The organism is Paenibacillus helianthi (assembly GCF_001909055.1).
Taxonomy (GTDB): domain Bacteria; phylum Bacillota; class Bacilli; order Paenibacillales; family Paenibacillaceae; genus Paenibacillus_AQ; species Paenibacillus_AQ helianthi.
Genome location: NZ_LVWI01000025.1, coordinates 1 through 115,343, shown reverse-complemented (window position 1 = coordinate 115,343; position 115,343 = coordinate 1). Strand labels below are relative to the sequence as shown.

Genomic DNA, 115,343 nt, shown 5'->3' with positions numbered 1-115,343 from the left:
TGGATTCTATGATCCGCTCTTCCTCCGTTGCCAAAATGCTGCAGGATCAGCTTGTGACGATTCGTGGTGACCGTTTCGTCATTCCGGTCAAAGCGGAATACCGTGCTCATTTCGGCGGAATTGTGCATGACCAGTCTGGCTCCGGTGCCACGCTCTTTATCGAACCGGAATCCATTGTGGCCATGAACAACAAGCTGCGTGAAACCCGGCTGCGTGAGGAGCGGGAGATTGAGATCATCCTGCACCGGCTAACTGCTCTCGTTGGCGATATTGCTGAGGAAATGGCCTATGACGTGGATATTCTGGGCGAGCTGGACTTCATTTTTGCCAAGGCGCGTCTGGCCCGTGATATGAAGGCGACCCAGCCCCGCATGAATGACCGGGGCTACCTCAAGCTGCGCAAGGGACGGCATCCGCTGATTCCGGCAGAGCAGGTGGTACCGCTGGATGTCGAGCTTGGCAACCACTATAGCTCAATCATCGTGACCGGCCCCAATACAGGCGGTAAGACGGTCACGCTGAAGACCATCGGCCTGCTCAGCCTGATGTCGATGTCGGGATTGTTCATCCCGGCGGAGGAAGGCAGCCAAATGTGTGTATTTGATGCGATTTATGCCGATATTGGCGATGAGCAGAGTATTGAGCAGAGCCTTAGTACCTTCTCCAGCCATATGACTAATATTATTTCCATTCTGCGCAGAATGACTCCAAAAAGTCTGATTCTTCTGGATGAAGTGGGTGCGGGTACCGACCCTGCCGAAGGCTCTGCCCTGGCCATTGCCATTCTGGAGAATATTCACCGGACCGAATGCCGGATGGTGGCCACTACGCATTACAGTGAGCTGAAAGCCTATGCTTACGAACGCAAAGGTCTTATCAATGCCAGCATGGAGTTTGATGTACAGAGTCTTAGTCCTACCTACCGGCTGCTAATCGGTGTACCGGGACGAAGCAATGCGTTCGCCATTGCCGAGCGTCTCGGTATGCCAAACGCCATACTTGAGCATGCACGCGGTGAGGTTAAGGAAGAGGACCTGCGCGTCGAGCACATGATTGCTTCGCTGGAAGAGAACCGTCTTGGGGCAGAGAACGAGCGTGAACGTGCTGAAGTGGTCCGCCGTGAAGCGGAGGAATTCCGCAACCGGCAGCAACAGGAGCTGGAGAAGCTTGAGAGCCAGCGTGATAAGCGGCTGGAGAAGGCGGAGAAGGACGCCAGCGCGATCCTCGACAAGGCACGCAAGGAAGCCGAACAGATCATCGGTGATCTGCGCCGGCTCGCTATGGAGGAAGGAGCTTCGGTTAAGGAGCATAAGCTCATTGAAGCCCGCCGCCGTCTGGATGAAGCGGAACCTGCGCCCCGTAAGAAGACCGTTGCCCGCAGCAACGTCAAGGCGCCAAGAAAAATTCAGCCAGGCGATGAAGTTAAGGTGCAGAATGTGAACCAGAAGGGCTATGTTGTTGAACTTAGCGGTCCTAAGGAAGCCATTGTACAGTTTGGGATTATGAAGATGAAGGTCAACCTGGAGGATCTGGAATTCCTGTCCTCCGCACCGGATTCCCCATCTCCTGCACTCCGCCGTGCAACTACGGTCAAGCGCACCCGTGATGAGAATATCCGCAGTGAGCTGGACCTGCGCGGCACAAATCTGGAAGAGGCGATTATGGAGACAGACCGCTTCATTGACGAGGCTTTTCTCGGCAATTTAGGGCAAATCTCCATTATTCACGGCAAGGGCACCGGCGTACTGCGCACCGGCATTCAGGAATATCTGCGCAAGCATAAGCATGTGAAGAGCTACCGGCTGGGGAATTATAACGAAGGCGGCGCGGGTGTAACCGTGGCTGAACTGGAATAGCGGCTGGAGTCCAGCAGAAAGAGGGAGAAGCATGCAAGAAAATATTGATCTTTTGCTGGATCATCCGCTGGGTGCGCTGCTCGGCTACTTCACAGTGGCCATACTTGGCCTTGTGGTATTTCTGTCCTTCTTCGAAATGGTCACCAAATATAACTGCTGGGAAGAAATCCGCAAAGGGAATGTGGCTGTAGCCATGGCCACCGGAGGCAAAATCTTCGGCATTTGTAACATTCTGCGCTTCAGTATTGATGCGGGAGCCTCAATCTACGAAACGATGAAATGGTCGGTGGTGGGATTTCTACTGCTGCTGCTCGCCTATTTCCTCTTTGAGTTCCTGACTCCGGTCTTTTCCATCGATGATGAGATCGCCGCAGACAACCGGGCTGTTGGTCTAACTGCCATGCTGATTTCCGTGTCCCTGTCCTATGTGATTGGTGCCGCTATTTTTTAAAGTGGGGTGTGGAAAATGAAGATTTTGGTACGGGTTCTGTTCTTTTCTGCCCTGGCTTTTATAGCGGCCGGTATAATATATCTAATGATAAATTGAATTCAAATGTGAGGTAAGAAGGAGATATTTCAGATGGAAACAACAGTTTGCCCTTGGTGTCATACGGAAATTGTGTGGGACGAGGAGTTCGGACCGGAGGATACCTGTCCCCATTGTAACAATGAACTTAGCGGCTACCGTACAGTAACCCTGGGTGTAGATGACCTGGAGGATGAAGACGAGCCGGAAGATGTAGTGGAACCGGAGCCAGAAGATGTAAGCGACGAAGATCTGTGGGATGACAGCGACAAGGATGGCGTAGTGCCGATCTTCAATACACTCGTCCAATTCGGAGACGATTATGATTTGAAGCGCTATGAGTCAAGCGTATCCGCCATTCTGGCGGCACAGCTGGAAGCGCCTGAGTGTCCGCAGTGTCATGAGCTGATGCTGCTCTCCGGAACCCAGAACGTTGAGGGCTTCGAGCCATCCTCACCAGAAGCCTTGGGAGGACCTGTCCTGAAACCGCCGTTCTCGCTGAATCTCTTTGTCTGCCCCTCGTGCTTTCATGTACAGCACAGCCTGGCGCAGGAGGACCGCATTCAGCTTGTGCGCAATCTGAGCACCGGCACCAAGTAATACACGTTATGGTTTCTCCGCGAGCTGGGCATGTTAAGCAGACACGTCCGGCAAGGAGGAAGAGCATGAAGAATTCATCGCAAAAACAAGAGGTACTGCTGCTCGCGGTCAACGGATTATGTTCCTTGGCCACTGTGCTGGCAGGTACATTTTTGAACGTCTACTTATGGAAGAGCAGGCAGGATTTTTCTATGGTCGGCTGGTTTACAGTAGCTCAGCAATTGGCCGTGGGTCTAAGCTTCTGGCTGGCCGGGAAATGGGTTAAGGAACATAACAAGATGAACGCCCTGCGGCTGGGCCTGGCCGTTTCGGGCCTTTTTTATTTGCTCGTACTGTGGCTGGGTAATCGGGCGGTTAATTATATATGGCCGCTTGGATTGATTTTGGGCATAGCGATCGGATTATTCTGGCTGGCCTTCAACATTGTTTATTTTGAGATAACGGATGCAGGTAACCGGGACTTTTTCAATGGCTGGATGGGATTACTGGGTTCATTCACGGGTATCGTCGGGCCTTGGGTATCAGGCTGGATTATCACTGCTCTGCATGGAGAGCGCGGTTATCGCCTAGTGTTTATTTTATCGCTCTCCATATACGGAGTAGCCGTGGGCTTAAGCTTTTTTCTTAAGAAACGTAAGAGTGAAGGGGCTTATTTGTGGAAAGAACCATGGAGGGAGCTGCACCGCAAGGGCAGTGCATGGAGACCGACAGCGGCAGCCTTGGTATTTCAGGGACTGCGGGAGGGCGTATTTTCCTTTCTGATTGGTCTTCTTGTGTACATAGCCGCTAAAGAAGAAAGCAAGCTGGGACAATTTGCACTGATCACTTCAGCGGTTTCACTGGTCAGCTACTATGCTGCCGGCAAATGGTTCAAACCAAGACTCCGTTCCGGTGGGATGCTCGCCGGAGGCATTCTGCTGATTGCTGTCATTACTCCGCTCCTCTGGAGGGTTAGCTACGGCACCTTACTGATTATGGGTATTGGAACATCCCTCTTTCTTCCATTATATATGCTGCCCATGACCTCCAGCAGCTTTGACCTGATGGGCGAGTCGAAGGAGAGTGTGGGCAAACGGGTAGAACTGGTGGTTCTGAGGGAGCTTTGTTTGATGACGGGCAAGATTCTGGGCGTTTTTGTATTCATAGCCATGCTATCAGTTAACGAATCGCCCCGTGTGATTACCTTGCTGATGCTTCTCCTGGGCGCTGCTCCGCTGGGAAGCTGGCTTACACTGCACCGGCTGCTGAAGCGCAAAGCGGAGGAATCCCTCTTATAGTCAATAGTAGGTTGGAACAGGGGGAATACAGCATTGGCCAAGAAAAAGGATTACGGTCTGAGGACAAAGGTTACGGTCATGGTCTCCGCCGTAGTGATGCTGGTCATGGTAGTGCTATACATTATTTTCAGAAATCAGATTATTCCGCAGACCAGACATGCGCTGGAGGATAAGGCAATCGCTATAGCCCGGACCATTGCTTTGATGCCGCTGGTGTCAGAGGGACTCAGTGAAGGGAACAGCAAGGAGATTCAGGCCTACACCTCCAAAATCACCCGCCGCAATGATATTATGTTTGTCGTAGTCATCGATATGAACAGTATCCGGTATTCACATCCCGATGCTTCGAGGATCGGTAAGGCCTTCGTCGGGGGAGGGCAAGAGCTTGCGCTGCGCGGCGAAGAAAGTATCTCTGAAGGAGAGGGACTGCTAGGCAAATCGCTGCGGGCTTTCGTCCCCGTGTACAGTAACAGGGGTTCCCAGGTTGGAGTGGTCGTAGTGGGCCTTTCCATGGAACGGGTACACAAGCTGATCCGGCAAAATGAATGGACAATTATTGCAATCCTGCTATCTGGTGCCGTGCTTGGAGCCGGAGGAGCAATGGTATTGGCCCGGAAAATCAAACAGATGATGTTCGGCATGGAGCCATCCGATATCTCTAAGCTGCTGCAAGAGCGCAGTGCCATGCTTCAATCTGCACGTGAGGGTATTATTGCGGTCGACGATCAAGCCCGGATCACCATGATCAATGTAGAAGCGGAACGGCTTCTGGGAACGGCTGGTATTACAGGCAACGCGATGACCCGGCATATCACCGATTATTGGCCGGAGCTGCGCCTGGAGCAGGTGCTGGTCAGCGGTGAGGCAAGGCAAGATCAGAATTTGGAGCTGAATGGCATCTCCATCTTGGCCAATAGTGTTCCGATCCGTGTGAATGGTCAGATTGCGGGGGCCATTGCTACGTTCCGGGACAAGACCGAGCTTGCAGTACTGGCGGAACGGCTGTCCGGAATTTCCGTCTATGCGGATGCTCTGCGGGCAGGGGCGCATGAATATATGAATAAGCTCCATGTTATCATGGGAATGACTCATATGGGCCTGTACGATGAACTGCAGCAATATATTTCGGGGACCGTCAGCAACTACCAGAATGAGATTGGTACCATTACGAGGCAGATCAAGGACCCGGTTATGGCCGGCTTTCTGCTGGGGAAACTTAGCAGGGCCCGGGAAGCGGGGATTGAGCTGCTGCTGACAGAGGACAGCTATCTGCCAGAATCTGCAGATCCGCAAGTGATGCATGAACTGATTACCATTACCGGTAATTTACTCGACAATGCCATGGAAGTACTCGAAGGCCACAGCGTTAAGGAAATTGAGCTTGCTTTTGATTACGACCGGGGGCGCCTGATCTCCACAGTGAGTGACAGCGGACCGGGAATCCCTGAAGCGCTTCGGGAGCATATATTTGTGCAAGGATTCTCCACCAAGGGAGAACACAGGGGAATCGGACTCTATCTGGTCCGTAAAAGTGTGGAGAAGCTGCATGGCCAGCTCCAGATCATACCCGGCCTGGAGCCGGGAACTACATTTATAGCCGATATCCCATATACGGTGAAGGAGGATGAGAACAGATGACCATACAAGTGCTGATCGTTGAAGATGATCCGATGGTAGCCAAGTTTAACCGCCATTACCTGGAGCAGATTCAGGGCTTTGAGTTCGCGGGCTGGGCTGCTTCAGGTGATGAGGCCGTGCAGATGCTTGAGGAGCTTGCGGTTGATCTCATTCTACTGGATTTCCACATGCCGCGTACCAGCGGTCTGCAGCTGTTATCCGCTTTGCGGGAGCAGGGGAGTATGGTCGACATTATCGTCATTTCTGCAGCCAGCGATAATTCGAGCATCCGCAAAGCCCTTCAGCTGGGGGCCGTTGATTATTTGATCAAGCCATTTGAATTCTCCCGCTTTCAGGCGGCGCTGTCCGCGTACCGTGAGGATTACGCTCTGATGAAGCATAAAGAGAACCTCAGTCAGGAGCAGCTGGATAAGCTTCTGCGTCATTCTCTCGGTACCGAGGAGGACAAGAGCGGCACACTGCCCAAGGGTCTTACCGAAGGTACGCTGGAGAGCATTTGGAGCATTATACATAAGCTGGAGCAACCGGTGTTTTCGACCGAGGATATCACAGCAGCGGCTCCGATTTCGCGGATCTCCGTCCGGAAATACCTGGCGTTTCTCACAGAGGCGGGTATTCTGGAGATGGAGATCAGTTATGGAGCGGTGGGCAGGCCGGTATATATGTATACTGTGGCGGCTGAAGGCCAGGGAATTATTGCTAAATATATTTAGGTGGAAAAAATATCACTAATTGAGCTCATTTGGCTTATGGGGTGTCTTATGTGGGAAAAAGTACCACTAATTCTGCTGAAAGCAACCCTATGGGATGATTATGCAGGATTAGGTGTACAAAATCCCATTAAAACCATCTGTTTGTAAAGATTCAGCCCATTTAGTTATACTTATTCCACTTTGCTTCAGATTCCTATTCTTGAATGAACTATTGATTACATTCAATGAGAAACATCCTTCATTGGAAATATAATGTAATTTAAAAAGATCACTTTTTCTATGAGCCTTGAGGAAAGTTTAAACTTCATCCCATAAAATCCGCTTACTTTAGTTACTTAACGATTTCTTTAATTACGTAAGCTTCCATCAACTGCCCCTTTGCCGCTATGATAATTGTGAAAATATGCACAAGGGGGCAAGATTCAACATGAAAAAGAAAGCAGCCGCTGCTCTTATTCTCATTCTTTCTGTTATGCTGGTGATCGCGGGATGCGGCAACAACGGCAACAGCAACAACGCTGAGAGCAAGAGTAAGAACACTGAGACCAAAAAAGAAACAGAAGCAGTTTCAGGGGCATCTGAAGCAAGTTATACTCCGTACGATCAATTAAAAGATAAATACGATATCATTATTGTGGGTGCGGGTGGTGCCGGCATGTCGGCAGCGCTTGAGGCCAAGGCTAAAGGCCTGAATCCGGTTATCCTTGAAAAGATGCCGGTAGCTGGCGGCAATACGTCCAAATCCTCTTCCGGAATGAATGCTTCGCAGACGAAGTTCCAGAAAGAGCAAGGCATTGAAGACAGCAATGATTTATTTTATGAAGAGACCCTAAAGGGCGGTCATGGTACCAATGACAAAGAGATGCTTCGTTTCTTCGTTGACAATTCCGCGAGTGCGATCGACTGGCTGGATTCCATTGGAATCCGTTTGAACAACATCACGATTACCGGCGGTATGAAGGAAAAGCGCACACACCGTCCTGAAGACGGTTCGGCAGTAGGGCAATACCTGGTCAAAGGATTGGTGAAAAACGTACAAGAAAAAGGCATTCCACTATTCGTGAATGCTGATGTTAAGGAAATTACCGAAAAAGACGGTAAGGTTAATGGAGTCAAGGTTCTCTTTAACCAGGCAGATGAAAAAACAATAACAGGTTCTGCTGTGATTGTGACAACCGGCGGTTTTGGAGCCAATAAGGAAATGATTGCTGAGGTTAGACCTGATTTGGAAGGGTTAGTAACCACCAACCAGATTGGCAGCACCGGCGATGGCATTAAGATGATTGAGAAACTCGGCGGTACAACCGTTGATATGGATCAAATCCAGGTTCACCCGACAGTACAGCAGGAGAAATCCTATCTGATCGGGGAAGCTGTTCGCGGGGAAGGCGCTCTACTCGTCTCCAGTGAAGGCAAACGGTTTGTTAACGAAATGGATACCCGGGATCATGTCACCGCAGCCATTAATAAGCTTCCTGAAAAGGCTGCGATCCTTGTCTTTGATTCCGGTGTCAGATCCCGTGTCAAAGCGATTGAACAGTATGATAAAATGGGATTTGTTCTTAAGGGTGATTCCATCGAAGCCTTGGCTAAAGAAATGGGTGTTCCTGCAGATCAGCTGAAGACAACCGTAGACACATGGAACACTGCGGTGAAGAATAAAAAGGATGCCGAATTCGGCAGAACTACCGGTATGGATCACGACCTGTCCGGTGCGCCATTCTACGCAATCAAAATTGGCCCTGGGATCCACTACACCATGGGCGGTGTGAAGATTAATACGAACACAGAAGTGCTTAATAAAGAAGGTCAACCAATCACAGGTCTGTTCGCGGCTGGTGAAGTGGTGGGCGGACTGCACGGTCAAAACCGGATCGGCGGCAACTCTGTAGCAGAAATTATTATTTTCGGACGTCAAGCAGGAATTAAGTCGGCTGAATTCGTACAAGCACAATAGCAGATCAGCTTTTTACCTGAGGGTCGTCCCGGAAGCCACGAAATTGGCTGCCTGGGACGGCCTTTTTGGTGAGCTGGATTATGGGTGGACGCCCTGCGGACAGAATGCAAGGAACAGCCCCTTATGATACCGGAGAAGGTTTGGTTGTCCGGGTGAGTGAAAATAGTTCAAGCTCCGGCCGGGCTGTTCCTGCCAGGATGTCGGACAGCAGTTCTGCAGCAATCATACTGTAGACCGTTCCATTACCCCCGTATCCTTCGATGAAGTAACAATGGGGATACTCTGGATGAGGACCAATAAAAGGCAGCCCGTCACGTGAGGTTCCGAATACACCACCCCATGAGAACTCCGCTTCTACTCCTTTGATCTCCGGAAAAAGTGCTTCAAGCTCTTCAAGCAGCCTCTGGCTCTGGGACAGCACTCTGGTTTCCCTCTCCAAGGGACCCGTTAACTGTTCGTCCTTGCCTCCTGCAATGATGCGTCCATCAATAGTCGTGCGGAAATACAAATAAGGCCGGGCCGTTTCCCAGATCATGCTCTGCTCATGCCATTTGGGGAATTTCTTCAAGGGCCGGGTCATGATCGCGTAAGTGTTAATCAGCTCGGCTCCCCGGTCTTTTTTCATCTCCTGAGTTTCATAACCCATCGCAAAAATAACTTTTTTGGCGGAAATCCGGCCTTGCTCTGTGTAGCAGGTGACCCCGTCTGTACCGAACTCCAAATGGCGGGCCTTCGTATGTTCGTATACCCGGACACCACTTGCGTGGGCCTTATGAATCAGGCTGTGAAGCATACGGAATGGATTGGTATCCGCATCGCCTTTGGAGTAGAGTGCCGCAGGCTTGGAGAAAGAGTAATGTTCCTTAATCTTGTCTTCCTCCCAGAATTCTGCGTCGAAACCATGTGCCGCCAGATTTTCATACTCCAGCCTTAATGGAGCAACATCCTCCGGGAAGCTGGCATATAACAGGCTGCTTCTGGGAATAATGTGCGGATCAATATCCAGCTTGCCCGGGAGTTCCAGGATTTTACCGACAGCTTCCCGGCATAACTTGTAGAATAATAAGCCTTCCTCTGCTCCAAAAGTATTTATGCAGGAGGTAAGTGATTTGTCATTTGCCACCTGCAGCAAGCCTGTATTGGCGTGCGTGCTGCCGTGACCTACAGCCCTTTTATCAATCAATACAGTACTCGCTCCGCTTCTGGACAAACGGTATGAAGCCATTGCCCCTCCCATTCCCCCGCCTACGATCAGACAATCGCATGTGATATTCCCATCCAGCACAGGATATACAGGAAAATGGGGCAAAGTTCTCTCCCAGGGCGTCTTCCCGCTGAGTAATTCCATCTGTTGATCTCCCCTTTATGAGATTCCGATAAGGTATTATTGGTCGCTGTTCAGGCTCTCATACATCATTGAGGTCTTCTTTACGTGTAGGGAGCTGTGCTTTTTGGCACATATTTAGTTTCTATCCGCAGCATACTAATACGGCTTGAACCATATAGAAGGAGGGATACAAGAACATGCAATCTACGCAAATGCAGGCACTTAGCGGAAAAGAACTGGAATATATTGCGGACTCCATCTCCAATGAGGATCTGCTGATTAAGCAGCTGGCCGCAACCGCCGGCAGTACTCAGAACTCGACGGTGAACCAGATTTGCAACCAGCAAATCCAGAGCCATACCCATCACATGGGAATGCTGATTCAGCTTCTGCAGCAGCACCAGCAATATGCGCCCTCACAACCGCAGCAATAAGTGCTTTTAAGCATGAAATCTAAAATTATTTCAAGGAGGTTATTAAGTGTACGCACAAAACGGAGCTCAATTTATGGCGGATGAAGATCTGTTAACTATGATTCTGGATGACCTGAAACGGACCGTACGCGAATATACGACAGCGGCTACAGAATCGAATTGTCAAACCGTGCGCCGGGTCTTCAATGACCTGACCATGGATACGCTTCGTATTCAAGGGGATTTGTATAACCAGATGTCTCAGATGGGATTCTATCAAGCACCGGACAAAGCCCTTCGCCAAGCCGTGGACAAGCAGATCCAAAGCGCACAGCAGATCCAGCAAAAAAGCCAGCATTTTGTACAGCAAAAATTAAATGGGACTGGCGACTACAGACAGGCACCTAATGTATCGCAGCATCAGCCTAACGTGCAAAGTTCCTACTATATGTAACCCTGCTATCCCCTACCCGACGCAGCAAAGCTATCTCTTTCCTGCATCTCGGGGGGGAAAAGCTTTTCCAGATCATGCAATCCGTTAACCCCGCTCCTGCGGGGTTATTTTGTTTGCAGAAGTGCCATTTTCATGTCATATTAGTATTAAACTCTTTTCGCAGGAGGGAAGGCATGAAGGAAATGAATGAACTGAAGAGGAAAGTGCTGGAACTGCTCAAGGAGGACGCGCGGAGCTCTACAGCACTGATGGCAACGCTGCTGGGAGCGGAAGAAGACGACGTCAAACAAGTGATTGAGCAAATGGAGAAAGACCATGTCATTGTTAAATATGCCACTGTTGTGAATTGGGATAAGGTGGACGATGAACGGGTCACAGCGCTGATTGAAGTCCAGATCACCCCGGAACGGGGCCGGGGCTTCGAGGGAATTGCTGAACGGATATATCTGTATCCCCAGGTGAAATCGGTCTACCTCATGTCGGGAGCCTATGATCTCTTAGTAGAAGTGGAAGGCCGGAATCTGCGGGAGGTCGCCAATTTCGTATCTGAGAAGCTGTCCCCAATTGATGCGGTGCTCTCGACCAAAACGAATTTCACGCTCAAAAAATACAAACAGGACGGTATCATCTTTGAAGAGCATGAGGAAGACAACCGTCTCATGATATCTCCGTAAAGGAAGTAATCATCTATGATCACGAATAACAGTCAGCATACCGGAGATACAGGCAAATCAATGAGTTCCTATTTGGCGCCGCTGGTCCAGCAGATTCAGCCTTCGGGCATCCGCAAGTTTTTTGATCTGGCGGCAGGCAGCAAAGATATTATTTCACTTGGGGTCGGGGAGCCGGACTTTAAGACGCCATGGCATGTTAGAGAAGCATGCGTATATTCGCTGGAGAGAGGTTTTACGGGCTATACCTCGAACGCGGGTATGCCGGAGCTTCGGGAAGGCATCGCCGAGTATTTGCACAACCGCTTCGCCGTTGATTATAATCCGGCCAATCAGATTATCGCCACAGTGGGCGGCAGTGAAGCCATTGATCTGGCCCTGCGCGCCTTGATCTCGCCCGGAGATGAGATTCTTATTCCTGAGCCTTGTTATATTTCCTATTCTCCGATTACCGCGATTGGCGGCGGGATTCCTGTCGGCATTGAAACGTTCGGGGAGAACAACTTCAAGCTTACCGCAGAGGGGCTGGAGGCCAAGATTACCCCGCGCTCCAAAATTCTGATTCTCTGTTATCCCAGCAACCCGACGGGTGCGATTATGAGCCGTGAGGACTGGGAGCCGATTGCCAAAGTTGTGGAAAAGCATGATCTCATCGTGATCTCCGATGAAATCTATGCGGAACTCACTTACGGCAGCAATCATGTCAGCTTCGCTTCACTGCCGGGGATGATTGACCGGACGATTCTGGTTAGCGGCTTCTCCAAGGCATTTGCTATGACCGGCTGGCGAATGGGCTATGCTTGCGGACATCCGGACTTAATCTCCGCGATGCTGAAAATCCATCAATACACCGTCATGTGTGCGCCTTCCATGGGTCAGGTGGCTGCGCTGGAGGCATTAACCAACGGTATGGAAGAGAAGGACCGGATGACCGACTCCTATAACCAGCGCCGCCGCCTGATTGTCAAGGGCTTGCGTGATGCCGGACTGGAATGCCATGAGCCGCAAGGCGCATTTTACGCATTTCCGAGCATACGCCGCACTGGACTCACTTCCGACGAATTTGCCCAGCGCCTGCTGCTGGAGTATAAGGTAGCCGCGGTTCCCGGCAGCGTCTTTGGACTTGGGGGCGAAGGGTATCTCCGCTGCTCCTACGCCACTTCTGTCTCCCAGCTGAACGAGGCTGTAGAACGGATAGGGGCATTTGTCTCACAACTGGAACGTGAACATCTGTAATGAGGCAACAAAGATGAAGATAATCGGACTATAGCGGATCTCTTTATTGTATGGTATTATTTTACTCTGAGGACAAGAAACACCTGTGTTAGTACTTACATGGATTTTCTTTTCTGAATCATACATTTAGGAGGGATGATTGTGCTCAGCGCCGATTATTACTTGCCTTCCTATGGCGGGGAATGTTTGACCGGAAGCGGGAAAAGGCCCCCCAAGGGTGATGTTAACGCACACAGACTCTCTTTGGAAGATGAAATCCGTATTCTCCGCAGCAGAATGGAACAGCTTTTTGCACAGGAGAATTCGTTCACTTCGGCTAATGTGATCGAAATCAGCAGCCTGCTGGACCTGAAAATTAATGAATACATGAGAGGGCATTTCCGCAGACGCTGAAGCTGCGAATGTTCTTTGACTGGGGACCTCCGGGTCCCTTTTTTGTTGAGGATAGACTGGCACAGACAGTGATATTCTTCCACGTCCGTAGACGGAGGGCAGGAGCGGCGTCATTCCGATGTCGGGGTCAGGCTTTAGGCATACAATGATTTCATACGAATGTGCGCACGCTACTGACTGTGCTGTACAGGAAAGAGGATGAGGATCATGATGCAAGCTTAGAAAACCGTAAGTGTAGCAGAACATTCAATGGATAACCCTGGTTCAGGGAGTTATTTACATGTCAGAAATGCCGAACTTTGTTTGCCTTATCTACATAGGAGCGTTTAAACTAAGAATATGTGACTTTAGAGGCAGGAGGGACAAAGAATGGCGATCTATACACGTACGGGGGACAAAGGGGAAACATCAGTCATTGGCGGCCGCGTAGGCAAGGACGATGTACGCGTTGAGGCCTACGGCACGATTGACGAGCTGAACAGCTTTGTCGGCCAGGCGCGCAGTCTGATGGAGGACGAGAAGTTCACAGATGTGCGGGAGCAGCTGCTGGAGATTCAGCATGAGCTGTTCGACTGCGGCTCGGATTTGGCTTTTGTGAAGCTGAGTGAGAACAAATATAAGGTGAAAAGTGAGATGGCTGAGCGTCTTGAAGGCTGGATTGATGCACTGCAGGCAGAAAATCCGGTGCTGGAGCGCTTCATCCTGCCGGGAGGAAGCCAGTTGTCATCTGTGCTGCATGTCTGCCGTACGGTATGCCGCCGCGCGGAGCGCCGCGCAGTTACCTTGGGACGGAGTGCGGATATCAACCCGGAGGCAGTGATCTATCTGAACCGGCTGTCGGATTACTTTTTTGCGCTGGCCCGCACGGCCAATACACGGCTCGGGATTGCAGACGTAGAGTATGTGCGCAGCAAAAAGGTGTTCCGCAATTAACATGACAACGAGCTATTATTCACCCATTTCATATCAAGTGCCGCCGTCTGAGGACGGCTGGCTGCTTAAGACCATTCTGCAGAAGCGGATGGATGTCTCCCGCAAGCTGCTGTCCCGGCTCAAAATGACGGACCAGGGCATTATGCTGAACGGGGAACGGGTCTATATCAGCGTGAGGGTAGCCGCTGGCGATACTGTGGAGATCCGCATGGAACAGGAGACTTCGGAGGATATTATGCCGCAGCCGATTCCTTTTGAGATCCTGTATGAGGATGAGCATCTGCTGGTCGTCAACAAGGCGGCGGGAATCATTGTGCATCCTACCCACGGGCATTATACCGATACGCTTGCGAATGGAGTCGTCTACTATTGGGCGCAAAAGAGCGAGCAATTCCGATTTCGTCCCGTTCACCGGCTGGATCAGGAGACGTCGGGTGTGCTAGTCATTGCCAAGAATCCATACAGCCACCAGCATATTTCCGAGCAGATGATTGCCGGAACGGTGGACAAGCGCTACAACGCCTGGGTGCATGGTGTTCCTGCTGCGCCAAGCGGCGATATCGACGGCCCGATCGACCGCGACCCGGCGGAGCCGCACCGGCGGATCGTAACGCCGGAGGGTTATCCCTCCTTGACCCGCTACGAGGTCAAGGAGGTGTACCCCGGCGCGGCCAAGGTCGAGCTGAAGCTGGAGAGCGGCCGCACCCACCAGATCCGGGTGCATATGGGCTCCATCGGCTGCCCGCTGATCGGTGACGGTATGTACCGTCACCCGCTATACGCCAAGGGGGTGCCCGCCGGGGTGCCTCAGGCGCAGATTGCGGAGGAGCAAGCGCAACCGAAGCGCGTAGTGGAGCTGGATGGTGCAGAGAGCGCACAATTGAAACGTATAATGGAGCTGGACGCCTCCATTCCGCGCCAGGCGTTGCACGCGGTTCGGCTGTCCTTCCAGCATCCTGTGCTGCGCACGGAGCTGGTTTTTGAAGCGCCGCTGCCCCCTGATCTGGCGCTGCTGCAGGAGAGACTGCAGCGGGACGCGGCCAGGAAGTAGCCAACGGCCCTGTGGGGAAATGAGAGGCATAAGTGCCTTTGATTTCACCTCAAGCGAGCTATACGGGGAAAGTTTTGAAATTTTCAATGTACACCGAAGGAGCAGCTGATGAGTCACTTAAAAGTCTATCAATATCCTAAATGCAGCACCTGCCGCAGTGCCGTAAAATGGCTTAGGGAAGCCGGCCATGAGCTGGAGCTGCAGCATATAGCCGAGCAGCCGCCCACTGTGGCTGAACTGCGCGTGCTGGTGGCGGGCAGCGGGCTGGAACTGAAGAAGTTTTTTAATACAAGCGGAGAAGTGTATAAGAATCTTGGACTGAAGGACAAGCTGCCCAGTCTCGGCGAAGCGGAGCAGCTGGAACTGCTGTCCAGCAATGGCATGCTGATCAAACGTCCGATTGTCACTGACGGCACTAACGTTACCGTGGGCTACAAGGAAGAGCAGTACGCTGCTGCATGGAACAAGGCCTGATTCCTTCTACAACCGAAAATAAGAAGATACAAGGAGAGGTTACACATGAGTTCAGAAACGAAGGGCCGGGTAATGATCGTCGACGGAATGGCTCTGCTGTTCCGGGCTTTTTATGCGACCGCTTATGGAGGATATATCCGCAAGACTAAGGCTGGAATGCCGACGAATGCGGTGTACGGATTTTTGCAGTATTTCTTCGATGCGGTTAGCACGTTTGAGCCTTCCCACGTCGTCTGCTGCTGGGATATGGGCAAGGGGACCTTCCGCACCGAGAAATATGACGGCTACAAATCGAACCGCATTGATGCGCCGCTGGAGCTGATCCCGCAGTTCGATCTGGTCAAAGAGGTGGTAGCTGAGCTGGGTGTGCCGAATATCGGCCTGGTGGGCTATGAAGCGGATGATTGCATCGGCACGCTTGCGTCCTGCTACAGCGGAGAGTCCGAGGTCTATATTTTGACAGGAGATCATGATATGCTGCAGCTGGTCAGTGACAGCGTTAAGGTCGTGATTATGAAAAAAGGCCGCTCCAACTACAAAGTGTACGATCCTGCGGAGCTCCTGGAAGAAAGAGGGCTAACGCCTGCCCAGGTGATTGATCTGAAAGGCTTCATGGGCGATACCAGTGACAATTATCCCGGCGTACGCGGCATCGGGGAGAAGACAGCACTGAAGTTGCTGACGGAATACGGTACCGTGGAAGGCGTGATCGAGAATCTCCATCTGCTGCCCAAAGGAGTGCGCGCCAAAATCGAAGCTGATCTCGATATGCTCCATCTCTCGCGCGAGTTGGCCGAAATTCGCTGCGATGTGCCGGTAGTCTGTACACTTGCAGAATGCCTGTGGGAGCTGCAGCGCGAGAACGCGGCCCGCAAATTTCAGGAGCTGGAGTTCGGCAGCCTGATGCATTTAGTCGGCACGGTACAGGATGAACGGGGCATTGTGCAGATCGAGCTGGGGGATCTGGGTTAAGACTCCATTCCATCTATTCAGCAGGACGAACCACTGCCCAAATAGTTAATTTGTAGACATAGCGCTTCTTGTGCCGCCAGCGGCAGGGAGGCGCTTTTTGTTATTGACGAATGTGAAGCAAAGCTATTATAATCTTAATATACTTATTAAATAATTAACAAATACATTAATCTTAGAGAGGCGGCATTGGAATGGCTCAGCGTGCAGTGCTTAACACGGATATCCGCAAGGGAACGATTAACCGGAACATTTATGGACATTTTTCCGAGCATTTGGGACGGTGTATTTATGAGGGGATCTGGGTAGGAGAGGATTCACCGATTCCGAATACCAAGGGTATCCGCAATGATGTGGTGAAAGCGCTTAAGGAGATCCAGGTGCCGGTGCTGCGCTGGCCGGGCGGATGTTTTGCCGATGAATATCACTGGAAGGATGGCATTGGGGAACGCGAAGGCCGCAAACGGATGATCAACACTCACTGGGGCGGTACGGTGGAGAACAACCATTTTGGAACGCATGAGTTTATGGAGCTGTGCGCTATGCTGGAGTGCGAGCCTTATATCAACGGTAATGTAGGCAGTGGAACGGTACAGGAAATGTCCGAATGGGTAGAGTATCTGACCTTCAACGGCGTGTCTCCGATGGCTGAGCTGCGCATGAAGAATGGCCGCGAAGAAGCGTGGGCCGTCAAGTATTTTGGTGTAGGCAATGAAAACTGGGGCTGCGGAGGCAATATGCGTCCTGAGTTTTATGCTGATCTGTACCGGCAGTTCCAGACCTACGTCCGCAACTACGGGGACAACAAGATTCACCGGATTGCTTGCGGGCCGAATTCGGACGATTATCACTGGATGGAAGTGTTGATGCGCGAAGCTGCCAAGTTTATGGACTCCATCACGCTGCATTACTATACCGTTCCCGGCGCAACTTGGGAGCATAAGGGTGCGGCTACCGGCTTTGAAACTTCGGAATATTTCACAACACTGGAAAAGGCGCTGCACATGGAAGAACTGGTATCCCGCCACAGCGTGATTATGGACAAATACGATCCTGAGAAAAGAGTCGGCCTGATCGTCGATGAATGGGGTACCTGGTATGATGTGGAGCCGGGCACGAACCCGGGCTTCCTGTATCAGCAGAACTCGATCCGCGATGCTCTGGTTGCCGGATTGACACTGAATATTTTCCACAAGCACAGCGACCGTGTGCGGATGGCGAATATTGCCCAGACGATTAACGTGCTGCAGGCCGTCATCCTTACTGAAGGCGAGAAAATGCTGCTGACCCCGACTTATCATGTATTTAATATGTACAAGGTGCATCAGGACGCCGAACTGCTCGATCTGACGCTGGACAGCGGTTCTTACAGCTATGACGGTAAGGAGATTCCGGAAGTATCCGCTTCGGCATCGGTAACAGCTGAAGGTGTCATTCATGTCAGCCTATGCAACCTGAATCATGCATCCGCAGCGGTGCTTCCGCTGGAGCTGCGCGGACTTGCCGGTAAAGCGGTGCAGATTTCCGGCACTACGCTTGCCGGGGCAACCATCGATGCCCATAACTCGTTCAGTGAGCCGGAAGCGGTTGCTCCGCAGCCGTTCACTGCCTTCAAGCTGGAAGGAGATACGCTTACTGTGGAACTGCCGGCGATGTCGGTAACGGTACTGGAAATTACACCGAACGCATAAAAGGAGTACTGTTATGGCCACAACCTCTGCCTGCAAAGGCTGCCGGGACGATTATAAAGTAACAGAAGCGCAGATCGCCCGTATACTGGCGTCATCGATGTTCAATGAAGGCAACACCGCGTCAGATCAGGTATATACGGAGCGGTTCGCCATCTGCAGGACCTGCCCCAAACTGCAGGATGGCGTAACCTGCACGGCCTGCGGCTGCATCATACCGGTTGTGGCCCGGCTGAAAGCGCGCGGTTGTCCGCTTCCCGGCGGCGGTCTATGGCAGCCTGTTAACGAATAGGCGCGTACAGAAGTCGTCAGGCCAGGCAGTCTAGAATACAGCATCGCATGAATATGACTGAACCCAAAACCCCCGAATTCCACCAGTTTGGTAAACTGTGGAACTCGGGGGTTCTTATTTTTGTTCACTCACGTATAAGCAGGCTTAAGCAGATCCAGCCGCCTCACTGCTATCCGGCATATCTGTATAGTATAGATCAACCAGCATGTCTTCGTTATAATTGCCAAACCCTTTGCCGAACAGGGTAAGGCCCCCGATATGCTCGGCGTCTTCTTCCACTGAAAGCATGAACGTCCATTGTTTGCTGCGAATGCCCACCTGGTCAAGCGTAACCTCAGACAGTTTATGACCATCCATAAAAGTGCCCTTGGGCGTAACCCTCAGCTGCTTGAGCAATCCATATTGATTGGTGAGTGCAGGCCACCAGGAGGGTGTATATTTGCCCTGTCTGTCTCCGTAATCGCCGGGACTGGTCCAAAAGCCAAGTTTGTGCCCGTTCAGGGTGAAGGTGATGTCCGAAGGCCAATTGTTATTAATGGACGGCGCTTCTGAGGCAATCTCCATCGTTATAACCAGTTCCTCGGGCTGCTGGCTGGACAGCAGAAAGTTGGGGATTTTATATTCGACATACCCTTTGCCAAACCAGAGAATACCGGCATTCATCCGCTCCAGATCCCAGAAATAACGCGGATCGTCAAAGTTGCCGATGACTTGCTCGGTCGTAGCCAGTCCACAGGTCGGTTCGATCTGGAAATTCGAATAATGCCCGACCGGAATCTCATTCCGGTGGCTTTTTCGCTCCGTTTTGTCTTGGCCCGGGAACAGAATCTCAGCATGGTCCACGGCAATCGTGCAGATCTTCTGCAGGCCGCTCCGTCCGGGAGCCATATGGGTGCGGATCAGCCCGGCGGCTTCCAGCTTACGCACATGCATAGTCATGATCGCACTGCTGAGTTTGACCGAACCGGCTAATTCCTTGACATTCATGGGCTGAACGGCGAGCAGACGGAGCATATGCAGGCGTACAGAGCTGGATAATGCTTCGTACACCGGCAGGGATTCTTCAGTTAGATCAAGTTTCATGAAAAGCCTCCGATTCAGGATTATAGTTAATAATTATATTACTCAAGTGGCATTCTTACAAGCTTCCTGCGGCTGCACTTTTATCACAGACATGTGTGAGCGATGTCCGCTATGATGTACAGGATGAATCAGCGACGAAACAAGGTGCCTTTGATTGTATATCAAGGGATAACAGGGAATCGGGTGCAACTCCCGAGCGGTCCCGCCACTGTAAGGAAGAGCAGGCTTTCAAAAGGTCACTCGGTGATAACTCCGGGGAAGACGAAAGCCATGCTGTGATCCCGAGCCAGGAGACCTACCTTGTTTGCGCACACACGACTCTACGCGGATAGGAGCGGTGTACGAACGGATGATCAGATGGGGGTGCGCTGCTTGTTTTGGCGGCGGAGCAGCCTTCTCTTTGTGATCTGAACACGTACATATAACTCCCACCCCCTCAGGGCGGGAGTTTTTGGTTTGAAAGGTAAGAATGTACATGTTTCATGCTTATCAGAATTAAGGATGGAGGTTTAAGAATGGATAAACGCAGTTTTTGGCGCTTTGCAGCGCTGGTCTGTGTATTTGCCGTTTATTTGTTGCTGAATGAACCGGGCACAGCTGAAGCGATGCACATTATGGAGGGATTTTTACCGGTAGGATGGGCGTTGTTCTGGTGGGTGGCTTTTCTGCCATTCTTTTTGCTTGGAGTCCGTAAGCTTACCCGAATCACCCGGGACAATCCCGAGCTGAAGCTGCTGATGGGTCTGTCGGGTGCCTTCACATTTGTGCTGTCCGCCCTCAAAATGCCGTCGGTAACCGGAAGCAGCTCCCATCCTACAGGGACGGGACTTGGCGCTGTGATGCTGGGGCCGCTGCCGATGAGCGTGATCGGATCGGTTGTGCTGTTGTTCCAGGCACTGCTGCTGGCGCACGGCGGAATTACTACACTTGGCGCGAACGCCTTCTCCATGGCGGTGGCCGGACCTTTTGCCGGTTATGCGGCCTATAGGCTGATCATGAAACTGAATGGACGGGAAAAGCTGGCAGTGTTCTGTGCGGCTGCAGTAGCGGATCTGATGACTTATGTCGTCACTTCCTTTCAGCTTGCGGCGGCTTTTCCGTCGGCAGATGGCGGCGTGCTGGCTTCCTTTGCTAAATTTGGCGGTATATTTGCCGTGACCCAGATTCCGCTGGCAGTCAGCGAAGGACTCTTGACCGTGCTGCTCTGGAACTGGCTGAAGGCATACAGTCCGCAGGAGCTGTCACTGCTCAAACGTGCAGCCGGGGGAGGCGGCGAACGGTGAAGAACAAATGGAGAAACCTGTTGATGCTGCTCGCAGTGATTCTGCTGGTGGTCCTGCCGCTTCTGCTCGTGAACGGGGATTTCGGCGGAGCCGATGACGCAGCCGAGAGTGCAATCACGGAGATTGATCCCACATACAAGCCCTGGTTCAAACCGCTGGCTGAGCTGCCGGGTGAGACGGAGAGCATGCTGTTCGCGCTGCAGGCAGCCCTTGGTGCAGGAGTGATCGGCTATACGCTGGGTCTCTTGAGGGGAAGACAGGAACGGCAGAACCAGCAGAACCGGCAGAAGTTGAATGATTAGAAGAATGGATGCGTTATCCTGTAACAATGCCCTGAGGCAGCTGTCCCCGATGTGGAAGAGCCTTTTTGCGGCAGTTATGTTCATACTCGCTTATGTGCTGCATCCGGTGCTTCAGATGCTTATTGCACTCTGGATGATGCGGTGGTGTCTTCTCTACGCCAAAATCCCCCCGCGCGCTTATGGCCTTCTTGTCGGCACAGCGTTGTTGTTCTTCGGCCTCAGCCTGCCGGCATTGCTGGTGGAGTTCGGCCATCCGGCTGCCGGAGAGGCTTCTTGGCATCTGCAGATTCCAGGCATGTCCCGGGTTCTGTACATGACCCCGGCAGGGGGAATGCGGGCTGTGCTGCTGCTGGCCCGGGTGTCAGCCTGCCTGGCCTGCTGCCTGTTCATTATACTGACGACACCGTTCGGCGAGCTGCTGCAGGTGCTCCGCCGGCTGTGGATGCCGCAGATTGTGCTGGAACTGATGCTGATTATGTACCGCTTCCTGTTCCTGCTGGATGACACAGCCCATGGACTGCATCTGGCCAGGCGCCTGCGTGGCGGTCAAAGGGGCTTCAGGGCGAAGCTGCGGGAGGCTGCAAGTATGGCAGCTTCACTGTTCGCAAACACCATGCACCGGTACTATGGGCTGTCGCAGGGGCTGGCAACCCGGGGATTTACCGGGGAGATTCTTTTACCGCCCTATGTGAAGCGCACAGTGCCGCGAAGGTTTGCCTTTGAAGCCTATGCCGGAATCGCGCTCCTGGTGGCTGCACAACTGTGCCTGCTATGGGCTTGATGCGAAAGATGATGATCCATGAAGTGAAGCCGCCTGGAGAAGAGGAGCCACATGAACATAGATTACAGTTTGGCCTTTGAAGATGTTGTATTTCATTATCCGGACACGATGGAGCCTGCACTCCGGGGGTTGACCGTAGCTATCCCGAAGGGCTGTAAAACAGCCTTGCTTGGACATAACGGTTCCGGCAAATCAACGTTATTTCTCCATGCGGTAGGCCTACTGCGGCCGCAAATGGGTACGCTGCTGCAGGCGGGACTGCCTGTATCTTACGCCAAAAAAGAACTGGCCGCCCTGCGCCGCAGAGTCGGTCTGGTCTTTCAGGACCCTGAGCAGCAGCTGATCTTGAGCACGCCAATGGAGGATATCTCCTTCGGGCTGCGGGGCACCGGTATGGATGAGAAGGAAATTGAATCACGTTGTGCTGCCGTTCTGGAGCAATTGAACCTTACTGCTCTAAAGGATAAACCCATCCATCAGCTCAGCCTGGGCCAGAAAAAGCGCACAGCGCTTGCAGGCGTGTTAGCGATGGAACCGGAGCTGATCTTACTCGACGAGCCAACGTCTTACCTGGACCCGCTGTCCGAGGCACAGCTTCTAGATGGCCTGGACAGTATACACCGTAAGGGCACAACTGTGGTTATGGTCACGCATGATATGAATCTGGCTTACCGCTGGGCGGACTGGATCATCGTGCTCGATCATGGCTCCTGCCGGGCTGCCGGAACGCCGGATGATATTTTTGCGGGGCCGGAGACTCTGCAGGCGATTGGCCTGGAGCTCCCGCTGCTGGCAGAGCTGTGGCACAGCCTGCCCCTGCACGTAACGCAAGGAGTCACGGCTCCCCGGAACGCCGGGGATTTCAAGGCGCTGCTTGGCAGTCTGCTGGGTGAAAGGATGGACGGGTAGTGTCAGGCTAGCCGGTTGGTTAGGAACTACGGTGCGGGTTAATGCGCTGATGCAGGCCATAGAGGAAGCAGTTGAATAGCATTACACACGAACGGGGGAACAAGAATGAGCAAACTAGGAAAGCTGCTGATTATCGGCTTTGGGCCCGGTGCTATGGAGCATATTACAGGCTGCGCTTTGGCAGCACTGGAAGAAAGTGAGGCCGTGATCGGCTACAGCACTTATGTGGACTTGATCCGGCCGCTGCTGCGTCATCAGGAAGTTGTCGGTACAGGCATGACCGAGGAGGTCAGCCGGGCCCAGGAAGCGGTTCGCCGGGCCGAAGCCGGGCAGACCATTGCGGTCATCTCCAGCGGAGACGCGGGTGTATATGGAATGGCGGGGCTGGTCTACGAAGTGCTGATCGAACGGGGCTGGACCCCCGACACTGGTGTAAAGGTCGAAGTGATTCCAGGGATATCGGCCATTCAATCCTGCTCCTCACTGCTAGGGGCACCGATTATGCACGATTCCTGCACGATCAGCCTGAGTGATCATCTTACGCCTTGGGAGAGCATTGCGGCACGTGTAGAAGCGGCGGGAGCCGCGGACTTCGTAATTGCCTTTTACAATCCGCGCAGCGGGAAGCGTACACGCCAGATTGAAGAGGCCCGCCAGATTCTGCTCCGCTACCGGGATCCTGCCACTCCGGTTGGTATCGTAAAAAGTGCCTACCGTGACCGGCAGCAGACCATCGTCACGACGCTTCAGGATATGCTGAATCATGAGATCGGCATGCTCTCGACGGTGATCGTCGGGAATTCCGCCACAATAGTCTATGAAGGCCTCCTGGTTACACCGCGCGGCTACGGGCGCAAGTATAGCCTAGGCGCAGATACGCAGGTATTGAAGCCGCATGAACGGCTGCGGACCTCAGCGGAGCCTTGGTCGCTGGCGGCGGCACTGGCAGGCGGTGAAGCTTCCACTACTGGGCAGACCTTGGCTGGTCCGGTACTGAAAGTGCAAGCAGAACGTGAAACGGATGCAGTGAACGCGGGAGCGGTGCTGAACGTCGGGTATCCACCGGAAGTCAATGAGCCCGCAGCGGTAGGGCTAAACGAATCGCCTCCGGGCGACTACGTGAAGGTGAAAACCTGTGGCTTTTGTGACTTGAGAAAAGAAGGTGCCCGGGCAGCGGCAGAACGGTTATTTCAACAGCTGAACGGCCGGTCTACGCCTAGAGAACTGCAGATCAGCGTAACTGGCTGCGGGATGGCGTGCAACTCAGCGGTGCTGGAGGATATCGGCCTTATCTATTCCAAAGGAAGCTTTGAACTGTACCTTGGCGGCAAAAAATCCGGACGTGCCGCACATGCGGGCACACGGGTCCGTGAGGGAATGAACGAAGAGGAAGCGATAGCCGCTGTAACAGCGGTTGTGGAACAATACTGTGCGCAAGGCTATCCGAATGAGCGGTTTTATACTTTTTTTGAGCGGATGGGCCGGGGAATTGCTGTGAACTTCACAAGTTCGAAGAGCATACTGCATGCTGAACACAAGCATCTGCAGAACCCGGAAAGTGCCCACCGGAGAACGGCTGTGCTGTTAGTAGGACATGGCAGCCGTGTGGAAGAGGGGAATGAGGAGCTGCGGAGTTTCAGCAGCTTGCTGGCTGCCCGGAGGCCGGAGCTTACGATTGAAACCTGCTTTATCGAGTTGTCGGCCCCATCCATTTCCGAAGGGATAGATCAATGTGTGCGTGGAGGAGCCGGTAAGGTCTATGTGGTGCCGATTATTTTGTTCGCGGCGGGACATTCCAAGCTGGATATTCCGATGGCTCTGGATCAAGCAAAGCTGAAATATCCGGGTGTGGAATTTATCTATGGCCGACCGATTGGCGTGCAGGAGAGAGCAGTAGATATTCTAATGGACCGCATCGCCGGGGCTATGCCGTTGTCGCGGCCGCAGGCATCTGCACGGCTGGAGACGGCGGCTGCACTGTTAGAGGAAGAGGCCAAGGTACCGGATGAAGACACCATTGTGCTGATCATGGGCCGGGGAGGTAGTGACCCGGATGCGAACAGTGACCTCTGTAAACTTACACGGATGCTCTGGGAAAGAACTTCCTATAAAAGCGTCGAGGCCTGCTTTATTGCCATGGCCAAGCCTTCGCTGAACGCAGGGTTGGAACGGTGCCTGGCACTTGGAGCGCGTAAAATCATCGTGCTGCCGTATTTATTGTTCACTGGGGTGCTGATGAAGCAGTTCAGCGAAACGGTGAACGATTTTGCCGAAGCTCATCCGGAGATTGAAGTAGAGGCAGGGAGCTATCTAGGCTCACACCCGCTGCTGTCCGCTATGCTGCTGGATCGGATTGATGAGACCATAGCAGGCCGGACCGCAGCCAACTGCGACAATTGCAAATACCGCGATGAAGCATCTATTCATCACCACCATCACCACCACCACCACGGTGAAGAGGGGCATAATCACGGCTCCCATGGGGGAGAAGGTCATGGATGTGGTCACGGGCACGAATGCGGTCACGGGCACGAATGCGGTCACGGGCATCATGGCGGACATCACGGGCACGATCACGCACAAGATCATCATGTCCACAACCATGAGACAACGGTAGGTGTACCTGCAATTGCGGCTGAAGAGCCTACGGGTACCCTGACCCCGTCTGATATTTCACGGGATGTGCTGCACCCGGCAACGGCTCCAAAGGCGCGCTGACCGCGATGATATTTATGCTGTGTGGAACCAGTGATGCCCGTGAATTGGCGCTGACCCTGACCCGTGAAGGGCTTAGGCTGCTGGCGTCCGTCGTGACGGCAAGCGGTGCGGAACGCCTTGAAGCAGCAGGCATTCCGGCCAGAGTCGGAAGGCTGGATCAACAAGGAATGATCGCCTGTCTGCGGGAGAACGGCTGCAGCGCCATCATCGATGCAAGCCATCCCTTTGCACAGGAGGCACATGACCATGCGATGGGAGCTGCTGCTGCGCTAGGACTACCCTATCTGCGGTATGAGCGGCGCAGCGTCAGTTATGACAAGCATCCTCGATTGATTGTTGTGCATTCCTATGAAGAGGCTGCCCGCAGGGCCAAGCAGCTGGAAGGCTCTATTATGCTGACTACCGGCGGCAAAACATTAGAGATTTTTACAGAACAGCTGCTGGGTGATTCTGCGATCCGGCTGACAGTAAGACTGCTGCCCTGTCTGGAAAATATACAGAAATGCCTCTCCCTTGGGATAGAGCAGCGCAACATCATTGCACTGCAGGGACCCTTTTCACGGGAACTGAACGAAGCATTGTATAGACAGTACGGTACACAAGTCATGGTTACAAAAGAGAGCGGCGCCGAAGGATCCCTCGATGAGAAGGTTTATGCGGCGCTCGATATGGGAATCTGCGTCATTTTGATTGCCCGCCCCCAAACCGTTTTTGGAGATAGCAGCCGGGTGTATCAGTCCTTTGAAGAGATGGTCTCCGCGGTTACAGCTTGTATTAAGAAATGAGGGATAGCTATGGAGTTTGGCACGGATTTTAAGCCGCTTACGGTCCAGCCGCAGGAAATAGAAAGCCTGAGCTTTCAGATGATTACCCGGGAGCTGGGGGAGCATGAATTTAGCCCTCTACAGTACCCGGTCGTGCAGCGGATTATTCATGCTTCTGCCGATTTTGAACTGGGACGGAGTCTGGTGTTTCATCCCCGGGCGATGGAGGCGGGAATTTCCGCTATGTTGGAAGGGAAGCCCATTATTGCAGATGTGCGTATGGTGGAAGCCGGGATTGCCAAGGAGCGGATTCACAAATACGGCGGCGAGGTCCGGGTACATATCTCTGATCCGGATGTGATTGAGGCTGCCAAGGCGGAAGGGACAACCCGCGCCATCCTCGCAACCCGCAAAGCCTGCGCCGAAGCGCCTGGCGGGATCTATGTGATTGGCAATGCACCAACGGCGCTGCTGGAATTGATCCGTCTGATCAAAGAAGGTGCTGCACAACCGGGACTCGTGATCGGCATGCCGGTCGGGTTTGTATCTGCTGCCGAGTCGAAGGATGAGCTGCGCAAGCTGGATATTCCTTATATCACTAACATCGGACGCAAGGGCGGCAGTACGGTTGTGGTTGCAGCAGTCAACGCACTCAGCCTGCTGGCCGTCCGTCAAGCGGCAGAATCACAGAAACAGGGATAGTAGAGCGGTGGTGAAAATACGCTAAAACAGCAGAGAAAGGGGGGCATTCAGCTCATGGGACAACAGGAGTCACTTGATTTGCAGGGCCGTAAGCCCAGCGCGGATTTGGGGGATGGTGTCCCCCCGGCGGCGCTGCGCCGGGGCTACACGACGGGTGCCTGTGCTGCCGCAGCCGCCAAAGGCGCAGCACTTCTGCTGATTACGGGCGAAGTTCCTCAGCGTGTGGAGATTGGTTTGCCCGCCGGTTTCCGGCATACGTTCGAGCTGACGGGGGGCGGTCGCAGCGGCATGGACTCGGCATTCTGTGCAACCGTAAAGGATGCCGGAGATGACCCGGATGCGACACATCGTGCCAGGATTGAGGCAGCTGTAAGCTGGAGCGATATACCTGGCGTAGAGATAGATGGCGGCAAAGGTGTGGGGAGAGTGACCAAGCCGGGATTGCCGGTGCCGGTTGGGGAAGCAGCGATTAATCCGGTGCCCCGGCGCATGATCCTGGAGGAGGTATCCGAGGTGCTTGAGGAGCATGGCGCCGCCCGGGGGCTGCGGGTGGTCATCAGTGTGCCGGAAGGCGAAGCCATTGCACTGAAAACGTTAAATCCCCGGCTTGGCATCCTCGGCGGCATTTCCATCCTGGGTACGCGCGGCGTGGTAACGCCGTTCTCCACCGAAGCCTATAAGGCGAGCGTGGTGCAGGCGATTTCAGTCGCTGCGGCAATGGGGAACCAACAGATTATTTTGACCACCGGCGGCAGCAGTGAGAAATATGCTATGGCGATGTTCGAAGCGCTTCCGGAGGAAGCTTTTATCCAGATGGGGGAATATGTCGGCTACTCGCTGGAACACGCCAAGGCCTTCGGAATCCGCAAAGTTACGCTGGTAGGAATGGCAGGCAAGTATTCGAAGGTCGCGCAGGGCGCCATGCTGATTCATTCCAAACATGCTCCGGTGGACTTCAGTTTTCTGGCCAGGATTGCAGCGGAGTCGGGGGCAGATTGCGGACAGGTAGCGGAGATTGCCGGAGCCAATACAGCCTCACAGGTTGTGGACTACATGACGGAGGCCGGGAATGGCGTTTTTTTTGAGCAGCTGTGCCTGCATGCCTGCAGGCATTGTCTGGAGCATGTGCATGGCGGCATGACGGTGGAGATGGTGCTGATCACCATGAAGGGCCGGGTGCTGGGAAGGACGGAGATCCGTGGCTGACATTATATATATTATTGGTATCGGTGAGGACGGAGCCGGAGGCTTGACCCCGGATAGCCTGAGCAAGGTGCATAGAAGCGAAGTGCTGCTCGGAGGGGAGAGGCAGTTATCTTTTTTTAACACCTACCAAGGGGAAAAGATTGTGCTGAAGAACGGCCTGAAGGCCTTTGCAGACAAACTGGAGGAAGTATGGAAAGAGCGCCGTGCCGTGGTGCTGGCTTCGGGAGACCCGCTGTTTTTTGGCATTGCCGGGTATCTGGTCCGCAGATTCGGCCCGGAGCATGTCGAGGTGATTCCGCATTACAGCAGTGTGCAGCTTGCGTTTGCCCGTCTCGGGGACAGCTGGCAGGATGCGGAATTGGTCAGTCTGCACGGCCGTCCAATACGGGGGCTGGCCCAGCGGATCGACGGTAAGCGCAAAATCGCTTTGCTGACCGATGAGGTCAACAGCCCTGCAGTCATAGGAGCCTATTTATGCGAGTTTGGAATGACGGAATATGAGGCATTTGTCTGCGAGCGGCTGGGCGGGGAAGAGGAGGCCTGCCGGTTCTGGGAGCTGGATGAGCTGGAAAAAGGGAGCTTTGCTCCGCTGAACGTGGTGATCCTGCGGCGCAAGACGGAGGCTGTCCGTGAAGTGCGGCGGGGATTTGCCTATCCCGACGAAACCTTCCAGCAGCGGCGTCCGGAGAAAGGCCTGATCACGAAGCGCGAGGTGCGGGCCTTTGTCCTGTCAGAGCTGAATTTATCCGAGGACGCAGTGGTCTGGGATATCGGTTCCGGATCGGGGGCAGTGGCGGCGGAGTGCGCGCGGATTGCCCGCCTCGGCAAGGTGTACGCCCTTGAAAAAAGTGCGGAGAACCTGCCCAACATGGAAGCCAACCGCCGTAAATTCCGCGCTGATTTTGAGATCATCCATGACACAGCACCCCTTGGCCTGAACCGGCTGCCGGACCCGGATGCGGTGTTTATCGGCGGCAGCGGAGGCAACCTGAAGGAGATTATTTCCCTCTGTGCTCAGCGGCTGCGGCCCGGAGGGCGGCTTGTTATCGGAGCGATAACGATTGAGACGCTCTATTCAAGTATGGAGTCGCTGAAGCTTGAAGGAATGGCTGTCGAAGTGACGCAGATTCAAGCTTCCCGGGGGAAGCCGATTCTCGGCATGACCCGGTTTGAGGGGATGAACCCCGTTTACGTGGTAAGCGGCCGCAGGCAGGACTGCAATAACCCCAAAGATTAGGATGCAGCACTTACTTAGCAGTACACAGTACATAGGAGGGAAACGCAGATGACAACACAAGAAATGGATAACAGGACCGGCACCTTGTACGGTGTGGGCGTGGGTCCAGGTGATCCTGAGCTGATTACACTGAAGGCCTGCCGTTTGCTGAAGGAATGTCCGGTGATTGCCTACCCGGCTACCAAAAAGGGCGGGAAATCCTATGCCCACGAGATTGTAGAGCTGCATGTCAATGCAGACGAAAAGGTTATGCTGGGCCTGGTGTTCCCGATGACCAAAGACCCGGATCTCCTGGCCGGCGGCTGGAACCGTACGGCAGAGCTGTGCTGGAACGAGCTGAAGCTGGGCCGGGATGTTGCTTTTGTGACGGAGGGCGATCCGAATCTGTACAGCACCTTCATTCATCTGGCCCGGCTGATGCAGGAGCAGCATCCAGGTGTACCGGTTGTTTCAATTCCGGGGATTTCGTCGGTGCTGGGGGCTGCTGCGGCGCTGGAACAACCGCTTGCCGACGGCAATCAACGGGTGGGGATTATTCCGGCTACGGACGACCGCGAGGCGCTGAAGGAGGCGTTGCTGCATCATGATACAGTAGTGTTTTTAAAGGTGGCGAAGGTACTGGACCTGGTGCTGGATGTGCTGGACGAGCTGGGCCTTGAAGGAAAAGCATCTGTAGTCACCAAGGTGACCTCCCCGTATGAAACGGTGTGGCGGGATGCACGCGAGCTGCGTGGTCATGAGCTGGAATATCTGAGTCTTATGGTGGTGAGCAAATGACGAAGTCGAGCTTGGAGCCAAAGGTTTATATTGTAGGAGCCGGCCCGGGTGATCCCGAACTGATTACGGTAAAAGGCAGCCGGATCCTGCGCTCCGCGGATGTGGTGCTGTACGCAGATTCACTGGTTAGCGGGGAGCTCATTGCCGGCGCCAAGCCGGGAGCCGAGGTGCTGCAGAGCTCGGGAATGGATCTCGAGCAGCAGGTAGAGATCATGGCAGCGGCGGTGAAGAAGGGGAAAAGCGTAGCCCGCGTCCATACTGGCGACCCTTCCATGTACGGGGCGATTCTGGAGCAGATGTCGCTGCTGAAGCTGTGCGGTGTCAGCTATGAGATCGTGCCGGGGGTCAGCTCTGTATTTGCTTCCGCGGCGGCGCTGGGCGCGGAGCTGACGGTACCGGACCTGACGCAGACGGTGATTCTGACCCGTGCCGAAGGGCGGACGCCGGTGCCGGAGCGGGAGCAGCTGCGGCAGCTGGCTTCGCATCACTGCACCGTAGCCCTGTTCCTCAGCGCTTCACTGGCGGGACATGTGTCTGCAGAGTTTCTCGCTGCCGGGTGGAGTCCGGACACGCCTGTGGCTGTTGTGAAGCGGGCGACCTGGCCGGACCAGCAGATTCTGCGGACAACGGTGTCCCGTCTTGCAGATGATCTGCGGGATGCGGGCATTACCATGCATGCGATGATCCTCGCCGGCTGGGCGCTTGATCCGGCGCTTACTGATCGTGATCAGCACCGTTCCAAGCTGTACGACAAGACGTTTACCCACGGCTGCCGGGAAGGAGCCGAATCCGATGGCTAGCCGGTATGCGGCGGTTGCTATTACCACAAACGGCATCCGTCTGGCGCTGAAGCTGGGAGCGCTGCTTGCGGATACGGAGGTGTATGGTTATGCCAAGTACAGCGGAGACTTGCAGGAGACTTCAAGCGCCCTTCAGGTGTTCGCGGAGCCGGTCAGAGAGCTGCTTCCGAAGCTGTTCCGGCAGTACGAAGGGATTATTCTGTTCTTTTCGCTGGGGGCGGCGGTCAGGCTGATAGCTCCTCTTCTGACGGATAAAAGAACCGACCCCGCCGTCATCGTTATTGACGAAAGCGGAGAGCATGTCATCAGCATGCTCTCCGGGCATCTGGGCGGGGCCAACAGGCTGACGCTGCAGATCGCGCAGCTGCTGGACAGCCATCCGGTGATCACTACCGCCTCGGATGTGCAGGGCACCTTCGCCGTGGATCTGCTCGGTGCAGAGTTCGGCTGGCGCGCAGACCACTTCGCGCCGATGAAAACGGTCAGTGCCGCCCTGGTCAACGGGGAGGCGGTGGCCTTCCTGCAGGAGAGCGGCGAACGCAGCTGGCTGCCGCCGGGAGCGGTTCTGCCTGCCCATGTCCGCCTCTGCGGAAGCATGGCAGAGCTTCAAGAAGCACCATTCAGCGCGGCGATCGTGGTCACGGACCTGCTATTGACCGGGCCGGCGTCGGCGGCACTGGGCGAGCGGGCCGTAGTCTACCGTCCGCGCAGCCTCGTGCTTGGGCTCGGCTGCAACCGTGGCACCTCGCAGGAGGAGCTTGAAACGGTGGTGCAGGATACACTGGCGGAGCTTGGGCTTTCGCTTCTTAGTGTCCGCAATGTTGCCACCGCCGGGATCAAAGGGGATGAGGCTGGTCTTATAGCCCTGTGCGCCAAATACGGCTGGAAGCTGACCCTGTATTCGCCGGAACAGCTGAATACGGTCGTGCTGGAGCAGCCTTCGGAGACGGTCTTTAAGGCGACTGGAGCTTACGGCGTCTGCGAGCCGGCAGCCCTGCTGTCCTCAGGTGCCCGCGATCTTGTGCTCAAGAAGAAAAAAAGCGGTAATGTAACCATTGCTGTAGCGAGAGTCAGCTTTAACGAAGCGGGGGAGAGCTTGCATGAATGAGGAGAGCAGAGCGGAGCGGGAGCGGCCTTCACAGCTCCGTCCGCGCATTGTGGTAGCCGGCACAGGCAGTGGATCAGGCAAAACAACGGTGACACTGGGACTGCTCCGGGCGTTTGCCCGGCGCGGTCTTACCGTACAGGCCTTCAAATGCGGCCCGGATTATATCGATCCTGCCTACCACGCGGCTGTAACGGGACGGCCGGCCCGGAATCTGGATGCCTGGATGACCTCCAGCGAATATATGCTGGAGTATTATTTGCGTTCCTCGGAGGCCGCCGATCTGTCGGTCATTGAAGGCGTTATGGGGCTGTATGACGGTAAAGAGGCGACCGCGCTTACCGGATCAACGGCGGAAATTGCCCTGCTCACGGATAGTCCAGTGCTGCTGGTGGTGGATGTGCGCAGCATGGGCCGCAGTGCGGCCGCGATTGTCCTAGGCTTCCAGTTGCTGGAGCCAGGGGTGCATATCGCAGCAGTGATCGTGAACTGCTGCGGCAGCGCCAGCCATTACCGGACAGTCAAAGCGGCGATTGAAGCGGCTTGCCATATTCCGGTCATCGGATGGCTGGAACGGGACCAGGGACTGGATATCCCGGAGCGGCATTTAGGACTGCTGCCTGCTGTCGAACGCGGTGAGCTGGAGCCGTTATTCGACCGCGCCGCAGACCTGCTGGAGGCCGGTACCGATCTGGATCTGGTGCTGGAGCTTGCTGCGGCAGCGCCGGCCCTTCGCTATCCTATAGCGAAGGGACTTGGGCCGGACGAGGGTTCAGCAGCCGGGAATCTGTCAGAGGATACTCCCCAAGCCATGGTCACTGCATATGATTCTGCACCGGTCATAGCCATTGCAAGGGATGCGGCATTCAATTTTTATTATGCCGATAATCTGGAGCTGCTGGCCCGCGCCGGGGCAAGGCTGGCTTACTTCAGTCCGCTTAGCGGCGAGGGTGTACCGCCGCAAGCGGACGGAATCTACATCGGCGGCGGCTTCCCGGAAGAATTCGCCGCCGAAATCGCCGGGAATAGCATTTTCCTGGATGGCCTAAGGGCTGCAGCGGCAGCCGGGATGCCGCTCTATGCGGAATGCGGCGGCTACATGGTGCTGGCCCGGAGTCTTACCGACCGGAGCGGGGCTATGCATCAAATGGCCGGTATTATCCCCGCTGACACAGTCATGCAGAAGCAGCGCGCTGCACTCGGCTACCGCGAAGTAACTGCCCGGGCAGACTGTCTGCTGCTGAAGCAGGGAGAATGCCTGCGTGGTCACGAATTCCACTATTCCCAGATGAACTATGCACCGGGGGAGCCACAGTTGTATGCCTATGACAGTCATGGCAGAAGCGGCAGCCAGCCGGAAGGGTATGTATCCGGGAATGTCATGGCAGCCTATGCGCATATCCATCTGGCTTCCTATTTTCCGGCAGCAGCCCGGCTTGTAGAAGCCTGCCATATCTACCGGGAGCGAAAGACAGGCTTCACGCAGTAATAAGGCTAATACCTAAGAAGGCGAAGTGATTTTGGCTGACCAGAATGGACTGTTCTCACATTTGGGGGACGGTGAAGCCTTTCAAGCCATGACCTTAGTGGAAAAAGTAAAACTAAATCGCTGATATACGCTCCGAAAAAGAGTTTAGTGGGACGGAATAGACTTAATTCAAGCGAATTTACCATTTTAGGATCAATTGGACCAGATTAAGTCTACTTTTTCCCACTACAGGTGATGGGTCAGCCATACGGCACAGATTAAGTCTACTTTTTCCACATCGGTTCGCTCCAGCCTGGCGGATGCGTAACGTGAGGTGAATTTATTCTACTTTAATTTTACTAAATCTGATCCTGAGTGTGGTAGAAGCCTGGACTTCCGTCTACTAACTAGTTTCTTTTTTGATGTGTCAACCGCTTGTCATATATCAGCAGGCCACGTATAATAAGGGCATATGTTACCCATGCCGCTCTTTCTGCGGCACTATCAGAGGATGGAATTTCAGAGAAGACCCTCGATTTGGCTGGGTCCAATCCGAGGCTATATTTCAGAAGAGAACGCTCTATTACACGGATGGCCTGTCTACGGCCGAACGTTTATGGGAAGGGAGACTGCTGCAGTGAAAGTACTTGGAGCTATTGAAGCAGGGGGAACAAAGTTTGTATGCGGGATTGGAAACGAGGACGGTACGATTATCGACCGGGTCAGCTTTCCCACGACCACACCTGAGGAAACAATGGGGCTTGTGCTGGATTATTTTAGCGGGAAAAATGTAGAAGCCATCGGCATTGGCTCATTCGGTCCTATTGATCCGGTGATTGGCAGCCCGACCTACGGCTACATCACAACCACCCCTAAACCCTATTGGGGACAATATAATTTGGTTGGAACGGTTGCCGGGCATTTTTCAGTACCTATCGGCTTCGATACGGATGTGAATGGTGCGGCGCTGGGAGAATACAAGTGGGGTGCGGCCCAAGGGCTGGACAGTTGTCTCTATATCACAGTCGGCACAGGAATTGGGGCTGGTGCGGTAGTGGGAGGTAAGCTTGTTCATGGCCTGTCTCATCCCGAAATGGGACATATTCTTGTGCGCCGCCATGCGGAAGATACTTTTGAAGGTTTTTGTCCTTATCATGGCGATTGCCTGGAAGGACTGGCGGCAGGTCCGGCGATTGGCACCCGCTGGGGCAAACCGGCAGGTGAGCTGCCGGAGGATCATCCGGCCTGGGCAATGGAAGCCCACTATCTGGCGCATGCGCTAATGAATTACGTGCTTATTCTCTCGCCGCAGAAGATTGTCATGGGTGGCGGAGTCATGAAGCAGAGCCAGCTTTTCCCGCTGATTCATACACAGCTTCAGGAGCTGCTGGGCGGCTATGTTCAGCATCCTGCACTGAATGAGGCCATCGGCAGCTATATTGTTCCGCCGCAGCTCGGGGATAATGCGGGTCTTTCCGGAGCGCTTGGCCTGGCTAAGCTGGCATTGGACCGGGAGTAGCGGAGGCCGGCTAAGCCATTTTTGCCCGGAATAAAAAGAGATTGACTGTTTCGCTATAAATAGGTATTGTAAGCATTAACAGTATAGCATCCAGAGGAAGCACCTCTTTCACGCAATTCGTGAGAGAGGTGCTTTTTTGTGTGTAAATTTAAGGATGAATAGCCTTCAGATTTTCAGCCATCCTTTATTATCCTGGGGCTTTGGCTTGTCCGGCAAAACTCGGAATCCGGCCAGCACGGGAATGATGCATACTGTAAGACGAGGAAGGTAGGGAATGCAGATGCAAATTGTATTTATGAACCGTTTATCCAGAATATCCGGGGCCGATCAGGAGGTATTCGCCCAGCTCTGGATCGGGGAAGAAGAAGGCCATTGGCGCCTTGGCTGGCGTGAATTCTCCGGTACAGAGGAAATGGGCGACAACTTGTGGTATGAAGGCGGCTCCTGGAATGAGATGCTTTGCGTTTACCGGCATGAGCTCGCGGTGAAGATGGGCGACGGGTATCGGCCGCTGATTGATGGTTCCTTTCACGATGAGGACAGCCTCACCGGCACCCGCAATCAGGAACAGCTGAAACTGCAATATTTCAGCGAGCATCATGGCAACGAATCTGTCTATGAGGAGTTGTGCGCCTGGCGCCGGGGGAAGGCCTCCAGTGAACGGAAGGCGCCCTACATTCTTGCCAGCAACCGGCTGCTGCGGATGCTGAGTGCCTTTCTTCCCCGTACACCGGAGGAGCTGCTGCAAATTCCGGGTGTAGGCGAGGGCAAAGCCTCGCAATACGGCGGAGACTGGCTGAGCATCACCTCTGCCATAGAGCGGGAGCATAGTTTTCCACTGGGCTGGGTGCATCAGGCCGTTGATGAGGAGCGGTTTATGGCCTGGCAGTACAAGCAGAAGGAGCTGAAATACAAGAAGCAGCTGGAGCGGCTGCGGCTGCGAAGGGTTCTGCTGCAGGGAATCGAGGAAGGTCTTGGGATGGAGCAGTTGAAGGCACAGGGTGGTGTGAGCCGCCGTGAGGTGCTTGAAGCTGTAGAAGAACTGGAAAAAGATGGATACTCCGTGGAGAAGCTCATTGCACTTGAAATGGCGGATGTATCCCCCAACGAACAAGCCGATGTATGGACTGCCTACGAGCTTATGGGAGATACCTTCCTGAAGCCTGTCCTTTACAAAGCCTATGGGGAAGGCTTCTCTCCTGCAGAAGGGTTGGATGTCTACTATGAGCGGCTGCGCCTAATCCGCATCCGTTACCGGCGGGGGCAGGCGGTTCAACTAGGTGTGGCAACGAATTTCTAGGCAGTCTGGTCATCCTCTTCAGAATCATTATTGGAAGTGTCTTGATTGAAGCACTCCTCATGGAGACCTCTCTTTAGGAGAATACTGTATCTTGGAGTAAAATACATGTATTCCGAGTAAAAAGGAGAGAGACCCGATGATCGTAACATTAACGGTTAACCCCAGCGTAGATGCCAGCACAGGGATTGACAAGGTAGTACCGGACAACAAGCTGCGTTGCAAGGAGGCATCCTATAAACCTGGAGGTGGCGGGATCAATGTCTCCCGGGCTATCCACAGATTGGGCGGAGAGTCCTTGGCTCTGTATGCATCTGGCGGACTTCACGGGCAACTGCTGCATGAGATGCTGGGTAAGGAGGGCGTCAGCCACCAGGAGATCCCGATTTCCGGACAGACGCGGGAAAATCTGATTGTCGTGGAGGAATCCACAGGGCAACAGTTCCGGTTTGACATGCCGGGCCCCCATTTTATTGAAGGCGACTGGGAGCAGTGCCTGGATCAATTGAAGTCGTTGACCGGGAAGCCTAGCTATATTGTGGCCAGCGGCAGCCTGCCTCCAGGCTGTCCGGCAGATTTTTATGGCCGCGTCATTGAGGCAGTGAAGCCATGGCAGGCGAAGGTTATTGTGGATACCTCGGGCGAAGCACTGCAAAAGGCTGCGGATGCCGGAGTATATCTGCTCAAACCCAATGCACGTGAGCTTGAGGAACTGGCTGGACACGCAATTACAGGTGATGCGGAGGTTCGGGCAGCTGCGCTGGAGCTGATCGAGCAAGGACGGACAGAGGTAGTATTGGTATCCCTTGGCGGCGAGGGCGCTTTGCTGATAACAAGGGATGGCTGTGAACATCTCAAGGCCCCTGAAGTTCCTGTACTGAGTGTGGTGGGAGCCGGTGACAGTCTGGTAGGCGGGCTGGTCTACAGCCTGGAACGGGGCTGGCCGCTGCGCCGGGCCGTTCAATTCGGAATCGCCTCTGGAGCGGCGGCCGTAATGAACCCTGAGCGTCAGCTGTGTAAACGCGGAGATGCGGAACGATTGTTCGCGCAAATAGAGGCGGCAGATGCAGAAGCTCTAAAGTAAACCAAAAAGACGAAGGCTTCCTTACCATGCGGTATAGGGGGCCTTCGTCCTGCTTATTCGTCCAGTATGATTCATAGCCATTCCTTTTTACGGAATATAACTAGCATCCCGCAGCCAAGTGTAACCATGACGGCAATGACTCCATAGTAGCCGTACCGGGTATGGATTTCAGGAATATTATCAAAGTTCATCCCGTAGATCCCGGTGATGACCGTCAGCGGCATGAATATAGTGGTAATGGCGGTGAAGACTCTCATGATCTCATTGGCACGGTTGGCGATACTGGATTGGTAAGCTTCACGTAAGTTCCCCATGAGATCGCGGTACGTTTCAAAGGTTTCAGAGATCTTGACCGCATTTTCATAAATATCGCTAAAATACTTCTGCAGCTGATCATCGATCAGGCGGAGGTCTTTTTTGTTAAGTGTGTTGATAACTTCCTTCTGTGGTCCCAGCATTTTCTTCAACCAGAGAATTTCACTCCGCAGACCGATGATCTCGCTCAAATGCGATTTCTTGGTGTGCATCAGGATATCCTCTTCGAGTTTCTCAATCCGCGCTTCAATCCGGTCACCGACGGAGAAAAAGTTGTCTACGACAAGGTCGATCAGCAGATAGAGGAACCGGTCCGGCTCGCTGACTTCCTGCTCCCACAGAACGGGCTTCAGCACGCGCAGCTCGTGAATCTTTTGCTTGGTCACGGTAATAATGAAATGTCTGCCCAGAAACACGTTGAGTGCACGGAGGAAAATCTCCTCATCATCAAAACGGATGCTGTTAACTACAATAAAATAATGGCTTTCGTAAATTTCAAGCTTCGGGCGCTGATCCTCTTCACTGAGGCAGTCCTCCACGGCTAAATCATGCAGATTATACAAAGGCTGAAGCAGCTCCAGATCCTCAACATCCGCATCAATCCAATAAAATCCCTCTGCGGGGACAGTCAATGTTTCTTCTATGTCATCCACAGGTGTAAAAACTCCTGCGTTTACCAACCGGATTTTCATCTGATTCCACTCCTCTTGACCCTAGTCTTCTCCAGGGTCTGTGCTAATATATGCACAGGGAAAAATCAGCTTGGCCGGAGGTACGGTCAATCCATGAGGCCAAATGACGGTTCGAGGGCATGAAGAAGAAATGCTCCCGCCGCCGGCAAGCTGATGTTAATCCTGTGTGGTTGCTCTTTCTGGACGCTTAACTGCGAACTCGGGTCGCCTTCCATTCTTCTCTCACCTCTTCTTTTCGTCAGGTAGGGCCTTTGAAACCCTTGTCTAGTATAACCTCCGGGTATAGGTCTTTCAAGCTAAATTCTTGAGGCTGTAAAGGACCCATTAGCATTGTATGGACTTGACGAAAAGGAGGTTCATGATTTAAAGTGAATTTTAAGAAAAGCATTTAACGTTATGTGACTTTTTCTCAATTGAATACAGCTAAATCTTATCAAGAGCAGGTGGAGGGACTAGCCCGATGAAACCCGGCAACCGGCGTGTGAACGCACGGTGCTAATTCTTGCGGAAGCTTTTGCAGGTAAGCCTTTCAGGCTGCTTGGCACAAGTTCTCTGGCAGATGAGAGAGGCGCATATGACTAACAGATATATGACCTTTCTCGCCCGAGAAAGGTCTTTTTTATATTCAGCTCAATGAAGGAGTGGAAACTGATATGCCAATTAAAATTCCCGACAGTCTGCCGGCGAAAGAAGTTTTGTCCGGAGAAAACATTTTTGTAATGGATGAAAGCCAGGCCTTCCACCAGGACATCCGCCCGCTGCGAATCGCCATCCTGAATTTGATGCCTACCAAGGAAACCACAGAGACGCAGCTGCTGCGTCTGGTCGGGAATTCACCGCTTCAGGTAGATGTTGTGCTGCTGCACCCGAGCTCCCATACCTCGAAGAACACTTCGGCAGAACACTTGAAGAGTTTTTACAAAACCTTTGATGAGATCAGTGACCGCCGCTTTGACGGGCTGATTGTAACCGGCGCTCCGGTGGAGCAGCTGGAGTTCGAAGACGTGAACTACTGGGAAGAGCTAAAGGTTATATTTGAATGGAGCAAGCACAATGTGACCTCGACCATGCATATCTGTTGGGCGGCACAAGCCGGGCTGTATCATCACTTCGGCGTACGCAAGGTTGATCTGGACGAGAAATGTTTTGGCGTTTTTCCGCACACCGTGAGCCATACTAACGTGAAGCTGCTTCGCGGCTTTGATGAGGTGTTCCATGTTCCGCATTCCCGGCACACGGATGTCTCGCGTGAAGATATTCTTGCGAATCCCGAGCTGCAGATTCTTGCCGAATCCGAGGAAGCTGGAGTGTATCTGGTTTCGACGCTTGACGGAAAACAAATTTTTGTGACCGGACATTCTGAATATGATCCATTTTCGTTAAAATGGGAGTATGACCGGGATATTGCCAAAGGGATGGACATTGCCATTCCGAAGCACTACTATCCGCAGGATGACCCGCAGCGCACACCGCCGGCTGTCTGGCGTGCCCATGCCAACTTATTATTCGCTAATTGGCTCAATTACTATGTATACCAGGAGACCCCTTACGATATAGACCAGGCTGATTATTTAGTATTCTAAAAATATAAGATTCTATATATTTCACTTTATCGATTATCCTTCTATTTCTCACTGAAATGGTACCATCCTTTTTATAGGACAACGAAGCCATTACTGCTTGATATATAGAAGAGATTTGCGCATACATCACACTTAGGAGGCAGCAGCAATGGATGAGAAACTGAGGATTGAGAGCAGATTGGCACAGATAGGTTCACTGGAGGACCCGGCTACAGGAGCGGTTAATTATCCGATTTACAACGCGACGGCATTCCGTCACCCCAGACTCGGGCAGAGCACGGGGTTTGATTATATCCGTACCAAGAATCCTACCCGCTCGGTGCTGGAAGAAGCTGCGGCACAGCTGGAATCGGGCGACGCGGCTTTTGCCTGCAGCTCTGGAATGGGGGCGTTGACGACAGTGTTTGCCTTGTTTGGACAGGGTGACCATCTGGTGGTTTCGCTGGACCTGTATGGCGGAACCTACCGTCTGCTTGAACGGATTCTCTCCAAATACGGCATCAGCGCTTCCTATGTGGATACGAATGATCTGGACGGGCTGGAGGCTTCACGGCTTCCGAATACCAAGGCTGTATTTATTGAAACGCCTACCAATCCGCTGATGATGATTACGGATATCGAAGCGGTCTGTACATGGTCACGCCGTCATGGGCTGCTCACCATTGTCGATAATACGCTGTTGACGCCCTTTTTCCAGCGGCCGCTGGAGCTGGGAGCGGATATCATCGTTCATAGCGCAACCAAATATTTGGGGGGGCATAACGATGTCCTCGCCGGACTGATTGTAACCAAAGGCACCGAGCTCTCTGCAGAAATGGCAATTCTTCATAATTCACTGGGGGCAGTGCTTGCGCCGAACGACAGCTATCAGCTAATGAAGGGGATGAAGACACTTGCTCTGCGCATGGAGCGACATGAGAGCAATGCCCTGGCGATGGCCCGCTATTTACTCGAGCATCCAGCCATCGCTGAGGTGTTCCACCCCGGACTGCCCGATCATCCCGGCCATGAGATTCAGAACCGCCAGTCCTCAGGCAACACTGGAATCTTCTCCTTCAAGGTAAAAGACGCCAGATATGTCGAGCCGCTGCTGCGTCATATCCGTCTGATCGCCTTCGCCGAGAGTCTGGGCGGCGTGGAGTCACTGATGACCTATCCGGCGGTCCAGACCCATGCCGACATTCCGGTGGAAATCCGCGATGCGGTCGGCGTGGATGACCGTCTGCTGCGCTTCTCTGTAGGCATTGAGCATGTAGACGACCTGATTGCAGATCTTGGTCAGGCGCTGGAAGCTGCCCGGGCCGAGCTGGAGTAAGCATCCTTTCAGACTATGGCAGCTGAATAATGAACTTGGCAGCAGCCTCAAAGCGGAGGCTGCTTTTTTTTAGAATATATGGATTTAAGTGTTTCACCATCGAGTCACAATATTGTTCCCGCTGCGAGGTAAAGGTTTTTCAAGCCGTTCGGATTGTGATACGATGGAGTAACGAGCTTATTTAAAAGTTGTACAAATTTTATTTATCCATTCTTATATAGTATGGGCATAAAAAGGAGGCTGCGAACGATGAGTGCGATAGATCTGATTTTGGACAAAACGCTGAAGGGTGAACGTCTTGGCCTGGAGGACACGATTCGGCTGTTCGAGAGCAACGAAATTGAGAAAATGGGCGCTGCCGCTGATATCATCATGAAACGCTGGCATCCAGACCCGCTGGCTACATTTGTGATTGGCCGCAATATTAATTATACGAATGTATGTGATGTGTACTGCCGTTTCTGCGCCTTTTACCGGAAACCGGGCTCGGAGGAAGGTTATGTGCTTCCGGACGAGACGATTTTTCAGAAAATCCAGGAAACCATCGATGTCAACGGAACGGAAATCCTGATGCAGGGCGGAACCAACCCGAACCTGCCATTCAGCTACTATACGGATTTACTGCGCGGAATTAAGCAGCGGTTCCCGGAGATCACCATGCATTCCTTCTCTCCTGCGGAGATTATGAAAATGGTCGAAGTATCCGGTCTGCCGCTGGAACAGGTGGTCCGCGAGATTCATGCGGCAGGCCTGGACTCCCTTCCCGGCGGTGGTGCAGAAATTCTGGATGACCGGACCCGCCGCAAAATCAGCCGTCTCAAAGGCTCGTGGCGTGAATGGATGGATGTGATGCAGACCGCTCACAAGATCGGCATGAACACAACGGCGACCATGGTGATTGGCCTTGGCGAGAGTATGGAGGAGCGGGCACTTCATCTGCTGCGGGTGCGTGAAGCCCAGGATGAGTGTATTGCGAATAAATATGATTCCGAAGGGTTCCTGGCATTTATCTCCTGGACCTTCCAGCCGGATAATACGAATCTGAAGCTGGACCGGCAGACCCCCGAGGAATATCTGAAGACAGTAGCCATCAGCCGCCTGGTGCTTGATAACATCAAGAACTTCCAGTCCTCATGGGTAACCATGGGGCCTGAAGTCGGCAAGCTGTCGCTGCAATATGGCTGCAATGACTTTGGCAGCACGATGATAGAAGAGAATGTGGTTTCCTCGGCGGGTGCGACCTACAAGGTCAACATTGAGTCGATCACGCAGCTGATCCGCGAGACCGGCAAAATTCCGGCACAGCGCAACACGCGCTACGATATCCTGCGGACCTTTGAGGACGGTAATGTAAAGATTGACAATGATTTTGTAATGCAGAACTAATTCTTCAATAAAGATCTATTGATTCATAACGTTGTGTGTAAGATTTTTTTGCGGCGTCTATCCTTGAGTGATTTCGTTAATGAAAACCTCGAGAATAGGCGTTTTTTTTGTTTTTTGTAAACTTTTATCGTCATTAAGAACAAAAAAAGCCCTAATGATGTGATATTTTACACAACTATTAATTAGATTTAATGGTTTTTGCTAGATTCATAATTTTGGATATGATACAATCTTGCGGTCAGCATAAGTAGGAATAAGAAACATATGGGGAGGATATCTGACTTATGGTAGAAAAAAGATGGAACAAGCCAGTAGCTGCTTTATTGGCGACCACCGTTCTGGCAGCACAAGTGCTGGGCGGAGTTTTTGCAGTTCCGGTTTTGGGGGCGAGCAAGGCGGAGGCTGCAGGCGCTGAAGCTGTTGCTCCTGGAACAGTTAATCTGCGCTTGATGAGCACCACGGATGTACACACCAATGTATACGGTTGGGACTACTTCAAAAATGCGGCTTCTACTACAGTAGGTCTGGACCGCACATCAACGCTGGTAAAAGAAGCCCGGACCCAAGAACCGAACAATCTCCTTCTTGACAACGGTGATTTGATTCAGGGAACACCGCTGGGTACATATATGGCCCAGGTATCAGATTTTAAGACAAGTACAGACCAGATTCATCCGCTTATTGCAGCCATGAACCTTATGGGGTATGATGCTGCAACGTTTGGCAATCATGAATTCAATTATGGCTTGGACTATCTGGACCGTACGATCAAAGGAAGCGGTGCGGCAGATACCGGAGCAATATTCCCTTATGTAAATGCAAATATTTATAATGTATCCGATGATAAAAATACGTTTGTACCGTATGTCATCATTCCTAAAAAAGTTAAGGACAGCAACGGTAATGAGGTAACGGTTAATGTCGGCCTCCTTGGGTTGGTGACCCCGCAAATCATGGATTGGGACAAGGTGAATCTGGAAGGCAAGGTAATCACAAAGGATATTGCTGAAACTGCAGCCAAATTTGTTCCTATCATGAAGGGTGCCGGCGCAGATGTCATTATTGCCATGGCCCACTCCGGGTTTGATGCGACTGCAGCTGCGGGAACCGGAGCTGAGAATGCCATTAACCTGCTGAGCAAGGTTGATGGCATTGACGCCATCACCTTCTCCCATACGCATAAGGTGTTCCCGACGAACGGGGATGACACCAAGCTGGATGCTTCCTTTAAGGATCCGGCAACCAAAAAGCCATATGATTCCGATGTGGCAAAGATCGATAACCTCAACGGTCATATCAACGGCGTTCCAGCTGTTCAAGCCGGTTATGGCGGGGGCAACCTGGGTCTGATCGATCTGAAGATCGTAAAGGATGGCAGCAGCTGGAAAGTTGACAAGGCATCTTCAAAGGCTTTTACACGCTCCATTACCGGAGTAGCCGTTGATCCTGCTATTGATGCAGTGGCTGGAGCTGCCCATGCAGCAACGATCAAATATGTGAATCAACCGCTCGGGAAAACTAATGCTCCAATGAACAGCTACTTTGCTCTGGTGCAGGATGATCCGACCGTTCAGATCGTAACCTATGCCCAGCAGCAGTATGTTTCGAATCTGGTTAATACGGATGCTAAGCTTGCCCCGTATAAGGACCTGCCGATTCTAAGTGTAGGCGCACCCTTCAAGGCCGGACGCAATGGCCCTGAGGAGTATACTGAAATTCAAAAGGGCGATCTTACGATTGCGAGCGCAAGTGACCTGTATCTCTATGACAACACGCTGAAAGCCATTGTGGTCAAAGGCTCTACAGTGAAGGAATGGGTAGAGATGAGTGCAGGTGCATTCAACCGTATCAAACCGGCGATCTCCACTCCACAGCCGCTTTTGAACTCGGCTTTCGCTGTTTACAACTTCGATGTCATCGATGGTATTAAATATACAATTGATGTAACCAAAAATGCGAAGTACAAGCCGGATGGAACGATTAATGATGCGTCTTCCAGCCGTGTGACTTCCATTACGTACGGCAATGAACCTTTGAAGGATGACCAACAGTTCATCGTGGTTACCAATAACTACCGCGCAAGCGGCGGCGGTAACTTCCCGGGTGTTAAAGCTGGGAAAATGATTATTGACTCCCAAATGGAAAACCGCCAGGTACTGATGGATTATATCAGTGCAGCCGGCACCGTTGATCCGACAGCAGACAACAACTGGTCGATCGCTCCAATCAAAGGGAACGTCAATGTGACCTTCACTTCTTCACCGAAGGCAGCTGCTGTGAAGCCTGCCAATGTTACAGACACAGGCACTAAAGATGTCAAAGGATTTGAAATCTATAATCTTAATCTAAAAGAAACTCCAGTTGCTCCAACCGGAGATGTGGAAGTTCACCTGCTCGGGGTCAACGACTTCCACGGCCAACTCGACACCACTTCTTATGTAGGTAGCGATGCAGTAGGAACTGCAGCAACTCTTGCAGCGTACTTGAAAGACACCCGTGCGAAATATGCCAACGCGCTGTTGTTCCACAATGGTGACTCTGTAGGTGCATCTGCACCGGTATCCTCGCTTGAACGTGACGAGCCGACGATGGAATGGATGAACCTGATGAAATTCGATGTGGGTACACTGGGGAACCATGAATTTGACCAAGGTGTTGAAGCCATGAAGACTCAGATTTATGGCGGTGCTGATCCTAAGAACACCAGCATTGTTCATAAAGGGGCAGACTTCGATTATATCAATGCCAATGCGGTAGACAGCTCTTCTGGAGCTCCGATCATTAACCCTTACGTAATTAAAGAAGTAGGCGGTGTGAAAATCGGATTTATCGGTGTGGTAACCAAAGCCACTCCAAGCAAAGTCTCTCCTGAGGGAACCAAAGGTGTGAAATTCTTGAGCGCCACAGAAGAAGTTGCAGCGATTGAAAAATATGCCGCAGAACTTCAGAAGCAAGGCGTCCAGACGATCGTTGTGCTTGCACATGATCCGGCGACAACCAAAGCAGATGTGACTACGGGAGAAGCGGCTGACCTGGCTAACGCACTTCCGGCGAACTCACCTGTTGACGTTGTGGTAGCAGGGGACAACCATGCACTTGCTAATGGCGTTGTTAACGGCAAGCTGATTGTTCAAGCCTATTCCTATGGTACAGCTTTCGAAGACATCAAGCTGGTTATTGATAGTGTAACAGGTGATGTGAAGAGCAAATCGGCGACTGTAACCAGTACCCTTCAAAAGAATGTTACACCAGATGCGGAAACGGCAGCTTTGGTTAACAAATATCTGGCCAAGCACCCTGAGCTGACTCTGCCTGTAGGTACTACAGACGGGACAGTTACCCGCACAGATGTTTACAATAATGAGGCCGCTCTAGGCAACCTGATTGCAGACGCTATGCGTCAAGCTGATTTCCGCGATGGAAAAGCTCTCGCTGATTTCGCCTTTATGAATCCGGGCGGTATCCGCGCTGATCTTCCGAAAGGCAATGTGTCTTTTGGCGACTTGGCCAAGATCCAGCCATTTGGCAACACGCTTGTAAAGCTGACCCTTACCGGTGCACAGATCAAGACACTGCTGCAGCAGCAATGGGCAACCAAAGCTGATGGAACTGCAGATACGAAGACACTGCAAATTTCCGGCCTGAAATATACGGCCAACATGTATTTGCCGGTTGCTGATCGTATCGCTAATCTTACCAAGACAGACGGAACACCAATCAGCATGACTCAAAACTATACTGCGGTAGTTAATAACTTCATGGCTGCAGGCGGCGACAACTATAAGGTGCTGACTGCAGCCAGTGAATCCCTGGCCGGTCCGATTGACCTGGATGTATTCTACGATTACGTTAAGAATACTTTCAAGGGCGGTCAAATCACAGCAAAAGTTGAAGGCCGAATCACAAATAATACTGTAGCTCCGGCTCCAACCTCGAACCCGGGAGGGTCTGTGGCAACACCAACGCCAACACCTACTCCTACGGCTACGCCGGCTGCATCAGCAACACCTGCACCAAGTGTAAAACCAACAGCTCCAACAGCTCCAACTGCAACACCTGCACCGAACTTTAAGGACCTGGGTAAAGTGGCATGGGCACAAGAGGCTATCAGCTCTTTGGCATCCAAAGGTATTGTGAAGGGTCTGGACGGAAGCAACTTCGCACCGAACAAAACCGTAACGCGTGCTGAATTCATAACGATGCTGGTTCGTGCCCTGAATCTCAGTACTTCAGGAGCAAACGCCTCATTTAATGATGTGAAGCAAGGAGTTTGGTACACAGATGCCATCACTGCTGCTGTTAATGCGGGTATTGTGAAAGGTTCCGGCAACGGCAAGTTTGAACCGGGGCGTGAAGTGACCCGCGAAGAAATGGCGATGATGATCGCCGCTGCACTTAAAGATCAATTGAAACCAATGGATACCAAGTCAGCTCTGGCAAACTTTAACGACAAATCTAAGATTGCTTCTTACGCCCAGGATGCAGTAGCCCAGCTTACACAGCTTGGTATTGTCAATGGGGTGGATGGAGAGAAATTCGCACCGAAGAGCGATGCAACCCGCGCTCAAGCGGCGGTTATCATTTACCGTATGCTGGAAAAGAAGGCTTCCTAAGCTTTGAACCCAGCATGAAATAACAAATGCAAAAAGGAGCTCAGTGTCATTTTTGGATGACAGCGGAGCTCCTTTTTTTTGATGCAGTGATAGCTAGAGATGACCAGTATATGGCGAGACCCGTGTATGTTTAATGCACACGGGTCTCTTTGGGGGTTACTTTGTAGCAGCTTCCCACTTACAGCGGACCGGGGAGACAATTGCATTTTCTTTTTTCAACTCAGTGAAGGCTTTATCGATAGCTTTGCGTTCCAGACCAGACAGCTTTTCAACTTCGCCTGCGCTTAGCGGCGTTGCTGATGCCTTGATAATATCCAATACTTGCTCCTTAACACTCATATGTTCCACGTCCTTCTCCATTTAATTGTAAGACTATGACTTCAGATAGGTTCTTTAGTATAAGAGATAATAGGACGGAATGCAGTGATATTTTTAGTTTACAACAATATCCATAAGTGATATCATAATCATATCAAATACATATCTTATGGAGGTGCCTTTCATGAAAGAAAAAACATTGCGTCCAGTTAGTGGTTTTCTGGTTATTGCGCTTATTGCCATTTGCTTGGCAGGGGGGATTTACGGTGCAACATATGACTATGCTGTGGTTCCGGTTATTCTGTTCATCATTGCGGGTGTGCTATGTACGAGTATTACGGTAGTGCAGCCTAATAAGTCGGTCGTGGTAACCTTTTTCGGCAAATATGTCGGTACCATTGCTAGCAGCGGACTCTTCGCAGTCATTCCGTTTAGTATCCGTAAGACCGTATCCCTGCGGGTGCGCAATTTCAACAGCGTTAAGCTGAAGGTCAATGATGTCGAGGGGAATCCGGTTGAGATTGCTGCAGTTATTGTATTTAAAGTCATCAACTCGGCAAAGGCGTTGTTCGATGTCGACAAATATATGGCGTTTGTGGAAATCCAGAGCGAGACCGCACTACGGCATGTGGCCAGCCGGTATCCTTACGACAATTTTAACGAATCGGGCATGTCCCTTCGTGCGAATTCGGATGAGATTGCCAAGGAACTGGCAGCCGAGCTTCAGGACCGCCTTTCCTTATCCGGTGTTGAAGTGATTGAAGCGCGGCTGACACATCTGGCTTATTCTACTGAAATCGCCAGTACTATGCTGCAGCGGCAGCAGGCCTCAGCGATTCTGTCCGCGCGGCAGATTATCGTCGAAGGGGCGGTCGGAATGGTAGATATGGCGATCCGCCAGCTGAAGGAGAGCGGAGTAGTCGAACTGGATGAAGAGCGCAAGGCGGCGATGATTAACAATCTGATGGTAGCGATCGTGTCGGAGCGTGGAGCGAGTCCGGTCATTAACGCCGGCTCGTTGTACTAAGGACGGTTCATCATGGCGGCCAAGAAAAGCTTTCCGCTGCGGATCGATCCTGACCTGCACGAAGCGCTGGAACGTTGGGCGGGAGAAGAGTTTCGCAGCGTAAACGGACATATCGAATATTTGCTGCGTGAGGCTTTGAAACGCGCAGGCCGCTTGCCTGAACGGAAACGCCTGGAAGAATAGACTTGCAGGGCAGAAGATGGCTTCTGCCCTTAAGCTATTTTACAATAGAAGGATTTATATGTTCGCGCTATAGATCATCCTTCTACTTGCTGGCGGTGTTGTTGCGGATGATAAATACAGGGACTGACTTGACGGAAGGCTGGAGAGAGAATTATAATTACACAAGATTCACGTTATCAGCGTTGACAAAGATATGGATGATTACTTTTTAGGGCCGCTTCAGAGAGAGGAAACTTCAGGCTGTGATTTCCTCCGGTATCCGGTAATCCATCTACCCCTTTGTAGCTGCGGTTATGAACTCCCAAGTGCTGTTGGGCAGCGGACAACCTGCCAGGGATAGTAAGAACCGCCGGTTCATGGCCGTTATCTCCATGCTGACGAAGGATTCCTGCTAGCCGGGAATCGAATTTGGGTGGAACCACGGGTGCAATCACTCGTCCCTTTGCGGGACGGGTGTTTTTTGTGTTCAGGGACATTTCCGTTCCGTTACTTATGCGGCCTTACCAAAATATTAGGAGGAATAAATCATGTCAGTTAATATCAAGCTTCCGGACGGCTCGGTCCGGGAATATGCCGATGGCAGCAGCATTGATGATGTAGCCGCTTCGATCAGCAGTGGTCTCCGCAAAAATGCAGCAGCAGGCAAGCTGAACGGTATCGTTGTAGACCTGTCTACGCCGCTGCAGGAAGGTGCATTGGTTGAGATCGTCACTTTGGATTCGCCGGAAGGCCTGGAAGTGATGCGCCACAGTACAGCCCACTTGATGGCGCAGGCAGTACGCCGCCTGTTCGGGACTAAGGAGGTTAAGCTGGGTGTAGGCCCGGTGATCGAAGATGGCTTTTACTATGATATGGATCTGGAGCACCCGCTCAATCCGGAGGACCTGCTGAAGATCGAGAAGGAAATGGAGCGTATCGTCTCGGAGAATCTGCCGATCGTGCGTATTGAGGTCAGCCGCAAGGAAGCACTGGAGCGTTTCGGTGAACTGGAAGATCCCTATAAGCTGGAGTTGATTGAAGCGCTGCCTGAAGATAGCGTGATCACGATATATGAGCAGGGAGAATTCTTTGACCTTTGCCGCGGCCCGCATGTGCCCTCCACTGCGAAGATCAAGGTCTTCAAGCTTATGAACGTAGCCGGAGCCTACTGGCGTGGGGACAGCAAGAACAAAATGCTGCAACGTATATACGGTACTGCCTGGATCAAAAAAGCTCAGCTCGATGAGTATCTGCACCTGCTGGAAGAAGCAAAGAAACGCGACCACCGTAAGCTGGGTAAAGAGCTGGAGATCTTCACCTTCAACCAGCTGGTAGGACAAGGCCTGCCAATCTGGCTTCCAAAAGGTGCGAAATTGCGCAGTATTCTGGAACGCTATATCGTCGATCTGGAAGCAAGCCTGGGTTACCAGCATGTATATACTCCGGTGCTCGGCAATGTAGAGCTGTACAAAACTTCAGGACACTGGGAGCATTACCAAGAGGATATGTTCCCCAAGATGACAATCGACAATGAGGAATTCGTGCTTCGTCCGATGAACTGCCCGCATCACATGATGATTTACAAGAGTTCGATGCACAGCTATCGTGATTTGCCTATCCGGATTGCCGAGCTTGGTATTCAGCACCGCTATGAAATGTCTGGCGCGTTGACTGGGCTGCATCGTGTGCGTTCGATGACATTGAATGATTCACATATTTTCTGCCGCCTGGATCAGATCAAAAGTGAATTTACCCGTGTGCTTGAGCTGATCAAGCAGGTATACAGCGATTTCGGCATTGCCGACTACCGTTTCCGTCTCTCATACCGTGATCCGAAGGATACTGAAAAATACTATCCGAACGATGAAATGTGGGAGACTGCACAGCGCATGCTGCGAGAAGTAGTGGAAGAAGCGGGCCTGCCGTTTTTTGAAGCGGAAGGCGAAGCAGCGTTCTACGGTCCGAAGCTGGACGTTCAGATCAAGACTGTACTTGGCAAAGAAGAAACATTGTCCACTGTGCAAATCGACTTCCTGCTTCCTGAGCGTTTTGAGCTGGAATATGTCGGAGACGATGGCCAAAAACACCGTCCGGTTGTGCTGCACCGCGGAATCCTTGGTACCATGGAACGTTTTGTAGCCTTCTTGCTGGAGAACTTTGCCGGCTCACTTCCATTATGGCTGTCCCCGCAGCAGGTGAAGATCATTCCGGTGTCCTCCGCATTTGATGATTACGCTAAGGACGTAGAAGCAAAACTGCTTGCCAGTGGAATCCGGGCCGAAGTAGATCTGCGCAACGAGAAAATGGGCTATAAAATCCGTGAAGCACAGCTCGAAAAGATCCCTTATATGTTCGTGGTGGGCGAGAATGAAATGAACGCCGGAAGTGTCTCCATCCGCAAGCGCGGAGAAGGCGATATCGGTGCCCAGCCGCTGCAGGAAGTGATCGCTTCCTTAGTGAAGGAAGTTGCGGAGCGTGTAATCTAAAGCTTCAGGTATAACCTCATTTATATAACTTTAATGTCATTCATTCGCCTCTGTTATAAGCCGCCTGCGGCCGGGTTTTAAACGGCTCCAGGTATAAAATTTTGTGAAACGGGAAACCTTCGCTAATAGGGGGAGGTTTAACAAATGAACAAAATGGGCTTATACCAGAGGTTTTGGTGTCTTTTCGTAACGATTGTGCTTTTGCTGACTGCCGCCGGGGTCTATCCTGATTTTGGACGCAAGCCGGTGGAAGCTAACGGGACGGGAGACACTGCAGGTCAATTAAGCAATAGTATAAACAAGTCACTTGATCCGCAACATATAAAAGGTTCTGTGCAGTTCAGCGGTGCCAGCGGCCACACCGGGCCGGAAGTGCTGGCAGCTGGTCAAGCCGCGCTGTATGATCAAGGAGAATCCGCATCCAGAGGGGTGTCCCGTTCCGAAGCGCTCGCACAGTCCGGCAAGCCGGCAGCCACTAAGGCTCCAAAACATACACCAGCACCTCATGCAGTCACACAACCGGGTAATACTGCTTCCAAACCGCCAGCAACCGTACAGGTAGCGGCACCAGGGCCGGAGCAGATTATCACTTCTTTCAAGGTAACTGCTACAGGCTACACAGCAGGTTTTGAATCTACAGGTAAAACCTCAAAGCATCCGCAGTACGGCATCACGTATTCTGGTGTCAAAGTCCGCCGGGACAAAAATGCAGTATCGACCATCGCTGCTGATCCCAAAGTGATTCCGTTAGGCAGTGTTTTGTATATCCCCGGCTATGGCTACGCAGTTGTGGCAGATACCGGTTCGGCTATCAAGGGCCGGAAGATTGATCTTTATTTTTCTACCACTAAGCAGGTTTATAAGGAATGGGGTAAAAAAACGGTAGTGGTGCAGCTCATTAAGCGGGGGAACGGAAGATGTACCGAAAACATGCTGAAGAGTCTGGGCCGGGCTGTTCAGACCTATAATGCCATTCCGCAGGATCTTCTTGAGGAAGTCATCTAGGGTTTCCCTACACACTGCCAGTATGAATTTTATTTCACATAAGTATGCATAATAAGGTCCCGCCTTTCCCATAATACGGACTGGGGCAGAATAAGCAGCCTCTTTCGTTAGATTCTCGGATGCACTCTGGTATCAGACTGCATAAGAGACAAGGGAGGTGATTTCCGTGGCCAATTCTAAAAAACCAAAGGTTCAAGAAAACTACAAAACACCAAATGAAAAATACAATGCTGAGTTTGCTGTAGAAAATGACGGCGCATCTAAGCAGAGTATGGCAAAACCGGTTCAAAAACCGCAGCAATAATGCTGTAGTTCAAACTTTTGTAGCACCATCTTTTAACTGCATCTGTTCAATCACCGTCTGTCCCGTTTCCGTTCAGTTCCTGAGCGGCGGGGCAGTTTTTTTGTGAGCAGAACTTTACTGCGATTCTACATCCCCCTCGGTCCAGAGACTGAGTCAAGTTTCCTTCTCCCGGCGCTGTTCTCCGGCTGCCTGTTCCTGTAGACTAAGGCTATAAGAGTGAATGAGTGAGCTATATCAACATAAAGGGGAAATGAAGGATGAAAAGACGATTCACCAGCCAGATCCTCGGGGGTCTGCTCCTGATTGGACTGGGAGCGATGTTTTTGCTGCGGCAGATGGGGTATACCGATTTCAATATAGGTTCCCTTTTTGCTGATTATTGGCCGGTTATTCTCATTATTATGGGGATCCAGAATGTTCTGTCTACGAATGAGCGCGGCTCTAAGGGTTCATCTGCTTTTTGGGGATTCCTCTACTTGGCACTTGGGGTGTTTTTCCTGGGGAGGAACCTGGATTGGTTTGATGTTTCAGCCGGCGACTTTTTCAAATTGCTGATTCCCGTGATGCTGATCGGTGGAGGATTATATGTTATCTTCAAGCCGCGGGATCATACTCCACCTGTACCGCCCGCACCGCCCGCACCGCCCGCACCCAAGGGCTACTATCCTCCAGGACCTGGAGCAGGACCTCTGGATGTTGAGCCTCCAAAGCCCCTCGAATCCACACTGGATGAGCAATTCGAGCAGAAGTTCGGCAAGTCTGAGGGGCAACGGGATTGGAACGAGTACTTGCATAAGGATGAAGAGGAGGACGAGAGCGACAACGGGAGATTCCACTCTTCTGCAGATTCCCGCTGGCAGGAGAAGCACGAGAGGCACGAACGCAGACGGCAGGAGCGCCAGGAGCGCCACGCACGCCGGCATGGCGAATGGCATGAAGAGTTCCATGGTGCCGCAGATCGTAAGGAAACGACGAACCGTTCCGCTTTTATTGGGGATGTTCATGTGGGCAAGGATCATTTTCAGCTGAAGAATACAAATATTTCGCAGTTCATTGGCGACACCGTCCTGGATCTGACCAATGCGCAGATTCCCTACGGAGAGACGAAGATCAATATTTCTGCTTTTGTAGGCGACATCAAGGTGTATATACCGGAAGATATGGACCTGGGAGTCAAGGTGAACAGCAGTTCTTTTATCGGAGATATGCAGGTTCTGGAGCAGTCGCGCAGCGGGTTCATGAGCAGCGTGCAATGCAATACACCTTATTATAAGGAAGCCGGCAAAAAAGTCCGTATTAATGTCAGTGCCTTCATTGGCGACATTAAAATTAAAACGGTGGGGTAAGCATGGGGAAATTATTAAGTAATACCAAATGGATGCTGCTGGTGTATTTTCTGCTTAGTGGCGGTGTAACCGCCGGACTTATGTATGCCGGGACATGCCTGGGCTATATCAAGGTTCAGGATTACCGTATGTGGCTGTATCTTTGCGTGGGGATCGTGTTGTTCACTGTAGTTGTAGGGTATATGGCCGGCCAGCGGATTCAGCGGCGGATTGACCTTTTGGATCTGAACATGCTTCAGGTGGCCAAGGGTAACTTATCCGTACGGATGCCTGAGAGTGATGACCAGTCTTTTGCCAGAGTATACCACGAGTTCAACATGATGATGGACACTGTGGAGAATAAGATGCAGCTGCTGCAGCGATTGGGCGAGCAGGAAGTGATCGAGAAGGAAAAGGCGGCGGAGAGCGCGGTGCTTGAAGAGCGGAGGCGTATGGCACGGGATCTGCATGATACCGTAAGCCAGCAGCTGTTTGCGATTCATATGTCCGCTTCTTCGCTGCCTAAAGTGCTGGAGCGGAATGCGGAGCATGGCAGAACCGTTATGGATCAGCTGATTACCATGTCCCAAATGGCCCAGAAGCAGATGCGAGCCCTGATTGCCCAGCTCCGGCCGGTAGAACTGGAGGGCCGGAATCTGTTCGAGGCGCTGGAGAAATGGTTCCCGGATTATTGCCGCCAGAACGGACTTAAAGGCGTGAAAGAGCTTGAGCTGCAAGGAGAGTTGTCCGAAGCCATTGAACATCAGCTGTTCCTGATTATCCAGGAATCGATGGCCAACATTGTCAAGCATGCGGGAGCACGGCTCGTCAGCCTGTCGCTGCGCGAAGTGCCGAGACAAGTAGTGCTGAGCATCAGCGATGACGGGCAAGGCTTCGAGCATGTACAGCATAAGCAGGGCTCATATGGACTTACAACGATGCGTGAACGCGCGGAGAAGCTCGGCGGGCAAGTGGAGATCATTAGCCGCAAGGGAGCTGGAACTACGATCCGTGTACATATACCAAAATTTATCCAGGGCAACCCGGAGCTGGATAATGCTGGTGCGGCCGAGAGCTGATTGATCAAGAGAGTACTTATGATACTGGTTTGATTGTATGCATGAGGTTTAGCTATATTAACACTGAGGAGGATAAAAATGAGTGTCATTAAAGTTCTGCTTGTAGATGATCATGACATGGTCCGGATGGGCCTCAAAACATATCTGATGCTGGACCCGATGTTTGAAGTGATTGGAGAGGCTGCAAATGGGCAGGATGCCTTAAAAACACTCCGGAGCTGGGGGAAGGATGCACTTCCTGATCTGGTTCTGATGGACCTGATGATGCCGTTGATGAACGGTGCGGAGACCACCCGTGCGGTATTGGCTGAATTCCCGGGTCTCAAAATTGTGATTCTCACGAGCTTCCTGGAGGATGATCTTGTCGTGGATGCTATTGAAGCCGGTGCCGTCAGCTATGTGCTCAAAACAGTCTCGGCGGAGGAGCTGATCTACGCACTTCAAGGTGCTTTCCGCGGTATGCCGGTGATGACCGGTGATGTATCCCAAGCCCTTACCCGCGGCATCCGCCAGCGGACGGTACAAGGAGATTCTTCGGGTCTCACCGAGCGGGAGAAGGAAGTGCTGCTGCTCATTGCCGAAGGCAAGACCAATAAGGACATCGGCGAGGAGCTTCATATCAGCATCAAAACTGTAAAGACGCATGTCAGCAACCTGCTGATGAAATGTGAGCTGGATGACCGTACCCAGCTGGCGATTTATGCTCACCGCAAGGGCTGGGCTCAGGGTTAAACCATATTAATCCTAGTAATTGAGTTAGGCTACCTGTCTATCACACTCCGGTTGCACTACATATTGTCCTATTAATATTAATCTTGCTATCTTAATAATATAACGGTATTGTTTCTGGCCCGGCGCGTTTTGTGTGCTCGGGCCTTTTTTTCGCTTCTATTCGCTATTATCATAGCGAATATCGGATTTCTCTTCCCTGCCAGGGACCCTATTGTCGGGGCGAAAAGTATACAGCCGCCTTTAAACCCGTGTTCCACCCGCAGTGGTCCATTCAAGAGAATACGGGTTTAATAGTGGTGTTGCCTGATACTAGGGTTCCCCCACTTTTTATCTCCGCTTAAATTGTTTTTAATGTGACCTTAAGGTTTAAAGTACAAAATAAGAACAAGAAAACAAATTAATCCTTGCCGGATACGCAAGGTGCGGGAGGAAAGAAAAACATGGACGATAACAAAAATAACTATGATCGTGAAAACAACTTTAATCGTGATAATGAACCGTCTCCGGAGCGGCAATGGGATAGCAATAGCAGCGACAACGTGAACAGCAATGATAACGGTAATATCAATAGCAATAATAATGAGTCTCCTGAAACCGGATCTTCCTACTATTACTCTTACGGACCTTTCAAATCGCTGAACAAAGATGAGATGAACCCGGATGATCCGCAGCATTACAACCGCCGGGAACCGGAACGTGTAGAGGTTAATCCTCCACAGCCGGTCAGACCGGTTCCATACAGCACTTCGCTGCGGACAACCGGAATGGACGGCAACGGCGGGCGGGGTGGCAATGGAGCAGATGGAGGTAATGGCTGGCAGTACAACCATAAGCCCAAGAAACCTGTAAAAACGGTACTGGTATCTTTTCTCGCCGGAATGATAGTTCTCTCAGGCTCCATGTTCGCAGCAGACCGCGGCAACTGGTTCACAGGGGACCCTGTCACTACTGCGGCTGTATCCAACACTGCGGCCAAGACGGCAAATGGAAGCGTAAATGTTACACCGTCTACCACCACGACATCGCTGCTTACCGGGACAACAGATGCTTCGAGAGTGGTTGATTCCGTAGGCCCGGCCGTTGTCAAAATTGAGACCTTGGTAAAAGCAAACTCTGGCAGAAACTCTACTAATCCGAATATGAGTGATCCGTTCTCACAATTTTTCTTCGGTGATCAATTTGGCAGCAACGGCTCTTCCGGGTCGAATTCAGGATCGAATTCAGAATCCAATTCAGGTTCGAATTCTACTTCCCAGCTTACACCGTATGGAATCGGAACAGGTTTTATCTATGATTCCTCAGGTTATATTTTGACCAACCAGCATGTTGTTGACAAGGCCGATGTAATTCAGGTTACCGTTGACGGCACTACGAAGACCTATGAAGCCAAATTGCTCGGGACCAGCAAGGATCTGGATTTGGCTGTTCTGAAGATTGAAGGAAAAAACTTCCCTACGGTACAGCTGGGTGATTCGGACAGCATTAAGGTCGGCTCCGAAGTGGTAGCGATTGGTAACCCGCAGGGTTTTGACCATACCGTTACAGCGGGTGTGCTCAGCGCCAAAAACCGCAGCATTGATATCAATGAAGAAGACGGAAGCGGTACCCGTAATTATAAAAACCTTCTGCAGACGGACGCTTCCATTAACCCTGGTAACTCCGGCGGCCCGCTGCTTAACCTGAATGGCCAGGTTATCGGAATGAACGTAGCCGTAAGCACGGACTCACAAGGGATCGGATTCGCCATTGCGGTGAATACCATTAAAAATGTTGTAGACAAACTCGAAGCCAACCAGGAAATCCCTAAAGAACCGGTTCCATTCATTGGTGCTTCTCTAATGACGATTACCGATGAAGTTGCCAAACAGATGGGTACGAATATTAAAGAAGGTTCTGTCGTAGCCGACATTATCTTTAAATCGCCAGCCTATACCGCTGATCTGCGTCCTTACGATATTATTACAGGTGTTAACGGCAAGAAATATGCAACCAGCCAAGATCTGATTACCTACATCCAGACGCTAAAAGTAGGTGACAAAATCACGCTCGACGTAGTCCGTGACGGCAAAACGCTGGAGCTTTCTGTAACTATTGGCAATAAAAACGACTTCAACACTACTCAAACTCAGCGCCAGTAACAGACACCGTGACGGTGCATTGCACAGCGGAAGGGGAAACCCTTCCGCTTTTGCTGCACGGGCTGCGAACTGGTGCAATCATGTTACAATAGAGATAGACGATTTGGACAATGGGGGCTGTTTGGATGCGACCGAACATTTTAATTATTGATGACGATGAAAAGATTATTTCCATGCTGCGCCGGGGACTTGCCTTTGAAGGGTATGATGTGAAGACGGCTACAAACGGAGCCGATGGCTTGCGCGCTGTTTTGAACAGTGATCCGGATGTGGTTGTGCTGGATGTTATGATGCCTCAGGTGGATGGCTTCGAGGTCTGCCGGCGTTTGCGGGAGGGTGGCAGTACGGTTCCGGTACTCATGCTCACAGCTAAAGACGAAATTGAGCATAGGGTAAAGGGGTTGGATCTGGGAGCGGATGATTATCTGGTGAAGCCGTTTGCGCTGGAGGAGCTGCTTGCCCGTGTACGCGCATTGTTGCGCCGTAAAAGCGAGCAGGGGGGAAACACAGACCAGGCAGTATCCTACGAGGACATTACGCTGGATGTAGATTCACGTGAGGTAACCCGCGGGGGTAAGCGTCTGGAACTGACAGCGAAGGAGTTCGAGCTGCTGCATCTGTTCATGCAGAATCCGAAGCGGGTGCTGTCCCGCGATCTGATCATGGATAAAATCTGGGGCTACGATTACAGCGGGGAATCCAATGTGCTTGAAGTATATATTGCCATGCTTCGCCAGAAAACCGAGGAGCACGGCGGCAAAAGACTGATTCAGACGATCCGGGGAGCCGGTTACATCCTAAGAGGTGACTAATATGTCGATACGATTGCGGCTGACTGCCTGGTATTCAGGAATTCTGGCCGTTATGCTGCTGGCCTTATCAGCCGCAATTTACGGATTTGTCTATTTTAATACGTATGGTGATTTGAAGGAGCGGCTGAAAGAACAGTCGAATCAAGTTCAATTGAAGCCGTCTTGGAACATTGATGGTACAGTGAAACTTAACCTTGTGGGAATTCAGGCACAAAGTTTGTATGCCCAGATTTACGTCTATAGTGAGAAGACATTGATTCCAAGTATCAATATGGAAAACCTCGGTCTTCAGTTCAAAATTCCCGAGCAGGATGTCGTTAAGAATCAACAGGGGTTTATACGTGCAAATTACGAGGGCAACCCTTTTCTTATCTATCAGATGTCGATTGATGTTACTACCTCAACCGGAGGGGCGCTTCCTGCTGTGCTTCAGGTGGCGGCATACACGGGTGAACAGGACCATCTAATGCAGAATTTGCAGAATATCCTTCTTGTCGGCTCCTTCGCCACCCTGATTGCAGCCTTCACCTTTGGCCTCTTCCTCGCGCGTAAAGCGATGAGTCCGATCGGCAATGTCATTGAAGCAGCCAACGGGATTCAGACGGGAACTGACCTCAGCTCGCGGATTGTTTACGATGGACCACAGGATGAGATTGGACGGCTGATCCAGACCGTCAACAGCATGCTAGGGCGGATGGAAGGCTTTTATACAGAGCTGGAGGATTCTTATGCGACTCAGCGCCGCTTTGTGTCTGATGCTTCGCATGAGCTGCGGACACCGCTGACAACGATACGAGGGAATATCGATCTGCTGCAAAAGATATGGGAGATGAACCCTGAGGAGAGCCGGATGACGGAAGCCGAGATTCGCCAGCTGTCCATTGAATCCGTGAAAGATATCGCGGACGAATCCAAACGCATGAGCCGGCTCGTGGCGGATATGCTCTCGCTGGCCCGGGCCGATACCGGACGGACCTTCGACATTGAGCCGGTAGCGCTGGAGCCGATGATGACTGAGGTGGCCCGCCGGGCTTCATTCCTGCAGCGGCAAGCCGACTGGTCCGTTGGGGATCTAAGTCAGCTGAATGGCAAATATATCGTAGGCAACAAGGATTATTTGCAGCAAATGATGTTTATTTTTATTGATAATGCCTTCAAATACACTCCTGAGGGAGAGGTTACACTGGACGCTGTTTTTTATCAGAATCAGGTGGGAATCCGTATTGCCGATACAGGGATCGGAATGGATAAGGATGAAGTTCCCCATATCTTCGACCGTTTCTATCGTGCGGATGAATCGCGGGGAATCACGGAAGGAATCGGACTCGGCTTGTCAATCGCCAAATGGATTATTGATGAGCACGGGGGTTCGGTTGAGGTGGTTACGCGCCAGGGAGAAGGTACGACTTTTGTTATCTGGCTGCCGCTTCTCTTTGCTCCGCCGCTGGAATAGGGTATAATTAGACCGGTTCTATTACAAGCAGTCAACGACAGCAGAAAGCCGGTGAATTCATGGAAGTCATCAAAATTTCTCCCCGGGGCTATTGCTATGGCGTCGTCGATGCCATGGTCATGGCACGGCAGGCCGCGCAAAATCTTGATTTGCCCCGGCCGATTTATATACTTGGCATGATTGTTCACAACAGCCATGTCACCCATTCGTTTGAGGACGATGGAATTATCACTCTGGACGGACATAACCGGCTGGATATTTTGGATAAAGTCGACAGCGGGACGGTGATTTTCACCGCTCATGGCGTATCCCCGGAAGTCCGCCGCCTGGCCCGTGCCAAAGGACTGACCACGGTCGACGCCACGTGCCCGGATGTAACGAAAACCCATGATCTCATCAAGGAGAAGGTAGACGAGGGTTATGAAATTATCTATATCGGCAAGAAAGGCCACCCGGAACCGGAGGGGGCTGTCGGGATTGCCCCTGAGCATGTCCATCTGATCGAGAAGGAAGAAGAGATTTCCAGCTTGTCTATCCCTTCTTCGCGTATCGTGATTACGAATCAGACCACCATGAGCCAATGGGATATCAAGCATATCATGAAAAAGCTGCTGGAGACCTTCCCCGGGGCAGAGGTGCATAATGAGATCTGCATGGCAACTCAGGTGCGCCAGGAAGCGGTGGCGGAGCAGGCCGGACAATGCGAGCTTGTGATCGTAGTCGGCGATCCGCGCAGCAACAACTCCAACCGTCTGGCCCAAGTGTCGGAGGAGATTGCCGGGGTGCCTGCGCACCGGATTTCCGATATGTCCGAGCTGAAGACCGAGTGGCTGCAGGGGATCACCAAGGTAGGTGTTACTTCAGGTGCGTCTACACCCACGCCGATCACTAAGGAAGTGATCAGTTACCTGGAGCAGTATGATCCAGCGCTTCCCGATACCTGGGAAATTAAGCGTACTGTGAACATGGCGAAGCTCCTGCCGCCAGTGAAGAATAAGAGTGCAAGCACGACCTGATCCAGTAGCCAAATGAACTTATACATTTTTTAGAGAGCACGCAACTTCCGGTTTCCGGGAGCTGTGTGCTCTTTGTTGTGGATGGATTTCCCTGTGTACCCTTAATTTACTTTAGGGGATTAGTGGAAACCAGCCATAATATGGACACAGTCCAGTAGATATGGCTGATTACAGATTGACTAATATAGCGGAATGAGTTAATATTACTTTAGTGCTTAAAAGCGTACACGCGTCGTAGCGAAATAGTATGTGATTTATCTTTCGAGCCGATTTAAGAATATTCATCCAAAAGGGGAGCTATAATATGATCGTCATTACATCGAATCAAACACCACAGGAGCAGGTCAACGAGATTATCGCCGTAATTGAAAAGGAAGGCCTTCAGGTCCATCTCTCACGCGGAGCGGATCATACCGTTATTGGCCTGGTGGGCGGCGTGACTCCGAAGCTCGCAGAACATCTGCGTCAGATGAAAGGCGTCGAGAACGTGGTGAAGATCTCCAAATCCTACAAACTGGCCAGCCGTGATTTCCATCCGGAGGATACAATTATTGATATCCGCGGTGTAAAAATCGGCGGTGAGAATCTGGTGATCATGGGCGGACCCTGCGCTGTGGAATCTCCGGAACAGATCGACGAGATTGCCCGTCTGGTCAAGGCATCGGGCGGTCAGGTACTGCGCGGTGGAGCCTTTAAACCACGGACGGGTCCTTACAGCTTCCAAGGTGTAGGTGTGGAAGGTCTTACGATGATGGCGGAAGCCGGCAAACGCCACGGCCTGCTGACCATCACTGAGGTGATGACACCGGAGTATGTTGATATTTGTGCGGAGCATGCGGATATTCTGCAGGTAGGCACACGCAATATGCAGAACTTTGACTTGCTGCGCAAGCTGGGAACCTGCGGACGCCCTGTGCTGCTTAAGCGCGGCTTCAGTGCGACTTACGATGAATTGTTGAATGCGGCTGAATACATTCTGGCCGGCGGTAACCGTGATGTCATGCTCTGCGAGCGCGGTATCCGTACATTCGAAACGTACACACGGAATACTCTTGATCTGTCAGCGATTCCTGTACTCCAGAACCTGAGTCATCTTCCGGTTATTTCCGATCCGAGTCATGGCACAGGACGGCGTGAACTGGTTGAACCAATGGCCAAGGCATCGGTGGCTGCGGGAGCTAACGGGCTGATTATTGAGATGCATACCGATCCGGATAACTCGATGACAGGAGATGGTGTACAGTCTCTGTTCCCTGAGCAGTTTGACAAGCTGCTGAGAGACTTGGAGAAGCTGGCACCGCTTGTCGGACGCAAGTTCTCAAGTTCGCTGGAGGCGGCTCCGTCCCTTTAATAACAGCGCCTTATAAGGATTTTCACCAGTCCTCCATCCCGCTTCCGGGCGGGTGAGAGGGCTGTTTTTGCGTATGGCGGAGTGAATGTAACATGTGATTCGACTGGGTATGCATTTTTCACCAAAGCGTCAGAATATCTTACATTGTCGTCAGAAATACCTGACATAAGCATTGACGATGTTAGGTTTGAGATTTATAATGACGACAGCAAAAAAATAAAAACAAGAACATTTGATACTGTGAGCGGCCTAATGTTCGGAACTTGGGGAGGAATTAATTCATGTCGGTTGAAAAAGTGTTGCAGACGATCAAGGAAAACAATATCGAGTGGGTGGATTTTCGGTTTGTAGATTTAGGTGGACGTGCTCACCATATCTCATTGCCTGCATCCGCTGTGGAAGAAGAGACATTTGTAAATGGTGTAGCATTTGACGGTTCTTCCATCAAAGGGTTCCGCGGTATCGAAGAATCGGACATGGTTATGATGCCTGATCCAAGTACTATATATATCGATCCTTTTACAGCTCACCCAACGCTGAATATTATGTGTGACATTTTCACACCTGATGGCGAACGTTATGAACGCGACCCGCGCGGTATCGCGGTAAAAGCAGAAGAGTTCCTGCAAACATGCGGTGTGGGTACAGCGGCTTTCTTCGCACCTGAATCCGAATTCTTTATCTTTGACGATGTACGCTACGAAAGCGGAATGAACAGCGCTTCTTTCTTCGTAGATTCTGAAGAAGCAGCATGGAACACCAACCGCAAAGACGAAGGCGGCAACATGGCATTCAAAGTAGGCGTTAAAGGCGGTTACGTGCCAGTAGCTCCAGTGGATTCCCAACAGGATATCCGCAGTGAAATGTGCCGTTTGCTCGCTGAAGCAGGCCTTGAAATCGAACGCCATCACCATGAAGTGGCAACTGCAGGCCAAGCGGAAATCAACTTCCGTTTTGACACCCTGAAGAAAACAGCTGACAATCTCCTGACTTACAAATATATTGTTCAAAACACAGCACGCCAATATGGCAAAGTAGCAACTTTCATGCCTAAACCACTGTTCGGCGACAACGGTAGCGGCATGCACGTTCACCAATCCATCTTCAACGGCAGCGAGCCTTTGTTCTACGAAAAAGGCGCATACGCGAACCTGAGTGAAATGGCGCTCCACTACATCGGTGGTATCCTGTATCATGCTCCGGCACTGATCGCACTGACTAACCCAAGCACCAACTCATTCAAACGTCTGGTTCCTGGTTATGAAGCACCAGTTAACCTGGTTTACTCCAAAGGTAACCGCTCCGCTGCTGTCCGTATCCCGGTAGCTGCTGTAACACCTAAGGGCTGTCGTATTGAATTCCGTACTCCTGACTCCACTGCTAACCCTTACCTGGCTTTCTCGGCTATGCTGATGGCGGGTCTGGACGGAATCAAGAAGAAGATTAACCCTGAAGAAATGGGCTACGGTCCACTGGACAAGAACATCTACGAATTGTCTGATGCCGACAAAGAGAAGATCCGCAGCGTTCCAGGCAGCCTGAACGAAGCGCTTGACGCTTTGGAAGCTGACTACGAATTCCTGACTGAAGGCAACGTCTTCACCAAAGACTTTATCGACAACTATATCGCTCTGAAACGTGCAGAAGCACAAGAGGTTGCTATCCGTGTTCATCCGCATGAATACTCCCTGTACTTTGATGTATAAGATCGCATAATTATATAGTAAATCAAGAAGCCTCCGGGAAACCGGGGGCTTTTTGATGTACAGGAAAATCTCGCCATAAACGGGCCAGCGGGCAGAATGGGAGGTAGAAATACACTTGATTTAGGAGCAATGCCGTACCTGCGGCAATGAGGTGCTGGATTCACCCGTTAGGGTGAGTTTGTTCTTCATAAGAAGAGATGCCAGTAGTGGGCAAACCAAAGATGTGGGGAATTGGAGCTGCAGTATGAACATGAAGGCGCTGAGCGACTCTCTATTGGCTTTACAGCGGCGCAGTGGTGCAATTATGAAGCAAAGGCTTTGAGGCCGTAGCGAGGGCGTCAGCGGCTTCTGGAATCACACCGGGGGCTTCGAGGAATGTGTGAATCCGATTTGTTTACAATCTCCCTGTAGAGAAGAGGGGAGTTAGCTTGGGCAGTTACATGATCAAAGGTGCTGGAACAGAAGATTAGTTTCTGTTTTCGGGATTTTTCGTAAAATCCACCCGTGAAAGTCCATAACTTTCATCTAATAATTTGGGTTACGCTTACATAGAAACAGTTTGCATGCGATTAATGAAAATATAACTAATTACTTACTCGGGAAATAGCCTCTTTCATTCAGTGGATGACTATTTACGAAAATGGTTTCGCTTATCTGGACTACACATGTGATATGGAGTATACCTGTGTTTACGGGGTTTTATAGAAATAATTGATGCCGTAGAAATAACTTTACAAAGAAATCCTACGGTGTGATAATAAAAATCGAAACCGGTTTCTGTAATATGAGCGGTAGAAAGGATGAATTCAATGAATCAAAAGGGAACGGGATGGATTTTTAACGGGAATAATGGGGATTTCAGTCTGAAGCAGCCAGACCGCAGCAGCTTTTTATATTTTCCTCTGGTGAATGAGGGGGGCATGATGTCTTCCGTCAGCCCTAAGCTTCACGGTCAGGTCACTTCGGGCCATAATACCTTTCTGACACCCCCCTTGTCGGTGGAGGACCTGCATAACTCACGAGCTTCCCGCAATTTCTGGGTCTATGTGGAAGGTAAAGGCGCCTGGTCAGCAGCAGGGAATTCCGCCCGGCAAAATGCCAAGATGTATGGTGATGAAGCTGACAATGCCGTATTGGAAGCCGGATTGCTGTGGCACCGCGTGACCCGTGAGAGCCGGGAGTTAGGGATCAGGGCAGTAATCACCAGTTATGTACCGGCGGGTAACGATAAAGTGGAGCTTATGAAGGTTGTGCTCACTAATTCCTCGGCAGAGGAAACCACGATAACGCCGACAGCGGCGGTTCCATTGTATGCGCGTTCAGCGGACGATCTGCGCGACCATCGACATGTCACTTCACTGCTGAACCGGATTTATACCTCTGCGCATGGCGTTGAAGTACAACCGGCTCTTTCTTTCGATGAGCGTGGGCACCGGGTCAATCACACCTCTTATGGGGTGTTTGGTGCCGCAGAAGGCGGAGGGCAGCCCGTTGGATTCTTCCCGGTACAGGAGGAATTCATCGGTGAAGGCGGGAGTTTGGATTGGCCGGAAGCGGTGGTAATGAATCTGGAACCGCAAGTCGGAGCAGGTGGAGGTGTGCATAAGGAAGGCTACGAAGCGCTTGGAGGGCTGCGGTTTGCCACGGTAGCTTTACAGCCAGGCCAGAGTATTTCTTATGTGGTTTTGCTGGCCATCGGCAATGATAGAATCGATATTTCGGCGTTGATGGAGAAATACGGCTCCATCGATGCTTTTGATAATAGACTTCAGGAAAATAAATCGTTCTGGGCGGATAAGGTGAATACGGTGGAGTTCCATACCAGCGACCCGGCTGCGGACCAGTGGATGAAATGGGTCACACTGCAGCCGGTGCTGCGCAGACTTTATGGCAATTCTTTTTTACCGTATCATGATTATGGGCGGGGTGGACGTGGTTGGCGTGATCTCTGGCAAGATTGTCTGGCGCTGCTGATCATGGAACCGGCGGATGTCCGCAGTCTGCTGCTGAATAACTATGCCGGTGTGAGAATTGACGGCAGCAATGCAACGATTATCGGCCAGCAGCCGGGTGAGTTCATTGCCGACCGAAACAATATTCCGCGCGTGTGGATGGACCACGGGGCTTGGCCGTTCCTAACAACCATGCTGTACCTGGATCAGAGCGGAGATCTGGACTTCCTGTTTGAGCAGCAGAGCTATTTCCGTGATTCGTTCATGGCCCGCTGCAGGGAGCGCGATACTTCCTGGGATGTGTCCGCTGGCAGCACTCTTCAAACCATGAACGGAGAGCAATATTCGGGGACGATCCTGGAGCATATTCTGCTACAGAATCTGGTTCCGTTCTTCAACGTGGGCGAACACAACAATATTCTGTTGGAAGGCGCTGACTGGAATGACGGGCTTGATATGGCGGCACAGCGTGGTGAGAGTGTCACCTTCACTTCCTTCTACGCCAGTAATCTGCTGGATCTCTCCCGTTTGCTGCGCACGCTGAAAGAGTACAAAGGGCTTGAAATATTGGAGCTGGCAGAAGAAATAACGCTGCTGCTGGATTCATTGCATGTAGCGGTGGATTATGAGTCCGTATCTGCCAAGCTTGCGCTCCTCGACCGGTACTATGCTGCTGCACCCAACAAGGTGAGCGGCAGACGTGCAGAGCTTGCTGTGGAAAAGGTGGCGGATGATCTGGCTCATAAAGCAGAGTGGATATTCGAACATCTGCGCCGGAGCGAGTGGATACAGAGCGGACAAGGAGACGGCTGGTTCAATGGCTATTATAATAATGACAGCGAACGTGTCGAGGGAGAATTCGAAAACAATGTCCGAATGACACTGACGGGGCAGGTGTTCCCGCTCCTCGGCCATGCGGCCTCACCTGAGCAGATTCCGCAGATCATTGCAGCCGTGGAGCGCAATCTGTATGATGAGAAAATCGGGTACCGGCTGAATTCGAACTTTGGCGGCATTCAGCAGAATTTGGGCCGTGCATTCGGGTTTGCTTTTGGGCACAAAGAGAACGGAGCTATGTTCAGCCATATGACAGTGATGTACGGGAACGCACTTTATAAGCGCGGCTATGTTAAAGAAGGACGCAAGGTGCTGGATTCACTGTACAGCCTGAGCGCCAATTTCGAACTCAGCCGGATGTACCCCGGCATTCCCGAGTACATTAATGAACAGGGCAGAGGGATGTACACGTATTTGACCGGCTCCGCAAGCTGGATGCTGCTGACTATGGTGACAGAGGTGTTCGGCGTCAAAGGCAAACTGGGTGATCTGCTTCTTCAGCCCAAGCTGATGAAAGAGCAGTTCGATAAGGAAGGCCAGGCGTCGATCAAGACAATATTCGCGGAACGTGTGCTGGAGGTCGTCTACGTGTCCACAAGCCGCGCAGATTACGGAGAGTACCAAATACATTCGGCTATGCTCAACGGCGCTGAGGTGACGCTTCAGCGCGTCTCAGAGGGTGTCGTGATTCCCCGCAGCCTGCTGACAGCCTTGCCGGAAGGAGAGGTTCACCTCCTGCGGGTGGAGCTGGTCTAGCAGGATAAATAGAAGAAGCGCCAGGTTGGCCGGATCTCCGGCGGCAGGCGCTTTTTTCCTGAAAGATAAGAATTTATATGTTACGCGCAATAGATGATCCTTCTCTTTCTCGCTGAAACGGATGCTGCCCTTATAAGGACAGCGTAGCCGTTTCCACTTGAATACACAGACGTTCGGCAACATACGTTACCGAAAAGAGTAGCGTTTGGATGAATGTTATGGTTAATAATAAGAATAGGCTAAGTCAAGACTAGCAGTTGTAGAAAGGAAGGTTTCAAAGATGGCTTACAGTCTTACAAATGGCATTCTTAAGGTGGATATTGCCGATGTCGGGGAGTATAGCGGTACCCGCTTCGATTGGACCGGATTTATTACAGGAGTGACTTTACTGCAGGGGCAACATACCTTTGGCGTACCGGAGAGCCTGGTTCCAGGTCAAGGAAGCGGCGGTATGGGCTTCTGTAATGAGTTCGGCATTTCCCGGGCAATTGGTTATGAGGAAGCAGCGGTTGGCGAGTGGTTTCCGAAGCTCGGAGTTGGGCTGCTGCAGAAGGTAAGCGATGCGCCATACGATTTTTTCGGGAGCTATCCTCTGATTCCTTTTGAGGTCAAAGAGGAACGGAGCGCGGTGTCTGTTACATATACCGTTCAGCCTATGGAGTGCAGGGGGTACAGCATGCTTTTGAGCAAGACTATTCTGCTGCAACAAGACCGGCTGAACATTCACTACACGCTGGAGAACAAGGGAGACAAACCTCTGCATACCGAAGAGTACATCCATAACTTTGTGGGGATTAACGGTGCAAATGTCGGACCGGACTACGAGCTTAGAATCCCGGCCGGACTGAGAGTGGAAGATCCGGAATCGTCGTATACGGCAGAGCTGCTGGCGGTATCGGGCAATACCCTCAGCTGGAGGGCAGAGCCTGACCGTTCATTCTACTGCAAGCTGGCAGGCCAGGAGCAAGGGGAGGCTGACTGCTTCTGGGAACTGCGGTATTCCCCGGGTGGAGTCGCTGTGAAGGAGAGTGGAGATTTCACAGCTGAGCGGATGGCGCTGTGGGGTGAAAAACATGTAATTTCTCCCGAGGTTTTTGTGGACATCAGTATTTTACCGCGTCACAGCAAGCATTGGAGCCGCAGCTTCCAATTTTTCAACTTCTAATGCATGCGATCTTCCCTCCTATGTGAATAATTATACTTGATGGTGTGTGAGATTATTGCTATCATAGCGATATCCATATTCATAGGAGAGAAAGGGTGGGGAGCAATTTTGAACAAGAGAGCATACAATTTTAACGCAGGTCCGGCGGCACTGCCGCTTACAGTACTTGAACGCGCACAAGCGGAGTTTGTTGATTTCCGGGAAAGCGGAATGTCCATTATGGAGATGTCGCACCGCGGGGCAATATACGAATCCGTGCATAATGAAGCGCAGGAACGTCTGCTTTCGCTCCTCGGCAATCCTAAAGGCTACAAGGTTCTGTTCATTCAAGGTGGAGCAAGCACACAGTTCGCCATGATCCCGATGAACTTTATCTCTGAAGGTCAGGTAGGCAGCTATGTTATGACAGGAAGCTGGGCGGAGAAGGCTTTCAAGGAAGCGAAGCTTGTTGGGGGCGCACATGTCGCCGCTTCTTCCGAAGACAAGAAGTTCCTGGCCATTCCAGAGCTGAGCAGCATCAAGGCAGCAGACAATGCAGCTTATCTGCACATTACGTCGAATGAGACGATTGAAGGTACGCAGTACGCGGAGTATCCGGATGCCGGTTCCATTCCACTGATCGCGGATATGTCCAGTGACATTCTCAGCCGTTCCTTTGACGTGAATCAATTCGGGCTGATCTATGCCGGTGCGCAGAAAAATCTTGGACCTTCCGGTGTAACCGTAGTGATTGTTAAGGAAGAGCTGATTGCCAAGTCTCCTTCGAACATTCCAACGATCCTGCGTTATGATACACACTCGAAGAACAACTCTTTGTACAATACACCACCATCATTCTCTGTATATATGGTTAACGAAGTGTTAAAATGGATTGAGGAGCAAGGCGGGCTGGCCGGCATTGAAGTCAAGAACCGCGATAAAGCAGGCCTGCTGTATGACCATATCGATGGCAGCGACGGTTTCTACCGTGGAGTTGCAGAAGCAGGCAGCCGTTCCATTATGAACGTTACCTTCCGGATGCAGTCGGAAGAGCTGGAGAAGCAATTTGTCAAAGCAGCCGAGCAGGAAGGTTTTGTTGGGCTGAAGGGACACCGCAGTGTTGGGGGCTTACGCGCTTCCATATACAACGCTGTTCCTTACGAGAGCGTAAAGGCGCTATCTGATTTCATGAAGCATTTCCGGCAAACTCAAGGTTAATGAATGCAAATTTTGCGGCCTTCCGCCAACAGGCGGAAGGTTTTCTGCTTTGAAATAGTCCCATTACCCGGCCGCCATGCCTCCTACACACACCAATAGGCCGTTGAGCCTGCAGAGAGGAAGTTCATACCTTATGGCATTACACATTGTGCTGGTGGAGCCGGAGATCCCGGCCAACACCGGCAATATCGCCCGTACCTGTGCAGCTACAGGAACCCACCTTCATCTGGTGCGTCCGCTCGGCTTCCGTACAGACGATGCCACGTTAAAGCGTGCCGGCCTGGATTATTGGCATGCGGTGCACATCGAATATCATGACTCCTTTGCGGAAGTGCTGGAAAAGTATGCAGATGGTCGTTTCTTTTATGCCACAACGAAGGCGGACAAGCGCTACAGCGATTTCACGTTCCGGGATGGGGATTTTTTTGTATTCGGCAAGGAAACCAAAGGCTTGTCTCCGGAGATTCTGGAAGCTGGCAAGGAAACCGTCATGCGTATGCCGATGAGTGAAGCGGTAAGATCGTTGAACTTATCGAATTCAGCGGCAATTATTGTCTATGAAGCACTGCGGCAGATGGATTTTCCGCAACTGTTCTAAAAGAAAACATGATTTTTTAATTTTTTCAGCAGGATTCGACATTTTGATAACGAAATAGTTGAATAGTGCCGAAATAAGTAGTAGCTACTAATTTTTAGTTGAACAGGAGAGTGTAAGTTAGATATGAAACCTGCTGGCGTAGTTCGAAAAGTAGATCAGCTGGGTAGAATTGTTCTGCCTAAGTCCCTGCGTAAAAGGTATCAAATGAATGAAGGTGATCCTGTAGAAATCCTGGTGCAAGGCGACCATATCATTCTGGAGCGTTACCGTCCCAAATGTGTCTTTTGCGGATCGATGGAAGGCGTAAGCGAATATAAGGATCGTTATATTTGTGCTGATTGCCTGACGGAAATGACCCAATTGCCAAGACACGCCTAGATCAGAACGGACATTTCAGTAGAATGTGCAAGAGGCAACATGTACATAGAAAAGGCATCAAATTGCGCCTCTTGCGGGAACACCCACTCCAGACGTTGCTTCAAAAGTGGGCTGCAGCCAAGCGGCGACTGCTGTACTGACCAAGGACCCTGACCGTCCCTAAGGGATAGAAGGGATTGTTCCCCCAAAAAAAGCGCCGCACATTTGTGCGGCGCTTTTTTTTACAGGCCATTGGTCTTGTCATCGTTGTACGAAGCAGTAAGGATACCGGCAAGAAACAACAGGAACACAAGGGTGATAATCCAGAAAGTCAGAGAAAACGACATGCGTGCACCTCCGTGAGTGACTGTATTCGTTTTCCTAATTATAACCCCCAGTCTTCCAAAAATAAACGTAAATGTGATCTGCCTCATTGACATTACATAATATTTATCTAAAGAAGAGGAAGTTAGTAGGAACCTTGCGCAGGTTTCCATCCGACGGCCGGTTAATGACCCGTCCATTGAAAATCAACGAGGAGGATCCGCCGCCATCCAGATTGTAGGCATCAATGACGCCCATGCTCCATAGCTTGTTCTGAAGCTCCGCCAGAGTCGCTCCGGAGTTGCCATTTTCATTATAGCCGTCAGCTACCATGATCAGCATCTGGTCATCCTTATACTTGCCAATAACCGTGCGGGGGGCACGTTTGGGAGACAACTGCCATTTGGATGGAATGGGCATCTTGTTGCTGTTCTTCAGCAGGACCGGGACAAAAGTGGCGCCGAAGACCGGACGCAATTGGTCCAGCTGGGTCCTGCTATAGAATTGGCCGCCGATCAGCTGGCCGGATGCGTTCAGACCCACAAAGCTGAGATCCTTATAGCTGGATTCGAAGCCGTATAAGTACTGACCGCCGACGACCGTTGTGGAGAGCGGGTAGCGCTTGCCGTCCTGGTCAGCAAAGCCTCCGGCGTTGATGCCGGCAGTCGCACCATAGCGGTTCACGGCCTGCATTGTCGTTTCTGCTGCGCCTTTGCCGTCACCGGCCAGACTCATTTTCATGGCGGTAGGGTCTTTAAGTTTTACTTTTAAAGCGTAGGCTGTATAGTTGCCGGGGTTCAGCCGGTAGAGTTCAATCGTAATCCGGTTGCTTTGCACGACATCGGCAGGAATCCCCAGCCTGGAGGTAATCCGGCGGTTGTAGATCTGTTCCGGCCGCGGGGTTTGGGACTTGGCCATGTGAACCAGCGCATTCATGGCATTTGTAGTCTGATTATACAGCTTCGCACTGGCACCGATGGAATGTATGGTAGTTGAGGCCGATGCTTGAGCGGCGGTTAAATCAGTCAGCAGCGCGGCCGTTTCCTTGACGGGTCCGGGTTCCGCAGTGAACTTTCCTGTACCCAGGTTCAGTTCAAGAGGTGGCTGATACCACCATAAACAGAGGAGCAAGCCGAAAAATGGCGCGGTCAGAAGCATGAAAAAACGGTTGACTCGTTTAACCGGTGTCATCATTTCAACAGATCCATTTCTTTTTGCAGTGCAGCCAGCTGTTTGCGCACCTCGTTCAACTGGGTGTACAGCTTGTTGCTGTTATCTGTTTTGTTGTTGGCATTATCTTTGGTGAAGGTAAGAAGTTCGTTAAAGGTCTGCACAGTGTTCTGCAAATCCTTTACTTGCTGGGATATAACGTCAATTCGCGACTCGTAATCGGTCTTCAAAACGGTAAGCTGTTGCTGGCTTTGGGTGCCGAGTTCGCTCAGCACTTGTTCCTTAAGATGGTTGGTGTAGCTGTACACGGCGTAAAATCCGAGTCCGATCATCAAAATCCAGAACAGTAAAAACCATTTTACGGAAGATCGGCTTCTCGCTGCAGTAGAGCGCGAGTGTATCGGCGTCGATTCCGCTAGCGGTTGCATGTGATCACCTCAGGCAAATTTTTTTCAAGTTCTTATTCTATCAGACTTTTACTATTTTCGCAAAAGTGAAAAGGCTTATGAAAACATGAAAAAGTAATTGCACTCTATTAAACTACTGCGATACAATTTCTATAGATTGGAAGTTATGAGGGGCGTATTCAAGGGAAAAGAAGGGAATATTGATAAGACATCAGGTAGCCTTGCTTACGTACCGACAGGAAACGCTATGGCGCTTCCCTTTCTGGGTAAATATATATAGTTAGCAGGAGGACTGGGCATTAATGATGAAGGTGTGGCGGGTGGTCATCGTGGGGTGTCATCCCACAAGTATGCTGGGAACAAAATTAATTTTGGAGGAAGAACAAGAGATTGAGGTTGTGGGCATGTTCTCCACATGGAACGAGGCTGTCTACACAGTACAACAACAGCAGCCGGATTTGGTGCTGACCGATTATGAAATGCCGGAGGGCAAGGTCGAGGGTGCACTGGTAGAGATGAAGCAGAGCTCGAAAGGCACCCATTTCATTATCATGACGGAGGAAGAGGACAGCGACCTGTTCCAGCCGCTCATGGAGCTGGGTGCCAGCGGCGTGTTGTCCAAGGGGGCTTCTCCAAGGCAACTGCTGCAAATGATAGGCGGGCTGCGTGAAGGATTTCTCTCCATTCCGCTGAACTGGGTGGAGAAAGGGCTTCGGCCGATGACAACATCCCGGGGTCTGGATGGGCTGCTACAGCTGACCCAGACGGAGACGTTCATCATGGAACGGATTGTTCAGGGAATTACATACGATAAAATTGCTCTTGAAATTGAAGTCAGCCGCCGTTCGATTGATAATTATTTGAGGAAAATATATGTGAAGCTGGAGGTCTCTACAAGAGCACAGGCGATTGAGAAGTTCGCTCTTTTCTCCAGACAAAACAAGCAAATGTACGCATAACCCAAGCATGACGACATATTGCAGGCCCGGAAGGAATATTCTTGGTACCAGGGAGAAGGGGGGAGCATATGAAATATGAGTTTTCTGCCCGCGCACATACATTGAACTCATCACCACTGCTGAGCATTCGTACAGAGACACGCAGGGGTACGTTGATTTCACTGGCCGAAGAACTGCCGGCCGAAGAATTGTTTCCATTGTCTCTGCTGGCCGAAGCAGCTTCCACAGTGATCTCGGATGATGCTGGAGCGCTGCAATATGGCGATCCTGAAGGGTATGCACCGCTTCGTGAATGGTTAACCGGAGACTGGCTGAAGGCCAAGGGTGTGAGTGTTGCCGAAGGCGGAGTTCTTCTGACAACGGGAAGCCAACAAGCGATTGATCTGTTGTCCAGGGTCTATATTGATCCGGGAGACCGCGTACTGGTGGAGAACCCGACATCTCCGGGAATTCTGCAGGTATTGCGGATGCAGGGTGCGGTGATTATTCCAGTCCGTGGTGACCGGGACGGGCTGCTGCCGGAGCATCTGCGGACACAAATCCGCCTGCATCGGCCTAAGATGCTGTTCGCTACGCCGAGCTTTACGAATCCGAGCGGAATGTTATGGAGCCTGGCTAGACGCAAGGAAGTGCTGGAGTTGTGTACCTCTCATAACCTGCTAATCGTTGAGGATGATTCTTATGGTGATCTTCATTTTCAGAGGTATAGCGAACATCCTTCAGTGAAGTATCCGTCGCTGTACGCGCTTGAGAATGTCAGTGAGGGTGGCCATGTGCTCTACATTGGCTCCTTCAGCAAGACCGTTGCACCTGCCCTGCGGACGGGCTGGGCGGCAGGCAGCCGTGAGCTGATCGGAATGATGGCTGCCGCGAAGCAAATGGCCGATTGGCAGTCCAGCTCGCTGAACCAGCGGCTGCTGCATCATCTGCTGGATGTGACCGCTTTTGACCTGCGCGAGCATATTACACTGTTGAACCGCGAATACAACACCCGTCTGAAGCTGATGGCGGAGCTGCTCAAGCGTCCTGCATGGAAGAGCAGCAGCTATGATCTGCCTGCTGGCGGCATGTTCCTGTGGGTGACGCTGCCGGAGGGCTTGGATGCGATGGCACTCCTGAAGGCTTTGCTGGCTAAAGGCGTGGCCTTTCTGCCCGGCCCGCTGTGCAGTGTCAGTGGGGGGCACGGATATATCCGTCTCAACTTCAGCCATCCCGGACGGGATGAGCTGCTGCTGGGCATGAACCTGATGAGCGAGGCAGTGACCGAGTTTACGGCCCGGAGCTGATTGCGGGAAGCTGGGAATAGGGATGTCATTGCTTGTACCGGCTTTTGCAGATGGTCGAGGGATATGGAACTGCGATAGGCACCTGGGATGAGGTGAATTCCCTGCTGCCTATGAGTAAAGGAGTGGCGTACAGGCTGGGAATGTAGGTGCGCTGCAGCTGGAAATTCAGTAAGCCTGGACAAAAGAATAAAGCGGGAGAGCGCTTCCGCTGCCCAAAACAAAAAGGCGATCCTGATCAGACGCCTTTTTGTTTTGGCGTGCCTAGAGGCACGCATTGTCCTGCAAAAGTGGGCAGACTTACAGCTTGCCCGCGCTGATCTCTGCGATCGCGGCATATTCGATCAGTGCCGCGGTTCCGGCGGCCGTGAGCGTGTAGCGGCCGCGCCCCACCCGGAAGAACCACCCGTAGTAGTTCTTCTGCAGGAACGCGGCGGCGCCCGGCACGCCGCTTCTCTTGCGCAGCTCGGCGGGGGTCACGCCGAGCGATGCCTCCGCCCGGCTGTGCGCAGCCGCCGGGTCTGCCCCTGGCGCGCCGCTCCGCGCAGCGCGCCTTGCCCCGGCGAGGCCGGCCGCGTGAGCGGCTTCGGCCTCGGCCGCCTGCAGCGCGAGGGCCACGCGCAGCGCCTTCTCGCGGTAGGCTGTCACGAGCTTGACGCGCGTGCTGCCGCCGGTGTTGTAGTCCCCGCTGCGCTCGCGGAACTCATAGAGCAGCCGCTCGCGCCGGCGTGCGCCGCTGCGGACCTGCGGCGGCGCGTCGCCCGGCTCCGCGAGCACCTCGACCAGCGGAGCCTTGGTCTTGTAGAAGACCACGGTGATCAGCCCGAGGCCGAGGCGGCGGCATAGCCCGGTAAGCTCGCCCCAGCGCTGGTTCACCGCGCCTTTTTTGTCCCGCACGCGTTCTACCGCAAGGTAGACATTGGGACTGAGCCGGAGTCGTTCAACCCCCTGCAGCAGCAGGGCGAGGTTGAATGATTTTTTCATCTCCACAATCAGTGGCAGCTCCTCATCCTTCCGCAGGCCCACCAGATCGCAGGTCCGCACCTCGCCTTTGATGGCATACCCCTGCTTCTCAAAAAAACTCTTCAGCGGAGCATACAGCTCCGTTTCATGCTTAACCGCCATAGTTGTCACTCCTGCGCCCTATTTTACAGGAATATGCATTTTCCTGGTTTATTAACGATTCTCTATTATAGCACAGCAAAAAAGAGGTCAACTATTCCGGGCCCGCCGCATAGTTATGTAATACACTTTCTAAGCTGGTGGAGCAAGTAGGAGCGCAAGAGGAGGCAGCGAGCAATGGATATATTTGAGCGTATAGCTTCGTATCGGGCTGAGAACGACCGTTTGGCGTGGAGCGGCACCTTCAAGGAGTATATAGAACTGCTGAAAAAAGATCCCTCTCCCGCGAAAACGGCTCATTCCCGCGTATACGACATGATCAAGTCACACGGCGTAGAGGATATCAACGGACGCAAACGGTATAAGTTTTTTGAACAGGAGATCTTTGGACTCGATCGTGCGGTTGAGAAGCTCGTGGAGGAGTATTTCCATTCTGCCGCCCGGCGGCTGGATGTGCGCAAACGGATATTGCTGCTGATGGGACCGGTCAGCGGGGGCAAATCGACACTGGTTACTCTGCTAAAGCGCGGGCTGGAGCAGTATTCGCGGACGGATGAAGGCGCAGTGTATGCCGTGGAAGGCTGCCCGATGCACGAAGATCCGCTGCATTTGATTCCGCTGGAGCTTCGTCCGGAGATCGAACGGGAGCTGGGGGTGCGAATCGAAGGCAACCTGTGCCCGTCCTGCCAGATGCGGCTCAAAAATGAATATCACGGCGACATTGAACAGGTAAAGGTAGTGCGTGTGCTGTTGTCGGAAGAGGAGCGTGTCGGCATCGGGACCTTCAGTCCGTCCGATCCGAAATCGCAGGATATCGCCGACTTGACGGGCAGCATCGACTTTTCGACCATTACTGAATACGGTTCGGAATCCGATCCGCGCGCCTACCGCTTCGACGGGGAGCTGAACAAGGCCAACCGCGGGCTAATGGAGTTCCAGGAAATGCTCAAGTGCGACGAGAAATTCCTCTGGAATCTGCTGTCACTGACTCAGGAAGGAAACTTCAAAGCCGGCCGCTTCGCGTTGATCTCTGCCGATGAGATGATCATCGCGCATACGAATGAAACGGAATATAAATCCTTCATCTCGAATAAAAAGAACGAGGCGCTTCAGTCCCGCATGATTGTTATGCCCGTCCCTTATAACCTGAGAGTGTCTGAAGAAGAAAAAATCTACGCCAAGCTTATTGCCCAAAGCGACATGAAGCATGTGCATATTGCCCCTCATGCGCTGCGCGCGGCGGCGATTTTCTCGATTCTGACCCGCCTCAAGGAGAGTAAGAAGCAGGGCATGGACCTGATCAAAAAGCTGCGCATGTACGACGGCGAAGAAGTGGAAGGCTACAAGGAAGCCGATCTCAAGGAAATGCAGACCGAATATCTGGACGAAGGCATGTCCGGCATTGATCCGCGGTATGTCATCAACCGGATTTCCAGTGCTTTGATCAAAGGCGATTTACAGTGCATGAACGCGCTGGATGTGCTGCGGGCAATCAAGGACGGCCTGGATCAGCATCCTTCGATTACGAAGGAGGAGCGCGAGCGTTATCTGAACTTCATTTCCATTGCCCGTAAGGAATATGACATTCTGGCCAAAAGCGAAGTGCAAAAGGCTTTTGTCTACTCTTTTGAGGAATCCGCCAAAACGCTGTTCGAGAATTACCTCGACAATATTGAAGCCTTCTGCAACTGGACCAAAATCCGCGATCCGCTCACGGATGAGGAGATGGAGCCGGATGAGCGGCTGATGCGCTCCATAGAAGAGCAGATCGGCATTTCCGAAAATGCCAAAAAAGCCTTCCGCGAGGAGATTCTGATCCGTATTTCCGCTTACTCCCGTAAAGGCAAAAAGTTCGAATACAACAACCATGACCGGCTGCGGGAAGCCATCGAGAAGAAGCTGTTCACCGATCTGAAGGATATTGTCAAAATCACCACCTCCTCCAAAACGCCGGATGAAAGCCAGCTGAAGCGCATCAACGAGGTTTCCAGACGCCTGATCGATGAACATTCCTATTGCCCGATCTGCGCCAACGAGCTGCTGAAATATGTCGGAAGCCTGCTGAACCGCTAAGAGAGTATTAGCCTGCAACTCAAAACTGACTGAGCATCTGCTTATCAGCCGGGTGGTTAGGTCATAAGTGAAACATGCAAGGACTGCCTGCTGGCGGTCCTTTTTTCCGTGAAATGATTTTTTCCTGCAACGGACCATTGAAGCTAAATCTAATGTACTGCTTGTCCCATAACAGGTATACTTGCATGTTCGGCGGTGTCAGAGGGGGGGCTGACCGCCCCCTCCTTCAACCTAATGAGGAGTTTTACTATGCCGACTTATTCCTGGGACTCCGTAGACTCCTTGGTGCCAGCGTCTTTGCCGCCAATCTTAAAGCCTAACTGTCCATTATATTTGCCTACCTGACCGGCAACCCCTAAGCCTGCTCCTTGACCGCCGCCGAGTTGTGCCTTGGCATGGGCGCCGAGACCATGATCTCCACCAAGCTGCAAATGGGTTTGAAGCCCTGCGCCTTGACTGAATCCCAGATGTCCTTCGGCATCCGCACTCAGACCGTAGGCTCCACCGGCTTGCGCCCCCGTGTGAAAACCTGCGCCTTGACCGCCACCCAGCTGGGTTTTGGCCTGAGCGGCGACTCCGTACTTCCCTAGGGCCTGAGCTTCTGCACTCAGCCCCAGACCCTGGCTGCTGTTCAGATGGGTATTGCCTTGCGCCTGGATTCCATACGATGGAGCGCCGATGTGGCCGCCTGCATGCATACCCGCGCTGCCATAGTCAACATTCCCGCCAGCATTTAAGCCAATGCCGTGTTTGCCGCCTACTTCTCCTCCGGTATCTGCATGAATCCCTGGCCCGCTGCTCACGCCTGCGTTCAAATGCCCGCTCATCAGTTCTTGTGTTGCGGATTGGCTGTCTGACGGCTGTGCTGCCGGGCTGCTGTCTGAGCGGACCAGATGATAGTAATGAGAGTAAGGGTAGGGGGTGGAACGGGAGGAATAAGGATATGCGGATGGATAAGCCTGGCTGTTTGGATATTCATTCCCAAAGGTCATGTGGGATACCTCCATTATTCAATTAATTACAACAGCCTATTCAGGGTACCGTGGAAATGATACTGACTTTGGTGGGCATTTGGGGATGATACATGACGCGGTGCCGGGAGGCCGGCTGTATGAAAAGAATAAAAGTGTGCCCGCCGGTAATCGGGGCACACTTTTTTTAATGCCTTTGTCAGGATCTGCGCAGTTTTCAATAAACGTATAACAACTCTATTACACTTTCAATGCGCCAAAATGTACGGTACAAAAGTCGGTTTAAACTACTTAACGGGAAACGATAGCTCAACAATCAGATCTATAGCGTGAAAATAAAGGCTGCTGGCAGATTGGTAGCCTTTTAAGCTAACGGGCAGTTTGACGTGGAAATATATTTCACATGTTTAAATTCCATGTTATGGTAATGTGGAGTTAAATTTATGAAAAGTATACAAGAGATGCAAGCGAAATGGCTGAAGAACCGTTCATCTTTCTAGCGTGTATAATTTTCGTTAAGATTGGATGAATGTAAATAATACATATGGAGGTAATTAAGGTTGAGTACTCACTACTATTTCAGTTGGTTTAATCATTTTTTCCAGAGAAGCTGGTTCATTGTTTGCATGAGGATATACTAGACAGAAAATCGCTTATTATGATTAGCGCTGATCCATCAGGTTATACAGGTGAGCCAATTAACATTGATGATGTCTCTGAATGTACATGGTTAAATCAGGCTAACATTATTTTTGATGAATATCATTTCATTGATTACCGCATGCAGAAGGAAGATGCCCAGCGATTCATTCAGGGCGCTTCTGTCATTTTTTTATGCGGTGGAGATCCTGTTTTGCAAAATGATTTTTTGGCAGATTATGAATTATCGGATGTGATTAAGAACAGCAATGCCGTTATAATGGGTGCCAGCGCTGGTGCGTTAAACATGGCTGCAGAATGGTTATGCTTGAAAAACACTGGCAATGAAGTGGAAACTAGTACTATTTATGATGGTATTGGCTTTGATCATTTTGCCTATGAATCTCATGCTAAGCGCGACTACGCTACGTTTGTTGAAGGCTACCTGTTCCCCTTGTCTGAAGAGATCGATGTTTATGCAGCAGAACAGGAGAGTGCAATGCGTGTAAAGGACGGCAAAATAGAAATAATGGGTCCTGTATATTTAATTTCCCACTCCAAGATTCAGAAATTGGTTGAGACGCTGTTAAAGCGATGTAACAGTAATGGGTTAGAATTATAGTATTCGATCTAAATTCAATTACCAAGGAGAAATCATGGACCCCAAAATAAAACTGATGTTCCTGGATGAACATGTTGCTGAAGGTGCTGAGCGCTTCGGGATCAGTCCAAAAGATCTGACTTTCATCGGAGGCTTTCAAAACTTTATTTATTCCTATAATCGCGATGAATCAAAATATATTCTCCGTTTTACTCCGGGCATACTTCGCACGTCGGAAGGACTTGCAGCTGAAATAGAATGGATTCGTTATCTTTCGGACAATGGTATGTCGGTATCAGACCCGGTTGTATCGGTTAATGGAAAGGATTTTGAACATATCGAAGGGAATACGATGGATTTTTACGCAACCTCTTTCAACTATGCACCTGGCAGAAAAATCGGATATCCAGAATGCCTGGGCAATTCAATACTTTATGAACAATGTGGTCGCATAACAGGCCGTCTTCATGAACTGACCAAGCTGTATAAACCTGTATCCACAAGACACACTTGGGAATTTAATGATTACCTCTTACGAGCGAAAGATTATTTACCGGCAGAGCTACAACCCATTATTATTCATGCTATTGATGAACTTACAGCAAATCTGGCTGGTCTGCCTGTGACATCTGATCATTTTGGTTTAATTCACGGAGATATCAACGTAGGTAATTTCACGGTCAATGAATCAGGGCAAATAACGCTCTTCGACTTCGACGAGTGTCAGTACAGTTGGTATGTCGAGGATATTGCTATCCAGCTCTATTACTTGCTGTATGTATTCGGGGAAGATTCGAAGTCTGAACGTAAGGCGCAATACGAACTTTTCATTAAACATTTCGAGCTAGGCTACACTGAGGATGGCCGACAAATGCCTGACGGCTGGGAAAATCGGATGAAGCTTTTTCTTAAACTACGTGAAATTATCGTAGTCGGCGGTATGTACCGGAGTTGGGATTTAACTCAACCCGATGATTGGACCCGCGATTTCTTGCAAGATAGTAGAATGCGCATTACAAAAGGGATTTCGTTGATCGATGAGTTCTAGAACTCCTAAACTGTTTTCACCGAATAGCCGGAGCCGCACCGAACGGCCGGATTGACCATAGGGGCAAGAAGGTAGCATGGTGGATGTGAATACCTCATCTTCACTGCGCAACTTCGTTTGGGCACTGATTTATACCACGACTGAATGGATGGTGAGAACACAAAAATGAGGAGAGTAGAAGTTCTGCCCCATAATCCTCTCTGGGTTTCAAAATTTGAGGAAGAAGCAGAAAACCTTCGACGATGAATACCCAGAAGATATAAAACAATTTTTCTTAAAGAAGAAATTATAGTATAAATATTTTCTATTGAATGCTAACGAAGAACGTTAGTTAAAACGACAACAGCGGCAGTCTAAGACTTTATTTAGTCTTATTCTGCCGCTGCTTCTTTTAATTGATCAGTCAAAAACTAATATGATTCAAAAGCTGGCGATTCCGAGTTTTCAACGAACAGTGGTGCTGTGTATATCAGCTTATTTTGATTTCGCATACCATTCGGAGAATTGCTTCTGGTACTCCGCGATATACTTATCAATCCCCGCCGCCTTCAGTCTTTCGAGCGCTTTCGGGAAGGCCGTGTCATAGTCGCTGAAGCCGCTGCCGATTGGGGCGAGGTATTCAGTGAACACGCCGTTCAGTTTCGTCTCTTCATTCTTGACCGGCGTATTGTCGAAATTGAAGCCGGCGCCTTTGGAGATAATGGCTCCGTCATCCCAGGCTTTGTACTTGGCGATGAAATCATCCGGCACGGTGTTGTCGAAGCGGATGAAGTTTTTATTCATCAGCAGCCAGTCGGGAATCAGTGAATCGGTGCTGATTTTGGTCAGACGGCCGTTATCATCCAGGGTATAATCGGTTCCCTTGATCCCGTAGGCGAACAGGTCGTACAGCTCCTGATTTTTTTGCAGAAGGTTGAAGAACATAACGTAGCGTTCAGGGTCCTTGGCGGCAGCAGAGACGAAGAAGGCGGTGCTGTACGTGCCGCGGCTGATTTTTGGGCGGCCGGTGCCGAGGAAATAGTTAACCAGCTTGGCGTCAGGTACTGCCTGGGAGATGGTTGCCGCACCCTCGAACGGACGGGCCGCCGTGCCTGCCCAGAACATCGCTTTGCCGGAATTCCAGTCGGACTGCAGCTGTGGAACATTGGTAGCGGCATATTTCGGGATGATGCCTTTTTCATACCAGCCGCGCATCAGCTTGGCATAAGCTTTGAACTCATCGGATTCAAACCAGTTAATGATCTGATCGTTCTGTGCCGATTCATCGAGCGCAATGAAATCATTCTGCCAGTACAGATTTTTATCGGTGAAGTCATATTGCAGCATTCTGCGGGCATCGGTACTGGCGTAACCGATCAGCTCGGGATGAAGGGCATGCACTTTATCATAGAATTGTTCCAGCTCAGCCAGTGAAGTTACCTGCTTCATGCCGGCTTCTTCCAGTAAATCCTGGCGGACGAGCACGCTGTAGAATTCTGCGGAATTCGGCTTGTTGCCAACCGGGATGGCATATTGCTTGCTGTCGAGCTGAAAAGCGGTAAAGGAGGCTTCATCCACCGTTTTGCTCAGATCAGCCGCAGCCCCGACATAGGGGGTAAGATCGGCATAGAGTCCTTTGGCTACAGATTTCACCATGTAATTGGCATCGGTATAGGTGGCGAAATCCTCACCCGTTGAGAGCATCAGATCGGTTTTGCCTCCGCCGTATTCGGTCCAGGGCAGGAACTGAAATTCCACCTCGGCATTGATTTCTTTTTTGATTACATCATAGAAATCAGTCTTCGCCAGCTCCTTCATCCGGTTCGACTCATCCCCGTAGAGGACAATTTTCAGCTTGGCCGGCGCCAGGGTGGTACCTCCAGTTCCACTGTCCGCCGTAGCTGCAGGGGCTGTACCTCCGCTGCCGCTATTGCCGGAATCACCAGAGTTAGCGCTTTCATTATTGCCCTGAGAGCAGGCGCTTAACAGGAACACAGCAGAGAGGAGCAGACTTAACCAACCTTTTTTCTTTTTCATGATGAACCCTCCTGAAATAGAATGTACTTATGAGGCATATATTGCATAGGCTGTGCTCCCTTAACCCATTGTACAACAAGTCGGCGGCGGGGAGCAGGGGCCTGGAGCAATCCATATTGCGGCAGTGTACCGGAAATCAGCCTTTGACTGACCCGACGACAATGCCCTTGACGAAGAAGCGCTGTAGAAAAGGATAAAGAATGGCGATCGGCAGAACGGTCAGACAGGTCATGGCCATCTTGGCCGTCTCGAGCGGTGGAGCGATAATGGCGCCTCCAACCTGTGCGGCGTTGCCGGAAGCGAGGAACTGGATGTTCGCCATCATGTTGTACATTAAATACTGAATCGTGTAGAGATCCTGGTCGGATACCAGCATCAGCGGCAGGTAGAAGTCATTCCAGAACTGCAGCGCATAGAATAAGGAGATGGTGATAAGCCCGACCCGGCCGAGCGGAATCATAATGCTGAAAAAGATTCGCAGGTGGCCAGCCCCGTCGATTTGCGCCGATTCTACAATTTCATGCGGTATGCTGCGGAAATAGTTCGCCATCAGGAACATCAGAAACACGCTCAGTACATAAGGAATGAACAGCCCGAGCAGGGTATCGCCTAAGTGATAATATTTGGTGCTGAGCAGATACCAGGGCAGCGTCCCGCCGCTGAACAGCATCGTGAAATAAGCGAAGAAGGCGAAGAAATTTTTGAGTTTGAAGCCTTTGACCGAAATGACGTAAGCATAGGCGGTAGTTACGAGCACGGCGGTGAGGGTACCCAGCACGGTTACAACCACCGACATGGAATACGCCCTCAGAATCTGCTCTGCTTTGGAGCCAAACAGGAATTCGTAGGTTTCAAAGGTGAAGCCTCTGGGCCAGAACGAGTATCCCTCAGCGGCGATCCGCGATTCGGTGGAGAGTGAACCGGATACCGCCAGCACAAACGGCACGAGACAAATGGCTGAAAAAACGGCTATACAGGCATAAAAGAGGATGAGCAGTCCTTTGCTTTCGGTAGTTTGCATACGTTTGGTCTCCTAAAATAGTTTGCTGTCTTTGTCATACCAGCCCGCCAGCTTGTTCGCCAGCAGCACCAGAATGAAGCCAAAGACGGATTGGTATAGCGTAATGGCTGAAGCAAAGCCGAACTCGCCGGACCGGATGGCGGTGCGGTAGACATACACATCGATGATGTCAGTAGTCGGCAGAAGCAGCGGATTGAGGAAGGTTACACCCATAATCATGCTGAGATCGCCTTTGAGCATTCCGCCAATACCGAGCAGAGTCATCAGAATGATGGATGGAATCAGCATTGGTATGGTGATTTTGGTAATAATCTGCCACCTGGAAGCCCCGTCGATCCGTGCGGCCTCATAGTAGGAGGTATCGATTCCCTGCAGTACAGCATAGTAAATAATCGCGCCATAGCCTGCACTTTTCCAGATATTCGCCAGCACCAGAATGATTACGAACAGCCAGGGGCTGGAATACCAGTCCATTTGGGCCAGGCCAAGTGACTGAAACAGCTGGTTCAGAATCCCTTTGTCGTAGTCAAGCAGGGAGAAGAGAATCGCCCCGATAATAATCCAAGAGATAAAATACGGGAAGAACATCACGCTCTGCGTTACCTTAATGAACCACTTGCTGCGCAGCTCATTCAGAATCACGGCGATAGCTACTGAAAAGAACGTGCCGGTCAGCATATAAAGCGCATTCAACATTACGGTGTTGCGTGTAGCTCTCAGGGCGTCCTCCATACTGGAGAAGAAGAACTCGAAGTTGGAGAAGCCCGCCCAGGGGCTGCCGAAGATTCCGTCGTTATAGTTGTAATTTTTGAAGACGAGAATCAGTCCGCTCATCGGCAGGTACGCAAAAAGAATTAAGATGATGATACCTGGAAGCGCGAGCAGGTACAGGGAGCTGTCCTTTCTCAGGGATTTGCGGAGGCTTCCGGTTCTGGCGGCCTTAAGCTTCAGGCTCAGGCTTTGCCGTCCCGGCTTCTCCGGTGCAGCCTCTTGAATCATTGACCATTCACTCCTTTATGACTAGCGTTATCACATCTCCCCGTATTTCAGGGGCATGCTTTACAAGGCAAATCATAAATCCGCCGCAAATGTAAACGCTATCATAATAAACGGGAAAAGGTTAAAAAAACGGAATCAGCGGCCTTAAAAAAACGAAAAAGGTATCATATTTCTGCTTTTTGAGTGCATCATGGGCTTTTTTGGCCCCAAAAAAGGATGTCCGGGCCATTTAAACGGCCGCTGGACATCCCTGGATTTTTACTTGGACTGCTTAAGCAAGCGGATTGGTGAGGCTAATCCTGATGCAGCAGAATATGATTCATTCTCCATTTGGAGGGCGTTACCCCGTATCGCTTCTTGAATTGGGTTGTAAAATAGGTGCTGCTGTTGTACCCGACCTTTCCGGCAATTTCCTGAATATCCATCCCGAGCTCCGTTACCAGCAGCAGCTGTGCCTGCTCCAGGCGCAGGAGATTGACGAAATCGGGAAAGCTGCTGTCCACTTCATCGGCGATCAGCCTGCTGAGATAGGCGGGACTAAGCGACATTTTCTCGGCAAGGGCGTTCAGCGACAGCCTGGGATCATCATAATGCTCCCGGATATAACAGATCGCTTCGGCTGCAATACTCCGGGTCTGTACGGCGCTCATGGCGGAGATCCGCGCGAGGGCGGCGTAACAGCCGGCTTCCATCCAGCTGCGCAGTTCGTCATAGCTGCGGATCTGCCAGATCCGCTGGTAATCATCCAGAAAGCCGGAGTGCTGCGCCTCGCTGTTAAGCTCGGCGGTGCGGCTCAGCTCAAAAGCAAGCCTCGACAAGGCGATGGTGGCAGGCTCTGCCCGGTAACTGGTCACAACCGCCAGCAGCCGTTCTACCGCCTGCGGAATGTGTACCCCCTGCTCCGGCAGCCTGACTGCCTGCAGTACAGGTTCAAGTGTACTTTCAGGTACCGGACTGCTGTTCAGGTGGATGGTATCATCCGCAAAGATAATATTCTGCTTATTGTGAAATTTAATATATTGCAGGCATTCGGCAGCTTCATTATATTTGGGTTTTAGGTTGCTTAGATCAACCGACAATCCGCTAATGCCAAAGGCGCAGCGGATACCGGACGGGGGGAACAGGGTAGCGGTCTCCTCCCATTTACTGCGGTATAAGGTATAATCCCCGAAGCTTCCGCTATTCAGCTCACTGAGAATGAGAACAGCAGACCCTTCATGCGGCAGGAAGGATTGCACCTCAGCCAGCGCGGAGAATTCTGTGCGGATCTGCTGAATCACTTCATTGCATATATTCCAGGCATCCCCGGATGGTCCTTCGGCTAGTACCTCCAGCACGCATACGCAATAGGCTCCTCCAGACGAGCCTAAGCTCATATTGGGATTATCGCGGTTATCCGGAGCTCCGCGGGGCGAGAGCAGCCAGCGCATCAAGGCACTGTCATGATTCTCCTTCTTCAACTGGTCCAGCTTGACCCCGATTATCTCTAATTCCTGACTGGCTGCATCGAAATCCCCACCTGTCTTCAGTGCCTCTTCATTGCCGGACAGATGGATGATATTGCCGAACAGCCGGCCGATAGGCTTGTAGATTTGCCGGGAGATTAGGCCTGAGATCACGGATGCGGCCAGAATAAGGGCAAGACATAGGCCAATCATCAGATTACGGGCGCTGGAGATATCCCGGATGCTGTCCTTATAGGAAGTCTCCGAGACAAACCACAGCTTATCCCCCGGTGAGTACACGAAGGTAATCAGTTGGGGTTCGCCGGCACCTTTATAGACGAAAGAACCTCTTTCAGCGGAGGAGGCAACGATCTTCTCCAGCATGCCGGAATCCAGGGGATTTCCGGAAAGTGCGCTGTGCATAAGAACTGTAGCGTTCGCATCAAGCACGGCATAACGTGTCGCTTCACCGTCTGTCTGTGTGAACAGATTATTCTGCAGCTTGGACAAATTGACCGTTAACGCCACTGCCCCGTAATACGTACTGTCCGCGAAGGCCCGGTCATTATAGAAAACGGTCAGCAGTGTCACGGGAGCGCCATTGTTCAAGGTAGCTTTCCACAGGAAAGGGGATTCAATAATGCGGCTGTTCCGCATCAGCTGTGATAACTCCAGCTTGGACGACGGGCTCAGCGGCATATTTTCGAACATGGCGACGGGCTCTTTTACACCAAAGATGTATGCGTTCTCAAGATACTGGTTGACTACCAGTGCGCCGCGGATCTGGCTTAGGGCACTGTAGAGCTGGTCGCTCCAGTCTGTATCCCCGCTCATCATCAGCGCATTGATATTCGGATTGGCATAGAAGTCCATCGTATAGTTCTGGACGATCTCTTTATAGTTTATAAATACGGTTTCGGTATTCAGCAGAACATTCTGGTTCGCTTTATTGACACTTGCTATCGAAATATTCCGGTACCAGTAAAAGATTACAACTGCCAGCACAAGGATGCAGCAGACAGATATCGTGGTCAGACTGATGAAAAACCGGGTGTATAATTTCTTTTTTTTCCCCATGCTGATCGCCCCTTTGTGTAAATCCTACTACACTCATTCTAGAGGGACAAGGTATTCCCTGACAAGGTAGGATAAGATGGGAAAAATAATAAATAGAGCATAGAAGTATAAAATTGGAGAAACAGAGCATAGAAAATGCAAGAAAGTTAAACTTATACGAACTATAATTGGTTGTGCTTACATTTTAAATGCTTTGAGGAGGCTTCCTATATTGAGAACATTCCGCAACCCGATACTGCCGGGTTTCTACCCTGATCCTTCGGCCATCCGCGTAGGTGAGGATTACTACCTTGTGACTTCCAGCTTTGAGTTCTTCCCCGGTGTTCCGGTCTTTCACAGCAAGGATCTGGTGAACTGGCGGCAGCTTGGGCATGTGCTGGACCGTCCGTCTCAGCTGAATCTGGATCATACGATTCCGTCTATGGGCATCTGGGCGCCGACCATCCGCTATCATGAAGGCATCTTTTATATGATTACTACCTATATCGATAATGACAAAAATCAGCACAATTTCTATGTTACGGCAACCGACCCCGCCGGGGACTGGTCCGACCCCGTATGGCTGGAGGATGCGCCGGGTATCGACTCCTCATTATTCTTTGATACCGATGGCAAAGTGTATTATACCGGTAACCGGGTTCCGCCGGAGGGCCAGGATTATCCGAAGCATATGGATATTTGGCTGCAGGAAATCGACCTTGCAGCGGGTAAGCTGACCGGACCCAAGATCAGCATTTGGCAGGGGGCACTCAAGGTAGCTCATGCACAGGAAGGTCCGCATGTCTACAAAATCGGCGGCTGGTATTACGTCCTGATTGCCGAAGGCGGAACTGGCCATACCCATGCGATTACTATCGCCAGAAGCAGGAATGTGACCGGCCCTTATGAAGGCCATAAGGCCAATCCGATTCTGACCCACAGGCATCTCGGCAGACAATATCCTATTGTCAATGTCGGCCATGGGGAACTCGTAGAGACCCAGCACGGGGACTGGTGGATGTTCTGCCTGGCTTCACGGACAAACGGCGGTTATTACCGCAATCTGGGACGGGAAACCTTCCTTACGCCGGTTGCATGGGAGAATGAATGGCCTGTAGTGAATCCGGGCAAAGGGGTCCTGGAATTTGAAGCGGCGGCTCCGGATTTGCCGGAGACGAAATGGCCGGAGCTGCCGGTGCGTGATGATTTTGAAGATCGTGTGCTTGCACCGGTATGGAACTTCCTGCGGACACCGCGCGGCGGATTCTGGAGTCTTACGGAACAACCGGGGGTACTGCGGCTGCAATTGAAGCCGGAGCGGCTCTCCGAGATCAGCAACCCGTCCTTTGTCGGAAGACGCCAGCAGCATCTGAGTTTCAGAGCGGCTGCGGACATGACATTTAGACCGGGTACAGAGAATGAAACCGCAGGCTTTGTCCTGCTGCAGAATGCGGATTATCATTTCAGGTTTGAATTGGGACTGGATGCCGGGGAGCAGGTGCTGCGCCTGATCGAACGCCGGGGCGGCAGTGAACAGCTGCTTGCTGCAGAGCCGTATCCGCAAGATAAGGTGCAGTTTAAGGTAGAGGCCAAAGGGCAGGAATACAGCTTCTTTTACAGATCGTCGGAAGCTGACAAGTGGATTGCTCTGCACGAAGGGGCTGACGGAAGAGTACTCAGCACCGATCTGGCCGGAGGGTTTACAGGGGCTTACATGGGGATGTATGCAAGCTCACAGGGGACGGAGAGCGGTAATTACGCCGATTTTGACTGGTTCAGCTATGAAGGACTTGAGTAAAGGGGAGGGACAGGACGATGAACGGCAAGCAGAGTTCTAATTCTTATCCGCTGCCTGAGCTTCCGCAGATTCCTGATCGGACGTTTAACATAACCAATTATGGGGCGCAGGGCGACGGAAATTCACTGTGCACCTCTGCTATTCAGGCTGCGTTGGATGACTGTGCTGCCGCCGGAGGAGGAAAGGTAGTTATTCCTTCCGGAATCTGGCGTACAGGTCCGCTTACTCTGCATAGCCGGATTAATCTGTCTGCGGAGCGGGGGGCACTTGTATTGTTTGCTGCTGACCCGGAGCTGTACCCGCTCCTTCCTTCGCATTATGAGGGAACATCCGGCTGGCGCTGCCAGGCGCCTCTGGACGGAGAGGCATTAAGTGATGTTGCGATTACGGGAGAAGGAATCTTCGACGGCAGCGGTGATGGCTGGCGGCCGGTAAAACGGTTCAAAATGACGGAGCAGCAGTGGAAGAAGCTAACCAGCTCCGGTGGTGTGCTTGATGTGGAGAATGAAATCTGGTGGCCTTGCCGTGAAGCGATGGAAGGGGAGGCCTACGTCCAGAAACTACTGGAGAACGGAGAAACCGGGATGGAGGCTTATTTGCCGGTTCGGCCATATCTCCGTCCAGCCTTGCTCAGCTTGCGGAAATGCTGCAGAATACTGCTTGAGGGACCGACGTTCCAGAATTCCCCTGCCTGGTGCCTTCACCCCATGGGCTGTGAGCAGGTTACCGTGCGGAGTATCCAGGTGCGCAATCCGTGGTATTCGCAGAACGGGGACGGTCTTGATCTGGAATCCTGCACACATGCACTTGTCGAGCACTGCAGCTTCGATGTAGGGGATGATGCGATCTGCCTGAAGTCGGGCAAAGACGAAGAAGGCCGCAGGATGGGCATGCCCTGCCGGTATATTACGATCCGGCATTGTACCGTGTATCACGGGCATGGCGGGGTGGTCATCGGCAGCGAGATGTCCGGCGGAGTACATGCGGTCAGAGTTAATGACTGCCTGTTCATCGGCACGGATATCGGCCTGCGGTTCAAAAGCGCCAGAGGCAGAGGCGGTATAGTTGAGGATATTGTTATGGAGAATATCACAATGAGCGGCATTCTCCACGAGGCGGTGTCATTTCATATGTTCTATGCAGGAGTTGAGGGCTCGGAAGGGTATGACGGACAGCTGTTCCCGGTAACCGAGGCCACCCCGGAGTTCCGGGATATTTCCTTACGGAACATCATCTGCCATGGAGCGGCCACCGCACTGCTCGTAAACGGGCTGCCGGAAATGCCGCTGGCCGGTCTTGCTGTCGAGAACTTTCATGCGGTAAGTGAGCGCGGGATCATTCTGCGCCATGCCGAAGAAGTGCTGCTGGACCGCATCAGCCTGCAAACCCCGGCAGTGCCGGCACTGCAGATGCATAATAGCAGCGGTGTCACGTTAACGAACTCGGGAGACTTGGTCCTTACAGAGAGTTAACGAATGCCTGCGGGCCTGAACCGGAATTCACACTATGCCCTGGATGAAGGGCGCGACCTTGCTTCCTTCCGGTATTGGAGCGGGGTCAGACCCGTTGATTTTTTAAATGTCTTATTGAAGTGGGAGAGATGCTCGAACCCGACGGCAGAGGCGATTTCCTGAATTTTGCCGCCTGACCCGGCGAGCAGCCGCTCGGCTTCCCTGACCCTGATGTGGACGATGTATTCACGGAAATGGAAGCCCGTCAACCGGTGGAATACCCGGCTTAAATAAGAGGGGCTGATGAAAAAATGTCCGGCTGTCTCTTCAAGGGTCAGTGACTCCCGGTAATGATCTCGGATATAGGTTGCGACTTCCGTGACCAGCTGATGCAGCGGATGCTTCGTTCCTCCAGCCTGTGAGGTGGTCTCTGAACGCTGCAGCAGGATCATCAGCTCGGTCAATAAGGTGATTACGCAGGTCTCATAATACGGGCGCTGCAGGCGGCATTCCTCCAGCATCCGGGTCAGCAGGCTCTCCGCCTCGTCCTGTTCGCGCAGTGTCAGCCTGAACAAGCGGTAGCCCCGGCTGTGAAACCACTGAGCTCTATTCCGCAGCGCCGGCGGCAGCAGGCTAGGATCATAATTGATCAGAATCCGCTCGAACTCGGCTATCTCGGAGCTGGCGGTGGCATGAAGCTCGCTGCCGGGAATCAGGATCAGCTCGCCTTTATGTACAGTAACCACCCGGTCGTCCACAAAATATACGCGCTCCCCCTCTAGCAGGTAGTAGAGCTCGGTCCATTCGTGGCTGTGGGGACGCGGCATGGCGGTAATGCCCTTACGCTTCATATGCTGGATGCTGTACCGGCCGTCTTCAATATGATATTTGGGATTTGGACTGCTTACGCTGGTCATGAATCTCCTCTTCTCTCCTAACCGTTACGGTTATTATAGAATAAATACAGGTTGATATGAAAGGAGCCGCACATGCTAATTACAGTCTCCCAAAAAAGCACTGAAGGATTTGCCAGTCTGCAGGCGGCGCTGGATTCTATCCCGCCGGAGCATACCTCAGAGGTAACGATCCGCATTAAGCCCGGAATTTACGAAGAGAAAATCACGGTAGGGCCAGAGGCGCCTCCGATCCTGCTGCTTGGCGAGGACCCGCAGTCGACCGTTCTCACCTGGTCAGATAATGCCCATACGCTTGGAGCTGACGGTGAGCCGCTGGGCACATTCCGGTCAGGAACGCTGAACGTGTTTGCCGAACATTTCACGGCGGAGAATCTGACGATCTGCAATGCCTCCGGTCCGGGCACCGGGCAGGCGGTGGCGGCCTTCATCGATGCCGGACAGGCGGTCTTCCGCCGCGTTCGTCTGCTTGGAGATCAGGACACGCTGTATACCGGACAAGGCAAGCAGTACTACGATAATTGCTATATCGAAGGCGATGTGGACTATATTTTTGGAGCCGCTACGGCTTTATTCGACCGCTGCCACCTGCACAACAAGCGTTCCAGAGGCTACATCACAGCCGCTTCCACCCCTGAAGGGGCAGCTTTCGGCTATGTGTTCCTGGATTGCCGGATTACCGGAGGGGAGGGCGTAAGCGAGGTGTACCTTGGTCGCCCTTGGCGTCCCCACGCGCATGTCGCCTTCATCCGCACCAATATGGACGGTTCAGTCATCGGCGAAGGCTGGCATAATTGGGGGCAGCCTGAACGGGAGGCAACCAGCCGCTATGAAGAATTCGGGAGCAGTGGACCCGGAGCCCATCCGGAAGCCAGAGTAGCATGGTCCCGGCAGCTAAACCCGCAGGAGGCTTCGGAATACAGGGTACTCACTGTATTGGACGGCTGGCATCCGGAGGGGTATTAAGCGTCCGCTTACAGCGCGAACTGCATTTAGGAGGCGAACCATGGATGGATGTACTACAGCAATACATGAATAAGTTGACGGGTTCAGCACCCCGCAGTGCTGCGTTCCGTGCTGACATTCCTTACGGGGAATGGCGTTCTATGCTCGCTGCCGGCTTCACCGGGCGGCTGGGCGGGTTCCCGGAGGCTCCGGCTGAGCTTCAGCCGGTATTGCTGGAGCGGGTTGCCTGCTCCGGATATACCCGGGAGCGTATAGAGATCACTACCTATGACGGATTGAGGATGCCTCTATACCTCCTCATCCCGGAACAGGCGGTTCCTTCCCCGGTGCCTGCCGTGATTGCCGTTCACGGACACGGCTACGGCAGCCGGGAGATTACCGGCCTGAATCCGGACGGGTCAGACCGTGAGGGAGAAGCGGGACTGCATAAGGATTTTGCTGTCTCTCTAGTGAAGCAAGGGTACGTGGTCGCTGCCCCGGAAGTGCTGGGATTCGGTGACAGACGGCTGGCAGAAGACCTTGCCATCGGTGAGCCGGGACGGAATTCCTGCTTCCGTCTGTCCTCGGCGCTCTTAATGACCGGGCAGACCATGGCTGGCTACCGCATCTATGAAACGATGCGGACACTGGATTATTTGCAGACCCGGGATGAAGTTATAGGTGAACGGATAGGGATCATGGGCATTTCCGGCGGCGGACTGGTGGCCGGCTTCACAGCAGCACTTGATGAGCGGATACGCTGCGCCGTGGTGAGCGGATATGCGAATACTTTTGCAGACAGTATTCTGACGCGGAACCATTGCCTGGATAATTATATCCCCGGGATTCTGCTCGAAGCAGAGATGCCTGATCTGCTGGGTCTGATTGCACCGCGCGGACTGTTCCTGGAGTCGGGGGATGCCGACCCTCTGTTCGGCCCGGAAGGGACGAGGAAGGCTTTAGCCAGACTGCAGCTTATCTACAGTGCCGCCGGACAGAACGGGCAGGTTGAGGCGGATTTTTTCACAGGCGGTCATGAAATTCATGGAGAACCGGCGTTTGCCTGGCTGCGCAGGCAGCTTGCCGGTAATTAAGGCCAAACTTAGCTTGCAAGGCAAGCGACTGGAGGAATTGGGATGTCTATATCAGAAGCAAGCACAACAAGCTGGTCCCGCAAAATTGCGGATACGATTCTCAGCCAGTGCAACGAACAGGGTGAGCATGCCTTTGTGCTGGAACGCTGGGCTTATGTCCCGGGTATGCTGCTGATGGCGGTGGCACGTGCCGGTGTCCAGCTTGGTGAGCCTGAATATGTGGGCTATATGCAGAGGCATATGGATAGCTTCATCGGCGAGGACGGATCAATCCGTACGTACCGGCTGGAGGAGTATAATCTTGACCAGATCAACCAAGGCAAAAATCTGTTCCTGCTGTATCAGCAAACCGGAGAGCAGCGTTATGCCGAAGCTGCTCATATGCTGGCTGCCCAGCTAATCGGACACCCCCGAACCTCTGAGGGCGGATTCTGGCATAAGAAGGTATATCCGTTCCAGATGTGGCTGGATGGGCTGTATATGGCATCGCCGTTTCTTGCGGAGTATGGCGCAGTCTTTCAGCGTCCTGAACTGATCGACGAGGCCGCTCATCAGCTTCTGCTGATTGAACGCAGAACCCGCGATACGCGGACCGGGCTGCTCTATCACGGCTGGGATGAATCGAAGGAGCAGGAATGGGCCAATCCGGTTACAGGCCTGTCCTCCCATTTCTGGAGCCGGGCGATGGGCTGGTATGCGATGGCGGTGGTGGATTGCCTGGAACATTTCCCGGTTACTCATCCTAAGCGGGGAACAATCATCGGAATATTCCAGCGGATGTGCGGAGCACTTGTGGAGGTACAGGACAAAGAGACCGGACTCTGGTATCAGGTGCTGGATCAGGCGGACCGCAAGGGGAATTACCTGGAAGCCTCCGGCTCATGTATGTTCGTCTATGCAATGGCCAAGGGGCTAAGACTAGGCTATCTCGAACCTTCATTTCATGAAGCCATGCGGAGCGGCTATGAGGGGATTCTGACGCATCTGGCCGGTGAAGATGATCAAGGCGCTCACCTGCATCGAATCTGCCATGGTGCCGGGCTGAGCAAAGACCGCAACGGCTCCTATGACTATTACATTTCTGAAGCCGTATTGTCCGATGTACCGATGGGCGTTGCTCCTTGGCTGCTGGCTTCACTTGAAGTAGAGAAATTATGATGTCGCACCCGGCCGTATGTACTGCTCCATTTGCTGCTTATGGTGTTTGTCATGGGGAATAAAGTCTTCCAGATAACCCCGGATGCTGAATTTCTGGCCGTCCCCGTCAATATACTCCTTCACCAATTCTTCATCGCTTAAAGCTGTGGCGGCATCCAGGATTTTGGTCCGGTAGAGCACGAATTGTCCGATAGCCGCCTGCTTCGTCAGTGACTTGGCATATTCAATAGCGCGGGCGTTGAACTCATCAAAGTTTGGCTGCCGGAGGGTCAGCGGCTGACCCTTTATTATTTTGGCGAAAGCTTCTTCATAAAAGTACTTGTCCCACTGCGTAAGGTGGCAGAGCATTTCTTTTAATGTCCATTTGCCTGCCGCGACCGGAGTTTCCCAATGCATCTCATCGAGGGTATTCAGCGATTGGATGTAAGGGATCAAAGACCGGAATTCAAACACCAGTTGCTCGTTCGTAGCCGCTGCCATAACAAAGACCTCCAGTTCAAATATATATTCAGCTTCTTCTATATCTTCACTATATCCTATGAACTTGACTACAGTCCGTCAGGTTAGAATAATTGCTGCGTGAAAGATCTCAAGTATAGCAAAACAGGAACAGCCCACCTGGCAGGCAGTTGTTATAATGAAATCACCGATCGGGGAAAGGCTGGGTGGCTGCTTGAATTACAGCAAGGATATGGAGAGATGCATTGAATATATTGAACAAAATATAAAAGAAAATTTGACCGCCGAGGAAATTGCCGCGGAGACGGGATATTCGCTGTATCATTTCAGCCGGGTGTTCAGCCTGTGCAAGCAGATGTCTGTGATGGAGTATGTGCGCAGCCGCAAGCTGTCTTTGGCAGCGGTGGAGCTGTTCAGCGGCAAGCGGATCATTGATATCGCGCTGGAGTACGGCTTTGAGACGCAGAGCGGGTTCACGAAGGCGTTCCGCAAGGCTTTTGGCTACAGTCCCTCGCAATATGCGGCGCGGATGAATGGTTATCTTCAGGACGGTCCTATTTTTGAAATCGGAGGATATCTAATGAATCCAGTGATTGTACAGAAACCGGCTTTTCAGGTCGCAGGCTACGGCATAGCAACAAATGTAGCGGAAGGCAGCTATACTAAGGATATTGCTTCCTTCTGGAGCCACTATGAAGGTGAAAATCTGGAGTCTAAAATGTACGAAATCCTCGCTCCACCTAAACATGGAGAAGTTGGGTTATGTGCTCCGGCATTGGACAGCGGCAATGCTTCGTATCTGCTTGGTGTGATTGTGGACGATTTCTCCAAGGTCACACCGGATATGCTGACAGCTGAAGTGCCGGAGGCCCAATATGCCGTATTCACTACACCACCTGTGGATACTTCGGAGGGGAAGGATCAAGAGGCGTTCGTGCAGGTGATTAAGAGCACCTGGAAGTATATTTTTGAGGAATGGTTTCCGGGGGGCGGGTACGATTATGATGACGGTAAGCTGGATTTTGAGTTCTACGATGAGCGCTGTCATTCCCGGGTGGATACAGTGATGGAGATTTATGTTCCGGTGAGGGTGCGACTATAAAAAAAGAAAAATGGGGCAAAAGCTGGACGGTGAATGGCCGTAACTGCGGGAATGTTTGGACTTCCGGCCGCTGACGCGCTTCCAGTTCTAAACTTCCCTCCGTCACTCTCACCTATCCAACCTTTGCCTATTATTCCTATTTTATCGGTCGCTAGGGGTAGCGACCGCAAAGAAAGGCCCGCCCGCACCTTTGTGTGCTGGCGGGCCTATTGCAACATGCCGGAGGACCATTAGAAATAAGGACAATCAGTCAAAGCCCGCTGAGTGTTTCAAATGCTGTAAATAACGGGCACGGATCAGCAGAAAGTACAGGATTTGCGCGGCAAGGAAAACGATGTAGACCGTAATGGCCGATTGAGTCACCGGGGAATGGAATAGATTATGCAGAGCGTAGAGCGCAACTGAGCTGTGGATGAGCGAGACCGCGAGCGGTACGAAAAACAACAGCGCCAGTTGTAGAGTTGTCACCTTCTCAAGCTCCTTGTCGGTCAACCCGATCTTCGTTATGGAGCGGTACTTCTGCTTGTCATCATTCAGGTCGGTAAACAGCCGGAAATATAGAAAGCTTCCCGATGCAACAAAAAATACTGAGCTGATGAACAACCCGACGAAAAGCATCAGATTATAGGTCCGCTTCATCTGCTCCTCCAAATAGGCAGAAGATGCGAACCAATAACCGGAGGTTGGTGCATGTCCGAGCTGCCCGGCAATGGCCTTCCCGGTCTCCGCCGTTGAATCGGCGCTGTCCGTATTGTAACTGGTTAAAAGCTGTTCTTTTTTCGGATTGCCCAAGGAGTCAAACATCCGATCCGAAACGATCAACAGCGGTTCATCGATCATGGGAGGCGTGACCGCCTTTCCGACGGTTTGTTTCATGTTGAATGTGATGGATGTTCCCTTTATGGACCACTCGTGTTCCGGAAACGGCCGGTTTTTCATGGTCCAAATGGCCGCAGCTTCATATCCCTGCAGTGACAGTTCCGGGTAATCCAAGGCTTTGGCTAGCTTGGTATACTCGGACAGGCGGATGAGGTTCAGAGATTGTCCATTTATCGAATCGAAGCTCGCTACATGGACAGACCATTTATCATATCGAATTCCCCGTTCTTTGAGCACTTGTTCAATTATTTTCGTGTGATAGGCTGCCTGCCCGGCATCGCCGGTAGTTTGGATGTAATTATAGGCGAACGGGTAAGCAGCCGAGACTTGTTTGTGGATGGTTTCCAGAAATCCCATCAAGCCGCCCATAGCGCAAATGGCGACTGTCGAAACGATCGTCACCAGAAAGAACATGCGGGCGTTGTCCTTCATGCGGTAAGCCATGTCAGATAAAACGAGCACATTTGTTTTGCGCAAAAAGACAGAGCGGTTGCCTCTTAAAGCGCGAATCACAAACACGCTTAATTGGGTGTACAAAAAGTAAGTGCCGATGATCACTATGACCGTGACCGGCAATAGAGCGAAAACGACCGTGGCACCTTTCACCTGGAACGAGATGATGTATCCCCCAAGAAGAAGGCAGAACGCTGTAATGGAAAGAAAAACGGATGATTTAGGCTCAGGCTTCGGTTTGGCGCTGCTTTTCAGCAGATCGATCGGCTTGCTGGACCGTACGAATACAGCTGTGAACGCGGAAATGACGAGAAACAACAGCACGAATGCGGACAGAGTGAGCAGAATGGCTGTGCCAGGCATGTAGTATGGCAGCGGGCTCATGTGCATCACATCGGCTCCGATCATCATGAATAGCTTGGCGAACAGCATGCCGGCGGCAAGACCTGCCACGATGGAAGCGAAACCGATCACCATATTTTCGATAAAGACGATCTGTCGCAGCTGATTGTAGGTCATACCGTGCATGATGAGCACACCGAATTCCCGTTTGCGGGATTTCAGGAAGGCACTGCCGGAATAGAGTACGAAGAAGATGGAGAACACATATACGATATATTCCGCAACAGTCATTGCCTGAGCCGCCGATCCGTTGAAACCGGAATTTTTAATGGCAGGGTGAAAAATAAAAACAGCATACATGAAAAAGATCATCACCGAAAACGTGCTGCTCAGAAAAAAAGCGGCATATGTCCGTTTGTTCCGGCTAACATTACGGAAGGCAAATTGTCGCAACGTCATTTATTGCCCCCCCGGGCTTGTTACCGGAATGGTCATCATGGACGGGATACACCGGGCACTCTTCTTAATGAACACGGAGCGGTGAAAGCTCATGTGCATTCCCTCCCATTAGCGAAAGCATATCGATAATCTGCTGGAAGAAGGCCTGGCGGTTGTCCCCCCTGTAAAATTCATTATAGAGCCGGCCGTCCTTGATAAATACGACCCGGTGGCAGTAGCTGGCCGCGAGAGCATCATGGGTGACCAGCAGCATGGTCGTATGATCGGTATGGTTGATGGTCTCCATCATTTCCATGACATCGCGTGAGGATTTGGAATCGAGATTTCCCGTCGGCTCATCGGCCAGCAGCAGCGAAGGGGAATGAATGATGGCCCTTGCAATGGCGGCCCTCTGCCGTTGCCCTCCCGACACTTCATAGGTTCGTTTATTCAGAATTTCGGTGATGCCCAGTTTTTCGGCCACCGGATGAAGCTTGGCGTCCATCTCTTTCACACTTTTCCCGTCCAGCGTAGGAGGGAGAATGATATTTTCCCCGATGGTCAGCGTATCCAGCAGATTGAAATCCTGAAAGACAAAGCCCAGCTTCCGTCTGCGGAACAGGGCCAGATCGTGTTTGGATAACAAATGAGGGTTTTCGCCATGAATCAACACTTCCCCGGAGGTAGGCGTGTCGATTGTGGATACTACGTTCAGCAGCGTTGTTTTGCCACTGCCGGAAGGACCCATAATGCCGACAAATTCGCCTTTCCCGACAACCAGGTTCATATCACTCATCGCTTTATACCCCATGCTGCCATCATATACTTTTGCCAGATTGCGCACGATTAACATATCCATATCAAGCATTCTTCCTTTCATGGGGCCGGAATTTCGACTATCCAAGGCTCTCCCGCATAATCATAACCGCTCCACAATCGCTATCCCATCGATTATCCTTAAACCAATCTTACAATGCTGTAATAAAAAACAAAGCATGTTCATGGAGCTTGAACATGCGTGATTCCCATCCATATACGTACTGCGGTTCCTTGGCCCTGCTCGGATTCAATCTCGACTTGATGATCAAGCCGTGAGGCGATTTCCCGAACCAGGTAGAGACCCATGCCGGTGGATTCGCCGAACCGTCTTCCGTTTTCCCCTGTAAAATAGGCGTCGAACACCCGCTTGATATCCTGTTTCGGGATTCCCGCGCCGTTGTCCCGAATCTCAAGAGCGGCTAGCTGTCCGCGTACATCCGAGCGAATCAGGACACGGCTGCTTGCGCCTGCTGAATACCGTACCGCATTGGTGATTAATTGGCTAAGTGCGAATGCAAGCCACTTGTCATCGGACATGACCATCAGCCGGTCATCCACCTGGATTTCCGGGAAGACCTTATTGCGGATAAATAAATTTTTGTGTTCAGCCACCACTTTCCCGACCAGCTGATGAAGATGCACCGGCTCCGCCACGAAATCCTGCTCGAACGCATCCAAGCGTGAGGTATACAGCACCGTGTCAAGCCCCTTCTTCAGCTTGTCTATTTCCTCTCGAAGGCTGTCAAAGAAGGGGTCGGTTTCATTCTGAACCGCAAGATGCATAACGGAGAGCGGGGTTTTCATCTGGTGCACCCACTGATTGATGAAGGTGATGTGATCGTTTAGCTTTTTCCGGTATTGTTGGATATCGTTCTGATACAGACGATAGTTCCCCTGGAGCAGATGCCGAAGTGCACCCGCGAGCGGTGCGTTCCCGGCAAATTCGGCCGATTCGTCGATGGACAGAAGCGGACGGGTCAGCCTCCGGTAAAACCGGTAATGGCGGATATAACGGTATATCAGGTAAAACGTGAATAAGGCCGTATTTACGATGCAGATGTACACAAGATCGAAGGTATTCCGGAAACCGGATAAGCGGCACATGTAAACAGTCAGCAGAAGCTGTCCGGTATACATAAAGATTAACGGAGCCTGCTCTCTCCAAAACAGCCTCATGGTTCCTCCCTCCAGAAAGGCCGCAGTTTATATCCGGCCCCCCGCACGGTTTCCAGCGCTTCTTCAACGCCGAGCTCGGATAATTTTTTGCGGATACGCGTGATATTGACATTAAGCGTGTTGTCATCAACTACCTGTTGACTGTTCCACAGCTTGTCCAGAAGATAGTCGCGGCTGACCACCTTGGAGCTGTTTTCCATCAGTGTTTCGATCAGCAAGGATTCTTTATGACTGAGATCTACGGTTTTGCCGGATAAGGTCAGCTCAAGCCTTTCGGGATACAACACAAGTCCTGTGCATTCCACGGTCCGTTCCCTCTTGCTCAGGGCGTATGAGCCGTAAGCGCGGCGAAGCTGGCTCTTGATCTTGGCCATGACCACTTCATAATCGAAGGGCTTGGCGATATAATCGTCAGCCCCGTTCTCCAGCGCCATGACCAGCTCCATCTTGCCGTCGCGGGCGGAGATGAACAGAATCGGGCAGGTGGAGACCGTCCGGATTTGTCTGCACCAGTAATAGCCGTCGTAACGGGGCAGATTGACATCTAGCAGCACCAGATCCGGACGAATGTCCTGAAACACCTCCATAACCCGGTCGAACTCCTGGACCGCTTCAGCCCGATACCCGTATTTCTCCACATAGGATTGAAGCAGCTGCGCCAGCTTAAGATCGTCTTCTACAATCAGGATACTAAACATAGATTTGGCTCCTTTTCTGATTTGAAAAAACACCAGCATGCCGTCTCCGAGGAGCGATGGGAACTTACTGTGTTTCTATGGCTTGAATAGGCTGGATTAGGTTCAGCTGTAAACTATTATAACCTCAAGCGGCACTCTTTCAAGCGGATGAGAAACCGTTATACGGGTCCTCCACTCCCGCAAGCGAATTTCATACTTGTAAGATTAATGTAAGGTAAATCGATAGCTCAGTCTGGTCTGTGAGGATAAGATTGGAACAAACAAAAATAGAAAGTTTTAAAAAGGAGAATCGGGATGAGACTGTTTGAACTGTTACTTTTTTTATCAAACATCGGCTTGTTTGCATGTACAGTCCTATTAAAAAAAGGACGGCGTAAAACTCCAGTATTCGTTGCAAGCGGGATCGCTACACTTTTACTGGTCATTCATTGGACGGTGGAAGGATACAGAGTTCAGCTATTGTTCCCCTATGGCCTAACGATCCTTTTTTTAGTTGTTTCAGGGTTTAGCTATTTTAAAAAAATCGGCCCCAAAAAAATTCCGCGATTCATATGGGGTACGGCTTATACCGCTATAGCGGTGATGCTGGCTGTAACAGCGATTCTTATGTATGCTTTTCCTGTATTTAAACTACCTGAACCCACAGGCGGATTTAAGGTAGGTACGCAAACCTTTCATTTCGTGGATACCCATAGGAAAGAGATTTACGGCGAAGACAGAGAGGGTCATAGAGAATTAATGGTTCAGGTATGGTATCCGGCTCAAGCGGGCACCGGCAAGTATGCTCCCTTTATTCCTGAACCCCGGATTTTAAGTTATATGGCCGCGGACTATGGACTTCCCGGGTTTACTTTTGGGCACCTGAGGTACGTATCCAGTCATACTTATTCGGGGGCTGAAGTCTCTCCGGCACAGAAATCATACCCGCTGATCCTTGCAAATCCCGGCAATGGCTCTTCCAGGTTCCTCCACACGTCGCAAGCTGAAGATCTCGCGAGTCACGGATATATCGTGGCTGTGATCGACCACACCTACAATACATTTGCCACCGAGTTTCCGGACGGGCGAATCACGACCAGCACAACCAACGACTTATTCTCACCCGACAATGATTACCGGACAGGAATAGAAATTCGCGACAAGCTGGGAAAAGTCTTAACCGGGGATGTGGCGTTTGCGCTGGACCAATTCGAGCTCATCCAATCGGGGCAGATTCCAAGTCAGATCAAAGGAAAGATTGATCTTGGTCATGTCGGGGTGTTCGGTCATTCCATCGGCGGAGCAACGGCCTATGATGCTGCTTACGATCCGCGGATCGCGGTTGGCATAGACCTTGATGGAGGGCTTTATCGTCTGCGGGACCGGGAGGGTCTGCGTAAGCCGTTTTTGTTCCTCAACTCGGAAAGCTATTTCGAAAAATTAAAAATGGTGATGGATAACCGGGTTTACACGGATGCAGAGCTTAGCCGTATGGGCTCGACTAGAGAGTGGGAGGATCAAGTCACGGAAGATAAAAAGTTGGAGCTTGAACGGATGCGCGAAACGGTCGGCGTAGGGGGACGAGTCCTATATATCGAAAATACGGAGCATTTAAATTTTACCGACGTACAGTTTATTTCTCCGATTTTCAAAATGCTGGGCGTTACAGGAAAGATTGAGCCCCAAAGAGCAGACTCCGTGATCAATGCCTATATGCTGGATTTCTTCGATAGGTATCTGAAAAAGCAAGGCGGAAGCTTAATGAAAGGACCGGATAGCCGCTTTCCGGAGGTGAAGTTCGTAAATTCGCTTTCATAAATAACGGAACAGGCTATCCCAGCCGAGCATAACTCTCCGATTGGTTGAAGCTGTGGAGAGTCGGATGCTTGCTTGTCTAAAAGAAAAGGGCACGAACCAGCGCATTTCCGCTAGGGAAACGCGCTGATAGTGCCCATTTACTTCTACATAAATTTCCGCTGCACCCTTTTACCGTCATAGGTAAAAAGGGCTTTTTTGTCTTCGACCACGGTTTGCAGGTGGACGGTACGCCCCCAGAGGGCATAGATGTGCGGCAGAGTGCGCTCCAGGTACTTCAGGTCTAGCTCGATGCTCTCATAGCGGTGGGCGATCAGCAGTTCCCCGTTGCGCTCATAATCCGCATCCTCAACGACAAGGTAAGGCGAGCCGCCATTGACCCGGGCCAGCACCAGCTGGTCACGGACATTTTCCCAGGCCTTGTCGGTGATTTTCCATTCCGGGCCTTTTTTCTCGAAGACGTACAGGTCCAGATCATTGACCAATTGCTTCGACAGATAGCTGCGGATAAAAGAGATGTCGGAGTCCAGCTCCCGGACCTCGAACATTTTGTCACGGTCCCAGCGGCGCTCGATGTCCTCAAAGATCTTCAGCCCCAGGTAGTAGGGATTGAGGCTCTGCCGGGAGGGCTGCACGACCGAAGAATTCAGCTTCGCGTATTCGATCGTCTCCTCAGGTGTCAGGTCCAGCTCGCGCATGATCCGCTGATGCCAGTAGGAGGCCCAGCCTTCATTCATGATCTTGGTTTCCATCTGCGGCCAGAAATAGAGCATCTCGTCATGAAGCATCGTCATGATGTCACGCTGCCAGTCCTCCAGCGCCGTCGAATATTGCTGGATGAACCAGACGATATCCTTCTCCGGCTCGGGCGGGAACTTACGCTTCCCGGCGGTTTCCGGTTCCGGGCCGGCAGCCTTGCCGTTCTCCAGATCCCACAGCTCATCATAGGGATTGGCCGGGCCAGGAGTTCCGGGAGGCGTATCTTTACGTTCCTTCATCTTGGCTTCAAGCAGATGGGTCTTGCCCAGCTTGCGGGGCTGGATCAGACTGGGGTCGATATGCTCCTGAACCGCCAGCACAGAATCAATGAAGCCCTCTACGGCATCCATACCATAGGTGACCGAATAATCGGCGATCCGGTCTGCCGTGGCCGACATACTCTCCACCATATCGCGGTTCGACATGGAGAAACGCATGTTGTTTTTGAAGAAATCGCAGTGGGCCAGCACATGCGCTACGATCAGCTTGTTCTGGACCAGCGAGTTGCCGTCCAGCAGGAACGCGTAGCAGGGGTTGGAGTTAATGACAAGCTCATAGATTTTGCTTAGACCAAAATCATATTGCGATTTCATCTTATGAAACGTCTTTCCGAAGCTCCAGTGCCCGAATCGGGTAGGCATCCCGTAGGCACCGAACGTGTAGATAATGTCAGCCGGGCATATCTCATAACGCATCGGGTAAAAATCCAGCCCAAATCCGGAAGCAATCTCCGTAATCTCGGCAATCGCCCGTTCCAGCGCCCTAATCTCATCTCCGGGCATGAATCCATCTCTCCCTCCAGCTTGGGCTTACACTGTAACCTATTCTGACAAGGCCGCCAAGGTTCTACGGCAACGTCCGGAATTGCTCTACTTATGTATATGGGAGGGGAGAGAGGTGTATGACGTTCTGAATAGTCTCTGGGGCAGCAGGGTTCTGCTGAGAATGCCTGAAAGTATAGAGCTGTCGTGAAAAGGATGAGGGAATTCAAAACGTAAATGATGAAGCAGCAGCCGATGAAGTTGACGCAGCATTTCATCTTTGGAAAATTGACTACAGGACAGAATACAAGCAAAGCAAAAAAAAGATTAGGCATCTCACACCTAATCTTTTTCTTTGGTTGGATACATAACAAGCTCTGCCAAATTCCTTATACCGGCAGCTCCCGTTTAATTTTGCCAGTCGACCGTCACTGTGCCTACGCCGCTGGTTGGTGTTGTATACGTATGGTTGCTGCCGCCTTCCCAGTTGACGGTGGTGCCGTTCGACTTGACGAACTTGAATTGCAGCGCCGTCCCTGCGGGTACGCTGACGTCGAAATACCATGTTGGATAGGATGCTTCAACTACATTGTACATTGGGCCAATCGCACCAGAGACGTTCCAGGCACCAAGCTCAGCTACATTGCCGGCCAGGTATACCTTTGTTCCAAGGGCTGTGGTGGCGTTGTTGACTTTAAAGCGTACGGTGACCTGATCGGCCGTCAGTACATTGAAATTGCTGAAAGCATTGCTCTTCGTACTGGAAGCAGTGGCTACCGATACATTCGTCTTGCCGGCAGAGACACTTGGGATTTTCACTTTAATCTGGGAGTCTTCCCAGCTCACAATGTTTGAACCGGTGACAGCCGTAGTGCCGAAATACACCGTGCCCGCCGTGCTGCCAAAGCCGCGGCCGTCAATCGTCACGGTATTGCCCGGTTTGCCCATTGTCGGTCCGACATTGGCGATGGTCGGCGAAGTCTCTGCCGCCCCATATTGCCAAACCGCTGTTCCGCCGGCTGAAAGCGTGAAATTGGTCACAGAGCCGGTGCTGCCAACGGTAATTGAATTGCCGTTTAACAGGCCGCCCAGCACATCCGAATAGGTGCCCGCAGGCAGGGACGTCAACAGGTTCGAAATCGGATAAGGCGTGGACGTGTTGCGGTTGATAGCAACGAGGGCGACGCTTTTGCCGAATTTCCGTTCATAAATGAAGACGTCGTCATTGACCCAGCACTGTTTTGTCGTTCCGTAGGCAATAGCGGGATTAGACTTGCGCAGCGGGGCCAAGGCTTTAATCAGTTTGTAAGCTGTTGTGTTGGTGTTAAACCCTGTCATCATAGCCCGGTTATTCGGATCACCAACGCCGGTCATGTACTGCTCGGTACCATAGTAGATGGCCGGTACTCCGCGGGATGTTAGTGTAAGCGCCAGGGCTTGTTCGGTTGGCCGCGTGCTGGAACCCGCTACACTGAAGCGGTCCATATCATGATTGTCTATAAAGGTTACCATATTATTAATATAATCATAGCTGGATGCGGTAGACGCTAACACTGAGTTGAGATCGTTCATAGTTTCCGATTTGTCCTTGAATACTTCCCGAACTTCCTGGGCGTATGCGAAGTCTAGCAGGTTCATACCACTGTTGTTGGCAAAATTGACATTGTCCGTACTGGTCTCGTCAGGGCCAAGGAACCATTCACCGAAGGTGAAAACCGGATGACTGCCGCTATAGATGGAGGAGACGTAGCTTTTTTGCCAGCCAAATGGCATATGTTTCACTGCATCAAATCTGATTCCGTCTATACCGAGGCCAAGCCAGAGGTCTATAGCTTCCTTGAAATAGCTGTCAATCGTGCTGTTATTTTGATTGATGTCCGCCAGATCAAAGAGGTTTCTGTAAATGCCATCTTCAATGGTGGAAAAATCCGTGCCGCCGTTGTGATGGAACAAACCAGCGGAGTCGCTTCCATAAGCTCCGAGCAACGTGCCGTTATTATACAGCTTGCCATTCTCGGCAAAGCTTGCGTTCGTGGACGAAGCCGGGCTGGTATGGTTTGGAGCAAAGTCGATAATGACCTTGATGTTATTCGCATGCGCTGTAGAGATCAGGTTTTGAAAATCGGTAAAGCTCCCGAAGGCAGCGTTGGTTTTTTTGAAATCCCGGGGCCAATATCCGTGATAAGCTGTGTTGTTAAGGCCGGAATAGTTGATGACAGAGGTGATGTTCTCCACAGGCTGAGAAATCCAAAGTGCCGTAACTCCCATACCGGTCAGGTAGCCGTCATTGATTTTATTGATGATTCCCTGCCAGTCTCCTCCAAAATACAGTTTTAAATTGGAATGATCGCTGCTGAATGCAGAACCTGTCGGATTGTTAGACGAATTGCCGTCTGCGAACCGGTCGGTCACAATTTGATAAACAACGTCCGTACTGTAATCCAGTTTGTTATTAACGCTTGTATCTGGGGAAGCCCATGCGGGCAATGCAGCACCCAGTACCATGCTCATCGAAAGCGATAGGGTTGTCAAAAGCTTTGAGTACGTTTTCATGATTCGAGTCTCCTTTTAAATGTTCCGTCTTTAATCATCGGATCGGTCCTGCTTTGCCTCCAGAAAAGCGGTGCGCAACCGCTTGGGAGCCGGCAGGGCCAATAAGACACTTACTTTATTCTTCTTCAGCATCTGCCTGTTTCACGGTGAACCGTATGCAATGATGAAAAAAATCGTTGCGCTTAGCAGACGCAAACAGAGGGTTATCTCTGCATCTTACGTTGAATCTAGTGACAAAAAATTTGTACAAATGACAGGAAACCGGTTTCCACACCAAAATACCACTCTATCAGGATCAAGTCAATGACTAAAATGGGATTATTTATAAAAAATACATTTTTATATGTTGGAGAACTGTGAGTACAATCTATTCCAGAAGGAAAATCTTCATTCCGTACCAGCGGTTGAAGACATACGCTGTACTGTAAAACCAATTCTGAAGAGCCTGGTGTGGGAAATCCGCACGCCGGGTTCTGTGGGGGTTAGGGTCACCAGTTGGGTGACATCTTACCTGGGTTACCTCTAGTGAAACTGAAATAGAAATGGACCGGATGATTTTCATTAATGGTATACTTTAGCAAATGTTCAACTTCCATCAGCCCTGAAAAGGAGGCTTCATGATGAGTCCACACCTTTCTTCAAAATGGCCGCGTCTGCCTAAGGTGGTCAGCAGACGTGCCATGAGAGGATTCCTTATGCTTCTAACCGTCTTGCTGACCCTGTTTATATTTACAGGCTGCTCCCTGCTGCCTTGGAATAAAGATTCGGCAAACCATCCGAAGATCAGCCACAAGCTGAACGAGCAGGAGGATGTGATCAACCGCAACAGCTTAGGCACGGAGAAACTGGACAAACTGGATGCTTTTATCGAACGGGGGAGCGGAGTTCAGCGGGTGGTGCAGCATACCATTGAGGGTGATCCGATATTTAGGGTGCTGGAGTACAAGGGAGGAAGACTGCAATACACCGTCGACACAACGGAGGATGCCTTTGGCACACCTGAGGTGCGTACGGTTTCCTGCGCAGAGCTGGAGCGGGTGGAGACCAATACCCTACTGACATATACGCTGACAGGGTGCGATGGCGAGCAAGCGGAGCGGCAGCTATTATCGATCGAATATGATGTGGTGAAGCAGGACCGGTTCGAGTTTGTGTTGAAATATGGAGTGGACCGCAAGAATGAGATCAACACTGGGGAGCAGAAGCTGGTCAAGGACTTGCGGAATGGTTCAGTGGCCGAAGTTAATGATTATACATTGCCGGATAAGGACCGCCAGAGTATTTATCGCGAGCTGGTGCTCAGTAGTGACCTGGAAGAGAAGCAGCTGTCCACAGAATGTAACAGGAAGCCTTATATAAGCTATGAGCTGACGGTCCAAATCAACGGCGCTGAGCGTCATTATGTCTGGAGTGAATGCGACACGAGCACGGACGGCCTGAGCATGACCGGGGTGGCACAGTTCATCATAGACACGGTTGAAGCCAATGAAGCCTATAAGCAGCTCCCTGAAGCTGAGGGAGGGTACGAATAAAACAATAATCGGATGAATCTGCACAGCAAAGCCTGATATAATTTTAAGGAATCAAGCTATAAATCGGCGATGAGCTGTACGTGCGAAATATTTTTAATTACAGGGAGGTTCAGACATGCCACAGCGTGTGCTGCTGATAGAAGACGACGAGGCGATAAGCGAAATGGTGCGCTCGTATTTGGTAAAAGAGGGGTATGAGGTGGAAACGGCATTTGACGGTGAGACAGCGGAGAGGCTGTTTCACCGCAGCGGAGCCTATGATCTGGTTCTGCTGGATCTGATGCTTCCCAAACGAAGCGGCAATGATGTGCTGCAGACGATCCGCCGGGACAGTCTGGTGCCTGTACTGATCATGTCCGCAAAGGACAGTGATGTTGACAAGGCGCTGGGCCTGGGCTTCGGCGCAGATGACTATATTACGAAGCCGTTCTCGATGATCGAGCTGGCGGCACGGGTGAAGGCAGCGATCCGCAGGGCCGGATATGCCGCTGCAGGCAGTGCCAGCCAGGAAACGGCTCCGGTGGAGGCGAAATCGAACAGGATATCGCTGCGCGGACTCACCGTGGATTTTGATAATTTCTCGGCACTGAAGAACGGTGAGGAGGTCAAGCTGACCGCCAAGGAATTCCAGATTCTGAAGCTGTTCGTGAGCAGCCCCGGCCGGGTGTACACCAAAGCACAGATTTACAGCAGTGTCTGGGAAGACGATTATTACGGGGACGAGAATGTCATTAATGTACATATGCGCAGATTGCGTGAAAAAATTGAAGATGATCCATCCAAGCCGGAATACATCAAAACATTATGGGGCATCGGCTACAAGCTGGGGGATGTGCTGGAATGATGGCTTTGCTCAGTGTGGCTATCCTGCTGCTGCTAATTGTGATCCTCTGGCAGTACCTGCGTCTGCGGGAGCATTCCCGCCAGCTCGAATATATCCATACCAAGCTTGAGGGAATTGTGGACCGCGGCTCCCACGAAAGACTGCTGCTGTTCAACAGCGATCCTCATCTGCAAAAGCTGCTAACCGATCTGAACCGGCTGCTGGACGTCAACCACAAGGGTGCAGTGGAACTGGCCAAGCTGGAGAAGTCCATGCGCAGCATGCTGGCGAACATTTCTCATGATCTGAAGACTCCGCTGACGGTGGTGCTTGGTTATATTGAAACGATTCTTCATGATCAGGCGATGACGCAAGAGGAGCAGGACCATATTCTACGGACGATTCACGGCAAGGCAGAAGAAGTGATCCGGCTGATGAACAGCTTTTTTGATCTGGCCAAGCTGGAGTCGGGGGATAAGGAGATCGCTCTATCGCGGGTGGAACTGGGGGAGATCTGCCGGCGGAACATACTTTCCTTTTACGATATTCTCAGTGCCAAGGGCAGTGAGGTGGAGATCGAGATTCCGGATGAGGCGATGTACATCATGGGCAACGGAGAGGCGCTGGACCGGGTGCTCTCCAATCTGCTCTCTAATGCAATCAAATACGGGGATGCCGGCGGAGTACTTGGACTCCGGTTATACAGCGATGGGGATCAGGTGTGCATCGAGGTATGGGACCGGGGGAAGGGCATCACCGAAGGCCACCTGGATAAAGTTTTTGAGCGGCTCTACACGCTGGAGGATTCCCGTAACCGGGATTATCAGGGGAGCGGACTCGGGCTGACCATCACCAAAAGGTTAACCGAACAAATGAACGGCACCATTACTCTGCGCAGTAAGCCTTTCGTCAAAACCGTATTTACGCTTTCTTTTCGCAGGCTGACCTTCTAACAAGCCCTCCTGGTCTGGCGGTTTACCTGGGTTACGGCAGCTTAAGATTTTCGTAAGATTCAGGTAATAAAAAAGAAAATTCCGCTGTGTACAATAAGAACCAGGAAGACAAACGAAGAGCCAAAGGGGATAACGGAAATGACTACCATATTACGGACCTGGGATTTAACCAAGGAGTATCAAGGCAAAGAGGCTGTTAACGGCGTGAATATGAGCATCAAGCAAGGCGAAATCTACGGGTTCCTGGGACCCAACGGCGCGGGCAAAACCACTGTGATGAAAATGATCACCAATCTGGTAAAGCCGACGGCGGGGAACATTGAATTTTTCGGTGAAAGTATGACTGACCGCTCGTATGAAATGTTGAAGCGCATGGGCTGTATTATAGAATATCCGGTGTTTTACGATAAGCTGACCGCCAGAGAAAATCTTCAACTGCATGGAGAGTATATGGGCTACTACGATGCGAAGGCCATGGAAGAGGCGCTGGAGCTGGTGAAGCTGAAGGGTGTGGACAAAAAGCCGGTCAAGCAGTTCTCTCTCGGGATGAAGCAGCGGCTGGGCATTGCCCGGGCGGTGATGACGAAGCCGGAGCTGCTCATTCTGGATGAGCCGATCAACGGGCTGGACCCTATGGGCATCAAGGAGCTGCGCGAGGTGTTCCGCATGCTGAGCCGGGAATACGGAATGACGCTGCTGATCTCCAGCCACATTCTGGGGGAGATTGAACAGGTAGCCGATACGATCGGTGTTATCCGTGAGGGAATCCTGCTGGAGGAAGTGGCGATGGATACGATCCGCAGCCGGGATACGCAGTACATTGAAATGATTACCGGAGAGAGCAGCAAAGCGGTGTATGTTCTGGAGCATAAGCTGGGCCTCACCAACTTCAAGGTGCTGGATCCCCGGACCATCCGCATTTATGATGCCGTGCAGCAGAGGGAACTGAACAAAGCGCTGGCCGAAGCGGATGTGGAGCTGGAAAGTCTGAGTAAAAAGCATCATTCGCTTGAAGATCATTTTGTGGAACTGATGGGGGGTGAAGGTATTGCTTAAGCTAATTCAACTGGAAATTCGTAAAAACAAGCTCCTCGGCATGCTCAAGGGTGTCGTCATTGCCAATCTGGCCATTCTTGCCTTCATGATTCTGATCACTTACGTTGACACTGGAGAAGGCGGCGGTGAATTTAATACCTATGCTGAGATGTTTGCGGTCATTTATCTCTTTGTCAAAGCGACATTTCTGGTTTTTGCTTCAGTCGTGCTGAGCAAGCTGGTGATTGAGGAGTATAAGAACAATACCATTACGTTACTCTTCATGTACCCTATCTCCCGCAAAAAGCTCATGGCTGCCAAAATCATCATCGTGTTCTTGTTTACCGTTGTTAGTATTTTTGTCTCAGATATTCTGCTTAACGCCGTTCTGGTGGGGATTAACTCCTTTACCCATGTGATACCGGGTTCTCTTGATCTCAACATTATTCCGTCAGAGCTGATCAGAATCAGTACCGATGCGGTATATGCAGCGGGTATTGGCTTAATTCCATTATTCATCGGGATGCGCAAAAAATCCGTACCGGCCACCATCGTTACTGCGGTGCTGCTTGTCAGCCTGATTTCCTCCGGCACCAATGATTTTCAGATGGGGAACCAGGTGGGGGTTTCTCTGGCGCTGGCCCTCGTTGGTATAGGTATCGCCTACCTGTCCATCCGGAATATTGAACAAAAGGATATTGCCTGAATGTTTTTGGAATCACGCTAGATTCACCTCAATTATTGGCATTCACAGATCAAAGGTTCCTCCGTAGATAGTAAGGATTTCCATATATCCTTGCTCATCTGCCGGAGGGACTTTTTTTGCTGGAAAACCGCATGGTGTCAATGTTTTGATGGCGGTCTGCTGCGGTTTTTTGCTATAATAGTATATATTTCAGCAATTTTTGATCATACCCAATAATGGCTGATTGCAACTGCTGCCTGAGGGCAGTCGAGATTGAGATTACATATATAGTTTATCCGCAGCTTCTGAACAGACGAACGCAAGATTGAAGCTGGAGGAGGTGGGTTATGCCTAAAGAATGGTTATCCATTCTGAACCGGGTGCTTTCGGAGGAAAGTGCCTATAAAGTGTTATACGATCATCATCCTGATCTGATTATTGTGCTGGACAGGCAGGGGCAGTATGTGGACAGTAACCGTCCATTAGAAGATGCCGCTGGAACAGGTGCAGAGCTCCATAAGCAATCCTTTCGTGTGGTACCGAAGCTTCCTGGAGAAGAACATTTTGCCGCAGCACTCGGCGGTATCGGTTCCAGTTTTGAGTTGGAAGCTGAAGAGAGCACTGGAAGCAGCCTGACCACTATTACCTATGTGCCGGTAAAAACAGAAGAAGGAATCGCAGGTATATTCGCCATTATCCGGTATGACCAGAGCTGCAGATTGACTTTTTCGCTTCAGGAATGGTTCCACCGGCTCCTGACTGGGGAAGATCGTCCTCCCGTGGTTTGGACAGATGACCGGATACCAGAATTTGAAGAGGAGCGGGTTGAAAACGCTGCAGCGCAGGAACAGCAGAAGGCGGAACTGGTGCTGGAAATGTCCGAGGACAAGCATCTCGCTCTGATCCTCAACTCTGTTGCAGCGGGAATCTTTGGATTGGATACACAGGGCAGGACATTCTTCATTAACCGCGAAGGGTCTGATATGCTGGGCTATACGCCTTCCGAATTGATCGGCCGGAGCCTTGCCGATCAGATTCATCACATCCGTGGAGACGGGTCCAGGTACCAGCAGAGTGAATGTCCGATCTTGCAGACCCTGCAGGATGGCATTACCCGCAGCAAGACGGATGAAATTTTCTGGAGAAAAGACGGAACCAGTTTTTTTGTCAGCTACCGGATTGCACCGCTTCTGCACAAAGGGATCATATGCGGTGTGGTAGGTTCCTTCAGTGATACTTCCAATGAACGTGAGGTTCTCCGGGCCAAAGAAACGGCGGAGCAGGCAGCTCAAGCCAAGTCCGATTTTCTCGCGATGATGAGCCATGAGATCCGTACTCCGATGAACGGGATGATCGGGATGGCCGATCTGCTGCTGGAAACAGAGCTCGCGGAAGAGCAGCGCACCTATGCCGAGATTCTGCGTAGCAGCAGCTACAGCCTGCTCAAAATTCTGAATGATATCCTCGATTTCAGTAAGATGGAAGCCGGCAAAATGCCGCTGCTATCGGAAAGATTCGATCTGCGTGAAATGATTGAGAGCATCATTGATCTATTTACCCCCAAAGCGGAGGAGAAAAAACTCGCGCTGCGGTGGTGGGCAGATACCAGTGTACCAGCTATTGTGACCACGGACCCCAGCCGTTTGCGGCAGATCATTGTGAACCTGGTAGGCAATGCACTGAAATTCACTGACCATGGAAGCGTAACCTTGTCTGTGAAGAATATCGAGCTGCCGGCTTCTCCGGAGTATCTGCTGGAATTTTCGGTAAGGGATACAGGGGTCGGGATTGCGGACAGTAAGCTGAACCTGCTGTTCCAGTCCTTCTCCCAGCTGCATCCGTTCATTAACCGCAAATACGGGGGCACGGGTCTTGGACTGGCCATCTGTAAGCAGCTGGTAGAGCTGATGGGCGGAACCATCTTTGTGGAGAGTGAAGAAGACCGGGGATCGACCTTCCGCTTCATGCTTCCTTTCGTCAAAGAAGAGATAGAGTCGGATATCACGTTCTGAGTTAGCCTCTTCGTGCCAAGCATCAGGAGGCGGGAATCCCCTACTAATTAACTCCGGCCGAGCAGCTGGAGGCTTTTATAGTAGGAAACAGCTCGTCTCCGGTGAACGCTATGACCGGGGGCTTGCTGTTTTTTTGTGTAGCAGCCCGGTTATGTGTGAATTTAGTAGCTCAATGCGAGTTCGCTGTTGCTAAGTGGAAAAAGTAAACCTAATTCATTGAAATATCAGGTAAACCTTAAGTTAAGTGGAAAAAGTAAATCTAAATAAATCGGGAGCGGCTAAATGGGGTCATTTTGGTTATTTCCTCAGAATGTAAGTGGATACATTCCACTTACATTCTGAAAAAGAACAAAAGACAAAAAAATAGGTGGAGAAAATCCACTTAGTTAGAAT

94 protein-coding genes, 1 pseudogene and 2 riboswitches (1 of these 97 running past the window's edge) are annotated in these 115,343 nt (G+C 51.5%); of the genes and pseudogenes, 75 read left to right on the top strand and 20 right to left on the bottom strand.

The annotated features are described in order from the left end of the window. The 7 genes from A3844_RS07190 to A3844_RS07160 form a co-directional block, all read left to right on the top strand. On the top strand, positions 1–1,856 hold the 3' portion of the coding sequence (locus A3844_RS07190; protein ID WP_074102945.1) for an endonuclease MutS2. Its footprint begins 511 nt before the window's first position; 1,856 of the gene's 2,367 nt are visible here — the last part of the coding sequence; the start codon falls outside the window, past its left edge; the stop codon is at positions 1,854–1,856. A gap of 31 nt (positions 1,857–1,887) precedes the next feature. Beyond that, positions 1,888–2,307 carry a DUF350 domain-containing protein gene (locus tag A3844_RS07185; RefSeq protein ID WP_074084671.1) on the top strand — a complete coding sequence of 140 codons (420 nt, stop codon included), beginning with the start codon at positions 1,888–1,890 and terminating at the stop codon, positions 2,305–2,307. A gap of 129 nt (positions 2,308–2,436) precedes the next feature. After that, a complete protein-coding gene (locus A3844_RS07180; protein WP_074084670.1) occupies positions 2,437–2,982 on the top strand; it encodes a hypothetical protein in 546 nt (181 codons plus the stop codon). A gap of 8 nt (positions 2,983–2,990) precedes the next feature. Beyond that, complete coding sequence (locus tag A3844_RS07175; RefSeq protein ID WP_341864883.1) at positions 2,991–4,259, top strand: MFS transporter; 1,269 nt, start codon at positions 2,991–2,993, stop codon at positions 4,257–4,259. Between the two features lie 33 nt (positions 4,260–4,292). Beyond that, positions 4,293–5,897 carry a DcuS/MalK family sensor histidine kinase gene (dcuS, locus tag A3844_RS07170; protein ID WP_074107016.1) on the top strand — a complete coding sequence of 535 codons (1,605 nt, stop codon included), beginning with the start codon at positions 4,293–4,295 and terminating at the stop codon, positions 5,895–5,897. Then, complete coding sequence (locus A3844_RS07165; RefSeq protein WP_074107015.1) at positions 5,894–6,610, top strand: response regulator; 717 nt, start codon at positions 5,894–5,896, stop codon at positions 6,608–6,610. The genes dcuS and A3844_RS07165 overlap by 4 nt, the downstream gene beginning before the upstream one ends. Before the next feature lie 427 nt (positions 6,611–7,037). After that, entirely contained in the window at positions 7,038–8,567 is a 1,530-nt protein-coding gene (locus tag A3844_RS07160) for a flavocytochrome c (protein WP_074084666.1), read from the top strand. A gap of 121 nt (positions 8,568–8,688) precedes the next feature. On the opposite strand, the gene A3844_RS07155 is transcribed toward A3844_RS07160, so the two are convergent. Then, positions 8,689–9,915 (bottom strand): NAD(P)/FAD-dependent oxidoreductase, encoded by a 1,227-nt coding sequence (locus tag A3844_RS07155; protein ID WP_074107014.1) that lies wholly within the window; start codon positions 9,913–9,915, stop codon positions 8,689–8,691. A 176-nt stretch (positions 9,916–10,091) separates the two neighbouring features. On the opposite strand from A3844_RS07155, the gene A3844_RS07150 reads away from it, so the two are divergent. The 11 genes from A3844_RS07150 to A3844_RS07100 all read left to right on the top strand — a co-directional run bounded on the left by A3844_RS07150 (position 10,092) and on the right by A3844_RS07100 (position 18,468). Further along, positions 10,092–10,328, top strand: coding sequence for a hypothetical protein (locus A3844_RS07150; protein ID WP_054939665.1), 237 nt, complete (start codon positions 10,092–10,094; stop codon positions 10,326–10,328). A gap of 46 nt (positions 10,329–10,374) precedes the next feature. After that, the gene (locus A3844_RS07145; RefSeq protein WP_074084664.1) at positions 10,375–10,761 is read left to right on the top strand and encodes a spore coat protein; all 387 of its coding nucleotides are present in this window, start codon (positions 10,375–10,377) and stop codon (positions 10,759–10,761) included. Between the two features lie 173 nt (positions 10,762–10,934). Then, positions 10,935–11,435, top strand: a complete 501-nt coding sequence (locus A3844_RS07140; protein WP_074084663.1) for an Lrp/AsnC family transcriptional regulator — start codon at positions 10,935–10,937, stop codon at positions 11,433–11,435. A 15-nt stretch (positions 11,436–11,450) separates the two neighbouring features. Beyond that, positions 11,451–12,668: an aminotransferase class I/II-fold pyridoxal phosphate-dependent enzyme gene (locus A3844_RS07135; RefSeq protein ID WP_074102851.1), complete on the top strand. Its 1,218-nt coding sequence runs from the start codon at positions 11,451–11,453 to the stop codon at positions 12,666–12,668. Positions 12,669–12,854: 186 nt separating this feature from the next. Next, positions 12,855–13,061 carry an aspartyl-phosphate phosphatase Spo0E family protein gene (locus A3844_RS07130; protein ID WP_074084739.1) on the top strand — a complete coding sequence of 69 codons (207 nt, stop codon included), beginning with the start codon at positions 12,855–12,857 and terminating at the stop codon, positions 13,059–13,061. A gap of 369 nt (positions 13,062–13,430) precedes the next feature. Further along, the gene (locus tag A3844_RS07125) at positions 13,431–13,994 is read left to right on the top strand and encodes a cob(I)yrinic acid a,c-diamide adenosyltransferase (RefSeq protein ID WP_074084661.1); all 564 of its coding nucleotides are present in this window, start codon (positions 13,431–13,433) and stop codon (positions 13,992–13,994) included. A gap of 1 nt (position 13,995) precedes the next feature. Then, positions 13,996–15,045: an RluA family pseudouridine synthase gene (locus A3844_RS07120; RefSeq protein ID WP_074107013.1), complete on the top strand. Its 1,050-nt coding sequence runs from the start codon at positions 13,996–13,998 to the stop codon at positions 15,043–15,045. Positions 15,046–15,153: 108 nt separating this feature from the next. Then, positions 15,154–15,519 carry an arsenate reductase family protein gene (locus A3844_RS07115; RefSeq protein WP_074084659.1) on the top strand — a complete coding sequence of 122 codons (366 nt, stop codon included), beginning with the start codon at positions 15,154–15,156 and terminating at the stop codon, positions 15,517–15,519. Between the two features lie 45 nt (positions 15,520–15,564). Then, on the top strand, positions 15,565–16,491 hold the full coding sequence (locus tag A3844_RS07110; RefSeq protein WP_074102854.1) for a 5'-3' exonuclease: 927 nt from the start codon (positions 15,565–15,567) through the stop codon (positions 16,489–16,491). 191 nt (positions 16,492–16,682) lie between these two features. Then, complete coding sequence (locus tag A3844_RS07105; RefSeq protein ID WP_074107012.1) at positions 16,683–18,179, top strand: alpha-N-arabinofuranosidase; 1,497 nt, start codon at positions 16,683–16,685, stop codon at positions 18,177–18,179. A 13-nt stretch (positions 18,180–18,192) separates the two neighbouring features. Further along, positions 18,193–18,468 carry a DUF6171 family protein gene (locus tag A3844_RS07100; protein WP_074107011.1) on the top strand — a complete coding sequence of 92 codons (276 nt, stop codon included), beginning with the start codon at positions 18,193–18,195 and terminating at the stop codon, positions 18,466–18,468. Positions 18,469–18,612: 144 nt separating this feature from the next. Here A3844_RS07100 and A3844_RS07095 read toward each other — a convergent pair whose 3' ends face one another. Further along, positions 18,613–19,551 (bottom strand): ArsR/SmtB family transcription factor, encoded by a 939-nt coding sequence (locus A3844_RS07095; protein ID WP_074107010.1) that lies wholly within the window; start codon positions 19,549–19,551, stop codon positions 18,613–18,615. Between the two features lie 125 nt (positions 19,552–19,676). Beyond that, positions 19,677–19,868, top strand: a riboswitch (cobalamin riboswitch). Positions 19,869–20,066: 198 nt separating this feature from the next. Here A3844_RS07095 and A3844_RS07090 point away from each other — a divergent pair. The 16 genes from A3844_RS07090 (at position 20,067) to A3844_RS07000 (ending at position 37,503) form a co-directional block, all read left to right on the top strand. Next, the gene (locus A3844_RS07090) at positions 20,067–20,834 is read left to right on the top strand and encodes an energy-coupling factor ABC transporter permease (RefSeq protein WP_074107009.1); all 768 of its coding nucleotides are present in this window, start codon (positions 20,067–20,069) and stop codon (positions 20,832–20,834) included. Continuing rightward, the gene (locus A3844_RS07085; RefSeq protein ID WP_074107008.1) at positions 20,831–21,136 is read left to right on the top strand and encodes an energy-coupling factor ABC transporter substrate-binding protein; all 306 of its coding nucleotides are present in this window, start codon (positions 20,831–20,833) and stop codon (positions 21,134–21,136) included. Before A3844_RS07090 ends, A3844_RS07085 begins: the two co-directional genes overlap by 4 nt. Next, positions 21,129–21,917, top strand: a complete 789-nt coding sequence (cbiQ, locus tag A3844_RS07080; RefSeq protein ID WP_074107007.1) for a cobalt ECF transporter T component CbiQ — start codon at positions 21,129–21,131, stop codon at positions 21,915–21,917. The genes A3844_RS07085 and cbiQ overlap by 8 nt, the downstream gene beginning before the upstream one ends. A gap of 51 nt (positions 21,918–21,968) precedes the next feature. Continuing rightward, positions 21,969–22,826: an energy-coupling factor ABC transporter ATP-binding protein gene (locus A3844_RS07075; protein ID WP_074107006.1), complete on the top strand. Its 858-nt coding sequence runs from the start codon at positions 21,969–21,971 to the stop codon at positions 22,824–22,826. Between the two features lie 105 nt (positions 22,827–22,931). Beyond that, complete coding sequence (gene cobJ / locus A3844_RS31755) at positions 22,932–25,544, top strand: precorrin-3B C(17)-methyltransferase (RefSeq protein ID WP_083606738.1); 2,613 nt, start codon at positions 22,932–22,934, stop codon at positions 25,542–25,544. A gap of 5 nt (positions 25,545–25,549) precedes the next feature. Further along, positions 25,550–26,329, top strand: a complete 780-nt coding sequence (gene cobK / locus A3844_RS07050; protein ID WP_074107005.1) for a precorrin-6A reductase — start codon at positions 25,550–25,552, stop codon at positions 26,327–26,329. Positions 26,330–26,338: 9 nt separating this feature from the next. Next, positions 26,339–27,010 carry a precorrin-8X methylmutase gene (locus A3844_RS07045; protein WP_074102862.1) on the top strand — a complete coding sequence of 224 codons (672 nt, stop codon included), beginning with the start codon at positions 26,339–26,341 and terminating at the stop codon, positions 27,008–27,010. A 54-nt stretch (positions 27,011–27,064) separates the two neighbouring features. Continuing rightward, a complete protein-coding gene (locus A3844_RS07040) occupies positions 27,065–28,216 on the top strand; it encodes a cobalt-precorrin-5B (C(1))-methyltransferase (protein WP_083606737.1) in 1,152 nt (383 codons plus the stop codon). Beyond that, the gene (locus A3844_RS07035; protein ID WP_074107004.1) at positions 28,209–29,453 is read left to right on the top strand and encodes a bifunctional cobalt-precorrin-7 (C(5))-methyltransferase/cobalt-precorrin-6B (C(15))-methyltransferase; all 1,245 of its coding nucleotides are present in this window, start codon (positions 28,209–28,211) and stop codon (positions 29,451–29,453) included. Before A3844_RS07040 ends, A3844_RS07035 begins: the two co-directional genes overlap by 8 nt. A gap of 48 nt (positions 29,454–29,501) precedes the next feature. Then, positions 29,502–30,230, top strand: a complete 729-nt coding sequence (gene cobI / locus A3844_RS07030; protein WP_244169714.1) for a precorrin-2 C(20)-methyltransferase — start codon at positions 29,502–29,504, stop codon at positions 30,228–30,230. Further along, complete coding sequence (gene cobM / locus A3844_RS07025; RefSeq protein WP_074084647.1) at positions 30,227–31,030, top strand: precorrin-4 C(11)-methyltransferase; 804 nt, start codon at positions 30,227–30,229, stop codon at positions 31,028–31,030. The genes cobI and cobM overlap by 4 nt, the downstream gene beginning before the upstream one ends. Further along, entirely contained in the window at positions 31,023–32,138 is a 1,116-nt protein-coding gene (locus A3844_RS07020) for a cobalt-precorrin 5A hydrolase (RefSeq protein ID WP_074107003.1), read from the top strand. Before cobM ends, A3844_RS07020 begins: the two co-directional genes overlap by 8 nt. Beyond that, positions 32,131–33,624, top strand: coding sequence for a cobyrinic acid a,c-diamide synthase CobB (locus A3844_RS07015; protein WP_074107002.1), 1,494 nt, complete (start codon positions 32,131–32,133; stop codon positions 33,622–33,624). The genes A3844_RS07020 and A3844_RS07015 overlap by 8 nt, the downstream gene beginning before the upstream one ends. A 616-nt stretch (positions 33,625–34,240) precedes the next feature. Next, positions 34,241–35,122 (top strand): ROK family protein, encoded by an 882-nt coding sequence (locus tag A3844_RS07010; RefSeq protein ID WP_279629250.1) that lies wholly within the window; start codon positions 34,241–34,243, stop codon positions 35,120–35,122. Between the two features lie 280 nt (positions 35,123–35,402). Further along, the gene (locus A3844_RS07005; RefSeq protein ID WP_074107028.1) at positions 35,403–36,422 is read left to right on the top strand and encodes an HRDC domain-containing protein; all 1,020 of its coding nucleotides are present in this window, start codon (positions 35,403–35,405) and stop codon (positions 36,420–36,422) included. A 136-nt stretch (positions 36,423–36,558) separates the two neighbouring features. Continuing rightward, the gene (locus A3844_RS07000) at positions 36,559–37,503 is read left to right on the top strand and encodes a 1-phosphofructokinase family hexose kinase (RefSeq protein ID WP_074102866.1); all 945 of its coding nucleotides are present in this window, start codon (positions 36,559–36,561) and stop codon (positions 37,501–37,503) included. 71 nt (positions 37,504–37,574) lie between these two features. Here the strand turns inward: A3844_RS07000 and corA are convergent, their stop codons facing one another. After that, complete coding sequence (gene corA, locus A3844_RS06995; protein ID WP_074084643.1) at positions 37,575–38,510, bottom strand: magnesium/cobalt transporter CorA; 936 nt, start codon at positions 38,508–38,510, stop codon at positions 37,575–37,577. A gap of 427 nt (positions 38,511–38,937) precedes the next feature. Then, a riboswitch (SAM riboswitch) is annotated at positions 38,938–39,076 on the top strand. An 87-nt stretch (positions 39,077–39,163) separates the two neighbouring features. Between corA and metA the strand changes: the two genes are divergently transcribed. From metA to A3844_RS06975, 4 genes are all read left to right on the top strand, one after another. After that, positions 39,164–40,093: a homoserine O-acetyltransferase MetA gene (metA, locus tag A3844_RS06990; RefSeq protein WP_074107001.1), complete on the top strand. Its 930-nt coding sequence runs from the start codon at positions 39,164–39,166 to the stop codon at positions 40,091–40,093. Between the two features lie 148 nt (positions 40,094–40,241). Beyond that, entirely contained in the window at positions 40,242–41,408 is a 1,167-nt protein-coding gene (locus A3844_RS06985; RefSeq protein WP_074107000.1) for an aminotransferase class I/II-fold pyridoxal phosphate-dependent enzyme, read from the top strand. A gap of 249 nt (positions 41,409–41,657) precedes the next feature. Then, on the top strand, positions 41,658–42,794 hold the full coding sequence (gene mqnC / locus A3844_RS06980; protein WP_074102869.1) for a cyclic dehypoxanthinyl futalosine synthase: 1,137 nt from the start codon (positions 41,658–41,660) through the stop codon (positions 42,792–42,794). 284 nt (positions 42,795–43,078) lie between these two features. Beyond that, entirely contained in the window at positions 43,079–47,407 is a 4,329-nt protein-coding gene (locus A3844_RS06975; protein ID WP_074106999.1) for a bifunctional 2',3'-cyclic-nucleotide 2'-phosphodiesterase/3'-nucleotidase, read from the top strand. A gap of 156 nt (positions 47,408–47,563) precedes the next feature. Here the strand turns inward: A3844_RS06975 and A3844_RS06970 are convergent, their stop codons facing one another. After that, a complete protein-coding gene (locus tag A3844_RS06970) occupies positions 47,564–47,746 on the bottom strand; it encodes a transcriptional regulator (protein WP_074084638.1) in 183 nt (60 codons plus the stop codon). Positions 47,747–47,909: 163 nt separating this feature from the next. On the opposite strand from A3844_RS06970, the gene A3844_RS06965 reads away from it, so the two are divergent. The 19 genes from A3844_RS06965 to A3844_RS06880 all read left to right on the top strand — a co-directional run bounded on the left by A3844_RS06965 (position 47,910) and on the right by A3844_RS06880 (position 71,204). After that, a complete protein-coding gene (locus tag A3844_RS06965) occupies positions 47,910–48,752 on the top strand; it encodes an SPFH domain-containing protein (protein ID WP_074084637.1) in 843 nt (280 codons plus the stop codon). A 12-nt stretch (positions 48,753–48,764) separates the two neighbouring features. Next, a complete protein-coding gene (locus A3844_RS06960) occupies positions 48,765–48,935 on the top strand; it encodes a type II toxin-antitoxin system antitoxin (RefSeq protein WP_074084636.1) in 171 nt (56 codons plus the stop codon). Between the two features lie 527 nt (positions 48,936–49,462). Continuing rightward, positions 49,463–51,400, top strand: coding sequence for a threonine--tRNA ligase (thrS, locus tag A3844_RS06955; RefSeq protein WP_074103119.1), 1,938 nt, complete (start codon positions 49,463–49,465; stop codon positions 51,398–51,400). A gap of 429 nt (positions 51,401–51,829) precedes the next feature. Then, positions 51,830–52,405 carry a 3D domain-containing protein gene (locus A3844_RS31750; RefSeq protein WP_425270598.1) on the top strand — a complete coding sequence of 192 codons (576 nt, stop codon included), beginning with the start codon at positions 51,830–51,832 and terminating at the stop codon, positions 52,403–52,405. A gap of 166 nt (positions 52,406–52,571) precedes the next feature. Continuing rightward, positions 52,572–52,709, top strand: a complete 138-nt coding sequence (locus A3844_RS32715) for a hypothetical protein (protein ID WP_167374642.1) — start codon at positions 52,572–52,574, stop codon at positions 52,707–52,709. Between the two features lie 257 nt (positions 52,710–52,966). Then, positions 52,967–54,055, top strand: coding sequence for a cell wall-active antibiotics response protein LiaF (gene liaF / locus A3844_RS06945; protein ID WP_074106998.1), 1,089 nt, complete (start codon positions 52,967–52,969; stop codon positions 54,053–54,055). 2 nt (positions 54,056–54,057) lie between these two features. Further along, positions 54,058–55,113, top strand: coding sequence for a HAMP domain-containing sensor histidine kinase (locus tag A3844_RS06940; protein WP_074084633.1), 1,056 nt, complete (start codon positions 54,058–54,060; stop codon positions 55,111–55,113). A gap of 78 nt (positions 55,114–55,191) precedes the next feature. Next, on the top strand, positions 55,192–55,845 hold the full coding sequence (locus A3844_RS06935) for a response regulator (RefSeq protein ID WP_074084632.1): 654 nt from the start codon (positions 55,192–55,194) through the stop codon (positions 55,843–55,845). Positions 55,846–56,285: 440 nt separating this feature from the next. Continuing rightward, positions 56,286–57,983 carry a S1C family serine protease gene (locus A3844_RS06930; RefSeq protein WP_083606736.1) on the top strand — a complete coding sequence of 566 codons (1,698 nt, stop codon included), beginning with the start codon at positions 56,286–56,288 and terminating at the stop codon, positions 57,981–57,983. 125 nt (positions 57,984–58,108) lie between these two features. Continuing rightward, the gene (locus A3844_RS06925) at positions 58,109–58,795 is read left to right on the top strand and encodes a response regulator transcription factor (protein ID WP_074084631.1); all 687 of its coding nucleotides are present in this window, start codon (positions 58,109–58,111) and stop codon (positions 58,793–58,795) included. Between the two features lies 1 nt (position 58,796). Next, entirely contained in the window at positions 58,797–60,248 is a 1,452-nt protein-coding gene (locus A3844_RS06920; RefSeq protein ID WP_074084630.1) for a sensor histidine kinase, read from the top strand. 59 nt (positions 60,249–60,307) lie between these two features. After that, positions 60,308–61,264: a 4-hydroxy-3-methylbut-2-enyl diphosphate reductase gene (locus A3844_RS06915; RefSeq protein ID WP_074106997.1), complete on the top strand. Its 957-nt coding sequence runs from the start codon at positions 60,308–60,310 to the stop codon at positions 61,262–61,264. Positions 61,265–61,568: 304 nt separating this feature from the next. After that, positions 61,569–62,615, top strand: a complete 1,047-nt coding sequence (gene aroF, locus A3844_RS06910; RefSeq protein ID WP_074106996.1) for a 3-deoxy-7-phosphoheptulonate synthase — start codon at positions 61,569–61,571, stop codon at positions 62,613–62,615. Between the two features lie 281 nt (positions 62,616–62,896). Continuing rightward, the gene (glnA, locus tag A3844_RS06905; RefSeq protein WP_074106995.1) at positions 62,897–64,321 is read left to right on the top strand and encodes a type I glutamate--ammonia ligase; all 1,425 of its coding nucleotides are present in this window, start codon (positions 62,897–62,899) and stop codon (positions 64,319–64,321) included. An 809-nt stretch (positions 64,322–65,130) separates the two neighbouring features. After that, complete coding sequence (locus A3844_RS06900) at positions 65,131–67,866, top strand: GH36-type glycosyl hydrolase domain-containing protein (protein ID WP_074106994.1); 2,736 nt, start codon at positions 65,131–65,133, stop codon at positions 67,864–67,866. 280 nt (positions 67,867–68,146) lie between these two features. After that, entirely contained in the window at positions 68,147–69,031 is an 885-nt protein-coding gene (locus A3844_RS06895; RefSeq protein ID WP_074106993.1) for a hypothetical protein, read from the top strand. 105 nt (positions 69,032–69,136) lie between these two features. Continuing rightward, on the top strand, positions 69,137–70,228 hold the full coding sequence (gene serC, locus A3844_RS06890; protein WP_074084733.1) for a 3-phosphoserine/phosphohydroxythreonine transaminase: 1,092 nt from the start codon (positions 69,137–69,139) through the stop codon (positions 70,226–70,228). A 133-nt stretch (positions 70,229–70,361) separates the two neighbouring features. Beyond that, positions 70,362–70,826 (top strand): tRNA (uridine(34)/cytosine(34)/5-carboxymethylaminomethyluridine(34)-2'-O)-methyltransferase TrmL, encoded by a 465-nt coding sequence (gene trmL / locus A3844_RS06885; protein WP_074084624.1) that lies wholly within the window; start codon positions 70,362–70,364, stop codon positions 70,824–70,826. Positions 70,827–70,949: 123 nt separating this feature from the next. Beyond that, positions 70,950–71,204, top strand: coding sequence for an AbrB/MazE/SpoVT family DNA-binding domain-containing protein (locus A3844_RS06880; protein ID WP_025706451.1), 255 nt, complete (start codon positions 70,950–70,952; stop codon positions 71,202–71,204). 429 nt (positions 71,205–71,633) lie between these two features. On the opposite strand, the gene A3844_RS06875 is transcribed toward A3844_RS06880, so the two are convergent. Further along, positions 71,634–72,701, bottom strand: coding sequence for a phosphodiester glycosidase family protein (locus A3844_RS06875; protein ID WP_074084623.1), 1,068 nt, complete (start codon positions 72,699–72,701; stop codon positions 71,634–71,636). Then, the gene (locus tag A3844_RS06870; RefSeq protein WP_074084622.1) at positions 72,698–73,105 is read right to left on the bottom strand and encodes a hypothetical protein; all 408 of its coding nucleotides are present in this window, start codon (positions 73,103–73,105) and stop codon (positions 72,698–72,700) included. The genes A3844_RS06875 and A3844_RS06870 overlap by 4 nt, the downstream gene beginning before the upstream one ends. A gap of 281 nt (positions 73,106–73,386) precedes the next feature. Between A3844_RS06870 and A3844_RS06865 the strand changes: the two genes are divergently transcribed. Together A3844_RS06865 and A3844_RS06860 are read left to right on the top strand one after the other, a co-directional pair. Further along, entirely contained in the window at positions 73,387–74,043 is a 657-nt protein-coding gene (locus A3844_RS06865) for a response regulator transcription factor (protein WP_074084621.1), read from the top strand. Between the two features lie 68 nt (positions 74,044–74,111). After that, entirely contained in the window at positions 74,112–75,329 is a 1,218-nt protein-coding gene (locus tag A3844_RS06860; RefSeq protein WP_074106992.1) for an aminotransferase-like domain-containing protein, read from the top strand. A gap of 297 nt (positions 75,330–75,626) precedes the next feature. On the opposite strand, the gene A3844_RS06855 is transcribed toward A3844_RS06860, so the two are convergent. Beyond that, positions 75,627–76,451 carry a DUF2161 family putative PD-(D/E)XK-type phosphodiesterase gene (locus tag A3844_RS06855; RefSeq protein ID WP_074106991.1) on the bottom strand — a complete coding sequence of 275 codons (825 nt, stop codon included), beginning with the start codon at positions 76,449–76,451 and terminating at the stop codon, positions 75,627–75,629. A 174-nt stretch (positions 76,452–76,625) separates the two neighbouring features. On the opposite strand from A3844_RS06855, the gene A3844_RS06850 reads away from it, so the two are divergent. Further along, a complete protein-coding gene (locus tag A3844_RS06850) occupies positions 76,626–78,521 on the top strand; it encodes a PrkA family serine protein kinase (RefSeq protein WP_074084618.1) in 1,896 nt (631 codons plus the stop codon). 257 nt (positions 78,522–78,778) lie between these two features. Here the strand turns inward: A3844_RS06850 and A3844_RS06845 are convergent, their stop codons facing one another. Further along, on the bottom strand, positions 78,779–79,513 hold the full coding sequence (locus A3844_RS06845; protein ID WP_074084617.1) for a hypothetical protein: 735 nt from the start codon (positions 79,511–79,513) through the stop codon (positions 78,779–78,781). Positions 79,514–80,052: 539 nt separating this feature from the next. On the opposite strand from A3844_RS06845, the pseudogene A3844_RS06840 reads away from it, so the two are divergent. Together A3844_RS06840 and A3844_RS06835 are read left to right on the top strand one after the other, a co-directional pair. Then, a pseudogene (locus A3844_RS06840) lies at positions 80,053–80,753 on the top strand (Type 1 glutamine amidotransferase-like domain-containing protein). 34 nt (positions 80,754–80,787) lie between these two features. Continuing rightward, a complete protein-coding gene (locus A3844_RS06835) occupies positions 80,788–81,780 on the top strand; it encodes a phosphotransferase enzyme family protein (RefSeq protein WP_074106990.1) in 993 nt (330 codons plus the stop codon). Positions 81,781–82,254: 474 nt separating this feature from the next. Here A3844_RS06835 and A3844_RS06830 read toward each other — a convergent pair whose 3' ends face one another. The 4 genes from A3844_RS06830 to A3844_RS06815 all read right to left on the bottom strand — a co-directional run bounded on the left by A3844_RS06830 (position 82,255) and on the right by A3844_RS06815 (position 88,338). Next, entirely contained in the window at positions 82,255–83,796 is a 1,542-nt protein-coding gene (locus A3844_RS06830) for a DUF3502 domain-containing protein (RefSeq protein ID WP_074084614.1), read from the bottom strand. Positions 83,797–83,932: 136 nt separating this feature from the next. Beyond that, positions 83,933–84,817: a carbohydrate ABC transporter permease gene (locus A3844_RS06825; protein ID WP_074084613.1), complete on the bottom strand. Its 885-nt coding sequence runs from the start codon at positions 84,815–84,817 to the stop codon at positions 83,933–83,935. Positions 84,818–84,829: 12 nt separating this feature from the next. Further along, positions 84,830–85,816 carry an ABC transporter permease gene (locus A3844_RS06820; RefSeq protein WP_083606735.1) on the bottom strand — a complete coding sequence of 329 codons (987 nt, stop codon included), beginning with the start codon at positions 85,814–85,816 and terminating at the stop codon, positions 84,830–84,832. 293 nt (positions 85,817–86,109) lie between these two features. Next, positions 86,110–88,338 carry an AraC family transcriptional regulator gene (locus A3844_RS06815; RefSeq protein WP_074106989.1) on the bottom strand — a complete coding sequence of 743 codons (2,229 nt, stop codon included), beginning with the start codon at positions 88,336–88,338 and terminating at the stop codon, positions 86,110–86,112. Positions 88,339–88,549: 211 nt separating this feature from the next. On the opposite strand from A3844_RS06815, the gene A3844_RS06810 reads away from it, so the two are divergent. Together A3844_RS06810 and A3844_RS06805 are read left to right on the top strand one after the other, a co-directional pair. Continuing rightward, on the top strand, positions 88,550–90,115 hold the full coding sequence (locus A3844_RS06810; protein WP_074106988.1) for a glycoside hydrolase family 43 protein: 1,566 nt from the start codon (positions 88,550–88,552) through the stop codon (positions 90,113–90,115). 17 nt (positions 90,116–90,132) lie between these two features. Further along, a complete protein-coding gene (locus tag A3844_RS06805) occupies positions 90,133–91,587 on the top strand; it encodes a glycoside hydrolase family 28 protein (protein ID WP_074106987.1) in 1,455 nt (484 codons plus the stop codon). A gap of 32 nt (positions 91,588–91,619) precedes the next feature. Here A3844_RS06805 and A3844_RS06800 read toward each other — a convergent pair whose 3' ends face one another. Beyond that, positions 91,620–92,483 (bottom strand): helix-turn-helix transcriptional regulator, encoded by an 864-nt coding sequence (locus A3844_RS06800; protein WP_074084609.1) that lies wholly within the window; start codon positions 92,481–92,483, stop codon positions 91,620–91,622. Between the two features lie 72 nt (positions 92,484–92,555). Between A3844_RS06800 and A3844_RS06795 the strand changes: the two genes are divergently transcribed. The 3 genes from A3844_RS06795 to A3844_RS06785 are packed head-to-tail and all read left to right on the top strand — an operon-like array spanning position 92,556 to position 95,677. Then, positions 92,556–93,446, top strand: a complete 891-nt coding sequence (locus A3844_RS06795; RefSeq protein ID WP_074106986.1) for a pectinesterase family protein — start codon at positions 92,556–92,558, stop codon at positions 93,444–93,446. A 44-nt stretch (positions 93,447–93,490) separates the two neighbouring features. After that, positions 93,491–94,519: an alpha/beta hydrolase family protein gene (locus A3844_RS06790; protein WP_074106985.1), complete on the top strand. Its 1,029-nt coding sequence runs from the start codon at positions 93,491–93,493 to the stop codon at positions 94,517–94,519. Between the two features lie 42 nt (positions 94,520–94,561). After that, a complete protein-coding gene (locus A3844_RS06785; RefSeq protein WP_074106984.1) occupies positions 94,562–95,677 on the top strand; it encodes a glycoside hydrolase family 88/105 protein in 1,116 nt (371 codons plus the stop codon). Here the strand turns inward: A3844_RS06785 and A3844_RS06780 are convergent. Then, on the bottom strand, positions 95,672–96,157 hold the full coding sequence (locus A3844_RS06780; protein ID WP_083606734.1) for a DinB family protein: 486 nt from the start codon (positions 96,155–96,157) through the stop codon (positions 95,672–95,674). The two genes, A3844_RS06785 and A3844_RS06780, sit on opposite strands and share 6 nt — an antisense overlap. A gap of 157 nt (positions 96,158–96,314) precedes the next feature. Between A3844_RS06780 and A3844_RS06775 the strand changes: the two genes are divergently transcribed. Continuing rightward, positions 96,315–97,238: an AraC family transcriptional regulator gene (locus A3844_RS06775; RefSeq protein ID WP_244169713.1), complete on the top strand. Its 924-nt coding sequence runs from the start codon at positions 96,315–96,317 to the stop codon at positions 97,236–97,238. 246 nt (positions 97,239–97,484) lie between these two features. Here the strand turns inward: A3844_RS06775 and A3844_RS06770 are convergent, their stop codons facing one another. The 4 genes from A3844_RS06770 to A3844_RS06755 all read right to left on the bottom strand — a co-directional run bounded on the left by A3844_RS06770 (position 97,485) and on the right by A3844_RS06755 (position 102,043). Further along, positions 97,485–99,371, bottom strand: a complete 1,887-nt coding sequence (locus A3844_RS06770; RefSeq protein ID WP_074106983.1) for an FtsX-like permease family protein — start codon at positions 99,369–99,371, stop codon at positions 97,485–97,487. Between the two features lie 64 nt (positions 99,372–99,435). Beyond that, complete coding sequence (locus tag A3844_RS06765) at positions 99,436–100,209, bottom strand: ABC transporter ATP-binding protein (protein ID WP_074106982.1); 774 nt, start codon at positions 100,207–100,209, stop codon at positions 99,436–99,438. Positions 100,210–100,349: 140 nt separating this feature from the next. Further along, positions 100,350–101,345 carry a sensor histidine kinase gene (locus A3844_RS06760; RefSeq protein WP_074106981.1) on the bottom strand — a complete coding sequence of 332 codons (996 nt, stop codon included), beginning with the start codon at positions 101,343–101,345 and terminating at the stop codon, positions 100,350–100,352. After that, positions 101,342–102,043, bottom strand: a complete 702-nt coding sequence (locus A3844_RS06755) for a response regulator transcription factor (protein WP_074103466.1) — start codon at positions 102,041–102,043, stop codon at positions 101,342–101,344. The genes A3844_RS06760 and A3844_RS06755 overlap by 4 nt, the downstream gene beginning before the upstream one ends. Before the next feature lie 294 nt (positions 102,044–102,337). Here A3844_RS06755 and A3844_RS06750 point away from each other — a divergent pair, with 294 nt between their 5' ends. Next, entirely contained in the window at positions 102,338–103,840 is a 1,503-nt protein-coding gene (locus A3844_RS06750; protein ID WP_074106980.1) for an alpha/beta hydrolase family protein, read from the top strand. 143 nt (positions 103,841–103,983) lie between these two features. On the opposite strand, the gene A3844_RS06745 is transcribed toward A3844_RS06750, so the two are convergent. Next, positions 103,984–105,378: a SpoVR family protein gene (locus A3844_RS06745; protein WP_074103462.1), complete on the bottom strand. Its 1,395-nt coding sequence runs from the start codon at positions 105,376–105,378 to the stop codon at positions 103,984–103,986. 387 nt (positions 105,379–105,765) lie between these two features. After that, on the bottom strand, positions 105,766–107,910 hold the full coding sequence (locus A3844_RS06740; RefSeq protein ID WP_074106979.1) for an alpha-amylase family glycosyl hydrolase: 2,145 nt from the start codon (positions 107,908–107,910) through the stop codon (positions 105,766–105,768). A 617-nt stretch (positions 107,911–108,527) separates the two neighbouring features. Here A3844_RS06740 and A3844_RS06735 point away from each other — a divergent pair. From A3844_RS06735 to A3844_RS06710, 6 genes are all read left to right on the top strand, one after another. Continuing rightward, positions 108,528–109,442 carry a DUF4362 domain-containing protein gene (locus A3844_RS06735; RefSeq protein WP_083606733.1) on the top strand — a complete coding sequence of 305 codons (915 nt, stop codon included), beginning with the start codon at positions 108,528–108,530 and terminating at the stop codon, positions 109,440–109,442. Between the two features lie 115 nt (positions 109,443–109,557). Beyond that, on the top strand, positions 109,558–110,286 hold the full coding sequence (locus A3844_RS06730) for a response regulator transcription factor (RefSeq protein WP_074106977.1): 729 nt from the start codon (positions 109,558–109,560) through the stop codon (positions 110,284–110,286). Next, entirely contained in the window at positions 110,283–111,218 is a 936-nt protein-coding gene (locus A3844_RS06725) for a sensor histidine kinase (protein ID WP_074106976.1), read from the top strand. Before A3844_RS06730 ends, A3844_RS06725 begins: the two co-directional genes overlap by 4 nt. A 138-nt stretch (positions 111,219–111,356) precedes the next feature. Next, positions 111,357–112,274: an ABC transporter ATP-binding protein gene (locus tag A3844_RS06720; protein ID WP_074100785.1), complete on the top strand. Its 918-nt coding sequence runs from the start codon at positions 111,357–111,359 to the stop codon at positions 112,272–112,274. Continuing rightward, complete coding sequence (locus A3844_RS06715) at positions 112,267–112,959, top strand: ABC transporter permease (RefSeq protein ID WP_074084595.1); 693 nt, start codon at positions 112,267–112,269, stop codon at positions 112,957–112,959. The genes A3844_RS06720 and A3844_RS06715 overlap by 8 nt, the downstream gene beginning before the upstream one ends. A 326-nt stretch (positions 112,960–113,285) precedes the next feature. Next, entirely contained in the window at positions 113,286–114,950 is a 1,665-nt protein-coding gene (locus A3844_RS06710) for a PAS domain-containing sensor histidine kinase (protein WP_074084594.1), read from the top strand. The last annotated feature ends 393 nt before the right edge of the window (positions 114,951–115,343 follow it).

Bases quoted from the DNA above. Each gene is read 5' to 3' on its own strand.
- A3844_RS06875 (WP_074084623.1), bottom strand. From the start codon at position 72,701: ATGATGACACCGGTTAAACGAGTCAACCGTTTTTTCATGCTTCTGACC.
- glnA (WP_074106995.1), top strand. From the start codon at position 62,897: ATGTCGGTTGAAAAAGTGTTGCAGACGATCAAGGAAAACAATATCGAG.
- A3844_RS06725 (WP_074106976.1), top strand. From the start codon at position 110,283: ATGATGGCTTTGCTCAGTGTGGCTATCCTGCTGCTGCTAATTGTGATC.
- A3844_RS06825 (WP_074084613.1), bottom strand. From the start codon at position 84,817: ATGCAAACTACCGAAAGCAAAGGACTGCTCATCCTCTTTTATGCCTGT.
- A3844_RS06755 (WP_074103466.1), bottom strand. From the start codon at position 102,043: ATGTTTAGTATCCTGATTGTAGAAGACGATCTTAAGCTGGCGCAGCTG.
- A3844_RS06835 (WP_074106990.1), top strand. From the start codon at position 80,788: ATGGACCCCAAAATAAAACTGATGTTCCTGGATGAACATGTTGCTGAA.
- A3844_RS06785 (WP_074106984.1), top strand. From the start codon at position 94,562: ATGTCTATATCAGAAGCAAGCACAACAAGCTGGTCCCGCAAAATTGCG.
- A3844_RS06960 (WP_074084636.1), top strand. From the start codon at position 48,765: ATGGCGGCCAAGAAAAGCTTTCCGCTGCGGATCGATCCTGACCTGCAC.
- A3844_RS06790 (WP_074106985.1), top strand. From the start codon at position 93,491: ATGGATGTACTACAGCAATACATGAATAAGTTGACGGGTTCAGCACCC.
- metA (WP_074107001.1), top strand. From the start codon at position 39,164: ATGCCAATTAAAATTCCCGACAGTCTGCCGGCGAAAGAAGTTTTGTCC.
- A3844_RS06970 (WP_074084638.1), bottom strand. From the start codon at position 47,746: ATGAGTGTTAAGGAGCAAGTATTGGATATTATCAAGGCATCAGCAACG.
- A3844_RS06745 (WP_074103462.1), bottom strand. From the start codon at position 105,378: ATGCCCGGAGATGAGATTAGGGCGCTGGAACGGGCGATTGCCGAGATT.
- A3844_RS06920 (WP_074084630.1), top strand. From the start codon at position 58,797: ATGTCGATACGATTGCGGCTGACTGCCTGGTATTCAGGAATTCTGGCC.
- A3844_RS06855 (WP_074106991.1), bottom strand. From the start codon at position 76,451: ATGGCGGTTAAGCATGAAACGGAGCTGTATGCTCCGCTGAAGAGTTTT.
- A3844_RS07175 (WP_341864883.1), top strand. From the start codon at position 2,991: ATGGTTTCTCCGCGAGCTGGGCATGTTAAGCAGACACGTCCGGCAAGG.
- A3844_RS06865 (WP_074084621.1), top strand. From the start codon at position 73,387: ATGATGAAGGTGTGGCGGGTGGTCATCGTGGGGTGTCATCCCACAAGT.
- A3844_RS07135 (WP_074102851.1), top strand. From the start codon at position 11,451: ATGATCACGAATAACAGTCAGCATACCGGAGATACAGGCAAATCAATG.
- A3844_RS06975 (WP_074106999.1), top strand. From the start codon at position 43,079: ATGGTAGAAAAAAGATGGAACAAGCCAGTAGCTGCTTTATTGGCGACC.
- A3844_RS06830 (WP_074084614.1), bottom strand. From the start codon at position 83,796: ATGAAAAAGAAAAAAGGTTGGTTAAGTCTGCTCCTCTCTGCTGTGTTC.
- A3844_RS07110 (WP_074102854.1), top strand. From the start codon at position 15,565: ATGAGTTCAGAAACGAAGGGCCGGGTAATGATCGTCGACGGAATGGCT.
- A3844_RS07095 (WP_074107010.1), bottom strand. From the start codon at position 19,551: ATGAAACTTGATCTAACTGAAGAATCCCTGCCGGTGTACGAAGCATTA.
- A3844_RS07180 (WP_074084670.1), top strand. From the start codon at position 2,437: ATGGAAACAACAGTTTGCCCTTGGTGTCATACGGAAATTGTGTGGGAC.
- A3844_RS07105 (WP_074107012.1), top strand. From the start codon at position 16,683: ATGGCTCAGCGTGCAGTGCTTAACACGGATATCCGCAAGGGAACGATT.
- A3844_RS06915 (WP_074106997.1), top strand. From the start codon at position 60,308: ATGGAAGTCATCAAAATTTCTCCCCGGGGCTATTGCTATGGCGTCGTC.
- A3844_RS07165 (WP_074107015.1), top strand. From the start codon at position 5,894: ATGACCATACAAGTGCTGATCGTTGAAGATGATCCGATGGTAGCCAAG.
- A3844_RS07185 (WP_074084671.1), top strand. From the start codon at position 1,888: ATGCAAGAAAATATTGATCTTTTGCTGGATCATCCGCTGGGTGCGCTG.
- A3844_RS07160 (WP_074084666.1), top strand. From the start codon at position 7,038: ATGAAAAAGAAAGCAGCCGCTGCTCTTATTCTCATTCTTTCTGTTATG.
- A3844_RS06775 (WP_244169713.1), top strand. From the start codon at position 96,315: ATGAAATCACCGATCGGGGAAAGGCTGGGTGGCTGCTTGAATTACAGC.
- A3844_RS06780 (WP_083606734.1), bottom strand. From the start codon at position 96,157: ATGGCAGCGGCTACGAACGAGCAACTGGTGTTTGAATTCCGGTCTTTG.
- A3844_RS06710 (WP_074084594.1), top strand. From the start codon at position 113,286: ATGCCTAAAGAATGGTTATCCATTCTGAACCGGGTGCTTTCGGAGGAA.
- cbiQ (WP_074107007.1), top strand. From the start codon at position 21,129: ATGATTAGAAGAATGGATGCGTTATCCTGTAACAATGCCCTGAGGCAG.
- corA (WP_074084643.1), bottom strand. From the start codon at position 38,510: ATGAAAATCCGGTTGGTAAACGCAGGAGTTTTTACACCTGTGGATGAC.
- A3844_RS06820 (WP_083606735.1), bottom strand. From the start codon at position 85,816: ATGATTCAAGAGGCTGCACCGGAGAAGCCGGGACGGCAAAGCCTGAGC.
- A3844_RS06730 (WP_074106977.1), top strand. From the start codon at position 109,558: ATGCCACAGCGTGTGCTGCTGATAGAAGACGACGAGGCGATAAGCGAA.
- A3844_RS06740 (WP_074106979.1), bottom strand. From the start codon at position 107,910: ATGAAAACGTACTCAAAGCTTTTGACAACCCTATCGCTTTCGATGAGC.
- aroF (WP_074106996.1), top strand. From the start codon at position 61,569: ATGATCGTCATTACATCGAATCAAACACCACAGGAGCAGGTCAACGAG.
- thrS (WP_074103119.1), top strand. From the start codon at position 49,463: ATGTCAGTTAATATCAAGCTTCCGGACGGCTCGGTCCGGGAATATGCC.
- A3844_RS07150 (WP_054939665.1), top strand. From the start codon at position 10,092: ATGCAATCTACGCAAATGCAGGCACTTAGCGGAAAAGAACTGGAATAT.
- A3844_RS06815 (WP_074106989.1), bottom strand. From the start codon at position 88,338: ATGGGGAAAAAAAAGAAATTATACACCCGGTTTTTCATCAGTCTGACC.
- A3844_RS07045 (WP_074102862.1), top strand. From the start codon at position 26,339: ATGGAGTTTGGCACGGATTTTAAGCCGCTTACGGTCCAGCCGCAGGAA.
- A3844_RS06985 (WP_074107000.1), top strand. From the start codon at position 40,242: ATGGATGAGAAACTGAGGATTGAGAGCAGATTGGCACAGATAGGTTCA.
- A3844_RS06860 (WP_074106992.1), top strand. From the start codon at position 74,112: ATGAAATATGAGTTTTCTGCCCGCGCACATACATTGAACTCATCACCA.
- A3844_RS07100 (WP_074107011.1), top strand. From the start codon at position 18,193: ATGGCCACAACCTCTGCCTGCAAAGGCTGCCGGGACGATTATAAAGTA.
- A3844_RS06880 (WP_025706451.1), top strand. From the start codon at position 70,950: ATGAAACCTGCTGGCGTAGTTCGAAAAGTAGATCAGCTGGGTAGAATT.
- cobM (WP_074084647.1), top strand. From the start codon at position 30,227: ATGACGAAGTCGAGCTTGGAGCCAAAGGTTTATATTGTAGGAGCCGGC.
- A3844_RS06750 (WP_074106980.1), top strand. From the start codon at position 102,338: ATGAGACTGTTTGAACTGTTACTTTTTTTATCAAACATCGGCTTGTTT.
- A3844_RS06870 (WP_074084622.1), bottom strand. From the start codon at position 73,105: ATGCAACCGCTAGCGGAATCGACGCCGATACACTCGCGCTCTACTGCA.
- A3844_RS06930 (WP_083606736.1), top strand. From the start codon at position 56,286: ATGGACGATAACAAAAATAACTATGATCGTGAAAACAACTTTAATCGT.
- mqnC (WP_074102869.1), top strand. From the start codon at position 41,658: ATGAGTGCGATAGATCTGATTTTGGACAAAACGCTGAAGGGTGAACGT.
- A3844_RS07000 (WP_074102866.1), top strand. From the start codon at position 36,559: ATGATCGTAACATTAACGGTTAACCCCAGCGTAGATGCCAGCACAGGG.
- A3844_RS06935 (WP_074084632.1), top strand. From the start codon at position 55,192: ATGAGTGTCATTAAAGTTCTGCTTGTAGATGATCATGACATGGTCCGG.
- A3844_RS07155 (WP_074107014.1), bottom strand. From the start codon at position 9,915: ATGGAATTACTCAGCGGGAAGACGCCCTGGGAGAGAACTTTGCCCCAT.
- A3844_RS07075 (WP_074107006.1), top strand. From the start codon at position 21,969: ATGAACATAGATTACAGTTTGGCCTTTGAAGATGTTGTATTTCATTAT.
- A3844_RS07005 (WP_074107028.1), top strand. From the start codon at position 35,403: ATGCAAATTGTATTTATGAACCGTTTATCCAGAATATCCGGGGCCGAT.
- A3844_RS06850 (WP_074084618.1), top strand. From the start codon at position 76,626: ATGGATATATTTGAGCGTATAGCTTCGTATCGGGCTGAGAACGACCGT.
- A3844_RS06895 (WP_074106993.1), top strand. From the start codon at position 68,147: ATGGCTTACAGTCTTACAAATGGCATTCTTAAGGTGGATATTGCCGAT.
- A3844_RS07020 (WP_074107003.1), top strand. From the start codon at position 31,023: ATGGCTAGCCGGTATGCGGCGGTTGCTATTACCACAAACGGCATCCGT.
- A3844_RS06770 (WP_074106983.1), bottom strand. From the start codon at position 99,371: ATGACGTTGCGACAATTTGCCTTCCGTAATGTTAGCCGGAACAAACGG.
- A3844_RS07015 (WP_074107002.1), top strand. From the start codon at position 32,131: ATGAATGAGGAGAGCAGAGCGGAGCGGGAGCGGCCTTCACAGCTCCGT.
- A3844_RS07115 (WP_074084659.1), top strand. From the start codon at position 15,154: ATGAGTCACTTAAAAGTCTATCAATATCCTAAATGCAGCACCTGCCGC.
- A3844_RS07120 (WP_074107013.1), top strand. From the start codon at position 13,996: ATGACAACGAGCTATTATTCACCCATTTCATATCAAGTGCCGCCGTCT.
- trmL (WP_074084624.1), top strand. From the start codon at position 70,362: ATGGCATTACACATTGTGCTGGTGGAGCCGGAGATCCCGGCCAACACC.
- A3844_RS06765 (WP_074106982.1), bottom strand. From the start codon at position 100,209: ATGGATATGTTAATCGTGCGCAATCTGGCAAAAGTATATGATGGCAGC.
- A3844_RS07140 (WP_074084663.1), top strand. From the start codon at position 10,935: ATGAAGGAAATGAATGAACTGAAGAGGAAAGTGCTGGAACTGCTCAAG.
- A3844_RS06735 (WP_083606733.1), top strand. From the start codon at position 108,528: ATGATGAGTCCACACCTTTCTTCAAAATGGCCGCGTCTGCCTAAGGTG.
- cobJ (WP_083606738.1), top strand. From the start codon at position 22,932: ATGAGCAAACTAGGAAAGCTGCTGATTATCGGCTTTGGGCCCGGTGCT.
- liaF (WP_074106998.1), top strand. From the start codon at position 52,967: ATGAAAAGACGATTCACCAGCCAGATCCTCGGGGGTCTGCTCCTGATT.
- cobI (WP_244169714.1), top strand. From the start codon at position 29,502: ATGACAACACAAGAAATGGATAACAGGACCGGCACCTTGTACGGTGTG.
- A3844_RS06800 (WP_074084609.1), bottom strand. From the start codon at position 92,483: ATGACCAGCGTAAGCAGTCCAAATCCCAAATATCATATTGAAGACGGC.
- A3844_RS06900 (WP_074106994.1), top strand. From the start codon at position 65,131: ATGAATCAAAAGGGAACGGGATGGATTTTTAACGGGAATAATGGGGAT.
- A3844_RS06720 (WP_074100785.1), top strand. From the start codon at position 111,357: ATGACTACCATATTACGGACCTGGGATTTAACCAAGGAGTATCAAGGC.
- A3844_RS06805 (WP_074106987.1), top strand. From the start codon at position 90,133: ATGAACGGCAAGCAGAGTTCTAATTCTTATCCGCTGCCTGAGCTTCCG.
- A3844_RS07040 (WP_083606737.1), top strand. From the start codon at position 27,065: ATGGGACAACAGGAGTCACTTGATTTGCAGGGCCGTAAGCCCAGCGCG.
- A3844_RS06925 (WP_074084631.1), top strand. From the start codon at position 58,109: ATGCGACCGAACATTTTAATTATTGATGACGATGAAAAGATTATTTCC.
- A3844_RS06760 (WP_074106981.1), bottom strand. From the start codon at position 101,345: ATGAGGCTGTTTTGGAGAGAGCAGGCTCCGTTAATCTTTATGTATACC.
- A3844_RS06965 (WP_074084637.1), top strand. From the start codon at position 47,910: ATGAAAGAAAAAACATTGCGTCCAGTTAGTGGTTTTCTGGTTATTGCG.
- A3844_RS06845 (WP_074084617.1), bottom strand. From the start codon at position 79,513: ATGACCTTTGGGAATGAATATCCAAACAGCCAGGCTTATCCATCCGCA.
- A3844_RS07090 (WP_074107009.1), top strand. From the start codon at position 20,067: ATGGATAAACGCAGTTTTTGGCGCTTTGCAGCGCTGGTCTGTGTATTT.
- A3844_RS06940 (WP_074084633.1), top strand. From the start codon at position 54,058: ATGGGGAAATTATTAAGTAATACCAAATGGATGCTGCTGGTGTATTTT.
- A3844_RS07125 (WP_074084661.1), top strand. From the start codon at position 13,431: ATGGCGATCTATACACGTACGGGGGACAAAGGGGAAACATCAGTCATT.
- cobK (WP_074107005.1), top strand. From the start codon at position 25,550: ATGATATTTATGCTGTGTGGAACCAGTGATGCCCGTGAATTGGCGCTG.
- A3844_RS06795 (WP_074106986.1), top strand. From the start codon at position 92,556: ATGCTAATTACAGTCTCCCAAAAAAGCACTGAAGGATTTGCCAGTCTG.